At 73.2% G+C, this 110,178-nt stretch carries 111 protein-coding genes and 1 tRNA gene (1 of these 112 only partly in view); 71 read left to right on the top strand and 41 right to left on the bottom strand.

The features are described 5' to 3' along the window. A protein-coding gene (locus tag ACH4E7_RS09990; RefSeq protein ID WP_396248504.1) for an oxidoreductase crosses the window boundary here: on the top strand, nt 1-500 show its 3' portion. Its footprint begins 391 nt before the window's first position; only the last 500 of its 891 coding nucleotides appear in the window; its start codon lies beyond the left edge, outside the window; its stop codon occupies nt 498-500. Nucleotides 501-885: 385 nt separating this feature from the next. On the opposite strand, the gene ACH4E7_RS09985 is transcribed toward ACH4E7_RS09990, so the two are convergent. After that, on the bottom strand, nt 886-1,683 hold the full coding sequence (locus ACH4E7_RS09985; protein ID WP_396248522.1) for an HAD family hydrolase: 798 nt from the start codon (nt 1,681-1,683) through the stop codon (nt 886-888). Between the two features lie 829 nt (nt 1,684-2,512). Here ACH4E7_RS09985 and ssd point away from each other — a divergent pair. From ssd to ACH4E7_RS09950, 7 genes are all read left to right on the top strand, one after another. After that, entirely contained in the window at nt 2,513-3,637 is a 1,125-nt protein-coding gene (ssd, locus tag ACH4E7_RS09980; protein WP_396248503.1) for a septum site-determining protein Ssd, read from the top strand. Between the two features lie 83 nt (nt 3,638-3,720). Beyond that, the gene (locus tag ACH4E7_RS09975; RefSeq protein ID WP_396248502.1) at nt 3,721-4,986 is read left to right on the top strand and encodes a TadA family conjugal transfer-associated ATPase; all 1,266 of its coding nucleotides are present in this window, start codon (nt 3,721-3,723) and stop codon (nt 4,984-4,986) included. Nucleotides 4,987-5,145: 159 nt separating this feature from the next. Beyond that, complete coding sequence (locus ACH4E7_RS09970; RefSeq protein WP_396248501.1) at nt 5,146-6,186, top strand: type II secretion system F family protein; 1,041 nt, start codon at nt 5,146-5,148, stop codon at nt 6,184-6,186. Beyond that, nucleotides 6,186-6,977 (top strand): type II secretion system F family protein, encoded by a 792-nt coding sequence (locus ACH4E7_RS09965; protein WP_396248500.1) that lies wholly within the window; start codon nt 6,186-6,188, stop codon nt 6,975-6,977. Before ACH4E7_RS09970 ends, ACH4E7_RS09965 begins: the two co-directional genes overlap by 1 nt. Before the next feature lie 57 nt (nt 6,978-7,034). After that, nucleotides 7,035-7,307 carry a DUF4244 domain-containing protein gene (locus ACH4E7_RS09960; protein WP_396248499.1) on the top strand — a complete coding sequence of 91 codons (273 nt, stop codon included), beginning with the start codon at nt 7,035-7,037 and terminating at the stop codon, nt 7,305-7,307. Further along, nucleotides 7,297-7,734: a TadE family type IV pilus minor pilin gene (locus tag ACH4E7_RS09955; protein ID WP_396248498.1), complete on the top strand. Its 438-nt coding sequence runs from the start codon at nt 7,297-7,299 to the stop codon at nt 7,732-7,734. The genes ACH4E7_RS09960 and ACH4E7_RS09955 overlap by 11 nt, the downstream gene beginning before the upstream one ends. Further along, the gene (locus ACH4E7_RS09950; protein WP_396248497.1) at nt 7,722-8,222 is read left to right on the top strand and encodes an Rv3654c family TadE-like protein; all 501 of its coding nucleotides are present in this window, start codon (nt 7,722-7,724) and stop codon (nt 8,220-8,222) included. The genes ACH4E7_RS09955 and ACH4E7_RS09950 overlap by 13 nt, the downstream gene beginning before the upstream one ends. Here the strand turns inward: ACH4E7_RS09950 and ACH4E7_RS09945 are convergent. Further along, nucleotides 8,217-10,580 carry a DEAD/DEAH box helicase gene (locus ACH4E7_RS09945; protein ID WP_396248496.1) on the bottom strand — a complete coding sequence of 788 codons (2,364 nt, stop codon included), beginning with the start codon at nt 10,578-10,580 and terminating at the stop codon, nt 8,217-8,219. The two genes, ACH4E7_RS09950 and ACH4E7_RS09945, sit on opposite strands and share 6 nt — an antisense overlap. Nucleotides 10,581-10,802: 222 nt before the next feature. Here ACH4E7_RS09945 and bldG point away from each other — a divergent pair, with 222 nt between their 5' ends. From bldG to ACH4E7_RS09890, 11 genes are all read left to right on the top strand, one after another. Next, entirely contained in the window at nt 10,803-11,144 is a 342-nt protein-coding gene (bldG, locus tag ACH4E7_RS09940) for an anti-sigma factor antagonist BldG (RefSeq protein WP_188305076.1), read from the top strand. 159 nt (nt 11,145-11,303) lie between these two features. Then, nucleotides 11,304-11,723 (top strand): ATP-binding protein, encoded by a 420-nt coding sequence (locus tag ACH4E7_RS09935; protein ID WP_396248495.1) that lies wholly within the window; start codon nt 11,304-11,306, stop codon nt 11,721-11,723. Between the two features lie 186 nt (nt 11,724-11,909). Continuing rightward, nucleotides 11,910-12,320, top strand: a complete 411-nt coding sequence (locus ACH4E7_RS09930) for a cyclophilin-like fold protein (RefSeq protein WP_396248494.1) — start codon at nt 11,910-11,912, stop codon at nt 12,318-12,320. 42 nt (nt 12,321-12,362) lie between these two features. Further along, the gene (locus ACH4E7_RS09925) at nt 12,363-13,127 is read left to right on the top strand and encodes a hypothetical protein (RefSeq protein WP_396248493.1); all 765 of its coding nucleotides are present in this window, start codon (nt 12,363-12,365) and stop codon (nt 13,125-13,127) included. A gap of 352 nt (nt 13,128-13,479) precedes the next feature. Continuing rightward, on the top strand, nt 13,480-15,012 hold the full coding sequence (locus ACH4E7_RS09920; protein WP_396248492.1) for a methyltransferase: 1,533 nt from the start codon (nt 13,480-13,482) through the stop codon (nt 15,010-15,012). Between the two features lie 283 nt (nt 15,013-15,295). Then, entirely contained in the window at nt 15,296-15,754 is a 459-nt protein-coding gene (locus tag ACH4E7_RS09915; RefSeq protein ID WP_396248491.1) for a DUF3592 domain-containing protein, read from the top strand. Nucleotides 15,755-16,231: 477 nt separating this feature from the next. After that, complete coding sequence (gene topA / locus ACH4E7_RS09910; protein WP_396248490.1) at nt 16,232-19,096, top strand: type I DNA topoisomerase; 2,865 nt, start codon at nt 16,232-16,234, stop codon at nt 19,094-19,096. A 159-nt stretch (nt 19,097-19,255) separates the two neighbouring features. Further along, nucleotides 19,256-22,573, top strand: a complete 3,318-nt coding sequence (gene tmk / locus ACH4E7_RS09905) for a dTMP kinase (protein WP_396248489.1) — start codon at nt 19,256-19,258, stop codon at nt 22,571-22,573. Between the two features lie 189 nt (nt 22,574-22,762). Further along, nucleotides 22,763-23,974 carry a DNA polymerase III subunit delta' gene (locus ACH4E7_RS09900; protein WP_396248488.1) on the top strand — a complete coding sequence of 404 codons (1,212 nt, stop codon included), beginning with the start codon at nt 22,763-22,765 and terminating at the stop codon, nt 23,972-23,974. Between the two features lie 254 nt (nt 23,975-24,228). Then, the gene (locus ACH4E7_RS09895) at nt 24,229-25,479 is read left to right on the top strand and encodes a hypothetical protein (RefSeq protein ID WP_396248487.1); all 1,251 of its coding nucleotides are present in this window, start codon (nt 24,229-24,231) and stop codon (nt 25,477-25,479) included. Between the two features lie 161 nt (nt 25,480-25,640). Continuing rightward, a complete protein-coding gene (locus ACH4E7_RS09890; RefSeq protein ID WP_396248486.1) occupies nt 25,641-27,272 on the top strand; it encodes an alpha/beta hydrolase in 1,632 nt (543 codons plus the stop codon). Between the two features lie 10 nt (nt 27,273-27,282). On the opposite strand, the gene leuE is transcribed toward ACH4E7_RS09890, so the two are convergent. Next, entirely contained in the window at nt 27,283-27,933 is a 651-nt protein-coding gene (leuE, locus tag ACH4E7_RS09885; protein WP_396248485.1) for a leucine efflux protein LeuE, read from the bottom strand. Between the two features lie 202 nt (nt 27,934-28,135). Between leuE and ACH4E7_RS09880 the strand changes: the two genes are divergently transcribed. The 3 genes from ACH4E7_RS09880 (at nt 28,136) to ACH4E7_RS09870 (ending at nt 29,331) form a co-directional block, all read left to right on the top strand. Then, nucleotides 28,136-28,209, top strand: a tRNA-Thr gene (locus tag ACH4E7_RS09880). Nucleotides 28,210-28,591: 382 nt separating this feature from the next. Beyond that, nucleotides 28,592-29,008 carry a hypothetical protein gene (locus ACH4E7_RS09875; RefSeq protein ID WP_396248484.1) on the top strand — a complete coding sequence of 139 codons (417 nt, stop codon included), beginning with the start codon at nt 28,592-28,594 and terminating at the stop codon, nt 29,006-29,008. Nucleotides 29,009-29,067: 59 nt separating this feature from the next. Beyond that, a complete protein-coding gene (locus ACH4E7_RS09870; protein ID WP_396248483.1) occupies nt 29,068-29,331 on the top strand; it encodes a transcriptional regulator in 264 nt (87 codons plus the stop codon). 89 nt (nt 29,332-29,420) lie between these two features. On the opposite strand, the gene ACH4E7_RS09865 is transcribed toward ACH4E7_RS09870, so the two are convergent. The 5 genes from ACH4E7_RS09865 to lxmK all read right to left on the bottom strand — a co-directional run bounded on the left by ACH4E7_RS09865 (nt 29,421) and on the right by lxmK (nt 32,636). Then, on the bottom strand, nt 29,421-29,612 hold the full coding sequence (locus tag ACH4E7_RS09865) for an LxmA leader domain family RiPP (RefSeq protein ID WP_396248482.1): 192 nt from the start codon (nt 29,610-29,612) through the stop codon (nt 29,421-29,423). A gap of 33 nt (nt 29,613-29,645) precedes the next feature. After that, on the bottom strand, nt 29,646-29,855 hold the full coding sequence (locus tag ACH4E7_RS09860) for an LxmA leader domain family RiPP (RefSeq protein ID WP_396248481.1): 210 nt from the start codon (nt 29,853-29,855) through the stop codon (nt 29,646-29,648). A gap of 344 nt (nt 29,856-30,199) precedes the next feature. After that, complete coding sequence (locus tag ACH4E7_RS09855) at nt 30,200-30,520, bottom strand: helix-turn-helix domain-containing protein (protein WP_396248480.1); 321 nt, start codon at nt 30,518-30,520, stop codon at nt 30,200-30,202. A 5-nt stretch (nt 30,521-30,525) separates the two neighbouring features. After that, entirely contained in the window at nt 30,526-31,497 is a 972-nt protein-coding gene (locus ACH4E7_RS09850; RefSeq protein ID WP_396248479.1) for a T3SS effector HopA1 family protein, read from the bottom strand. After that, on the bottom strand, nt 31,494-32,636 hold the full coding sequence (gene lxmK, locus ACH4E7_RS09845; RefSeq protein WP_396248478.1) for a class V lanthionine synthetase subunit LxmK: 1,143 nt from the start codon (nt 32,634-32,636) through the stop codon (nt 31,494-31,496). The genes ACH4E7_RS09850 and lxmK overlap by 4 nt, the downstream gene beginning before the upstream one ends. A 202-nt stretch (nt 32,637-32,838) precedes the next feature. On the opposite strand from lxmK, the gene ACH4E7_RS09840 reads away from it, so the two are divergent. The 11 genes from ACH4E7_RS09840 to ACH4E7_RS09790 all read left to right on the top strand — a co-directional run bounded on the left by ACH4E7_RS09840 (nt 32,839) and on the right by ACH4E7_RS09790 (nt 43,380). After that, a complete protein-coding gene (locus ACH4E7_RS09840) occupies nt 32,839-34,125 on the top strand; it encodes a M16 family metallopeptidase (protein WP_396248477.1) in 1,287 nt (428 codons plus the stop codon). Between the two features lie 116 nt (nt 34,126-34,241). Next, nucleotides 34,242-35,444, top strand: a complete 1,203-nt coding sequence (locus tag ACH4E7_RS09835; protein ID WP_396248476.1) for a M16 family metallopeptidase — start codon at nt 34,242-34,244, stop codon at nt 35,442-35,444. Nucleotides 35,445-35,496: 52 nt separating this feature from the next. Further along, entirely contained in the window at nt 35,497-36,318 is an 822-nt protein-coding gene (locus ACH4E7_RS09830; RefSeq protein WP_396248475.1) for an ABC transporter ATP-binding protein, read from the top strand. Next, nucleotides 36,315-37,175, top strand: coding sequence for an ABC transporter permease (locus ACH4E7_RS09825; protein ID WP_396248474.1), 861 nt, complete (start codon nt 36,315-36,317; stop codon nt 37,173-37,175). Before ACH4E7_RS09830 ends, ACH4E7_RS09825 begins: the two co-directional genes overlap by 4 nt. Continuing rightward, complete coding sequence (locus ACH4E7_RS09820; RefSeq protein WP_396248473.1) at nt 37,172-38,170, top strand: LLM class flavin-dependent oxidoreductase; 999 nt, start codon at nt 37,172-37,174, stop codon at nt 38,168-38,170. The genes ACH4E7_RS09825 and ACH4E7_RS09820 overlap by 4 nt, the downstream gene beginning before the upstream one ends. Before the next feature lie 67 nt (nt 38,171-38,237). Beyond that, nucleotides 38,238-38,789, top strand: a complete 552-nt coding sequence (locus tag ACH4E7_RS09815) for a flavoprotein (protein ID WP_396248472.1) — start codon at nt 38,238-38,240, stop codon at nt 38,787-38,789. Beyond that, nucleotides 38,786-39,709 carry a hypothetical protein gene (locus ACH4E7_RS09810; protein ID WP_396248471.1) on the top strand — a complete coding sequence of 308 codons (924 nt, stop codon included), beginning with the start codon at nt 38,786-38,788 and terminating at the stop codon, nt 39,707-39,709. The genes ACH4E7_RS09815 and ACH4E7_RS09810 overlap by 4 nt, the downstream gene beginning before the upstream one ends. 39 nt (nt 39,710-39,748) lie before the next feature. Beyond that, entirely contained in the window at nt 39,749-40,060 is a 312-nt protein-coding gene (locus ACH4E7_RS09805) for a hypothetical protein (RefSeq protein WP_396248470.1), read from the top strand. Then, complete coding sequence (locus ACH4E7_RS09800) at nt 40,057-41,808, top strand: ABC transporter ATP-binding protein (RefSeq protein WP_396248469.1); 1,752 nt, start codon at nt 40,057-40,059, stop codon at nt 41,806-41,808. The genes ACH4E7_RS09805 and ACH4E7_RS09800 overlap by 4 nt, the downstream gene beginning before the upstream one ends. A 557-nt stretch (nt 41,809-42,365) precedes the next feature. Beyond that, nucleotides 42,366-42,767 carry a transposase gene (locus ACH4E7_RS09795; protein WP_396248468.1) on the top strand — a complete coding sequence of 134 codons (402 nt, stop codon included), beginning with the start codon at nt 42,366-42,368 and terminating at the stop codon, nt 42,765-42,767. Between the two features lie 382 nt (nt 42,768-43,149). Beyond that, the gene (locus ACH4E7_RS09790; RefSeq protein WP_396248467.1) at nt 43,150-43,380 is read left to right on the top strand and encodes a DUF6059 family protein; all 231 of its coding nucleotides are present in this window, start codon (nt 43,150-43,152) and stop codon (nt 43,378-43,380) included. A 94-nt stretch (nt 43,381-43,474) separates the two neighbouring features. Here the strand turns inward: ACH4E7_RS09790 and ACH4E7_RS09785 are convergent, their stop codons facing one another. The 3 genes from ACH4E7_RS09785 to ACH4E7_RS09775 all read right to left on the bottom strand — a co-directional run bounded on the left by ACH4E7_RS09785 (nt 43,475) and on the right by ACH4E7_RS09775 (nt 45,515). After that, nucleotides 43,475-44,020, bottom strand: a complete 546-nt coding sequence (locus ACH4E7_RS09785) for a hypothetical protein (RefSeq protein WP_396248466.1) — start codon at nt 44,018-44,020, stop codon at nt 43,475-43,477. A gap of 275 nt (nt 44,021-44,295) precedes the next feature. Next, nucleotides 44,296-44,874, bottom strand: coding sequence for a TrmH family RNA methyltransferase (locus ACH4E7_RS09780; RefSeq protein WP_396248465.1), 579 nt, complete (start codon nt 44,872-44,874; stop codon nt 44,296-44,298). Continuing rightward, entirely contained in the window at nt 44,871-45,515 is a 645-nt protein-coding gene (locus ACH4E7_RS09775) for a class I SAM-dependent methyltransferase (RefSeq protein WP_396248464.1), read from the bottom strand. The genes ACH4E7_RS09780 and ACH4E7_RS09775 overlap by 4 nt, the downstream gene beginning before the upstream one ends. A gap of 368 nt (nt 45,516-45,883) precedes the next feature. On the opposite strand from ACH4E7_RS09775, the gene ACH4E7_RS09770 reads away from it, so the two are divergent. Beyond that, nucleotides 45,884-46,081 (top strand): hypothetical protein, encoded by a 198-nt coding sequence (locus ACH4E7_RS09770; protein ID WP_355672201.1) that lies wholly within the window; start codon nt 45,884-45,886, stop codon nt 46,079-46,081. Between the two features lie 11 nt (nt 46,082-46,092). On the opposite strand, the gene ACH4E7_RS09765 is transcribed toward ACH4E7_RS09770, so the two are convergent. Next, on the bottom strand, nt 46,093-48,705 hold the full coding sequence (locus ACH4E7_RS09765; protein ID WP_396248463.1) for a lysylphosphatidylglycerol synthase domain-containing protein: 2,613 nt from the start codon (nt 48,703-48,705) through the stop codon (nt 46,093-46,095). A gap of 609 nt (nt 48,706-49,314) precedes the next feature. On the opposite strand from ACH4E7_RS09765, the gene ACH4E7_RS09760 reads away from it, so the two are divergent. The 3 genes from ACH4E7_RS09760 to ACH4E7_RS09750 all read left to right on the top strand — a co-directional run bounded on the left by ACH4E7_RS09760 (nt 49,315) and on the right by ACH4E7_RS09750 (nt 51,197). After that, the gene (locus tag ACH4E7_RS09760; protein WP_396248462.1) at nt 49,315-49,581 is read left to right on the top strand and encodes a UBP-type zinc finger domain-containing protein; all 267 of its coding nucleotides are present in this window, start codon (nt 49,315-49,317) and stop codon (nt 49,579-49,581) included. 126 nt (nt 49,582-49,707) lie between these two features. After that, complete coding sequence (locus ACH4E7_RS09755) at nt 49,708-49,980, top strand: hypothetical protein (protein ID WP_396248461.1); 273 nt, start codon at nt 49,708-49,710, stop codon at nt 49,978-49,980. A gap of 239 nt (nt 49,981-50,219) precedes the next feature. Further along, the gene (locus tag ACH4E7_RS09750) at nt 50,220-51,197 is read left to right on the top strand and encodes a sigma-70 family RNA polymerase sigma factor (RefSeq protein ID WP_396248521.1); all 978 of its coding nucleotides are present in this window, start codon (nt 50,220-50,222) and stop codon (nt 51,195-51,197) included. On the opposite strand, the gene ACH4E7_RS09745 is transcribed toward ACH4E7_RS09750, so the two are convergent. Beyond that, nucleotides 51,105-51,431: an STAS domain-containing protein gene (locus ACH4E7_RS09745; RefSeq protein WP_396248460.1), complete on the bottom strand. Its 327-nt coding sequence runs from the start codon at nt 51,429-51,431 to the stop codon at nt 51,105-51,107. The genes ACH4E7_RS09750 and ACH4E7_RS09745 overlap by 93 nt on opposite strands. A gap of 112 nt (nt 51,432-51,543) precedes the next feature. Between ACH4E7_RS09745 and ACH4E7_RS09740 the strand changes: the two genes are divergently transcribed. After that, nucleotides 51,544-52,035 (top strand): NUDIX domain-containing protein, encoded by a 492-nt coding sequence (locus tag ACH4E7_RS09740; protein WP_396248459.1) that lies wholly within the window; start codon nt 51,544-51,546, stop codon nt 52,033-52,035. A 54-nt stretch (nt 52,036-52,089) separates the two neighbouring features. Here the strand turns inward: ACH4E7_RS09740 and ACH4E7_RS09735 are convergent, their stop codons facing one another. The 3 genes from ACH4E7_RS09735 to ACH4E7_RS09725 all read right to left on the bottom strand — a co-directional run bounded on the left by ACH4E7_RS09735 (nt 52,090) and on the right by ACH4E7_RS09725 (nt 54,517). Further along, entirely contained in the window at nt 52,090-52,845 is a 756-nt protein-coding gene (locus ACH4E7_RS09735; RefSeq protein ID WP_396248458.1) for a Clp protease N-terminal domain-containing protein, read from the bottom strand. Nucleotides 52,846-52,933: 88 nt separating this feature from the next. Next, complete coding sequence (locus tag ACH4E7_RS09730; RefSeq protein ID WP_396248457.1) at nt 52,934-53,671, bottom strand: tyrosine-protein phosphatase; 738 nt, start codon at nt 53,669-53,671, stop codon at nt 52,934-52,936. Between the two features lie 132 nt (nt 53,672-53,803). After that, on the bottom strand, nt 53,804-54,517 hold the full coding sequence (locus ACH4E7_RS09725) for a VC0807 family protein (protein WP_396248456.1): 714 nt from the start codon (nt 54,515-54,517) through the stop codon (nt 53,804-53,806). 531 nt (nt 54,518-55,048) lie between these two features. Here ACH4E7_RS09725 and ACH4E7_RS09720 point away from each other — a divergent pair. The 6 genes from ACH4E7_RS09720 to ACH4E7_RS09695 all read left to right on the top strand — a co-directional run bounded on the left by ACH4E7_RS09720 (nt 55,049) and on the right by ACH4E7_RS09695 (nt 62,253). Further along, nucleotides 55,049-55,843 (top strand): RNA polymerase sigma factor, encoded by a 795-nt coding sequence (locus ACH4E7_RS09720; RefSeq protein WP_396248455.1) that lies wholly within the window; start codon nt 55,049-55,051, stop codon nt 55,841-55,843. Beyond that, nucleotides 55,840-56,832, top strand: coding sequence for a hypothetical protein (locus tag ACH4E7_RS09715; RefSeq protein ID WP_396248454.1), 993 nt, complete (start codon nt 55,840-55,842; stop codon nt 56,830-56,832). The genes ACH4E7_RS09720 and ACH4E7_RS09715 overlap by 4 nt, the downstream gene beginning before the upstream one ends. A 369-nt stretch (nt 56,833-57,201) precedes the next feature. After that, nucleotides 57,202-57,873 carry a hypothetical protein gene (locus tag ACH4E7_RS09710; protein WP_396248453.1) on the top strand — a complete coding sequence of 224 codons (672 nt, stop codon included), beginning with the start codon at nt 57,202-57,204 and terminating at the stop codon, nt 57,871-57,873. 136 nt (nt 57,874-58,009) lie between these two features. Then, nucleotides 58,010-60,292: a bifunctional polysaccharide deacetylase/glycosyltransferase family 2 protein gene (locus ACH4E7_RS09705; RefSeq protein WP_396248452.1), complete on the top strand. Its 2,283-nt coding sequence runs from the start codon at nt 58,010-58,012 to the stop codon at nt 60,290-60,292. A 12-nt stretch (nt 60,293-60,304) separates the two neighbouring features. Beyond that, nucleotides 60,305-61,849, top strand: a complete 1,545-nt coding sequence (locus ACH4E7_RS09700) for a protein kinase (protein WP_396248451.1) — start codon at nt 60,305-60,307, stop codon at nt 61,847-61,849. Nucleotides 61,850-61,878: 29 nt separating this feature from the next. After that, entirely contained in the window at nt 61,879-62,253 is a 375-nt protein-coding gene (locus tag ACH4E7_RS09695) for a VOC family protein (protein ID WP_396248450.1), read from the top strand. A 159-nt stretch (nt 62,254-62,412) separates the two neighbouring features. On the opposite strand, the gene ACH4E7_RS09690 is transcribed toward ACH4E7_RS09695, so the two are convergent. After that, nucleotides 62,413-63,258: an SDR family oxidoreductase gene (locus tag ACH4E7_RS09690; RefSeq protein ID WP_396248449.1), complete on the bottom strand. Its 846-nt coding sequence runs from the start codon at nt 63,256-63,258 to the stop codon at nt 62,413-62,415. A gap of 82 nt (nt 63,259-63,340) precedes the next feature. Here ACH4E7_RS09690 and ACH4E7_RS09685 point away from each other — a divergent pair, with 82 nt between their 5' ends. After that, on the top strand, nt 63,341-63,928 hold the full coding sequence (locus tag ACH4E7_RS09685; RefSeq protein ID WP_396248448.1) for a TetR/AcrR family transcriptional regulator: 588 nt from the start codon (nt 63,341-63,343) through the stop codon (nt 63,926-63,928). Between the two features lie 62 nt (nt 63,929-63,990). On the opposite strand, the gene ACH4E7_RS09680 is transcribed toward ACH4E7_RS09685, so the two are convergent. The 5 genes from ACH4E7_RS09680 to ACH4E7_RS09660 form a co-directional block, all read right to left on the bottom strand. Continuing rightward, the gene (locus ACH4E7_RS09680) at nt 63,991-64,560 is read right to left on the bottom strand and encodes a hypothetical protein (protein ID WP_396248447.1); all 570 of its coding nucleotides are present in this window, start codon (nt 64,558-64,560) and stop codon (nt 63,991-63,993) included. Beyond that, the gene (locus tag ACH4E7_RS09675; protein WP_396248446.1) at nt 64,561-65,163 is read right to left on the bottom strand and encodes a methyltransferase domain-containing protein; all 603 of its coding nucleotides are present in this window, start codon (nt 65,161-65,163) and stop codon (nt 64,561-64,563) included. Further along, a complete protein-coding gene (locus ACH4E7_RS09670; protein ID WP_396248445.1) occupies nt 65,160-65,477 on the bottom strand; it encodes a hypothetical protein in 318 nt (105 codons plus the stop codon). Before ACH4E7_RS09670 ends, ACH4E7_RS09675 begins: the two co-directional genes overlap by 4 nt. A gap of 260 nt (nt 65,478-65,737) precedes the next feature. Next, nucleotides 65,738-65,929: a DUF397 domain-containing protein gene (locus ACH4E7_RS09665; protein WP_396248444.1), complete on the bottom strand. Its 192-nt coding sequence runs from the start codon at nt 65,927-65,929 to the stop codon at nt 65,738-65,740. Beyond that, nucleotides 65,922-66,785 (bottom strand): helix-turn-helix domain-containing protein, encoded by an 864-nt coding sequence (locus tag ACH4E7_RS09660; RefSeq protein WP_396248443.1) that lies wholly within the window; start codon nt 66,783-66,785, stop codon nt 65,922-65,924. The genes ACH4E7_RS09665 and ACH4E7_RS09660 overlap by 8 nt, the downstream gene beginning before the upstream one ends. Before the next feature lie 266 nt (nt 66,786-67,051). Between ACH4E7_RS09660 and ACH4E7_RS09655 the strand changes: the two genes are divergently transcribed. After that, nucleotides 67,052-67,417 (top strand): ATP-binding protein, encoded by a 366-nt coding sequence (locus ACH4E7_RS09655; RefSeq protein WP_396248442.1) that lies wholly within the window; start codon nt 67,052-67,054, stop codon nt 67,415-67,417. Continuing rightward, entirely contained in the window at nt 67,417-67,677 is a 261-nt protein-coding gene (locus tag ACH4E7_RS09650) for a hypothetical protein (protein ID WP_396248441.1), read from the top strand. Before ACH4E7_RS09655 ends, ACH4E7_RS09650 begins: the two co-directional genes overlap by 1 nt. A gap of 150 nt (nt 67,678-67,827) precedes the next feature. Here ACH4E7_RS09650 and ACH4E7_RS09645 read toward each other — a convergent pair whose 3' ends face one another. The 6 genes from ACH4E7_RS09645 to ACH4E7_RS09620 all read right to left on the bottom strand — a co-directional run bounded on the left by ACH4E7_RS09645 (nt 67,828) and on the right by ACH4E7_RS09620 (nt 72,382). Further along, the gene (locus ACH4E7_RS09645; protein WP_396248440.1) at nt 67,828-68,352 is read right to left on the bottom strand and encodes a potassium channel family protein; all 525 of its coding nucleotides are present in this window, start codon (nt 68,350-68,352) and stop codon (nt 67,828-67,830) included. Nucleotides 68,353-68,403: 51 nt separating this feature from the next. Further along, the gene (locus ACH4E7_RS09640; protein WP_396248439.1) at nt 68,404-68,796 is read right to left on the bottom strand and encodes a hypothetical protein; all 393 of its coding nucleotides are present in this window, start codon (nt 68,794-68,796) and stop codon (nt 68,404-68,406) included. A 27-nt stretch (nt 68,797-68,823) separates the two neighbouring features. Continuing rightward, nucleotides 68,824-69,105 carry a Sec-independent protein translocase subunit TatA gene (tatA, locus tag ACH4E7_RS09635; RefSeq protein ID WP_380608557.1) on the bottom strand — a complete coding sequence of 94 codons (282 nt, stop codon included), beginning with the start codon at nt 69,103-69,105 and terminating at the stop codon, nt 68,824-68,826. Nucleotides 69,106-69,313: 208 nt separating this feature from the next. Beyond that, entirely contained in the window at nt 69,314-69,883 is a 570-nt protein-coding gene (locus ACH4E7_RS09630) for a methyltransferase family protein (RefSeq protein WP_396248438.1), read from the bottom strand. 115 nt (nt 69,884-69,998) lie between these two features. After that, complete coding sequence (locus ACH4E7_RS09625; RefSeq protein ID WP_396248437.1) at nt 69,999-70,634, bottom strand: class I SAM-dependent DNA methyltransferase; 636 nt, start codon at nt 70,632-70,634, stop codon at nt 69,999-70,001. A 191-nt stretch (nt 70,635-70,825) separates the two neighbouring features. Continuing rightward, nucleotides 70,826-72,382: an MFS transporter gene (locus ACH4E7_RS09620; protein WP_396248436.1), complete on the bottom strand. Its 1,557-nt coding sequence runs from the start codon at nt 72,380-72,382 to the stop codon at nt 70,826-70,828. A 110-nt stretch (nt 72,383-72,492) separates the two neighbouring features. On the opposite strand from ACH4E7_RS09620, the gene ACH4E7_RS09615 reads away from it, so the two are divergent. Next, nucleotides 72,493-73,083, top strand: coding sequence for a TetR/AcrR family transcriptional regulator (locus tag ACH4E7_RS09615; protein WP_396248435.1), 591 nt, complete (start codon nt 72,493-72,495; stop codon nt 73,081-73,083). Nucleotides 73,084-73,138: 55 nt separating this feature from the next. Here ACH4E7_RS09615 and ACH4E7_RS09610 read toward each other — a convergent pair whose 3' ends face one another. Further along, nucleotides 73,139-73,456 (bottom strand): cupin, encoded by a 318-nt coding sequence (locus tag ACH4E7_RS09610; protein WP_393028074.1) that lies wholly within the window; start codon nt 73,454-73,456, stop codon nt 73,139-73,141. A 121-nt stretch (nt 73,457-73,577) separates the two neighbouring features. Between ACH4E7_RS09610 and ACH4E7_RS09605 the strand changes: the two genes are divergently transcribed. Further along, nucleotides 73,578-73,844, top strand: coding sequence for a hypothetical protein (locus tag ACH4E7_RS09605; RefSeq protein WP_396248434.1), 267 nt, complete (start codon nt 73,578-73,580; stop codon nt 73,842-73,844). A gap of 111 nt (nt 73,845-73,955) precedes the next feature. On the opposite strand, the gene ACH4E7_RS09600 is transcribed toward ACH4E7_RS09605, so the two are convergent. Further along, a complete protein-coding gene (locus ACH4E7_RS09600) occupies nt 73,956-75,113 on the bottom strand; it encodes an acyl-CoA dehydrogenase family protein (RefSeq protein WP_396248432.1) in 1,158 nt (385 codons plus the stop codon). Between the two features lie 199 nt (nt 75,114-75,312). Here ACH4E7_RS09600 and ACH4E7_RS09595 point away from each other — a divergent pair, with 199 nt between their 5' ends. Next, nucleotides 75,313-76,461 carry a TetR/AcrR family transcriptional regulator gene (locus ACH4E7_RS09595; RefSeq protein WP_396248431.1) on the top strand — a complete coding sequence of 383 codons (1,149 nt, stop codon included), beginning with the start codon at nt 75,313-75,315 and terminating at the stop codon, nt 76,459-76,461. 105 nt (nt 76,462-76,566) lie between these two features. On the opposite strand, the gene ACH4E7_RS09590 is transcribed toward ACH4E7_RS09595, so the two are convergent. Continuing rightward, entirely contained in the window at nt 76,567-76,878 is a 312-nt protein-coding gene (locus tag ACH4E7_RS09590; RefSeq protein WP_396248430.1) for a hypothetical protein, read from the bottom strand. 261 nt (nt 76,879-77,139) lie between these two features. On the opposite strand from ACH4E7_RS09590, the gene ACH4E7_RS09585 reads away from it, so the two are divergent. Continuing rightward, complete coding sequence (locus tag ACH4E7_RS09585; protein WP_396248429.1) at nt 77,140-79,044, top strand: ATP-binding protein; 1,905 nt, start codon at nt 77,140-77,142, stop codon at nt 79,042-79,044. Between the two features lie 70 nt (nt 79,045-79,114). Then, nucleotides 79,115-81,478 carry a hypothetical protein gene (locus ACH4E7_RS09580; RefSeq protein ID WP_396248428.1) on the top strand — a complete coding sequence of 788 codons (2,364 nt, stop codon included), beginning with the start codon at nt 79,115-79,117 and terminating at the stop codon, nt 81,476-81,478. 34 nt (nt 81,479-81,512) lie between these two features. On the opposite strand, the gene ACH4E7_RS09575 is transcribed toward ACH4E7_RS09580, so the two are convergent. Further along, nucleotides 81,513-81,680, bottom strand: a complete 168-nt coding sequence (locus ACH4E7_RS09575) for a hypothetical protein (protein ID WP_396248427.1) — start codon at nt 81,678-81,680, stop codon at nt 81,513-81,515. Nucleotides 81,681-81,779: 99 nt separating this feature from the next. Between ACH4E7_RS09575 and ACH4E7_RS09570 the strand changes: the two genes are divergently transcribed. The 3 genes from ACH4E7_RS09570 to ACH4E7_RS09560 all read left to right on the top strand — a co-directional run bounded on the left by ACH4E7_RS09570 (nt 81,780) and on the right by ACH4E7_RS09560 (nt 86,288). Continuing rightward, nucleotides 81,780-83,627, top strand: a complete 1,848-nt coding sequence (locus ACH4E7_RS09570; RefSeq protein ID WP_396248426.1) for a threonine/serine exporter family protein — start codon at nt 81,780-81,782, stop codon at nt 83,625-83,627. Nucleotides 83,628-83,715: 88 nt separating this feature from the next. After that, a complete protein-coding gene (locus ACH4E7_RS09565) occupies nt 83,716-84,801 on the top strand; it encodes a hypothetical protein (protein ID WP_396248425.1) in 1,086 nt (361 codons plus the stop codon). Between the two features lie 251 nt (nt 84,802-85,052). Then, nucleotides 85,053-86,288 (top strand): C40 family peptidase, encoded by a 1,236-nt coding sequence (locus ACH4E7_RS09560; protein ID WP_396248424.1) that lies wholly within the window; start codon nt 85,053-85,055, stop codon nt 86,286-86,288. Nucleotides 86,289-86,338: 50 nt separating this feature from the next. On the opposite strand, the gene ACH4E7_RS09555 is transcribed toward ACH4E7_RS09560, so the two are convergent. Further along, entirely contained in the window at nt 86,339-86,650 is a 312-nt protein-coding gene (locus ACH4E7_RS09555; protein ID WP_396248423.1) for a hypothetical protein, read from the bottom strand. Nucleotides 86,651-86,774: 124 nt separating this feature from the next. On the opposite strand from ACH4E7_RS09555, the gene ACH4E7_RS09550 reads away from it, so the two are divergent. Together ACH4E7_RS09550 and ACH4E7_RS09545 are read left to right on the top strand one after the other, a co-directional pair. Beyond that, nucleotides 86,775-87,293, top strand: coding sequence for a GNAT family N-acetyltransferase (locus ACH4E7_RS09550; protein ID WP_396248422.1), 519 nt, complete (start codon nt 86,775-86,777; stop codon nt 87,291-87,293). Between the two features lie 40 nt (nt 87,294-87,333). Further along, nucleotides 87,334-88,614, top strand: coding sequence for a GNAT family N-acetyltransferase (locus ACH4E7_RS09545; RefSeq protein ID WP_396248421.1), 1,281 nt, complete (start codon nt 87,334-87,336; stop codon nt 88,612-88,614). Nucleotides 88,615-88,690: 76 nt separating this feature from the next. Here ACH4E7_RS09545 and ACH4E7_RS09540 read toward each other — a convergent pair whose 3' ends face one another. Together ACH4E7_RS09540 and ACH4E7_RS09535 are read right to left on the bottom strand one after the other, a co-directional pair. Then, the gene (locus tag ACH4E7_RS09540) at nt 88,691-89,491 is read right to left on the bottom strand and encodes a TetR family transcriptional regulator (RefSeq protein WP_396248420.1); all 801 of its coding nucleotides are present in this window, start codon (nt 89,489-89,491) and stop codon (nt 88,691-88,693) included. A 9-nt stretch (nt 89,492-89,500) separates the two neighbouring features. Further along, nucleotides 89,501-89,650 carry a hypothetical protein gene (locus tag ACH4E7_RS09535; RefSeq protein ID WP_396248419.1) on the bottom strand — a complete coding sequence of 50 codons (150 nt, stop codon included), beginning with the start codon at nt 89,648-89,650 and terminating at the stop codon, nt 89,501-89,503. Nucleotides 89,651-89,682: 32 nt separating this feature from the next. Here ACH4E7_RS09535 and ACH4E7_RS09530 point away from each other — a divergent pair, with 32 nt between their 5' ends. Beyond that, nucleotides 89,683-90,261, top strand: a complete 579-nt coding sequence (locus ACH4E7_RS09530) for a GNAT family N-acetyltransferase (protein ID WP_396248418.1) — start codon at nt 89,683-89,685, stop codon at nt 90,259-90,261. Here ACH4E7_RS09530 and ACH4E7_RS09525 read toward each other — a convergent pair. Further along, entirely contained in the window at nt 90,246-90,725 is a 480-nt protein-coding gene (locus ACH4E7_RS09525) for a macro domain-containing protein (protein WP_396248417.1), read from the bottom strand. The two genes, ACH4E7_RS09530 and ACH4E7_RS09525, sit on opposite strands and share 16 nt — an antisense overlap. A gap of 9 nt (nt 90,726-90,734) precedes the next feature. Next, the gene (locus ACH4E7_RS09520) at nt 90,735-92,036 is read right to left on the bottom strand and encodes an MFS transporter (RefSeq protein WP_396248416.1); all 1,302 of its coding nucleotides are present in this window, start codon (nt 92,034-92,036) and stop codon (nt 90,735-90,737) included. A gap of 114 nt (nt 92,037-92,150) precedes the next feature. Here ACH4E7_RS09520 and ACH4E7_RS09515 point away from each other — a divergent pair, with 114 nt between their 5' ends. Next, nucleotides 92,151-93,128, top strand: coding sequence for a LysR family transcriptional regulator (locus tag ACH4E7_RS09515; protein ID WP_396248415.1), 978 nt, complete (start codon nt 92,151-92,153; stop codon nt 93,126-93,128). An 84-nt stretch (nt 93,129-93,212) separates the two neighbouring features. Here ACH4E7_RS09515 and ACH4E7_RS09510 read toward each other — a convergent pair whose 3' ends face one another. Then, nucleotides 93,213-93,824 carry a YceI family protein gene (locus ACH4E7_RS09510; protein WP_396248414.1) on the bottom strand — a complete coding sequence of 204 codons (612 nt, stop codon included), beginning with the start codon at nt 93,822-93,824 and terminating at the stop codon, nt 93,213-93,215. Nucleotides 93,825-94,047: 223 nt separating this feature from the next. On the opposite strand from ACH4E7_RS09510, the gene ACH4E7_RS09505 reads away from it, so the two are divergent. The 8 genes from ACH4E7_RS09505 (at nt 94,048) to ACH4E7_RS09470 (ending at nt 102,139) form a co-directional block, all read left to right on the top strand. Next, entirely contained in the window at nt 94,048-97,188 is a 3,141-nt protein-coding gene (locus ACH4E7_RS09505; RefSeq protein ID WP_396248413.1) for an SNF2-related protein, read from the top strand. Next, on the top strand, nt 97,185-97,388 hold the full coding sequence (locus ACH4E7_RS09500) for a hypothetical protein (RefSeq protein ID WP_396248412.1): 204 nt from the start codon (nt 97,185-97,187) through the stop codon (nt 97,386-97,388). Before ACH4E7_RS09505 ends, ACH4E7_RS09500 begins: the two co-directional genes overlap by 4 nt. 86 nt (nt 97,389-97,474) lie before the next feature. After that, the gene (locus ACH4E7_RS09495) at nt 97,475-98,305 is read left to right on the top strand and encodes an RNA polymerase sigma-70 factor (protein WP_396248520.1); all 831 of its coding nucleotides are present in this window, start codon (nt 97,475-97,477) and stop codon (nt 98,303-98,305) included. A gap of 34 nt (nt 98,306-98,339) precedes the next feature. After that, the gene (locus tag ACH4E7_RS09490) at nt 98,340-99,434 is read left to right on the top strand and encodes a MerR family transcriptional regulator (RefSeq protein WP_396248411.1); all 1,095 of its coding nucleotides are present in this window, start codon (nt 98,340-98,342) and stop codon (nt 99,432-99,434) included. 164 nt (nt 99,435-99,598) lie between these two features. Then, nucleotides 99,599-100,381, top strand: coding sequence for an alpha/beta fold hydrolase (locus tag ACH4E7_RS09485; RefSeq protein ID WP_396248410.1), 783 nt, complete (start codon nt 99,599-99,601; stop codon nt 100,379-100,381). A gap of 356 nt (nt 100,382-100,737) precedes the next feature. Next, nucleotides 100,738-101,145, top strand: coding sequence for a helix-turn-helix domain-containing protein (locus ACH4E7_RS09480; RefSeq protein WP_396248409.1), 408 nt, complete (start codon nt 100,738-100,740; stop codon nt 101,143-101,145). Between the two features lie 2 nt (nt 101,146-101,147). After that, nucleotides 101,148-101,666: a hypothetical protein gene (locus ACH4E7_RS09475; RefSeq protein ID WP_396248408.1), complete on the top strand. Its 519-nt coding sequence runs from the start codon at nt 101,148-101,150 to the stop codon at nt 101,664-101,666. 122 nt (nt 101,667-101,788) lie between these two features. Then, nucleotides 101,789-102,139 carry a DUF2516 family protein gene (locus ACH4E7_RS09470; protein WP_396248407.1) on the top strand — a complete coding sequence of 117 codons (351 nt, stop codon included), beginning with the start codon at nt 101,789-101,791 and terminating at the stop codon, nt 102,137-102,139. A 130-nt stretch (nt 102,140-102,269) separates the two neighbouring features. Here the strand turns inward: ACH4E7_RS09470 and ACH4E7_RS09465 are convergent, their stop codons facing one another. After that, nucleotides 102,270-103,790 (bottom strand): SpoIIE family protein phosphatase, encoded by a 1,521-nt coding sequence (locus tag ACH4E7_RS09465; RefSeq protein ID WP_396248406.1) that lies wholly within the window; start codon nt 103,788-103,790, stop codon nt 102,270-102,272. 236 nt (nt 103,791-104,026) lie between these two features. Between ACH4E7_RS09465 and ACH4E7_RS09460 the strand changes: the two genes are divergently transcribed. Further along, entirely contained in the window at nt 104,027-104,590 is a 564-nt protein-coding gene (locus ACH4E7_RS09460; RefSeq protein ID WP_396248405.1) for an O-acetyl-ADP-ribose deacetylase, read from the top strand. A gap of 207 nt (nt 104,591-104,797) precedes the next feature. On the opposite strand, the gene ACH4E7_RS09455 is transcribed toward ACH4E7_RS09460, so the two are convergent. Then, nucleotides 104,798-105,631, bottom strand: a complete 834-nt coding sequence (locus ACH4E7_RS09455; RefSeq protein ID WP_396248404.1) for a class I SAM-dependent methyltransferase — start codon at nt 105,629-105,631, stop codon at nt 104,798-104,800. A gap of 279 nt (nt 105,632-105,910) precedes the next feature. Here ACH4E7_RS09455 and mshA point away from each other — a divergent pair, with 279 nt between their 5' ends. Both mshA and ACH4E7_RS09445 read left to right on the top strand, forming a co-directional pair. Next, on the top strand, nt 105,911-107,284 hold the full coding sequence (gene mshA, locus ACH4E7_RS09450; protein WP_396248403.1) for a D-inositol-3-phosphate glycosyltransferase: 1,374 nt from the start codon (nt 105,911-105,913) through the stop codon (nt 107,282-107,284). A 101-nt stretch (nt 107,285-107,385) separates the two neighbouring features. Next, nucleotides 107,386-107,898: a YbjN domain-containing protein gene (locus ACH4E7_RS09445; protein ID WP_396248402.1), complete on the top strand. Its 513-nt coding sequence runs from the start codon at nt 107,386-107,388 to the stop codon at nt 107,896-107,898. A gap of 66 nt (nt 107,899-107,964) precedes the next feature. Here ACH4E7_RS09445 and ACH4E7_RS09440 read toward each other — a convergent pair whose 3' ends face one another. Continuing rightward, on the bottom strand, nt 107,965-109,266 hold the full coding sequence (locus tag ACH4E7_RS09440) for an MDR family MFS transporter (RefSeq protein ID WP_396248401.1): 1,302 nt from the start codon (nt 109,264-109,266) through the stop codon (nt 107,965-107,967). Nucleotides 109,267-109,416: 150 nt separating this feature from the next. Here ACH4E7_RS09440 and ACH4E7_RS09435 point away from each other — a divergent pair, with 150 nt between their 5' ends. Continuing rightward, a complete protein-coding gene (locus tag ACH4E7_RS09435; RefSeq protein ID WP_355672136.1) occupies nt 109,417-110,175 on the top strand; it encodes a phosphoglyceromutase in 759 nt (252 codons plus the stop codon). Nucleotides 110,176-110,178: the final 3 nt, after the last annotated feature.

Below are 110,178 nucleotides of genomic sequence, written 5' to 3'. Positions count from 1 at the left end.
GGGAGGGCGCCGAGGAGCTCTTCCCGCTGGAGCTCAAGCCGGTGGAGAGCGTCGAGGTCGACGCCGCGGTCGGGCCGCTGCCCGTGTTGCCGCCGGCGCCGGACGCGGAGGAGGTCGCGGCCCGGCTGGACCAGCTCTCCCGGCTGCTGGTGGCCCGCGCGGAGGGCCACGGCGTGGGGACGCCGGCCCTGGTGGTCGCCTCGGTGGTGCACGGCGAACTCCTCGCCCTGCGGCCGTTCAGTGCCCACAACGGGGTGATCGCGCGGGCCGCCCAGCGGATCGTGCTGATCGCCGAGGGGCTCGACCCCAAGTCGATCTGCCCGGCCGAGGTCGGCCTGGCGGAGCTGGGCACCGACACCTATCGGCGGGCCCTCGCGGGGTACCTGGCGGGCACGCCCGAGGGGATGGCGGCCTGGATCGCCCACTGCGGGCGGGCGCTGCGGCTCGGCGTGCGGGAGAGCACCGCGGTCTGTGAGGCGATGCAGCGCGGCATGGCCTGAGCGGGCGTGCCGGACGCGGCCGAGTCGGCCGCGGACAGTACGGCCGCGGACACGAGGATGCGGCGGCACCTGATCCTGCTGGGTGCCGCCGCTGGTGCAGATACCGGGTGACCAAGCATGCACCGGAAGTGCCGATCAGACGGGGATCCTGCCCGTTCGTCTGGTCCGGCGGCCCGACAGCGGGTCGGCTGCATGTGGGTGCTCGGTTATCTGTACACGCGGTCCGTGGGGCCTGAACTGCGTTGTCGGTTTGACCTCTTCGGGTCCTGACCGGGTCTCGCGGGCCGTGCTTCATTTGTATCGCGTTTCGGCCGAAAGGGGAACCCGAAACGAGAAGTCTGTGCCGATTGCCCGTTTTGGTGGGCTTCTGTGCCTCTGTGCGGCCTCAGGCCGTAGGGCGGCGCCGGCGGGCCAGGTACCAGATCACCCCGGCGGTCACGAGGGCCGTTCCGACCGCCACGGCGGTCAGCACCGAACCGCTCGGCGCGGAGAACTCGGGCAGCCGCCGCCGCAGTTCCACCGGTCGGTCGAAGACCAGCACCGGCCACTCCCGGGCCAGCGCCTCCTTGCGCAGCGCGCGGTCGGGGTTGACGGCCGAGGGGTGGCCGACCGCCTCCAGCAGCGGCAGGTCGGTCGAGGAATCGCTGTAGGCGTACGACGCGGCCAGGTCGTAGCCCTCCGACGCGGCCAACTCCCGGATCGCGGCGGCCTTGTTCTCGGCGTAGGCGTAGTACTCGATATCGCCGGTGTAGCAGCCGTCCTCGACCTTGAGCCGGGTGGCGATCACGTGGTCCGCGCCGAGCAGCTCGCCGATCGGCTCGACCACCTCGGAACCGGAGCTGCTGACGATCACCACGTCCCGGCCGGCCGCGTGGTGCTGCTCGATCAGCGAGGCGGCCTCGTCGTAGATGATCGGGTCGATCAGGTTGTGCAGGGTCTCCGCGACGATCTCGCGGACCTGCTGGACGTTCCAGCCCCGGGTGAGCGCGGAGAGGTACTCGCGCATCTTCTCCATCTGGTCGTGGTCCGCTCCACCGACCAGGAAGACGAACTGTGCGTACGCGCTGCGCAGTACGGCCCGACGATTGATCAGGCCGCCCTGGTAGAACGGGCGGCTGAAGGCCAGCGCGCTCGACTTGGCGATGATGGTCTTGTCGAGGTCGAAGAATGCGGCCGTGCGCAGCCCGCTGGGCCGGGGGCCGGCGGGTGTGCTCCGCTCCCCGGGGCCGGTGGTGCCGCCCTGGGACTCGTCGGCGTGGTCGTCGGCGTTCTCGGTGGTGTCCACGGGAACCGAGGATAGAGGGAGCCACAAAACACCCCGCCATTCGGTGTACTCGTGGGCGTGCGGGTTTGTGTTTCTGGCCGCTCGGGTACACCATGGAAGTCACGGATCGTTCGCGACCGTGCTAACCCGGTCCGGCTCCTCCCCCCCGAGTCGGGCTGTGGATAGACGACCCCCGCTCTCCCCCCCGGCGGGGGTCGTCGCACGTCCGGGGCCATTTTCAGGGCTTGAAAGCTCTTCGCGGCGGCTTGGGCGACCGCCCCGTCGGGGGTGTACAGGGGGTGTCGACAGCTCGGTCCGTCCACCCCCTTTCGTCACTCTGTGTCGCCATTTGCTCATGGCTCGAGCGGCTCACGCGGCTGGTTCCGATCATCGTGACCGGGCCGTCGCGACGGGGCGTGCGGACGGCGGCGGGAGGGTGTCGGGAGAGTGCTCGGCCGGGGTGCGGTGAGTGGCCGGTTCATCTCCGTGGCCCCCTTTCGTCAATTCTTCGCCGATTAGCCCCCCGCCCGGGTGAACGTTTTCATCCACAACCCACGAGTTATCCACAGGCAATCGGAACGTGGATGACGTAATCCGGATCTCCCCCCACCGTGATGGTCGGCGGCGGTCGCCGGGCAGGGCCTCATCCCCTTCCTCTCCGGAGGTCTGCCGGGCGACCGTCCGCCGGAACCGTCCGATGTGCGTCCCGGCCGCCCCTGGTGGCCGGCGGCGCAGAGGGGAGAGCACCATGTCGACGCCGATCGCCGACCACCTCACCGCCGAGGGTCCCGCGGCCGCCGGGCCGCTCGTCGTCACCGAGGACGAGGGCCTGGCCGAGCACCTGCTGCGGCTCTGCGCGGCGGCGGGCACCGAGCCGCGACTGATCCGTGGCGCGCCGCCGACGCGCGAGCTGTGGGAGGGCGCCCCGCTGGTGCTGGTCGGGGACGACCAAGCGGAGCGCTGCGCCGGGCTGGGCAGGCGCGGCGGGGTGCTGCTGCTCGGGCTGGACCTGGACGACCCCGGCGTGTGGGTCAGAGCGGTCCAACTCGGCGCCGAGCACGTACTGTTCCTGCCCGACGCCGAGGCCTGGCTGCTCGACCGGATCGCCGACGCGGCCGAGGGCGTCGGCTCCCCGGCGGTCACCGTCGCCGTGCTCGGCGGCCGCGGCGGGGCCGGGGCCTCCACGCTGGCCTGCGCCCTCGCGGTCACGGCTGCGCGCACGGGCCGGCGGACCATACTCATCGACGGCGATCCGCTGGGCGGGGGACTGGACATCCTGCTCGGCGGCGAGACGGCCCGCGGGCTGCGCTGGCCCGACCTGGCCGGCTCACGCGGGCGGGTCAGCGGGGCCGAGCTGGCCCGTGCGCTGCCGGCCCTCAAACGGCTCTCCACGCTGTCCTGCCTGTCCTGGGACCGCGGCGACACCCTGACGGTGCCAGCGGAGGCCATGCGCAGCGTGCTGGCCGCCTCCAGACGGCGCGGCGGGCTGGTGGTGGTCGACGTGCCGCGCCATCTCGACGCGGCCGCCGGGCAGGCGCTGGAACAGTCCGACCTGGCGCTGCTGGTGGTCCCGGCCGAGCTGCGGTCGGTGGCGGCCGCCGACCGGGTCGCGGCGGCGGCCCGGATGCGGCTCGCGGACGTCCGGGCCGTGGTGCGGCCGGTGCGGGCCGGCGGGCTCCCGGCGCACCGGATCGCTCGCGGGCTCCGGCTGGAGCTGGCCGGGGAGTTGGAACCCGAACCGGGCCTGGCCGAGGACGTCGAGAAGGGCGTCCCGCCCGGCATCCGGGAGAGCGGCCCGCTCGCGCGCTTCTGCGCGGCCTTCCTGAACGAGGTGCTGCCGCCGGTGCCGGCGGTCGGAGGAGGTGTGTACTGATGGTCCGTCTGCGCAGAACAGGCCCTCGAGGCGGTGCCCCGAGCCAGGGCGACGGTGCGCGGGAGCACCGGCCACTCAGGAGCGTGCCGCCGCCCGGCGGGCCGCCGCAGGCCGAACACGGGCCCTGTCCGTATGGCCGGACGGCCCGCGAGGAGCGGACGGCGGAGCTGGTGGACGCGGTGCGGCTGCGGCTGGCCGAGTCGGGGGAGGCCCCGACGGCGGGCTCCGTCGCGGCCGTGCTGCGGGCCAACCGGCCCCCGCTCGGCGGGGACGAGGTGCTGGACACCGTGCGCTCGCTGCGCGCCGAACTGGTGGGTGCGGGCCCGCTGGACCGGCTGCTGGCGGCGCCGGAGGTCACCGATGTGCTGGTGAACGGTCCGGACGAGGTGTGGGTCGACCGTGGCGGCGGCCTGCACCGGGCCACCGGGGTCCGGTTCGCCGACGCCGAGGCGGTGCGGCGGCTGGCCCACCGGCTGGCCACCGCGGCCGGGCGGCGTCTGGACGACGCGCGGCCCTGGGTGGACGCCCGCCTGCCGGACGGCACCAGGCTGCACGCGGTGCTGCCGCCGATCGCGGCCGACTGCACGCACATCTCACTGCGGGTCTGCCGGCCTCGGCCGTTCACGCTTGACGAGTTGGTGGCGGGCGGGGCGCTGCCGCCGGATGGTGCCGACCTGTTGGCCGGCATCGTGCGGGCGCGGTTGTCGCTGCTGGTCTCCGGTGGGACGGGCTCGGGCAAGACCACGTTGCTCGCGGCCTTGCTCGGCCTGGTCGGGCCGGAGGAGCGGATCGTCGTCGCCGAGGACTCCGCCGAGCTGAGACCGGCCCACCCGCACGTGGTCCGGTTGCAGAGTCGGCCGCCCAATCAGGAGGGCCTGGGCGAGTTCACCCTGCGGGACCTCGTTCGGCAGGCGCTGCGGATGCGGCCCGACCGATTGGTGATCGGCGAGGTGCGCGGGGCCGAGGTGTCGGATCTGCTGGCTGCGCTCAACACCGGGCACGAGGGCGGCTGCGGGACGGTCCACGCCAACACGGCTGGGGACGTGCCGGTCCGGCTGGAGGCGCTGGGCTCGCTCGCCGGGCTCGACCGGCCGGCGCTGCACAGCCAACTGCGGGCCGCGCTGGACGTGGTGGTGCACCTGGTTCGGGACCCGGGCTCGGGGCGGCGCCGGGTGGCGGAGATCCACACGCTGGCCGGGGACCGCGACGGGCTGGCCGTGACCACTCCGGCGGTGGCCTTCCCGGCGACGGGCGGCCTGGTGCCCGGCGCGGGCTGGGAGCGGCTCGTCGGGCTGCTGGCGGCGCGCGGGGTGGCGCTCGGAGTGCCGTCCGGAGCGGGGCCGTTGTGAGCGCGGCGGCGATGGCGGCGAGGGCGGTAGCCGTGGCGTCGGCCGGCGGCGCGGCGCGGGAGCTGCGCTTGGTGGAGCTCGGGTTCGCGGTGCTGCTGAGCGGGTGTGCGGTGGCCGCGGTGGCGCTGCTCAGGACATGCGGAAGGAAAGGGCGATGACATGGAGGGTGATGATGTGATGCGGGGTCAACTGGCTCTCTGCTGGACGGCGGTGCTGTGCCTGCTGGCCGTCGCCGCGTGGTGGGCCCTGCAGGAGCAGCTGCCGGGTGGGCGGCGCTCCAGGCTGGTGCTGGCGGGCAATGGGCCTCCGGTGCGCGGGCCGGGACCGGAGGTGGCGGGGCGTGTGAGGGCTCGGCTCCCGGACTTGCTGGCGCCCGAACTGCTGCTCCTGCCGATGGGGTTGGTCGCTGGGAAGGCCACCTCCTCGCCGGTGCCGGTGCTCGCGGCCGTGCTGGCCGTCCTGCCGCTGCGAAGGTGGCGGCTGCGGCGGCGCCTGGCGGTGGAGGCCGGGAGGCGGGCCGGGGCCGTGGTGGAGCTCTGTGCCGCGCTGGCGGGGGAGTTGCGCAGCGGCTCGACACCGGAGCAGGCGTTGCACCTGGTCACGGCCCGGCTCGCCGCGGACCGGGAGGGGCTGTGCCGGCTCGGCGAGGAGCCGGCGGCCCGGCTGGCGGCGGGTCGCTACGGCGGGGACGTTCCGGCCGCCTTCCAGCTGCTGGCCGAACTGCCGGGCGGCAGCGGGGCGGCGGCCGTCGCGGCCTGCTGGCGGGTCGCCTCCGACGGCGGGACGGGGCTGGCCGCCGCACTGGACCGGGTCGCGGAGGCGCTGCGCGGTGAGCGGGCGCTGGCGGAGGAGATCGCCGGGGAGCTGGCCGGGCCGCGGACGACGATCGCGGTCCTGGCCGCTCTGCCGGGCGCGGGGCTGCTGCTGGGCGCCGCGCTCGGGGCCCGTCCGCTGGACGTCCTGCTGCACACGTCGGCCGGGCTGGGCTGCCTCGTGGCGGGGGCGGTCCTGGAGGGGCTGGGCGTGCTCTGGACGGCCCGCATCGTCCGGGCTGCGGCCCGGGGAGCGCTGGAGCCGCCTCAGAGGTCCGGCGGCGGGTTCGAGGGAGCCGCTCCCACGCGCCGGGTGGGCGGTGGTCCGCGTCGAGGACTCAGGTGGGTGCGGGCGCGGGCGCTCAGCGGGGGGGTGGGGGCGGGGTGATGCGGGGCGCCGAGTGGGCGGTGGCCGGGCTCCCGGTGGCGGTAACGGTGGCGGCCGCGATGGGGCTGGTGCGGAGAAGGGGCAGGCGGCGGGCGTACGCCTGGGAGCGGGAGCGGGAGGAGGTGCGGAAGCGAACCGGGCCGAGGGCTCCGGACGTGCCGAGGGCTCCGGGCGTCGGGCGCCGGCGGCGCGTGGCGACGGCGGCCGGCGCCGGGCTCGCGGTGGCGGTGTTGCTCGGTGGCCCCGCCGGGGCGGTCATCGGGGTGCTCGCCGCGGTGGGCGTCCACCGGTGGTCGGCCCGGGCGCGGTCGCCGACGGATCGTCGGCTGGCGGCGGAGGAGGAGCTACTCACCAGGCAACTCCCCCTGGGCGCGGAGCTGCTGGCGGCCTGCCTCGGGTCGGCCGCGCTGCCCTCGGCGGCGGTGTCGGCGGTGGGCCGGAGCGTGGGCGCGCCGCTGGGGCCGCGGTTGATGGCGATCGGGGCCGAACTGGCCCTGGGCGCCCCGCCGGAGCTGTGCTGGACCCGGCTGGGCGAACAGCACCCCTCGTTGGCCCCGCTGGCGCGCTGCCTGGTCCGGACGAGCCTCGGTGGGGCTCCCGCGGCCGGACCGCTGATCGGACTGGCCCAGGCGCAGCGGACGGCCGCCGCCCGCGCGGCCCACGCGCGGGTCCGTCGGGCCGCGGTGCTCGCCACCGCGCCGCTGGGGCTCTGCTTCCTCCCCGCCTTCGTCCTGATCGGGGTGGCGCCGGTGGTGATCGGCCTCACCAGCCGTTTCGCCCAGGCGATGTGAATGAACGTCGGCTCCGGATCCGCCGGGGTCGCGGAAGAGATCGGACAGGAGACATCGATGACCGCAGTGATCGCGATCAGGCCCGGCGCCGGGCGCCCGCTCCGGCAATTGCTGGGGGCGTGGCGACGGAAGAGCCGCTGGGCGGCCGGCCGGGCGCGTTGGCTGGCCCGGCGCCGGGGCCGGTCGGACGCCGGGATGACGACGGCCGAGTACGCCGTCGGCACGCTGGGCGCCTGTGCCCTCGCCGCCGGGCTGTACAAGGTGGTGACCAGCGCGACCATCACCGGGGCGCTGACCGAGATGCTGGAACGCGCGCTCCATGCCGCGTAGGGCGGCGTGCGGCGGGGCTCGGCCGTGGCCGCTGCGGCCGAGCCGACGTGGCGACGGCGGCTTCGCGACGGCCGAGACGGCGGTGGCCCTGCCCGCGCTCGTCCTGCTCGCGGCGATGCTGATCTGGGGAGTGCTCGCGGCGGCCGCGCAGATCCACTGCGTGGACGCGGCCCGGATCGGCGCCAGGGCGGCCGCGCGCGGCGAGGCGGACGCCGCCGAACTCGCCCGGGCGGCCGCCCCGCCGGGGGCGGAAGTCCGGCTGGCGGTCGCGGCGGACACGGTGCGGGTCGACGTGGACGCGCCGTGTGCGGCGCCCGGGAGGCTCGGCGGTCTGCTCGCGGTGCGGCTCGGTGCCCGGGCCGTGGCGGCGCGGGAGGACGTGTTGGGCGGTGCCACGGGAGGAGGTGGTGGTGCGTGGCCCTCCTGAGCGTCCCGCGGCGGGCGGTGGAGCGGCTGGCGCGAGCCCGTGCGGCTCGGGCCGCCTCGGCCGGCGGGTACGGGCCGGACGCGGGCTCGGCGACGGTGTGGCTGCTCGCTCTGGCGATGCTGGGCACGGCGGTGTTCGCCGCGACGATCGCGGTCGGCGCGGTGGTCGCCGCCCGGCACCGGGCCGAGTCGGCCGCCGACCTGGCGGCCCTCGCCGCGGCGGACCGGCTGCTGCTGGAGGCGGACGGCGGCTGCGGTCGGGCCGCCGGGATCGCCGCCGCGCAGGGCGCCGCGCTGGTGTCCTGCGCGGTGGACCGGTCAGCGGACGCCGTCGAGGTGGTCGCCGAGGTGCCGGTCGGCGGGCTCCCGGTGCGCCTGCCGGTCGGTCCGGCGCGAGCGAGGGCCCGGGCGGGACCGGTACGGGCTCCGGTCACCGCCGCCGAGGACGGCCTCGGCGAGGCCCCGGGCGGCGCGGCGGCGGCCTCATGAACCGCTCGGTGCCGCGTCTTCCGGGCCCGGCCCGGACTCCGCGTCAGGCGCCCCGTCCAGCAGGACGTCCAGCAGCAGGACGGCGGCCGCCTTGTCCAGCGGGTCGTTCCCGTTGCCGCACTTGGGCGACTGGACGCAGGACGGGCAGCCGCGCTCGCACTCGCAGGAGGCGATCGCCGCCCGGGTGGCGGTCAGCCACTCGACGGCCCGCTGGAAGCCGCGTTCGGCGAAACCGGCCCCGCCCGGGTGGCCGTCGTAGACGAACACGGTGGGCAGCCCGGTGTCCGGGTGCAGCGGGACGGAGACGCCGCCGATGTCCCACCGGTCGCACGTGGCGAACAGCGGCAGCAGGCCGATCGAGGCGTGCTCGGCGGCGTGGGCGGCGCCGGGCAGCTGGTCGAGCGGGAGGTCCGCGTCGAGCAGCTGGTCCTCGGTGACGGACCACCAGACCGCGCGGGTACGCAGGGTGCGGGGCGGGAGGTCGAGCTTGCTCTCGCCCATGATCTCCCCGGTGGAGATCCGCTTCCGGAGGTAGCCGACCACCTGGTTGACCACCTCCACCGAGCCGAAGCTGAGTCGGCCCTCGCCCCAGGGGATGGTGGTGTCGGTGTCGAGGACGGAGATGGAGGTGATGTCGCGGGCGGCCGTGGTGTACGGCGGATCGGCCGGTTCGACCAGGGCGACCGAGTTCTCCAGGTCGAGCTCCCGTACCAGGTAGGTGCGGCCCTGGTGGAGGTGGACGGCTCCGGTGTGGACGGTGGTGTGGGCCGCCGCGGCGTCCACCGTGCCGAGCAGGCGGCCGGTGTCGGCCTCGACGATCTGCACCGGGTTGCCGCCGCTGCCGCGCAGGTCGACGGCGTCGGCGGCGCGCTCCCGGCGGGTCCAGTACCAGGAGCCGTCGGCCCGCCGGCGCAGCAGGCCGCGTCGTTCCAGTACCGGCAGCAGCGGCGCGGTGGAGGGCCCGAACAGCTCCAGGTCCGCGTCGGTCAACGGGAGCTCGGCGGCGGCCGCGCACAGGTGCGGGGCGAGCACGTGGGGGTTGTCGGGGTCGAGCACGGTGGCCTCGACCGGCGCCGCGAACAGCGCCTCCGGGTGGTGCACCAGGTAGGTGTCCAGTGGGTCGTCCCGGGCGATCAGGACGGCCAGCGCGCCCTGGGCCTCGCGACCCGCCCGGCCCGCCTGCTGCCACAGCGAGGCCCGGGTGCCGGGGTAGCCGGCCATCAGGACGGCGTCGAGGCCGGAGATGTCGACGCCGAGTTCGAGAGCGGAGGTGGAGGCGAGTCCGAGCAGCCGCCCGGAGTGCAGGGCGCGCTCCAGGGTCCGGCGTTCGTCGGCGAGGTAGCCGCCGCGGTAGGCGGCCACCCGGTCGGCGAGCGGCTGGCCGAGCTGGTCCTGGGCCTGGAGGGCGACGAGTTCGGCGGCGCGGCGGGAGCGGACGAACACGACGGTCCGGGTCTGCTGTTCGACCAGGTCGGTCAGCAGGTGGGCGGCCTCGGCGGTGGCGGTGCGGCGCACCGGCGCGCCGTGCTCGCCGACGTTCTCGGTCAGCGGCGGCTCCCAGAGGCCGAAGACCATCGGCCCGCGCGGCGAGGCGTCCTCGGTCACGGCCACGGTGGGCAGGCCGGTCAGCCGCCGGGCGGTCGCGGCCGGGTCGGCGGTGGTGGCGGAGGCGAGCAGGAAGGTGGGTGACGAACCGTAGCGGGCGCAGATCCGGCGCAGCCGCCGCAGCACCTGGGCGACGTGCGAGCCGAACACGCCCCGGTAGCTGTGGCACTCGTCGACGACCACGTAGCGCAGCACCTTGAGGAAGGAGGACCAACGGGCGTGCGCGGGCAGGATGCCCCGGTGCAGCATGTCCGGGTTGGTGAGCACGTAGGAGGCGTACTGGCGGACCCACTCGCGCTCCTCGGGCGGGATGTCGCCGTCGTACAGGGCGGCCCGGACCCTCGGCGGGGCGAGTTCGGCGGCGCGCCGACGCTGGTCGGCGGCGAGCGCCTTGGTCGGGGCCAGGTAGAGCGCGGTGGCGCCGCGGCCGTTGCGGGCCTCGGTGCCCTCCAGCAGATCACTGAGCACCGGCGCCAGATAGCCCAGCGACTTGCCCGAGGCGGTGCCTGTGGCGATCACCACAGTCTGGCCGCTTTTGGCCAGGTTCATCGCTTCTGCCTGGTGCGCCCAGGGCCGCTCCACCCCGACGGCACGCGCGGAGGCCACGATCTCCTCCCGGATCGACTCGGGCCACGGCGAATAACGCGCAGGTCGGGCGGGAAGGTGCTCCGTATGGGTGAGCCGGTCGGACCGCCCCCGGCCGGTGGAAAGGGTCGTGAGCAGTGCCTCGGGCAGGCTGTGTCGGGGCGGCATGAGGACCCAGTGTGTCACCGGCGTGACGCAGAATCGTCGTAAGCCATCGTGCGGGCATGGCCGCAGGTGGTTGAATGTGGCCGTGACGGCCGTACGGCCGTGGGTCGCAGCGCTGAGGCTTGCCACGCGTTGGCTTGGCGCGCCCGGGCTCGCGACCATGCGGTGGAGGCCGTCCGGCCGAGGATCGCACATGACGTAGCAAGGCAAGGTGCTGGAGGTTCCGTGGACCTGTCCCTGTCGACCCGTGCAGTCGGCGATCGTACGGTCGTCGAGGTTGGCGGCGAGATCGATGTGTACACCGCCCCGAAGCTGCGGGAGCAGCTGGTCGAGCTCGTCAACGACGGCAAGTACCACCTCGTCGTCGACATGGAAGGCGTTGACTTCCTCGACTCGACCGGTCTGGGTGTGCTGGTCGGCGGTCTGAAGCGGGTGCGCGCCCACGAGGGCTCGCTGCGCCTCGTCTGCAACCAGGAGCGCATCCTCAAGATTTTCCGGATCACCGGCCTGACCAAGGTCTTCCCGATCCACACCTCGGTGGACGACGCGGTCGCCGCGACCGATTGACGCGTTCGGGCCGGTCCCCGCGGCCGGCCCGCCCGTTCCATGCGTCCGGGACGCCGGGGCCCGTGAGGCCCCGGTGCTCCCCGGTCGCTCAGGGGCCGGTTCGGCCGGCCCGTTGGGGCCGCACCTCCGGCCCCCGTCGGAGTACCCCGAGGGGGAGAGATGGCAACCGTCGAACTTCGATTCAGCGCGCTTCCCGAGCATGTGCGGACGGCCCGACTGGTCGCCGCGGCCGTCGCCAGACGGGCCGGGGTCGACGAGTCGGTGCTCGACGAGGTACGACTCGCGGTCGGTGAGGCGTGTTCCCGTGCGGTCGGTCTGCACCAGCGTGGTGGCCTCGGCGGTACGGTCCGGGTCGCGCTGACCGATCAGGAGAAGCGTTTCCTCATCGAGGTCGAGGACGAAGCTGGCCCCGCCGCCGTCCCGGCCGCCGGTGCCGACGAGGGCGGTGACCCGAACGAGGACACCCTGGGCCTCGCCGTGATCACCGGCCTGGTCGAGGACCTGGAGGTCACCGACGGCACCGGTGGCGCCGTGATCCGGATGAGCTGGCCGGTCTCGGTCTCCTCCGTCGCGGTCTGAGGACCCGCGCCGTCCGTACCGGCCCAGGTGCGGGGATCCCGACTTCCGGGATCTGATTTCCGGGATTCCGGCTTCCGGGGGCCAACTCCTGGGATCCCGTTGACAAGTTGTTGATCCTGGCGGTTCGCTGCTTCCGGCACGACCGGGTCCGATCGCCGATCGGACCTGTCGCGGATGAGGAACCACATGCGGATTCGCATCCTGTGGCCAGCCGGTCAGGCCACCGCCATGCTGCGGGCCACGCCCACCGCCGAGGCGCTCCGGGCCGAGCTGCCGATCGTGTCGACGGCCGGCACCTGGGGCGAGGAGGTCTATTTCGGCACGCCCGTCAGCGTGTCGCGTGAGGATGATGCCCGGCAGGTGGTCGAGCCGGGCCCGGTCGCGTTCTGGACGGACGGCGACAGCCTCGCGCTGTCCTGCGGGCCGACGCCGATCTCGTGTGCCGGCGAATGCCGACTGGCCAGCCCCTGCAACGTCCGGGCGATCCGATCCGGGTCGAGCGGGCCTGAGCGGCGGCCCGGGTCGGCCGGGGGCGGCCGGGGCGGCCGACCGGGAGTTGAGCAGCCGGGAGCCAGGGCTCGGGTGACGGCCGTGTAGGTTCGACGACCGAAGACGACCGAAACCGAAAGGCTTCTCCCGGTGAACAAGCGACTGCTGGCCGTACCCGCCCTCGGTGTGCTGCTCGCGTTCGGCGCCGTCGGCTGCGGCGGCGACGACAACAGCAAGCAGCTGGAGTCCTGGGCGTCGAACGTCTGCGGCGCGGCCAAGGACCCGATCGCCCAGGCGCAGGCCGCGCTCGCCGACACCGGCCAGGTGAAGACCGGCGAGTCCCCGGCCGACCTGCAGAAGCGGCTCTCGACGGACATCGGGCGGCTGGCCAAGACCAACCAGGACATCGCGGCCTCCATCGACGCGGCCGGCGCGCCCAAGGTCGCCGACGGCGCGACCCTGCAGAAGGACACCGTCGACGAGCTGAAGAAGGCGTCCGACGGCTACCTGGACGTCCAGAAGAAGCTGGACGCGCTGCCCAACAACGACCAAGCGAAGTTCGCGGACGGGCTGCGCAGCGTCGCCGACCAGGTGCAGCAGCTGGCCTCGCTGTCGACCCAGGCGCAGAGCAAGCTGCAGCGTGGCGAGCTCGGCGCGGCGATGGCCAAGCAGGAGGGCTGCAAGCCCAGCCAGACCACCCCGAACCCGGGTGCGAGCGGCAGTGCCGGCGGCTCCCCGGCCGCCGGGGGTGCGAGCGGGACCCCGAGCGCCGGAGCGTCTGCCACGACCGGCGCCCCCAGCGGTACTCCCACGCCCGGTGCGACGGGCAGCGCGAGCCCGGCGGCCACCCCCTCCGCAGGCACCGCCACCACTCCGGCGTCCACCCCGTCGACCCCGGCCCCCAGCGCGAGCTGATCGAGGGCGGCGACCAGAGGACGGAAGCCGGAGGACGGCGACCAGAGGACGGAAGCCGGAGAACGGGGGCAGAGGACGGGAACCAAGGGGAGCAGTAGCAGCCGGGGTCGCTCGCAGGAGCGGCCCCGGCTGCTGCCTGCGCGGGCCGGTTGCTGCCGGGCGAGGCGGTCTGGTCCGTCTCGGTGGTGCCGGGGTCGACGCGCCGGTCCGAGCGGCGAGGCGCTCCGCCGGAGGCAGGGGCGCGGGCTCGGGCGGTTGAGCCCCGGGCGGGTTCCGGTGGGCGGGCGTCGGCCGCCCTCGGGCGGGCGGGCTGGTGGGGCGGGGGCAGGGTGGAGCGGGGGACAATGGCAGAGTGATCAGTAGCCCCGTTCTCGACCCGACCCGTCTGGCCAAGCTGCGTGAGGCGCTGCTGGCCGCGTCCTTCACCGCCGATGGCTGTCTGGACCTCTTGGGGCCCACCGGCTACGCGGCGTTGGCCCGTAGCGAGGCGGTCCCGGCGCTGCGTGCGACGCGGGGTGGCAGCCCGCTGGAGACTCTGGTGCGGCTGTTCCTGTTGCAACAGCCGGTGCCGTACAAGGCGGCGGCCGCCGCGCTGCCGGTGGAGGACTGCCTGGCGGACGGCTGGCTGCGGTCCGACGGGGATCTGGTGCGTGCCACGGTGGACGTCCGGCCGTACGCCAACGAGGTTGCCGGGCTGCCCAGTTCGGATGCCTGGGTGGTCTCCGACCTGGGCTGCGCGGTGGGCGGCGCGGGCGGCATCGGCTCCGGGGAGACCGCGCACGGGGTGGCCCGCAAGGACCTGGTGCTGGGGGTCGGCGGGGCGTCCACGACGCTGGCCAACATCACCGTGCGCCGCCCCGTCCGGGCCGCGCTGGACCTCGGCTCGGGCTCGGGTGTGCAGGCGCTGCACGCGGCCCGGCACGCCCAGCGGGTGGTCGCCACCGACCTCAACCCGCGCGCGCTGCGGTTCACCGAGCTGACCCTGGCGCTGTCCGGTTTCGACAACACCGAGGCGGCCGCCGGGAGCCTCTTCGAGCCGGTCGGGGAGCGGAAGTTCGACCTGATCGTCTCCAACCCGCCGTTCGTCATCTCGCCGGCCGGCCGGTTCACCTACCGCGACGGCGGCATGGCCGGGGACGACCTGTGCCGCAGCCTGGTGCGCTCGGCCGCCGAGCACCTGGAGCCGGGCGGCTACTGCCAGTTGCTCGCCAACTGGCAGCACGTCAAGGGCGAGGACTGGCACGAGCGGCTGGCCGGCTGGGTGGCGGGCACCGGGCTGGACGCCTGGATCGTCCAGCGGGAGGTCCAGGACGTCGCCCAGTACGCCGAGTTGTGGCTGCGTGACGGCGGCGACCACCGCGGCCCCGGCGGCGACTACCAGGCCCGGTACGGAGAGTGGCTGGACGCCTTCGAGACGGGTCGGGTCGAGGGCATCGGCATGGGCTGGATCACCCTGCGGGCGAGCGGCGCCGAGAGTCCGACCGTCCGGGTGGAGGAGTGGCCGCACCCGGTGGAGCAGCCGCTCGGTCCGCACATCGAGGAGTGGTTCGACCGGCAGGACTTCCTGCGTTCGCGGGACGACGCGGGCCTGCTCGCGGCCCGCTACGTGCTGGCCGACGAGGTGGTCCAGGAGCAGGTCGGCGCGCCGGGGGCGGAGGACCCGGAGCACGTGATCCTGCGTCACAACCGGGGCATGCGGCGGGCCACCAAGGTGGACACCGTGGGCGCCGGCTTCGTCGGGGTCTGCGACGGGTCGCTGTCGGCGGGCGAGATCGTGGACGCCATCGCGCAGCTGCTGGGCGAGGACCGGGTGGTCCTGCGGGACCGGGTGCCGGAGTCGCTGCGGCTGCTGACCGAGCAGGGGTTCATCAACCCCGTTCGGTGATCCCCGTTCGGTGATCCCCGTTCGGTGACCCTCATCCGGTGATCCCCGTTCGGTGACCCCTGTCCGGGGCTCCACCCGATGACCCTCGTCGGGTGGCCCCGGTTCGCTGACCGCCGGTCCGGTGTCCCCGTTCGGTGGAACGCGTCATGGACAGCCCCCGGTTCACCCGCCCGTACCCTCCGGTTCGTCCGGTGGTCCCCGGGTGGACGCGCCCCGTTGGTCCGGCGCTGTGAGGCTCTCCGTCCACAGGCTGTGGACAGAGCTGGGGAGCCGGGGGCCAGGGGTGGACACGACGACGGCGACGGTGGGTGGGCTGGTGCTCGCCCTCTTCGGTGGCGTGCTGCTGCTCTGGTGCGCCGCCGAAGTGCGCCTGCGCCACCGGGTGCGCCGGCTGGGGGTGCCGACGGTCGCCACGGTGGTCGCCGAGGACGACGCGCACGGGCAGCTCGACAGCGCGCCGCTGCTCTCCTTCTCCGTGCTTCCCCCGGTCGACGGGTCCGGCGGTGGCCGGATCTCGGAGCTGGTGCTCACCCGGCCGCGCGGACACACCCCGCTGCGCCGTCCGGAGCGGTTCGGGCCCGGGGCCTCGGTGCGGGTCTGCTACGACCCCGACCGGCCCTGCCTGGCCGTGCTGGCGGCGGGGGAGGTCGGCCGGGCGGTGGCCGCCGACCTGCTGTGGAGCGCCCTGGGCGTGTGCTGTCTGGCGGCGGGCGCCGCTCTGCTGGCAGCGGTCGGCCGCTGAGGTCTCGGCGGTACCGGACGGCCCAGCCGTACTGAGGACCGCAGCCGTGCCGGGAACCTCAGTCACACCACCCGTACCGAACACATCAGACGTATCAACCACATCAGCCGTAACAACCATGCCGGTAATCCCTGGCGCGATCCGGAGAGCACGATCCGGAGAGCGCGGTACCGGAAGCGCGGCGATTTTTCCGTTGACAGATCTTGAAATCCGTCATTCCATCCTCCGGAACCTGCCGAAGCCCCCCTCCACGGGGCGCGAACCTCCGTCATCGGGTTACCGTTCGAGTGGCGTCGGTGAGCCCGGCAAGTGAAAACGCGGGATCCGTCCGTTTGACAAGGGTGGCCGGGGTACGGTCACACTCCGCTGGTGGGGTGTCGTGCAGCGGCAGCCCGGGACGGTGGAGGGGTCGGGCGGAGCGCAGCCCGTGCTGCCAGCGCCGACCAGCCACATAAGGACCGGGAGAGAAGAGCGAAGGTGTCCCCGAGCAGCGAGACCGCGCACGGACAGCGACTCGTCATTGTCGAGTCGCCGGCCAAGGCGAAGACGATCAAGGGCTACCTGGGCCCCGGCTACATCGTCGAGGCGAGCGTTGGGCACATCCGCGACCTCCCCAGCACGGCGGCCGAGGTGCCGGACAAGTACACCGGTGAGGTGCGCCGCCTCGGGGTGGACGTCGACCACGACTTCGCGCCCATCTACGTGGTCAACGCGGACAAGAAGTCCCAGGTCAGCAAGTTGAAGTCGCTGCTCGCGGAGTCCGACGAGCTCTTCCTGGCCACCGATGAGGACCGCGAGGGCGAGGCCATCGCCTGGCACCTCCAGCAGGTGTTGAAGCCCAAGGTGCCGGTGCACCGGATGGTGTTCCACGAGATCACCAAGTCGGCGATCCAGGAGGCCGTGGCCAACCCGCGCGAGCTCAACCAGCGCCTGGTCGACGCCCAGGAGACCCGCCGTATCCTCGACCGGCTGTACGGCTTCGAGGTCTCGCCGGTGCTGTGGAAGAAGGTCATGCCGAAGCTGTCGGCGGGCCGGGTGCAGTCCGTCGCGACCCGTCTGGTGGTCGAGCGCGAGCGTGAGCGGGTGGCCTTCCGCACCGCCTCGTACTGGGACCTGGTCGGCAGCTTCGGCACCGGCCGCACCCCGGTGGACTCCGCCAACCCGGAGACCTTCGGCGCCCGGCTCGCCGCGGTGGACGGCAAGCGGATCGCCAGCGGCCGCGACTTCGGCCCGGACGGCCGGCTGAAGGCCGGCAGCACCAACACCCTGCACCTGGACGAGCAGGCGGCCCGCCAGCTGGCCGCCGCCCTGGCGCAGACCGCGTTCAGCGTCCGCAGCGTCGAGTCCAAGCCCTACCGCCGCTCGCCGTACGCGCCGTTCCGCACCACCACGCTCCAGCAGGAGGCCAGCCGCAAGCTGGGCTTCGGCGCCAAGCGGACCATGCAGGTGGCCCAGAAGCTGTACGAGAACGGCTTCATCACCTATATGCGTACCGACTCCACCACGCTGTCGGACACCGCGGTCGCCGCCGCCCGCGCGCAGGTCACCCAGCTCTACGGCGCCGACTACCTGCCGGACGCCCCGCGCACCTACGCCAGCAAGGTCAAGAACGCCCAGGAGGCGCACGAGGCCGTCCGCCCCTCCGGCGACCGCTTCCGCACCCCGGCCGAGACCGGCCTGACCGGCGACGACTTCAGACTGTACGAGCTGATCTGGATGCGCACCGTCGCCTCCCAGATGAAGGACGCGGTCGGCCAGTCCGTCACCGTCCGGGTCGGCGGCGCCTCCGCCGACGGCCGGGACGTCGAGTTCTCCGCCTCCGGCAAGATCATCACCTTCCACGGCTTCCTCAAGGCCTACGTCGAGGGTGCCGACGACCCGAACGCCGAGCTCGACGACCGCGAGCGCCGTCTGCCGCAGGTCGCCCAGGGCGACCCACTGGCCGCCGAGCGGATCACCCCGGAGGGCCACGCCACCAAGCCGCCGGCCCGCTACACCGAGGCCTCGCTGGTCAAGGAGCTGGAGGACCGGGAGATCGGCCGGCCCTCCACCTACGCGTCGATCATCGACACGATCATCCAGCGCCGGTACGTGTTCAAGAAGGGCACGGCGCTCGTCCCGTCCTTCCTCTCCTTCGCCGTGGTCAACCTGCTGGAGAAGCACTTCGGCCGGCTGGTCGACTACGACTTCACCGCCAAGATGGAGGACGACCTCGACCGGATCGCCGCCGGTGAGGCGCAGTCCGTGCCGTGGCTGAAGCGCTTCTACTTCGGCGAGGGCGAGGGCCACGCCGCGGGCGGCGCCGCCGAGGCCGGCAACGGCGACGGCGATCACCTGGGCGGCTTGAAGGAGCTGGTCACCGACCTCGGCGCGATCGACGCCCGGGAGATCAGCTCGTTCAGGGTCAGCGACGACATCACCCTGCGGGTCGGCCGCTACGGCCCGTACGTCGAGCGCGCCTCCGCCGTCGAGGGCGAGCCCGGCCAGCGCGCCGACATCCCGGACGACCTGCCGCCGGACGAGCTGACCGTCGAGCTGGCCGAGGAGCTGCTGGCCAAGCCCAGCGGCGACTTCGAGCTCGGCCCGGACCCGGTCAGCGGCAACATGCTGGTCGCCAAGGACGGCCGCTACGGCCCGTACGTGACCGAGATCCTGCCCGAGGGCACGCCCAAGACCGGCAAGAACGCGGTCAAGCCGCGCACCGCCTCGCTGTTCAAGTCGATGGCGCTGGACAGCGTCACCCTGGAGGACGCGCTCCGGCTGCTCTCGCTGCCGCGCGTGGTCGGCACCGACGCCGAGGGCGCGGAGATCACCGCGCAGAACGGCCGCTACGGCCCGTACCTCAAGCGCGGCACCGACTCGCGTTCGCTCACCAGCGAGGACCAGATCTTCACGATCACCCTCGACGAGGCGCTGGCGATCTACGCCCAGCCCAAGCAGCGCGGCCGGGCCGCCGCCGCCCCGCCGCTCAAGGAGCTGGGCACCGACCCGGTCAGCGAGCGTCCGGTGGTGGTCAAGGACGGCCGCTTCGGCCCGTACGTGACCGACGGCGAGACCAACGCCACGCTGCGCAAGGACGACGAGGTCGAGACCATCACGCCGGAGCGCGGCTACGAGCTGCTCGCCGAGAAGCGGGCCCGCGGGCCGGTGAAGAAGGCGGCGAAGAAGGCCCCGGCGAAGAAGGCGGCCGCCAAGAAGACCACCGCCACCAAGACGACGGCGACCAAGACCGCCGCCAAGAAGACGGCCGCCAAGAAGACCGCCACCAAGACGGCGACGGCCAAGAAGACGGCCGCCAAGAAGACCGCGGCCGGCAAGACCGCCGCCACCGACGAGGGCTGATCCGACGACAGCCCGCCGAGAGCGGAACCGGGCCCGCGCCTCCACCCCGGGGGGCGCGGGCCCGAGGTCTGTGCAGGGATCGTCACAGGCCGGTGATGACCGGGAACCGGAACCCCGCTCGTCTCAATCGGGCAAAGCCCGGCCCGCTACGCTGGCCGTATGACGAGCGAGGAGCAGCCCACCCCCAGCGCCGCCCCGGCCGCCAGAGCCACCGTGGCCGACCTGTCCGAGGTCGCGCCCGCCGGAACCCCCGTGGACCGGGCCCGGGCGCTGCTGCGGACCCGCCCCTACCGGCGGCTGTGGATCACCCAGCTGCTCGGCGGCACCGCCGACCGGCTCGGGTTGCTGGTGCTGCTGGCGCTCACCGTGATCGCGGCCGCCCAGGGCGGCCAGCTCGGCGACCTGCCGCGCAGCCTCGCGTTCGCCACCGCCGCCGTCCTCGCCCTCCGGGTCGCGGCCACCGGGCTGGTCGGTGTGGCGCTGCTGGAGCCGGTGCACCAGCTGGTCGCCGGGAAGCTCGACCGGCGCTGGACGCTGTTCGGCGCCGACGCGCTGCGTGCCCTGCTGATCGCCCTGGCGCCGTGGTGGACGGTCTGGCTGAGCTCCGGCCCGCGGCCCTCGGGCGCGGCCACCTACGTCCTGCTCGCCACCGTGTTCGTCACCGGCGCGGCCGAACGGGTCCGGGGGATCGCCAAGGCCGCCGCCGTCCCCGGGCTGCTGCCGCCGGCCGACCCCTACGCGCCCGCCGCCGAGCAGCGGCCGGCCGCGGCCAACCTGGACACCGTCCGCGGCATCGACCGCTTCACCGGCTGGGTCACCGTGCCGCTCGCGGCCGTCGGACTGGTCACCTTCACCCTGGTCAACAACATCGGCGCGGCGCTCGGCTCGGACTGGCTGCGCGCCCACCAGCTGACCTTCGCGGCGCTCGGCGCGGCCGGCCTGTTCGCCGCCTCGGCCGTCCGCGGCTACCTCCAGCAGCTGCCCGGCGGCCCGGTGGCCGTCGCCCCGCACTCGCCGCTGACCGGCCTGCGCGCCCCGACCGACGCCACTCCCGGGCCCGCGCTGAGCAAGGGCCGAACCGGCAGCGCCCCGTACTTCACCTTCGCCGTCGCGGCCGGCTTCGCCTCGATGGCGGGCGTCGCCGCGCTGGCGCTGCTCACCGCCGCCGAGCACCGGGCCGGTCCGATCGGCTACGGCCTGATCGTGCTCGCCGCGGCCCTCGCCCCGGCGCTGGGCGCCCGGCTGACCCGGGCCACCCTGCCCTCGCTCTCCCGCCGCCGGCTGCTCGCGCTGGCGCTGCTCACCGAGGGCGTCGCGCTGATCCTGGCCGGGCTGGTGCTGGACTTCGTGCTGGTCCTGCTGCTCACCGCGCTGGCCGGCCTGGCCGCCGGGATCGTGGTCTCGGCCGGGCGCACCCTGCTCGCCCAAGAGGTCGAGGAGGCCCGGCTGCCCAAGGTCACCGAGCACCTGTACGCGGTGCTCCGGGCCGTGGTCGCGGCCGCGCTGGTGGCCGTCCCGCTGATCGCCGCCGCTTACGGGGACGTCGAGTACGGCACCGTCGGGCCCGGCTCCCTCACCTTCATCCACGGTGGCGCGGCCCTCGCCGTCGCCACCTCGGGCCTGCTCACGCTGGTGCTCGCGGCCGTGGTGCTGTTGCGCACCGACGACCGGCGCGGCACCGCCCCGTTCGCCAAGGACCTGGTGGACGCGATGCGCGGCGGCAGCGGCCCGGTGCCGCACCGGGGCGCCGGTACCGGCTTCTTCATCGCCCTGGAGGGCGGCGACGGCGCCGGCAAGTCCACCCAGGCCCAGGCACTCGCCGAGTGGATCCGCGGCAAGGGGCACGAGGTCGTGCTCACCCGCGAGCCCGGTGGCAGCCCGGTCGGGCAGCGGCTGCGCGGCCTGGTCCTGGACGTCGGCAACACCGGCCTGTCGCACCGCGCCGAGGCGCTGATCTACGCCGCCGACCGGGCCGAGCACGTCGAGAACGTCATCCGGCCGGCCCTCGCCCGCGGCGCCGTGGTGATCACCGACCGGTACATGGACTCCTCGATCGCCTACCAGGGCGCCGGGCGCGACCTGGCCGCCACCGAGGTCGCCCGGATCTCCCGCTGGGCCACCGGCGGGCTGCTGCCCGACCTGACCGTGGTGCTGGACGTCGACCCCACCAGGGCCCGGGAGCGCTTCACCGAGGCGCTGGACCGGCTGGAGTCCGAGCCCACCGAGTTCCACCAGCGGGTCCGAGCCGGCTTCCTCGCCCTCGCGGCCGCCGACCCGGCGCGCTACCTGGTCGTGGACGGCAGCCAGGCCCCCGGCTTCGTCACCACCGCCATCCGGCACCGGCTGGACCGCGAGCTGCCGCTCTCCGAGCAGGAGAAGGCCGCCCGCGCCGAGCAGGAGCGGCTGGCGAAGGAGGAGGCCGAGCGGCGCGCCGCCGAGGAGGCCCGCAAGAAGGCCGAGGCGGAGGCCGCCGAGCGCAAGCGCCAGGAGGTGCTGGCGCAGCTGCGGGCCGAGCAGGCCGAGCAGGAGCGGCTGGCCAAGGAGGAGGCCGAGCGGGCCGCAGCCGAGGCGCGGCGCAAGGCCGAGGAGGAGGCCCGCCGCCGGGCGGAGGAGGAAGCGAAGCGCCGGGCGGAGGAGGAGGCCGAGCGGCGCGCCGCCGAGGAGGCCCGGCTGGCCGCGGAGGCCGCCGAGCGCAAGCGGATCGCCGACGAGGCGGCCGCCCAGGCGGAGCTCCAGCGGCAGCGGGAGCTGGCCCGCGAGGAGCAGCGCCGCCGGGCGGAGGAGGCGCTGCAGCGGGCCGAGGAGGCCCGGCTGGCGCAGGCCGCGGCACTCGCGGCGGCCGCTGCCGCCGCCGAGACGGCGGCGGACCGGGCCGAGGGGCGGCCCGAGGGGGGCGCGGCGACCACGCAGCTGCGGGCGGTTCGGGAGACGCCGCAGGGCGGCTCGCGGGACGCCTCGGCGGGGCTCGGCGACGAGGCGACGCGGGAGCTGTCGCTGCGGGACCGGCCGGCGGCCGTCCGGGCTGCCGGTCCGGCCGACGCGGCCGCTGCGGCCGATGCCACCGCCAAGCTGCCGGTGGTGCCGGCCTCGACCGTGGACGAGACCGCGGTGCTGCCGAAGGTTCCGGCGGTGGACGAGACCGCGGTGCTGCCCCGGGTCGAGCCGGGCCGCCGTCCCGGTGAGCCGGTGGACAGCACGCGTGAGCTGCCGGTGGTCGACGGTCGGCAGCCGGGTGCCGAGCCTCAGCCCGGGGTCGACCAGCCCACGGCGGAGCGGCCCCGGCCTGAGTGGGCCGAGCAGACCCCGATGGACGACCTGCCGAGCCTGACCGACACCCTGCTCGGCTCGCGCGACGAGTGGGAGCGCTGGGAGCAGGGCGGTGACGAGGGGCGGCACCCGCGCGACGGCCAGGACCGGAGCGACGGGGGCGAGGACGGCGGCAAGGGCAAGGGTCGGCGCTGGGGCCGTCGGGGCTGAGCCCCTTTCGTACCGTTGACAGGCGGCGCCGTCGGGGCAGTGGTCCCCGGCGGCGCCGCCCGCCGTCGTACCGGCGCGGTCCGTACCCGGGGTGGCCCGGACGGAGCAGTGGCTGTCGGGGCGGAGACGTATGCTCGACGGCGGGGAATCGGCGCCGGGAGCGCCGTCGTACTGAGCTTGGGAGCAGCGGTGGCCGTCTGGGACGACCTGGTGGGCCAGGAGCGGGTGGTCGAGCAGCTGACCGCCGCCGCCCGGGCGGCCGGGGCGGCGGTCGAGGCCGGCCGTGGCGCCGCCCCGGAGCAGGGCGGGAACGCCTCCCTGATGACGCACGCCTGGCTGTTCACCGGCCCGCCCGGGGCCGGGCAGGTCACCGCCGCACGTGCCTTCGCCGCCGCCCTGCAGTGCACCAGCCCCGACCTCGCGCTCGGCGGCACGCCCGGCTGCGGGTTCTGCGACGGCTGCCACACCGTGCTGGCCGGCAGCCACGCCGACGTCAAGTACGTGCGGACCGACGGTCTGTCCATCGGCGTCGGCGACATGCGTGACCTGGTGCTGCGCGCCTCCAGCTACCCGACCGGCGGCCGCTGGTCGGTGATCCTGGTGGACGCCGCGCACCGGCTCACCGAGGCCGCCGCGAACGCGCTGCTCAAGGGCGTGGAGGAGCCCTCCCCGCGCACCGTCTGGCTGCTCTGCGCCCCCTCCGTCCAGGACGTACTGCCGACCATCCGCTCGCGCTGCCGACTGCTCGTGCTGCGCACGCCCTCCGCCGGGGCCGTCGCCGACATGCTGGTCCGCCGGGACGGGGTCGAGCCGGAGGCCGCCCGGCTGGCCGCGCTCGCAGGGCAGGGCGACATCGAGCGCGCGCGCCGCCTCGCCGTGGACGAGCAGGCCCGCACCCGCCGCACCGAGGTGCTGCGGATCCCGCTGGAGGTCTCCGACATCGGCGGCTGCCTGAGCGCCGCCCAGCGCCTGGTCGACACCGCCAAGGCCGACGCCGAGGCGCTCGCCGAGACCCAGGACGCCAAGGAGACCGACGACCTGAAGGCCGCCTACGGCGCCGCCGAGGGCAGCAAGGCGCCGCGTGGCATGGCCGGGGCGGTGAAGGAACTGGAGAAGCGGCAGAAGAGCCGCGCCACCCGCACCCGCCGGGAGACCCTCGGGGTCGCGCTGCTCGATCTGCTCGGCTTCTACCGGGACGTGCTGGCGATCCAGCTCGGCTCCAGCGGCGCGCTCGCCAACGAGGACCAGCGGCAGGCGCTGAACCGGGTCGCCCAGGCCGGGCCGGCCGAGGGCACGCTGCGCCGGATCGAGGCGGTGCTCGCCTGCCGCGAGGCGCTGGACCGCAACGTGGACCCGCTGCTCGCGGTCGAGGCGATGACGGTGGCGCTGCGGGCGGGCTGAGCCCGTTCCGGTCCGGTCCCCCCGGTAGGCCTCCCGGAGTCGGCCCGGCGTCCCACCTTCGAGTGAACGGGCGATACTCGCCGGGCACACCCGCGTGTGACGGTGCGCCCGTTGTGCACGCTGGGGGGCCGACTGCGCCCCGGCCGCACCCGGGCCCCCTCTCCTGTGTCGGGAGGGCCCGCCGCCGGAGTGGTCGCCCCCGTACGGCGCCGGGTCCGGTCCGGCGCCGGCCTTTCTCCGAGGTGGTGCGTTCCGTGGTCCGTCCGCTCCTCGTCATCCCCCTGCTGGCCGCCGTCGTCGGCGGCATCTGGCTGGCGCGCGGCGCGCTCCAGCGCTGGCGTGACCTGCGCGCCGCCAAGGCCTACGAGCTGGAGGGGGACCGGTGGCCGATGCTGCTGCGGGCGGCGGGGGCGATGGTCTGCGGGGTGTGCGTCAGCGCGCTGACGCTGCTCACCGCACTCGGGGCCTTCGGCGGCCTCGGCCGGGGCAGGCCGGAGGCGGACCGGTCGGCGCCCGCCGTGGACGCGGCCGCGGCGGGCGCCTGGGCGGGTTCCGGCGCGGGTGCGGCGGTCCGGCAGCCGGCGGCGCCGCCGACGCTGACCGAGTCGGCCTCGGCCGCTCCGGCTGCGCCCGGCGTCGTCGCTGCCACTGCCACCGCCACCGCCGCTGCCACCGCCACCGCCGCTGCTTCCGCCACCGCCGCTGCTTCCGCTTCCGCTTCCGCTTCCGCGGCGCCCGCCGTGGTCAGTCGCTTCGACAACGTCGGGCACCCGGGCGGCGGCGAGCTGCTGCAGTCCGCGGTGGTCGGCCCTGACGGGAAGCCGCGCAACGTCCGGGTCTGGCTGCCGCCGCAGTACGCCAAGGAGCCGAACGCGCGCTTCCCGGTCGTCGTGATGCACGCCGCCACGCCGCGCAAGACCGCCGACGCCGAGGTTCCGGACGTCTTCGAGGGCATCGGCGAGGCCCTGCAGGGCGGCCGGGCCCATCCGTTCATCCTGGTCGCCCCCGAGGCGCCGAACGGCACCGCACACCCCTGCGAGCTGGTCGCCGCCGCCCCGGCCGCGGTCTCCGACGACGTGGCGCTGCGCACCACCATCGCGACGTCCTTCCGCACCCTGCCGCCCGGCCCGGCCTCCTGGGGCACCCTCGGCGTCGAGGGCGGCGCGCCGTGCGCGGCCGCGGCCGGGCTGGCCCGTCCGGACCTGTACGGCGTGGCCGCGGCGGTCTCCGGCCGGTACGACGCCGCCGCGCTCACCCAGACCGGCGCCGAGGCCCCGGCGGGCAGCGCGGCCAAGCTGCTGCTCGCCGCGGCCAAGGCCGACGCCGCCGGGCTGGACGCGGCCCGCAAGCTTCAGGCCGCGCTCAAGGCCGGCCCCGGCCCGGCGGCCAAGGCCGAGGTGCGGATCTCGGACAACGTGCAGGACTTCAGCCCCGACCGGGAGCGGCTGCGGCTGGTCCGGCAGGCGGCGCAGTTCCTGGCCGAGGCGCTGGTGAAGGCGTCCTGAATGGCGGTTGAGCGGGCGTTACGCTGCCCGGTACCCGGGGCGGGTACCGGGCAGCTGCGTTTCCTCGCTCTCGTACTTTCGTGTGGTTCGTGGAGCTCGTGGTTCATGGAGCTCGTGGAACTCGTGGTTCGTGGGTTCGTGGGTTCGTGGAAGGGAAGCGGATGAGGGCCTTCGGGCGGCGGGTTCGGGCGGCGGCCGCGGTGCTGGTGGTCGGGCTGCTGGCGGTCTCGGCGGGTGGGTGCAGCGCGGGGAGGTCCGGTCCGGACGGGTCCGCGGGTTCGAGCGGGGTGTCCGGGCAGGCCTCGTCCGACTCGACGGGCTCCGGCGCGGCCGCCGTCACCCCGTTGGAGCCGCTGCCCGCCGCCGTCCCGGCCGCGCTCGCGTCGTACTACGCGCAGCGGCCGGTCTGGCAGCCCTGCGACGGCGGGTTCGAGTGCACCACCTTCCGGGTGCCGATGGACTACGACCGCCCGGGGGACGGCGACCTCACCCTCTCGGCGGCCCGGGCGGCGGCCGTACCCGCTGAAGCCGCCTCGGATGCCGACGCCCGGCTGGGCTCCCTGCTGCTCAATCCGGGCGGGCCCGGCGGCTCGGCGATCGAGTACCTGGAGGCCGTCGCCCGGACCTACGACCGCTCGGTGCGCACCCGGTACGACCTGGTCGGTCTCGACCCGCGCGGGGTCGGCCGCAGCAACCCCGTCAGCTGCCTGAACGGCGAGCGGATGGACGCCTTCACCGCCGTCGACCTCGACCCCGGCGACCAGCGGGCGATCGACGCGCTGGTCGCCGCCGACAAGGAGTTCGCCGAGGGCTGCCACCGGCAGGCCGGGGCCGCGCTCGGCCACCTCAGCACCGTCGAGGCGGCCCGCGACATGGACGTGCTGCGCGCCCTGCTCGGCGACGACCGGCTGAACTACGTCGGCAAGTCCTACGGCACCTTCCTCGGCGCCACCTACGCCGGGCTCTTCCCGAGCCGGGTCGGACGGGTGGTGCTGGACGGCGCGATGGATCCGGCACTCGACTCGGTCGCCGACAACCGCACCCAGGCCAGCGGCTTCGAGACCGCCTGGGCCGCCTTCGCCGGAGACTGCGCCGAGCGCGAGGACTGCCCGCTGGGCCGAACCGAGCAGCAGGTCGGCGAGCAGCTCACCACCCTGCTCACGGCCGTCCACGACCAGCCGCTGCCGAGCACCGACAACGGGCGTCGGCTCACCGGCTCCCAGGCGACCACCGGGGTCATCCAGTCGATGTACGCCGACTTCCTCTGGCCCAAGCTGCGCAGCGCGCTCTCCGACGCCAAGGCGGGCGACGGCACCGGGCTGCTCAAGCTCTCCGACGCCTACTACGGGCGCGAGGCGGACGGCTCGTACCCCAACCTGATGTTCGCCAACACGGCGGTGAACTGCCTCGACCTGCCCGCCCCGTTCCGCTCGCCGGAGGACGTCCAGCGGGCGGTGCCCGACTTCGAGCGGGCCTCGCCGCACTTCGGGCGCGACATGGCCTGGATGGCGCTGACCTGCGCCTACTGGCCGGTCCAGGCCACTGGCGCGGCGCACACCATCCGGGCCGCCGGCGCCGCCCCGATCGTCGTCGTCGGCACCACCCGCGACCCGGCCACCCCGTACGACTGGGCCCGCTCCCTGGCCGGGCAGCTGGAGTCCGGCCGCCTGCTCACCTACGACGGGGACGGCCACACCGCGTACGGGCGGCACAGCACCTGCGTGGACGGCGCGGTCAACCACTTCCTACTGACCGGGGAGGCGCCGGAACAGGGCAAGCGCTGCGACCGGTAGCCGGCTCACCTCACGCGGAGGAGACCGCCAGCTTCGCGGCGAAGCCCGCGAACAGCACGGCGACGCCGCTGGTCAGCGTCGCGGAGAGGCGCTTGCGGCGGCGGAAGGCGGTGGCCAGCGTGGTGCCGGTGAAGATCAGCAGCGAGAGGTAGAGCAGGCTGAAGGTCTGCAGGATCCCGCCGAGCAGGCCGAAGGAGAGCACGGGCTGCCCGTACGACGGGTCGACGAACTGGGTGAAGAACGAGAGCAGGAAGAGGATCGCCTTCGGGTTCAGCAGGCTGATCACCAGCGCCCGGCGGAACGGCCGCTCGACCGCCTCCGGCGCCGCCTCGGCCGCCGGGTCGGCCTCGGCCCGGCGCTCGCGCCACAGCTGCCGGGCGGCGCGGAGCATCCCGAAGCCGAGCCACAGCAGGTACGCGGCTCCGCCGAACTTGACCACGGCGAACACCGCCGGGTTGGCCTTCAGCAGCGAGGCGGCACCCAGCGAGGTCAGGCTGATCAGCGTGAGGTCGCCGACGAACACGCCCGCCGCGGCCCGGTAGCCGGTCCGGATGCCCTTCCGGGCGGCGACCGACAGCACGTACAGCGAGTTGGGGCCGGGCAGCAGGACGATGACGAGGGCGCCGAGGATGTAAGTCGCCAGGTTGTTGACGCCGAGCACGATGCGCTCCGGGGTGGGGAAGGGCGGCAGGGGGCGCTCATCGTAACGTCGTACCGGTGATCGATTGAAACGAAAACTATCCCCTCTTGCCCCCTATGTCCCGCCCCCGTCCAGGCCCCGCCCCGGCCTCGACCACCTCGGCTGCGGATCACCTGCGAACCTGTGTAGACTGGCCCGCGTTGCCGCCACACACGGCAACGGTGCCGCCTTAGCTCAGTTGGCCAGAGCAACGCACTCGTAATGCGTAGGTCGCGGGTTCGAATCCCGCAGGCGGCTCAGTGAAGGCCCAGGTCGCATAACCCGCGATCTGGGCCTTTTGTCGTTCCTCGACCTGTGGGCAGGCGTCGGTGACGCGCCACGGGCGCGCTTGCGTGAGCGCGGGTGTTGATCTCGGTTCGGCCCTCCCGCCGCTGGGCGACCCGCTCGGGCGTCCAGGCGAGACCATCCGTGCGGTCGCCGGGGCGGGCGTTGAGGGCAGGGGCGGCTTCTCCGGGGTGGCGCCTCACCTGCTCCGCGCTCGAGGAGGACCGGCTGGCAACCCGGCAGTCGCCCCTACCTGCATGGCTGAAACTATTTGCGCCTCAGGAAAGTAAATGCCACACTAGCAACGGGAAGCGGGGGCCGAGGAGGCCCCTTCGCACGGAACAGGGGGTAAGCCATGGATGCGCAGGAGGCACTCCGTATCGCTGGCGTCGCACGGCAGTCCGCGTCGGGCAGTCAGATGCCGGCGTGGGGGCCGAAAGTGATCGCGGGCTTGTTCGCCGCCGGATTCATGGGAGTTGGAGCCGCGCTTCTCCCGCAGGTGCCGCGGGCGTTGGGCTGGGCGCTGCTCATGGTCGCGCTTGTGTCGTGGCTCGTGATGGCACCCATGGCGTTTCGCCGCTGGGGCGGGGTTCTTCCGCAGCTCACCGATCGCAGCAAGGTCCAGCGCTGGACGGACGTGGCGCCGACCTTGGTGGCTGGACTGGTTGCCGTTGTGGTCTGGGCGACCGCCGGGCTTGCCTGGATGCTCATCGTCAGCGGGGTCACCATGGGCGCGGCGGAGTGGTACCGACTGACTAGGCGAAGCCAGTGAACCTCGCATCGGGCGGAGGCCTGGACGCGTCGTTCCAGCACCCCACGAGACTGGCTGTCGTGGCCTTTCTCTCCGGCTGCGCGGAGGCCGACTTCCGAACGGTCCGCGAGCAGTGCCAGCTATCGGACTCGGCCCTGAGCAGGCTGGCAACCGCGCTGGAAGCCGAGAACCACGTCAAGATCCGGAAGGGCTACTTCGGGCGCCGGCCACGTACCTGGCTGTCCCTGACCCCCTCCGGGCGGGAGAGTCTGGCGGCTCACCTGGCCGCTCTGCAGGAGATCGCTGAGCGCAATGCCCGCAACGCGGCGGCCCTCGACCAGTAGCGCCGCCAACACAAAAGCACCGGTGGGTGCCCATCTTCACCATGGGCACCCACCGGCTTGTGGCCGTTCGTACGGTCACGTAGTGGCTGTCAGCAGCCCCAGTCGGCGGTGAAGCCGATGCTGGCGGCGCTGACGGCGCTCGCCACGCCGCCGCAGGGGCCGCTGGAGGTGGTGACGGTGAGCGGCGAGGTGGCCGGGGCGTCGGAGGTGGCCGCGGCGCCGAACTCCTCGGCGGTGGTGTAAGCGGTGTAGCCCTGGATGAGCTGGTCAGCGGTGTTCATCTGCGCTCCTTCTGGTTCAGTGGGCGGAGTTGGTCAGCAGCCCAGGACGTGCGTGGCGGTGACCGCGCCGAGGGAGGCGGCAGCGCCCTGCACCGCGCTCCAGGCCAGACCGGCGCACTCCGGCGAGGAGGCGGTGGCGATCGACGGGGTGGTGGCCGGGGCGCCCGAGGTGGCCGCGGCGCCGAACTCCTCGGCGGTGGTGTAAGCGGTGTAGCCCTGGATGAGCTGGTCAGCGGTGTTCATCTGTAGCCTCTGATCTGAGTCATGGAGCCGGGTGTTTTCCCGCTCTCGGAAGTAGTTGATCACTTTCGCCGACCGCGCGGGAGCTGAAAGTAACCCCGACTCTTGCTCGGAAGACGGCTCTGACCTGGGGATTTACAGGGAAGACCGCAACCAATACGGACAGGCGGGCGGCGATCAGGGGGCAGTGCCCCTCCTGCGGCGGCGCGGGCATGACGTCGCCGGGAGCGGGTGCGGCGCACGCAGAACGGCACGGTATGGGGGAGCGGCAGGCAACATTGCCTGCCGCTCCCCCATACCGTGCCGTTCTGAGGCCGGCGGCCCGTGCACCGGGCCCCGAGCGTCATTCAGTTGTCGTGCGTTCCTTGAAGCCCGTGAAGGGCCTCCCAGATCGCGAGCTCGGCATCGGCCTCGGCCAGCGCCTCGCGCAGTTCGCTGATCTCCACTGTGAGCTGGCGTTCGATCAGTCCGTCGAACGGTGTGCTCTCGCCGCCCGTACGCAGCCCGTGTAACCCCGCGTGGACGAAGCTGTGGCACCAGTCGATGACCTGTTCCTCTTGGGCCCGGAGTCGGCTTGCCGTCCGCTCGACCGTCTCGTGTCCCGCAAGGATGCGGAGCACGGCTTTCGCTTTGTCGGCCGACGGATGGCCCGAGTTGGTCTCTGCCATCGTCGTTAGACGAATCCCAGCACCGGGACCGCAGGTGATCCGAGGTTGCGGGCGGGGCTCAGGGGATCGATGGAGGCGTTGAGGAACCCCTCGGCCACCACGTCCTCGCTGGACCGACCGTCGTTGCGCAGAGCGTGGTGGACCAGGCACTCCGCGAGGACGCCGGTACGGTGCTCCCCGAAGCTCAGGCCGCGTCGGCCCGGGCGTGGGTCATCCGGTTCCCACGCGACGCCGACGCCCGGAGCCACCGGGTGCAGAAGGGGCGATGTCGTCGGTCCGAGGCCGGGCATGCCCTGGACGGCTTGTGCGACGCCCAGTGCGGCGTGCCACGCCTGTGGCCCGAGGTACACCACGAGCGCGTCCTGCCGTGGATAGAGGTCCCGGTTCGAGGAGATCTTGGCCCGATAGGGCAACCGCTGGTCCTCCAGGTGCCCGAGCACGGCAGCCCAGAGTGCGGGCGCCGGGTCCGGGGCGGTGAGGTGGATGTAGACGCGTAGGAGCAGTTGGTCCGAACGGCCGGTGCCGTGGCTGCCGTCGGTGAGGAAGAAGCCCGGCGACAGCGCCGGGCGTGCCGCCGGCAGGGTGAGGGTCGCGAGCGCGGGTCGTTCCTGGGGCAGCGGCGTGTCCTGGTCGGCTTCGCTGAGCAGCACGCGCAGGCCATTGAGCTCCGCCACGAAGCTCCCGTCGGCGGCACTCGGGTGAACGAGTGCCCTGGTACGCGTGGAGCGGTGTGGCATCGCATCCGCGAGTCGCTGGTCGAGGGCGCGGTCCCGTAGCGTCCGCGGACGCGAGGACATGACCGGCTCACGTCCGGTGTGGATGACCTGATAGAGCGTGGCGCTCAGTTTCTGCGTGAGTACCCCGGCGTTCGGCGCCTCGATCGTGGTCTCGCCCACGGTCGCCTTCAGTCCGTCCGGCGCCACTGTCACAACTTCGAGCGCCTGCGCCAGCGCGGGGGCTATGACGGGGGAAATCATGGGCAGTTGGCTCCATCCAGGCCGAGGACGCCGGTGAACCCGGCAGGGGAAAGAAGGATGTTCCGGCCGATGCCCGCGCCGGCGCGGTCAGCGGCCGACAGCCGAGCAGCGCCCGCCGCGGCCGCCAGCATGCGGTCGAGCATGTGCCAGCCGGCGTAGCCGACCGCGCGAGTCGCGAACCGGTCGTCCAGCGAGTCGGATTCGGCTCGGTACGCGGACCAGAACTCGGCCATCTTCGGGCGCAGTCGTTCGAGTTCGGCCACACCGTGGGCGACGATCTCCTCGTGCGCGGCCTTGCGGCCGAAGTCCTCGGAGTCGAGCGCGACGGACTTCGGGATGCCTTGAACGGCCCGGTAGAGCCACTCCCCGATGAATCCGCCGACGTCCCGCGCCGGGTCTCCGAGCCGGAACTCCTCCCAGTCCGTGAGGTACATGTCCTCGTCCAGCAGGAGGAACTGGTCGAGCCGCAGGTCGCCGTGAATCGGGCTGCGGGGGGCCGCGTGTTCCATGTTCCGCAGCTGTCCCAGTGCGTTCAGAAGCGGCTCGTCCGACTGCAGGAGACGCCAGAACTCCAGTTCCGCGAAGCCGCTGTTGGCGAAGACGCCGTACGGTAGTGCGCGCAGACTGCCCAGCGGCGGAAGCGGGTGGGCCGTGTCGTCGAGCTCGATGTCGTCGGTGGGCAACCGGTGCAGCGCCGCGACGGCCCGGCCGGCGCGGCGGCACAGCTCGTCGGTGAAGAGGTCATCCGCTGCCAGCTCTGCACCGGACCGCGCGTCCGCCAGCCAGGTGAAGGCAATGAGATGGTTCTCGGAGTCCGTTCCGAGGATCTCCGGCGCCCTGAGTTCAGCGCTCGTGTGCCGCCCGGCGAGCTGATCGAATTGCGTCAGGCGGGAAAACCGGGCTGCCACGTCATCCGGCTTGCCGCCCAGTCGCTTGACGAAAACTGCCGCCTGTCCTGTAGTTATTCCAGCCCAGTTCTCGTTCCTGCCCGAGTAAGCCGTGACGGTCTCCGGGTCGAAATGTCCCAGGTCGATCGATGAGATCAGTCGGTTGACCTCTGGCGCATTCTCAAGGGCAGCTGGCGTCAATCGCAGGCGGGTCGGCTCGGTCTCCTCGCCGCCCTGTTCCTTGATGGTCATGCGCCGAGATCGTAGTCGTCAGACGGTCCGAAGCCATCGGAAAAGTATCGGGATACTTTGGGTCGGATCAGCGTCCGCCGCTGCTCGCAGCCAGGCGTGTCAGGCCGCGGGCCCGAATCGATCCCGCATCGGGGCCGCAGCCCCAAAGAAACCTGAGGGCCGTTCTTTCTTTGTCGTATCGGTAGAGCCCTAGGGTGGGCGCATGTCGAATTCGCCGCCGCATATCTTCGTTCTGACCAATGGCTTGCGCGTGGCAGTCCAGCCTGTCTCCGGAAGGTCTGCCGTCGGAGTGGCCGTGCACTATGGCGTCGGATTCCGTTCGGAGCCGGTAGGCCGCTCGGGGTTCGCTCATCTCTTTGAACACATGATGTTTCAAGGTAGCGGACAGATCGCGCGCGGCGGGCATTACAAGATCTGCCAGCAGTCCGGGGGAACAGCCAATGGCTCTACCCATCAGGATTACACCGACTACTACCAGGTCGCCCCGTCGGCGGCTCTGGAGCGCATGCTCTTCCTGGAAGCCGACCGTATGCGCTCACTTCGTATCACCCATGAAAGCTTGCGGACCCAGGTCGCGGTGGTCCAGGAGGAAATCCGCCTCAACGTCCTCAACAAGCCCTATGGCGGGTTCCCCTGGACCGTCCTGCCGAGTGTGCTGTACGGCTCCTTCGCCAACGGGCACAACGGGTACGGCGACCTGGCCGACATCGCCCGCGCCACCGTGACCGAGTGCGAGGAGTTCTTCGCAGCTCACTACGTTCCCGCCAACGCGGTCCTGACGGTCTGCGGAGACGTCGACCCCCAAAGGGTGTTCGAAGCCGCCGAGCGCTACTTCGCCGGTATTCCCGCCGGGGCGCGGGCCCCGGGCCCGGACCTGCGCGAACCGTACCCGGCCGGTCGGCCGAAGGCGGTCCACAGGGACGCCCACGCGCCGTTGCCCGCCACGGCCTTCGGCTACCGCATGCCCGATCCGGCCGGACACTTGACGCAGTACGTCGCTCACATGGCGCTGTGCCAGATTCTGACCGGTAGCCGGACCGCCCGTCTCAAGAAGAGGTTGATCCACCGGGCCGCCCCACTCGCCACCGACGTCAGCTCCGGCTGCGGTCTGTTCGGCCCGCTTCAGGCCCGCGATCCCGACACCTTCCTGGTGGTGGCCACACATCCCGCAGACCCGGGTACGGACCGGATCACGGAGGAGCTCGACGGTGAGCTCGCCGCCCTCGCCGCTGACGGCCCCACGACGGGCGAACTGGCCCGGGCGGTGGCGGTGAGCGTTTCGGCGACCCATCGCAACCGCGACTCCCTCCTCGCTCTCACCCGCCAGACGGGTGCCTGCGCCCTGCTGTTCGACCGGCCCGAGTTGCCGGGGGAACTGCCGGGTCTGCTGGCTTCCCTCACCGTGGGCGACATCGCTGCCGCAGCGGCCTCGCTGACCTCCGACGCGCGCGCGATCGTCGCCCTGACCCCCTCCGGAAGGCACGCATGACCGCCATCGGGTTGCCTCCGCTCGGCCCTGCGCCGAGGCCGGCACTGCCCCCACTGACCGATGTCACGCTGCCGTCGGGCCTGCGCGTCCTCACGGCCCGCTGCCCATCCGTTCCGATGGTGGAGCTGCGCGTCGCGGTACCGCTACCGGTCGGCTCGGCGCACGAAGCCGCCGTTGCCGAAGTCCTGGTGGCCAGCCTGATGCACGGGTATCCGGGCCTCGACCACAGCGGCATCGCGGACCGGCTGGAGCGTTCGGGCAGCACTCTGGACGTAGGGCGCACCCGCTGGCTCATGCTGGCCGGGTCCTGCCCCGCGGGTGCCCTCGGTGACCTGGCCGATCTGATCGGCTCCCTGCTGGCCGGCGCCGGTCACTCCGAGGACGCCGTCCAGTACGAGCGTCGGCGTGCGCAGCAGAAGGTCGGGCTGGCCGGAGCGCAACCCCAGACGGTGGCTGCGGCGGCCTTGGTGCAGCACGCTTTCGGTGACGTTCCCGCCCTGGCCCCGCTCCCATCGGTCTCCGACATCGGCCGGGTGACGGCCGGGGACGTCCGTGCCCTGCACAGCCGTGTGATCCGCCCTGCGGGGGCCTACGTCGTCGTCGTCGGGGACATCGACCCGGACGCGGCCGCCGTGACGGTGGCCCGGGCCACGGCCGGCTGGGAATCCGGCCCGGCTGTCGCCCCGCCGGCCCCGCCCCGGCCGCTGCCCGCCGGGTCGCTGCGGCTGGTGGACCGGCCTGGTGCAGTGCAGTCCCAGATCCGGCTCCTGGCGCCTGGCATTCACCGCGACGACCCCCGCTTCCCCGCGCTGTCCATGACCAACGTGGTCTTCGGCGGGTACTTCTCGTCCCGTCTGGTGATGTCCTTGCGCGAGGAACTCGGCCTCGCCTATCGCGTGGACTCCTCATTCCGCGACTACCTGGACCAGGTGGTGATCGCCGTGGAGGCCGACACCGCCACTGAGGCGACCGCTGCGGCCCTGGCGCAGATCCGGGACCAGATGCGGCAACTGGTGCAGCGCCCTGTGACCGGACGGGAACTCGACGCGGCTCGTCACTACATGGCGGGGATGTCAGTGCTGGTTACGGCCTCGCAGGGCGGACTGGCCGGAAGCCTGTTGTCATCACTGGTCCTCAGCCGGGACCCGATGCGAATGGTCACCTTTCCGTCTCTGTTGGAGGGCCTGAGCGTGGACGAACTCCAGCAGGCGGCAGCCGAGTTCTATCGCCCCGAGGCGTTCTGCGGAGTCGTGGTCGGCGACCGGTCCGCACTCACTGACGACCTGAAGGGAATCGTTGATGACGTCGTCGTTGCCTGAACAGCCCCCAACCGCCACACCTGAGCCAGCCGTTGTGCTCAGTGGCCTGCGCATGCGCTACGGACAGCGCGACGTCGTGCACGGCCTCGACCTCACCATCGAGCGCGGCGAGATCTTCGCCCTGCTGGGACCGAACGGAGCCGGGAAGACCACGACGATCGAGATCCTCGAAGGGCTGCGCCTGCGGTCGGCCGGCCGGGTATCGGTGCTCGGCACCGATCCCGCCGGCGCGGACGACGCCTGGCGGTCCCGGATCGGCATCGTGGTGCAGTCCTGGCGGGACCACCCGAAGTGGCGGGTCGGAGAACTGGTCAGGCACCTCGCGCGCTACTACCCGGACCCGATCGATCCGCAGGAGCTGCTGGACCTGGTGGGCCTGGCTGACCAGGCCCACCAGGAAGTACAGAAACTCTCCGGCGGCCAGCGCCGTCGACTGGACGTGGCGCTGGGCATCCTCGGCCGTCCCGAGCTGCTCTTCCTGGACGAACCGACCACCGGCTTCGACCCTGAAGCGCGGCTCGCCTTCCACGAGTTGGCGCAACGGCTGAACCGGGACCACGGCATGACGATCCTGCTGACCACGCACGACCTGGCCGAGGCGGAGAAGCTCGCCACGCGTACCGGGATCCTGCTCGGCGGCCGGTTGGTGGCCTGCGGCACGACCGAGGAACTGGCCAAGGCGGTGAGCACGACGACCGAGGTCCGCTGGACCGGGCCCGACGGTACCGCGCACCGGGTCCACGTACCGGATCCCTCGAAGTTCGTCTACGACCTCCATCGGACGGCCGACGGCCCCATTCCCGATCTGGAGGTCCGCCGCCCGTCGCTGGAAGAGACCTACCTGCGCCTGATCCACTTGGAGGACCCGCTGTGAGCATCCGCCCGGCAGTGGCCAACGGCCTGCACCGCGGGCTGATCGAGCTGCACCAGACCGTGCGCAGCGCCCGCGAGTACCTGCCGCACGTCCTGAACGTCGCACTGTTCGCTGCGGTTGCCGCCTGGCGTGGCGGCACCGTCGAAGGAACCGAAACGCCTGCCTCGACCATGGTTCTCGTCGGTGAGGTCGCCACTGTGATCGTCTCCAGCGCATGGACGACGCTGCCGCAGATCATGGCGACCGAGCGGCAGGACGGCACCCTGCTCAGACTGCGGAGCGTGCCGTTCGCGACGACTGCGTACGTGGTCAGCAAGACCCTGTACACCGCTGTCATCGCGATCGCCAGCGCGCTGGTGCTCCTGCTGGTGGGTGCAGGCGTCAACGGCGCGGGCCTGCCGCACTCGGCCGACGGCTGGATCACCCTTGCGTGGGTGCTGCTCCTGGGGCTCGTCGCAGTGGTGCCGATCGGCACTGCCATCGGTGCTTCGTTGCCCAACGCCCGTGCCGCGATGGCGCTGCTCGTGCTGCCGGTCTACGCGCTGATGGCGGTGTCCGGTGTCTTCTTCCCGGTCACCGGTATGCCGCGATGGCTTCAGTTGACCGCCGAGGTCTTTCCGCTGAAGTGGCTCGCCCAGGGGCTCCGTTCGGCGACCATGCCGGACACCGCACTGGTCGCTGAAACCGGTCACAGCTGGCAGCACTGGCAGACCGCGACGGTGCTCACCGCCTGGGCGGTCGCAGGCTTCGTCATCGCTCCGGCCGTGCTTCGCCGCACCAGCCGCCGGGTGTCCGGTACCCGCATTACGGCCACCCGTCAGCCGTCCGACTCATCTGTGCAGGAGATCTCCCGGTGACCCTTGTCAGCCCGCTCGTCCGGCCTGCGGAGACGAGCCTCATCTATCCGCTCCAGCCCGCCAACATCGGCGAAATCGTGCCGGTTGCGCGGCTTCTGCAAGCGCGCGGCCGTGGCCGGCTGTGGCTCGGTCAGAGCATGGGCATCGATACCCATCAGCTGTTCGCGGGCCTGACCGGTATGGGGCTGCGGATCCCGTTCGGAACCAGCGTGGTCCTCTCCCCGCTGCGTCATCCCTTGGACGCGGCGCTCCAGGCCCGCTCCGTGGCGGCACTGTCAGGCGCACCCTATGTCGCCGGGATCGGCCCGGGTGGCGCTGAATTCCAGCGCTTGCTCAGGCGCGAGGCGTACCCGAAGCCGGTAAGCGCTGTCGCCGAGTACCTCGCGGTCATGCGCGGCCTGCTGGCCGGCGAGCGGGTCGATCAGGACGGCGACCACTTCAGCACGCACACGGCCCTCACCCCGTTGCCCAGCCCACCGGTCGAGCTCGGACTCGGAGTGTTGCGACCGCCGATGGCCCGGGCGGCCGGCCGGGCGGCTGACGTGGCGATCACTTGGCTCACCCCTGCCCCCTACCTGAGGGATGTCCTGGTGCCCAGCCTCGCTGCGGCGGCCGAGTCGGCCACCCGCCCGACCCCGCGGGTCGCCACCGTGGTGCATGTCGCGGTGGCCCGGCCTGGTCGTGACATCGGGCGCACCGCCTACCATGCCGCATCCGCGCACCTGCGCCTGCCGCACTACACGGACATGCTGCGGCAGGCGGGAGTCGCCGCCGATCCCGGCCACCCGGAGGACGGCGCGAAGGCTCTGATCGACAACGGGGTCTTCGTCGCCGGCACGCCAGAGGAGATCGCCGACGGTCTGGACCAGTACCGACGCGCAGGTGTCGACGAGGTGGTCCTCAATGTCTGTGGTGTGACCCGTTCCGAGGGCCTGGGCGCGGGACTGCGCGACCTGACCGAGATCCTGGAGGCCGTTGATGACCGCCGCCCGTAACGGGGCTGACCCCGCCGCTGGGACGGGCGACCGCCCACCGTTCTTTGGAGCACGCAGGCTCGTATACATGGGGACCGGCGCACTGGGCGTGATGTTCATGCCCATGTGGGCGCACTGGTTCAAGGCGTCCTACCCGGAGCTGGAGCTGAAGACCGTGCTCACCCGCTCGGCACAGCAGTTCGTAGGCCCTGCGGCGGTGCAGGCCCTGGGTCGGGAACCCCTGCTGTTCGACGCCTGGCCGAGTGACGGCGTGGCCAACGCCACGCATGTCGAGATCGCCGAGTGGGCCGACACCGTACTGGTGCACCCGGCGACCTTTCACTTCACCTCGCGTCTCGCCTTGGGCCTGGCCGACACCCCGCTGCTGCTTGCCCTGCAGTGCACCCGGGCGCCGATCGCCGTCGCCCCGGCACTGCCACCCGGGGGGATCGGTTCACCTGTCCACCAGCGCAACATGGAGGCACTCGCCGCCCGGCCGAACGTGGTGGTGGTGCCGCCCGTGTCGGGCATGTCCGCCACCACCGGCCGAAACGACGCCTCGCCAGCGGCTCCGGTACCCCAGGCCGTTGCAGCCCTGGAGCGGCTTCGCGCGTCGCTGTGTCCGGGGGACCGGGGATGACCGAGCGCATCGTGCGGCAGTTCGAGACCGGCTATCAGCGGACGATCGTCACCACCGACGCTGAGGGAAACCACCGCTGGCGGCGCTGGCCCGGTCAAGACCGCACCTCGCCAGCGACTCGGCCGTCGCCCTCGGTCAGACGGTCGCTGGTCGGGCTTGACATCAGCGGCGTTCGTACGGCCCTCCCGATCGAGGGCCCGGCCAGCGGTGTCTTCTACCAGGTGCCGGGCACCCAGACGGCAGCCGGCCTCGCGCTGACCGCACCGGAGGGAGACGACCTGGACCGCCTGGCCACCGTGCTGACCTCCACCGCCAGGCTCATCCGGCGCATCCAGCTGGCCGCTCCAGCCGACGTCGTAGCGACGCCGCCCGCCGGACCGGCCCGCGCACTGGCCTGGATTCGCACCGGTCGTGGCCCTCGCGCAGCAGCGGATCTGCACCGGTTGCTGCAGCGCTCCATGGGCGACCGGCGTTGGAGGGAGGTCATGCGTTGGTGCGAAGACCTCACCACACCGGCACCGGAGGACCGACTGCTGCACGGCGCGGCCGGCCTGGGGCAGGTGGTCCTGGCCACCGGGTCGGCCACTGCAGCTCTCATGATCGGCGAGGACCTCGCCCGCGGTCCCGCCGACTTCGACGCCGGCTGGCTGCTGGGCGAGATCCTGGAGCTCAGGATGATCGCCAACGCCCAAGGCCGGCACCAGGTGTTCCCCAACGTGGCACGAGCGGCGTTCCTCGAGGGCCTCGGCCGCCTGGACGACCCGGACCGAGCCGGCCGAGCCGCCATCGTGCGGATGCTTGTCCACGCCCACGACTTCGCCGCCTATGTCGGCTGGCACCGTGAACTGCTGGTCCACGTCGATGTGTTGCCCTCCCTGATCGACGCCGGTGGAAGCGATGTCCTGACCTCCGCCTGGTGAAACGCCCACCTGACCGAACCTCAGAGAAATGAGCGTGACATGTTCCGACAGCGCGGTGGGACCCGCCTGATCGTGCTCCGAGACAGCACCGCGGCCGCAGCCGCCATCCGGACTGCTCTGGACTCCGCCGACCCTGTCGACATCCCTGGCCTGCGTCGTGCGCTGGAACTGATGGTGCTGGCCCAGGGAACCGACTCCGAGCTGCTCAAGGAGTGGACGCTCCACAGGCTGCGCGAGGCAGAAGTCGACCCGCAGGACGGCCTGGCAGCGGTCCGGGCGCTGCGGAAGGCCGAACCGGGACTGGACCTCAAGACTGCCGTGGACCTGGTGAAGGACGTCGCGAGCCGATGACTGACTTCGAACAGCAGAGCCGTCTGAGGATCCGGGTGGAGCTGCTGCGCGGTAACCGACTGCAGCTCGTCGCGGCCATGGCGCTGGCTCTGGGCTCAGCGGCCGCCTCGCTCGCGGTGCCGATCCTCGTGCAGCGGGCGGTTGCTGACTTCGGCGCCCACAGGTCCTGGATCTGGCCGATCACGTGGATGGTCGGTCTGGCCATGGCGGGTGCGCTGGCCTCGGCAGCAGCCGGCTACCTGCTGGGCCGGATGGGCGAGGCACTCATCCTTCGGCTGCGGGACCAGGCGACCCGCCACACACTCAGGTTGCCCCTCTCGGTGGTCCGGGCCGAGGGGCACGGGAACCTGGTAGCGCGCATCACCTCCGATGCGGTCGTGCTGCGATCGATAGTCGATGTGGGTGTGGTGCAACTGCCGCTCGCCGCCCTGACCACCATCGCCACCCTGGCGGTGATGGCCTGGTTGGACTGGGTCCTGACCCTGGTGACCATCGCCTCGTTCGCCGCCGCCGGTGCTGCCATTGCAGCCGTCGTGCTGCGCGTACGGCGCAACGTCATCGAGCAGCAATCGGCTTTGGGGGAACTCGCGCAGTACCTGACCGTCCTGTTGTCGTCACTGATGACGATCAAGGCGTACCAGGCCGAGGAGACCGCCGCTGAGCGTCATCTGGACCGCGCCAAAGACCTGATGGCCACGTCGCTGACCGGGGTCAGGCTGCAGTCGCTGATCTCGCCGGTCCTGGGCCTGGGGCAGCAGGTCGCCCTGGTGAGCGTGATCATCGGCGGCGGCGCGCGGATCGCCGACGGCGCGCTGTCCGTTCCGGCCTTCGCCGCCTTCCTCCTCTTCCTCCTGCAGTTGGTCAGCCCAGTGACCATGCTGGCGACCGGAATCAGCCGGCTGCAGGCCGGACTCGCCGCCAAGAGCCGTTTCGAGACGTTGCTGGCCATGGAGACGGAGACCGACGGACCGGCTCCGGCCCGGACGGCGCCGACTCCCGCCGCTGCGGCGCCGAGCGTGGAGTTCGTCGGCGTGTCATTCGCCCACGACGGTGTCCCTGTGCTCGAAAACCTGTCGTTCACTGCCGCCCGCCGAGGGCTCACCGCACTCGTGGGACCGTCAGGCGCAGGTAAGTCCACGACGTTGTCGCTCATCGAGCGCTTCCTGCAACCGGATGCCGGGGCCATCAGGGTACTCGGTCATGACGCGAGCACCTGGCCCGTCTCCGCACTGCGCAGTCGCATCGCCTTTGTCGATCAAGCATTCACGCTGCTGGAGGGGACGGTTCGGGAAAATCTACTGATCGGTCATTCCGACCTGGTGCCGGACGACCGGATTTTCGCCGCTTTGGAATCCGTCGGATTGGAGGAGGACATCCGACGACTCCCGTCCGGGCTGGACACGGTGATCGGCCGCGTCAACGACCTGTCAGGCGGGCAGAGGCAACGGCTCGCCCTCGCCCGCGCGCTGCTCTCGGATGCCGAACTCGTCATCCTGGATGAGCCGACGTCCCAGCTGGACAGCATCAACGAGAAGAGGCTGCGAGAAATAGTTGAAGATCTCGCCCGCAGCCGCGCGGTAATCGTGGTGGCTCACCGCTTGTCGACCATTCGGAACTCTGGCCAGGTCATCCTGATCGACAGGGGCAGAAGCGTTGACTCCGGGACGCATGATGAACTCATGGAGCGGTGCCCGGCCTACCGCGATCTGGTGGAGAGTCAGCAGGTCCGGGAGCACTATCCGGCGTAGCGGAAAGTTCCCGATTTGAGCAATATTTGAGGTTGCCCACGTCCGCAAAGCGGGTGACAAGGGTGCGCGTGAATATATCGTGAAGCAATCTTGCCCAGGGCGGAATGGTGCGGTGCCCCCTCTTTCAAGCATGGCGCTGAGTATCGGCGCGGGGTCTGGTTTGGGCGCAAATGGTCAAGATGTCTCGCAACTGAGGGTAGCCGCAGGCTTGATTGCGCCGAATGGTTGCAATTGGTACCCGGAGATGCCTTGGTGTTATTCTGCAAGTGTACGCGGGGGTTTGGACGGAATAATCCCAAATCTGGCGATACCATGCAATCAAAATAAGGTGCAATCCTGTGGTTCATCCGGGGGGATGAAATGCGATATACCTTACTTTTTTCATGCTTCGGCATTGCTTCGACGGCGGGGGAGTTGCGTTCGAAAAGGCGCTCCATTTTGTATTCCTTGGCAACCCCGACACTTGGGGGGTCGGGAATTGAAATCGACTGGGAAGATGGACCGGGAAGCATCCCCGTGTGTCGCTCGGCGATTTCTAAACAATCGAAGGAGCATCAATGCCGCGACCTCCAGTGATGCCCCCGGCCGAGAAGCTGGAAATCGTCCTGCGAATCATTTCTGGCGAAGTCTCCATCTCGCAGGCGGCGCGCCAGGCCAATGTCTCCGAGCAGTCCGTGGGGAACTGGAAGCGCCAGTTCATCGCGGCCGGCCGGCAGGGTCTCGATGGCGCGGAACGAAGAAACGCCGAGCGGGAGCGCCAGCTCCTCGCTGAAATAGCGGAACTAAAGGCCGCCCTTGGCGAGATTTATGTTCAGCTCAGGAGCAGGCGGCAGAGTGTGGACTATCGTACGGTCCCTTCTCAAGCCTTGAGGCGATACGGATCAGCGCCGGGCTCAGCGTCTCAAGGTTCTGCCGAATCCTCCAGGTACCCCGGCGGAAATACTCGTGGTGGCAGATGAGGCCCTGCGGTCTCACGGAGTCCGGCGGTGCGCTCGCGGATGAGCAGTCATCCTGAGCCACGAGCGTGGGGGGGGGGGGGGGGGGGGGCCGCCCCCCCCCCCCCTGGGGGGGGGGGGGGGGGGGGGGGGGGGGGGGGGGGGGGGGGGGGGGGGGGGGGGGGGCCCCCGCCCCGCCGGGGGGGGGGGGGGGGGCCGCCCCCCCCCCCCCCCCCCCCCCCCCCACGCCCATGCGCGGCTGGACAGGTCGCGGGTTCGAATCCCGCAGGCGGCTCAGTGAGTGGAAGGCCCGGTCAGATGTTCTGACCGGGCCTTTCGCGTCGGCTGGGGTGGGGTTGGGGAGCGGGTCGAGGGGGGCTCGAGGGGGTGTGGGCAGGCTGGGGGGATGGCGAGTGGGGTGTGGTGGGGGCGGGTCGGGCGGTTGTGGGGGCGGTTCGGGGCCGGGCTGGTGGCGCTCGGGCAGGCGCATGTGGCGGGGGCGGTGGCGGCGGCCGAGGGGTTGACGGAGCCGGGGCCGGGGCATCCGGAGCGGGTGGTGGGGGACGTCGGGATGTCGGCGGTGGAGCGGGGGCTCTGGAGTCAGCTGGCCGATCTGTCGGGTTACTGGTCGAGGTAGGCGAGGGCCGCGAGGACGCGGCGGATCGTGGCGAGGAACAGGGAGCCGTCGGTGACACGGTCCTTGGGCATGTCGTCGGCGTCGTTCCCGCGGGTCAGTGCCGGCGCAGGACGGTCCCGCCGTCGATGACCCAGAGGCCGGCCGGGACCGCGCCGCACTTGACGACCTCGGTGTGCATCTCGGGGTTCGTCCGCTCCCAGCCGACCCGGCGCTCGCCCTGCGCGTCGGCCGGGTAGAAGGTGACGCCGGCCTCGGGGTGCCGGCCGGGGTCGAAGGGCCGCGGCTCGCCGCCGAGCGGGGTGACCACGATCTGCGTGATGGGCCCGGTCACGGTGACGGCGCCGGCACCGTCGACGGTCAGGCAGTCGACGTCGAACTCGGCCCGGACGGTGCCGTCCTTCTCGAACACGTGCTGCACCACGACGTGCCCCCGGGCGCGGCCGTCGACCGTACGGGCGCTGACCTGCGCGGTGAGCCGCTCGCCGGGGTTGGGGCCGGGGCCCTTGTCGTTGAGCAGCGTCCAGCCGTGCAGGGCGAGGTGCTCGGCGGGCGCCGGGGCCGCCGAGGCGGTACCGGCCGTTCCGGCGGCGAGGGCCGTGATGGCGGTGGCGAGCGCGACGGCGGCGGTGGGCTTGCGCATGGTCGATCCTCTACGGGGAGAAGGGAGTCGGGCTGCTGCCCGGTTGTCTCCACGCTCCCAGCCGCCCCCCGGCGGGGCCTCCGCCGTACGAACGGACCGGCTCCCCCCGGCGGGGGAACCGGCCCTCCGCCGGGGGTCTCAGTCGGGGGTCTCAGTGGACGGCGTGCCGCACCGTGTCCAGGGTGGGGGCGGCCGCCCGGCGGCGATCCGCGGGTGTACGAGAAGCGGGGCGGTCCGCCCGGACCGCCCCGCCACCTCTGTCACGCTCCTGCGGACTACTCCTCGTCGCCGCCGAGGTCGCCGCCGAGGTCGCCGCCGTCCGGGGTTCCGCTGATCGCGTACCCCTGGCGGCGCGCCTCGTAGCAGGCCACCGTCGCGGCCGCCGAGACGTTCAGCGAGCCGACCCGGCCCAGCTGCGGCACGAACACCACCTGGTCGCAGAGCGCCAGCGCCTCCGGCGTGATCCCGCGGTCCTCGTGCCCGAGCACGAAGGCCACCGCCGGGGTCAGTTCGGCGGCGAACATCGGCACCGCCTCGTCCGCCAGTTCCAGTCCGACCACCTTGAAGCCGTCGGCCTTCGCCGCCGCCACCGCCTCGGCGACGGTCGGGAAGTGCTCGACCTTCAGGTACTTGTCGGTGCCCATCGCGGCCTTCTGCGCGCCGGACGAGCGCACCGACGGGGTGTCCCCGGTCAGGTACAGCTTCTCGGCGCCCATCGCCGCCCCGGTCCGGACCACCGAGCCGACGTTGAACGGCGACTGCAGGTTCTCCAGGATCATCGCGAGCCGGAACTCGTTGCTGCGCCGCCAGGAACGGTGCAGACGCTTCAGTTCGGTCCCGCGCAACTGCTTCACGACGTGGTACCCCGTCCACTCTCGGAGCCCTCGCCCGCATCCGGGCGGGGCCGTGCTTCCAGAATCCGGAACCCGTTGACCGACGTGACCCGGGTGGTCGGGTAGCCCTGCTCGTTGAGCCACTTCTGCAGCGAGTCCGAGCCCAGGTGCTTCTGCACCACGAGGAAAGCCGAGCCGTCCGGGGTCAGCCGGCCGAGCCAGTGCGTCAGCAGCCCGCGCAGCGCGGCCTTGCCGATCCGGATCGGCGGGTTGGAGTAGATGGTGGCGAAGCGGACGTCCTGCGGGACGTCGTCCGGCAGCGCGGCCTGGACGTTGCCCAGCCCCAGTGCCTCGGCGTTCAGCCGTACCAGTTCGAGCGCCCGCTCGTTGACGTCCACCGCCCACACCGGCAGCCGCTTGCGCCGGGTCGCCCAGGTCAGCGCGATCGGGCCGTAGCCGCAGCCGATGTCCAGGATCGGGCCGCGCGCCCGCGGCTGCGGGGCGTGCTCCAGCAGGATCCGGGTGCCGGGGTCGAGCCTGCCGCGGGAGAACACCCCGGTGTCGGTGGTCAGTTCCAGGGTGATGTCCGGGAGGGAGACCGTGATCGGCCGGCGTTCGCTGGCGACCTCGGGTGCACCGGTGAAGTAGTGCGAGCCGGACATGAACTTCCCGTCGTTCGTAAGGGCCGTCGTTCGCCAGGGCCGTCTGGAAAGGGCCTCGGGGCCGCCGGGTGGGCACGGGCGGGCGCGGGTGGGCCCTGGGTACGGCATCGATCGTACCTCCGGTGGCCTGCGGCGCGTTCCGCGCTGCCCTGCGGGGTCCTGCAGCCGCTACGGCGTGCCCGGGGTCTTGCGGGTGGCCACGTTGATCCGGCCCCATCTCTTGGGTCATTCCGCTATACGTTTCGCGGGTCAATTCCCCTCCGGTCAACACGCCGGAGCGGTCCCGGGACATCGCGTCCGGGCGCCGGGCGGCGGATACTGCCAGTACCGCCACCCGTGGGAGCCTCCGAACAGCGAGGACGGACGCCATGCCGCAGAATCACGAGGACTACCTGATCGACGAGGCCGTCGAGACCGTCGAGCCCGACGACGAAGCACCCACCGGCGACGAGTACGACGAGGTCGCCGAACGCCGGGCCCTCGGCGCCGACCCGGCCACCGACGTCGCGGACGCCGCCGAGCAGAGCCGGGTGGTCCAGCTCGACGAGGACGACTACCGCGAGTAGGAGCCGTCGGCCTACAGGGCCTTGCGGCGCTGCAGCCAGGTCATCGCCGCCCAGCCCGGTAGCACCGGCAGGATCAGCGTCAGCAGCCGGAACAGCACCACCGCCGCCGTCGCACCGCCCTTCTCCATCGACGCGGTCTGCTGCAGCAGCGTGGCCAGCGCCATGTCCACCGCGCCGGCCCCGCCCGGGGTCGGCGCGACGTTGCCCGCAGCGTTGCCCACCAGGAACACCACCGCCACCGAGGCGAAGGACGGCTCCCGGCCGATCGCCCGCACGCAGCAGTAGAGGCAGGCGATCAGGCAGAGCGACACCAGCAGCTGCCCGGTCACCCCCACCGCCAGCCGCCCCGGATTGCGCAGCAGGTCCAGCAGGCGCGGCAGCACCTCGGCGGTCAGCGGCCGCAGTCGCGCCGCCAGCCACCGCCGGGCCGACGGGATCGCCCCCACCACCGCCAGCAGCACCGCCGCCACCGCCAGCCCGCCCACCACGGCGGGCAGCGCGTCCAGCTCCGAACCGTCGGGCTGCAGGTCCAGCAGGTAGACGAAGGCCCCCAGCTGCAAGAGGTGCAGCACCAGCCCGAGCAACTGCCCCACCCCGACGCTGGACAGCGCCTGCGCGGTGGGAATGTTCGCCTGCTGCAGCAGCCGGGTGTTCAGCGCGATCCCGCCGACGCCCCCGGGCGACACCAGCTTCACGAACGCCCCGGCCAGCTGCGCCAGCACGGCGTTGCGGAAGTCCAGTTTCTCCGGCACGAACCCGACGAACCCCATCGCCGCCGCCACGTGGCTGAGCCCCGCCGCCACCAGCGCCAGCGCCAGCCACCACGGATCGGCGTCCGCCAGTACCGCGACCGGGTTGTCCTCCGCCGCGAAGAACTGCGGAATCAGCAGCCAGCCGGCCACCACCCCGCCCGCGACGCCCAGCAGGGTCCGCGGCCGCAACCGCTCCAACCGCACCGGCCGCCCCACCCCCTCGGGCCGCCCGCGCACCACCTCCGCCCGGATCTCCTCCAGCAGCCCGCCGGGTGCGGCTCCGTCGCTGTGTGGGCCCTGGGCGTGCTCGTCGGCGGCACGGGCGGCCGGGGTGGTGTCAGCGGTCCGCGCGGCGCCTGCCGCGCGGACTTCCACGGCCGTCCGGATCGCGGGCTGCGGATCGGCGTGCCCCTCGGCCTCGGCGTGCCCCTCGGCCTCGGCCGCCGCAGTGGCCGGGGTCGTCGCCGCCTCCCCGCCTTGCTCCGCAGCCTCGGGCGCGGCAGCCCCCTTCGCCTTCGCGTGCTGCTTGAGGGCCTGGCGGGTGGTGCGGGCGAGGGCGATGGGTTGGAGGAGGGGGAGGGCGGCGGCGATGGTGTCGGGGCCGAGGACGGTGGTGGCGGTGTGGACGGTGCGGGCGGCTCCGGTGCGGAGGGCGAGGGTGGTGAGGAGTTGGGCGATGTCGCAGCGCAGGACGAGTTCGCTGGCCGCGATGTCGCCGTCGGCGAAGTCGACCAGGTGGACGGCGCCGGTGTCGTCGACCAGCAGGGAGGTGGGGACCAGGGCGCGGTGGGCGATCTCGCGGCGCTGGAGGAGGACGAGTTGGCGCCAGGCGTCGGCGAGGAGGTCGTCGGTGATCTCCTCGTCGGGGAGCTGGTCCAGGGTCCGGCCGGCCAAGTGCTCGTATGCGATGAGGGCGGTGTCGTGGCCGAGGCCGGCGGTGGCGGCGATGCGGCGGGTGCGGACGCCGGCGGCCAGGGCCGCGTACGTGACCAGGGACTCGTGTTCCAGCCCGGTGCGCGGGGAGCGCAGGGCCCGCGGGTGCGGGGCGGTGCGCAGCCGCAGGCGGCGCCAGGCGCGCTGGAGGGCGGCGGCGGTGACGGCCTGGCGGTCGAGGAGCTGGATGTCGAGCTCAGGCCACCCCTCGGCCTGCCGGACCCGGTAGCGGTCCGGCCCCGCGGGGAGCGCCTCGACCGGCCGCTGCCCGCTGTCCCGCAGGGCCCGCAGCACCTCGCCGGGCCGGGGCCGCGGGTCCGGGGTGCCGACGGCGTACAGGGTGCCGTGGGCGCCGGTCCAGCCGATGAGCAGGCCGAGCAGCAACGCGGTGGGGGTGGCGTAGCCGGCGGCCAGTCCGGCGAGGCCGGAGAGCGCGAGGACGGCCCAGGGCAGGCGCCGTTCGCGGCTGCCGGAGGCGGTCATGAAGGCGAGGACGGGCGCGAGGTAGCCGTAGACCGGCTCGGTGTGCGCGAGTACGTCGGCGGGCAGCCGCTGGGTGAGCGCGGCGATCAGGGAGGCCGGGGCGAGGTCGTCGGCCCACAGGTCGAGGGCGAGGGTGGCGCCGTACGCGAGGACGGCGGCGAGCAGCCCGTCGGAGACCTGTTGGAGGGCGCGCCGCCGGTCCGGGCCGAGCAGTCGGCGGACGGCGAGTCCGACCGGCACCAGCAGGACGGCGGCGGTGGTGAGTCCGCCCGCGAGGTCGGCCAGCGGCCGCGGCACCAGTGCGGCGGCCTCGGCGACGTCGGCGGCGATGCCCCCGGTGGTGGCGCGGGCGTAGTCGGCGAGCAGCAGGGTGAGGGCGATCCCGAGCAATCCGACGAGGAGTCGGAACAGGGCGACGGGCTGCCGGATCCGGCCGGTGTCGGTGAGCGGCCGCATCCTGGGCCTTCGGTCTCCGGGCCGCCGGTCGTCGGGCTGTCGACTTCCGGGCTCGCGGGCTCCGGGTTGCCTGGGTATGCCCCCGCCCGTATGCGACTGCCCGGTGGGTGGGACACCGCCGCCCCCGCCGGTGCCGCCGTTCGTCCTCCCCGTCACGATCGCCACGAGTGGCATGCTCCCATGCCGCCCGTGGCCCTGGAGCCGGGATCCCGCACGGCTCGGGGTCGGGCCCCTGCGCCTGCCGGGTCGGCAGTGCCACCTGGTGGCGCAGGTCGACGTGCCGGGGGCGGCTGACGGTGTCGTGCCGGCCTGGAACGCGCGGGGCGACGCGGTGAGCGGTTTCGCCGCCCGCCCGGACGTCAAGCCGCGTTCGGAGGTCGACCCGGACGCCGCGCCCGACCGGGCCCGGTACGTCCTCCTCGAGCCGGCCGCCCGCGACTGCCACCGGCGGTGGGAGGCCTTCGCCGCGGAGACCGTCGCCCGTGTGCGGCCTCGGTGCGGCCTCCGACACGACGCCCGGCGGCGGGGCCGGGAACGGCCCTCGTCCCCGCCGCCGAGGCCAGGGCGTGTCTTGACGCGGCCCGGCCCGGGCCGTCATAGCCTTCGACCATGAGTGCCTGCGAAGACCTCGCTATGGCCCCCCAGGACATCGAGCCCCTCCCGCCCACCGACGGCTGTGCCGACTGCCTGGCCCAGGGCCGCCGGGACTGGGTGCACCTGCGGATCTGTCTGGACTGCGGCCACATCGGTTGCTGCGACTTCTCGCCACAGCGGCACGCCATCGCGCACTTCCACAACACCTCCCACCCGGTGATCCGCTCCTACGAGCCGGGGGAGGACTGGCGCTGGTGCTTCGTCCACGAGGTCATGGGCTGATCGCGGCGAGGCCCTTCGCAGTGGCACCGGCCCGCAACCCGGATAAAATCCGGACATAACACCCGCGCGGCCCCTCCGGCCGGCATCCGTCCGGCCGCGGCCGCCGAAGGGAGGCCGACGATGACGATGACCAAGCGAACCCCGGGCAGCACCGCCAAGCTCCGCCAGGGTACCCAGGACCTGCTGGCACGCCGGGGCATGGCGAGCACGCCCAGCAGCCTCGGACCGAAGCCGCGCGCCGCGGACATGTCCGCCTACGGTGCCGGACGCCTCTCCGGCGACGCCTTCCGCCACGGCGGGCGCGACGCGGCGACGTCGGTGATGCACGCGGCTCCACCGATGCACGCGGAGCTCAAGGGGCACCGGCACCGCGGTGCGGAGAAGCACTCCGCCCACTGACCGGCGGCGGAGCCCGTCGACCTGGCGGAGTCCACCACCTGACAGCGCCGGCAGCGCCCGGCAGTCCCGCGGGGGCGGATGCCGCAAGCGCGGCGTCCGCCCCTGACGCGCGATCAGGGGCGCGGTCCACGGCAGGCGGTGACCCGACTGTCAGTGTCGTGCGCTAGGTTCCTGTCCGCGCGTCAGGTGCGTCGGGTTCGCAAGGCGCGTCGGAAGACAACAGGACGACGGGGGTGACCATGACCGAGGTGATCGCGGAGGAGTCGGTCGAGCTCCAGCTGGAGCGGTACCGGACCGAACTCACCGGCTACTGCTACCGCATGCTCGGCTCGGTCTTCGAGGCCGAGGACGCGGTGCAGGAGACCATGGTCCGGGCCTGGCGCGGGCACAAGGGCTTCGAGGGGCGGGCCGCGTTGCGCTCCTGGCTGTACCGAATAGCCACCAACGTCTGCCTGGACGCGCTGAACGGCCGAGGCGCCCGGGCCCGTCCGATGGACCTCGCCGGGCCGGTGACGGTGGCCACCGCGAATGGCACCCAGCTGCCCGAGGTGACGTGGATCGGCCCCGCGCCGGACGGCCGGGTGCTCCCGGAGACGGGGGACCCGGCCGAGGTGGCCGCCCAGCGCGAGTCGGTGAAGCTGGCCTTCGTCGCCGCGCTGCAGCGCCTCGCGCCCCGGCAGCGGGCCGTGTTGATCCTGCGCGAGGTGCTCGGCTGGAAGGCCGCCGAGGTGGCCGAACTGCTCGGTGTCACGGTCGCCTCGGTCAACAGCGCGCTGCAGCGGGCCCGCGCGGTGCTCGCCTCGGACGCGTCGGCCGCCCGCCCGGCCCCCGCGCTGAACGAGGACCACCGCGCGCTACTGGACCGCTACGTCCGCGCCTTCGAGGCGTACGACATGGACGGCCTGGCCGCGCTGCTGCACGAGGACGCCACGCTCAACATGCCGCCGTTCGCGATGTGGCTGCGGGGGCGGGACGAGCTGCGGGCCTGGATGCTGGGTCCGGGGCACGGCTGCCGGGGCTCCCGGCTGCTCCCGGTGACGGCCAACGGCGGCCCGGCCTTCGCCCAGTACCGGCCGAGCCCGGCGGGCGGGCACGAGCCGTGGGCGCTGATCGTCCCGGAGGTGTCAGAGGGCCGGATCGCGGGCTTCACCAACTTCCTGGACACCGACGTGCTCTTCCCGCTCTTCGGCCTCCCGCCCCGGCTCGACGCCGAGTAGGTCCGCCAGTCCGGCGGCGTCCAGCGGATCGGCCGCTCCCGGCAGCAGCGCCGAGAGCCCGCTGAACGCGAGCAGTTCCCGCAGCGGGCCGCTCGCGTTCAGCAGCACCACGCCCACCCCGTGCCGGGCGGCGGCCAGTCGCAGCCGGGCGAGTGCGTCGACCACGGACAGGTCGGGGGCGGTCAGCGCGCCCAGGTCGCAGGTCAGTACGGCTTCGCGAGGTGTGATCTTCATGCTGGTTGGACTGTCGCGAGGGCGCCGACTCATCGGTCCGGAACGAATCGGCGCCGGATGCCCGGTGGCAGAGTGGGGGCGACCGAACCCGCCCTGCCCCAGGAGGAGCACCGTGACGGCTGAGCCCTTGAAGTCCCGCGAGGAATGGCTGGCCTCGCTGCCCCGGATCTACGCGGCCGCGGGCTGCCTGCTGCGCGACGGGTCCGGCCGGATCCTGATCGTGAAGGCCGGGTACCGCGAGCACTGGCAGTTCCCGGGCGGGACGATCGACCTCGGCGAGGGCCCGGTCGAGTGCGCCAAGCGGGAGTTGGAGGAGGAGACCGGCATCGTCCGGGAGGCCGGTGAGCTGCTGGCCATCTCCTGGACCCACCCCTCGGGCGAACTGGACCACCCCGCCGAGCACTTCATGTTCGACTTCGGCACCGTCCCGGACGACACCCCCGTGACCGTTCCGGCCGGCGAACTGGACACCTACCGCTGGGCCGCCGTCGAGGAGGCGCTGGACCTGCTCGGCCCGGCCCGCTCGGCTCGACTGCGGGCGGCCCTGGACGCGGCCGCCGACGGCCGGGTGCGGATCGTCACCACCCACATCTCCGGGTTCTAGGACGAAGCGCCCCTCCCCGGGCGGGGGTTCCGTCCGGGGAGGGGCGCCGGATCCTCACTGCTGCTCGGACTCCGCGTTCCGGGCGGCGATGATGGCGGCGATGGCCTCCGAGATGAAGGTCTCCGCCTCGGGCTTGTCCACCTTCAGCCCGGCGAGCACGCCCGCGCCGTTCTCCAGCTCCAGCAGCGCGAGCAGGATGTGCTCGGTGCCGACGTAGTTGTGTCCGAGCTTGAGTGCCTCGCGGAAGGTCAGCTCCACCACCTTCTTGCTCTGGGCGTCGAACGGGATCAGCGCGGGCACGTGGTCGACGGTGGTCGGCAGGACGGCGGTGACCGCCGTGCGGACGGCCTCCGGGGTGACGCCCTGGGCGGCGAGCGCCTTGAACCCGATGCCCTCGGGCTCGGCGATCAGGCCGAGCAGGATGTGCTCGGCGGTGATCTCGGGGTTGCTCGCCCGTCGGGCCTCCTCCTGCGAGGCCACGATGACCTTGCGGGCCCGGGGCGTGAACCGGGCGAAGCCCTGGCTGGGGTCGAGGTCGGTCGGGGTGCCCGGGTCCTTGGGGACGAAACGCTTCTGGGCGGCCTGCTTGCTGACGCCCATGCTGCGGCCGATGTCGGTCCAGGATGCGCCGGAGCGGCGGGCCTGGTCGACGAAGTGACCGATCAGGTGGTCGGCGAGCTCGCCGAGGTGGTCGGCGGCGATGACCGCGTCGGAGAGCTGGTCGAGCGCGTCGGTGTGGACCTTCTTGATCGCGGCGATCAGGTCGTCGAGGCGCAACGGAGCGGTGTTGGGAACAACGGGATTCTCCATGCGTCAACCGTAGGTTGTCGATCCTCGGATCGTCAACCATCGGTTGACGCTATGTGTGGATGGTGCGCCCGGGCGGCCCCGGGTCGACTCACACGGCGGGCAGCAGTCGCTCCCGGACGGCGGCGATCTGGGCGGGTGTGACCCCCGCCGCGAGCAGGTAACCCGCCGGGTCGAGCCCGTCGAGCGTGGACTCCAGGACGGCCTCGGCGCTGGTCCCGGCTTCGGTCAGCACCGCGTCGATCCGCTGGTACGGGTCCGGCAGGCCGAGCATCCCGTAGAGCGGGCGGACGTTGGGGCCGCTCAGCAGGTAGTCCTCGACGATCGCGGTCCGGTCGACCCCGGCCAGGGCGAGCAGCAGCAGGGTGGCCAGCCCGGTGCGGTCACGGCCGGCGCCGCAGTGCACCACCAGCCCGCCGGGGCGGGCGCCGGCGATCGCGGTGACCAGCGCGGCGGCGGCGTGCGGGCAGTGGTCCAGGTACGGCCGGAGGGCCAGCGGGGTGCCGTCCAGGCGGCCGTAGGTGTCCCACCAGGCGGAGCCGGCCAGTTCGTCCAGCGGGACGCGGATCAGCTCGACGCCCTCGGGGAGCGGGAGGAGCGGCTTGTACTCCTCGGTGTTGCGCAGGTCGATCACGGTGTGGACGCCGTGGTCGAGGAGGGCGTCCCAGCCCTCACGGGTGAGGCGGTCCAGGTTGTCCGCCCGGGCCATCGCCCCGCGGGCGGTCAGCCGGCCGGAGGCGGTGGGCAGTCCGCCCAGGTCGCGGACGTTCAGGCAGCCGTCCCAGGCGAGGGTGCGGTCCTCGGTGGTGGTCAGCGCGTTCGTCCGCATGGTGGGGCTCCCCGGTTCGTCGTTTCGGGGGGTCCCGTTACCCCCTCGTTATAAGGACTCCCGGGAGATCCTGATGGTTCCTGGCTGTTCGCATCCTCGGAACCGGCAGTTCAGGCAGTGCTCAGGTGGTGCTCAGGCGGCGGTCGGGGCCTCGGCCTCGGCGCTGACCAGCTTCTCGATCGGCTCGACCGCGATCTGGCCGAGCATCGAGCCGCCCACGATCGCGCCGATCAGGAACACGGTGGACAGCCAGGCCATGGTCGAGACCGGCAGGGTGAAGGCGCCGACCACCCGGGCCGCGCACTCGGTCAGCAGTGCGGTGCCCCAGATCCCGGCGAACACCCGCTCGTGGCGGCGGAAGGCCTGCGAGGCGGCCGCCCGGCCCTCGACCAGCCGCTGCCAGGCGGCGGCCCGGTCCCGCTTGCCCTTGGTCACGAAGGGCATCAGCATCGGGGTCATCACCGGGCGGCCGACCAGCGCCGAGACCAGGATCGCCAGCGCCACGGTGCCGCTCAGCCCGCCGTCCTTGGCGATCATCATCCGGGCGTCGCCGGTGACGAAGGTGAGCGCCAGGCCCGCCAGGTTGACCACCAGCATCAGCGAGGCCCACAGGTTGAGCTTGCGCTCGCTCAGCAGGCCGAGGACGGTCCGGGCCGCCGGGAAGGCGCTGCTCCAGGCCAGCGCGGCGAACTCGCTCAGACCGCAGGCCGAGTGCAGCACGTAGTAGCCGACCAGCGGAGCGGCCACGTCCAGGGCGAGCGGGCGGAGCCCGGAAACCAGCGGGTTCTTCTCCTTGGCGGGACCGGTGGCGGTGGCGGTGGCGGCGCTGGCGGTCTGGCTGCTCATGGTGGGTTCCTCCCCGGCTGGCGGCCGCGGGCCCCTGCCCGCGTCGTGCCTCCAGTCTTTCCGGCCGACCCTCCGCCGGAGCAGTGCCGTCCGTTGCCGGATCCGCATGACAGTTGTCATGGTGTGCCCCATGACACCCCATCTGACCTGCATATTTACGGAAAAGCCCGCAGCTCGCGGCCCGGGCGCGAGGTGCTCGCGCAGCGCCCTCGCGTACAGCCCGTGGGCAGTCGTCATCGCGGTTCGTCCCTGGGGGCGGTCCCTCCGGCCTCGCTCCGGCGGGGTCGGCGATCCGCACGTGGACGCACGTACGGGTACGGGAGTGGTCACGGTGGGTCGCGGCCGAGGGCCGGGCGCATCGGCGGGCCCGGCGTTCGGACACAGTTGCGGCCCGGATCGATTCGCCTACCGACGACGTAGGCGGGAGCGGCGTCCCGGGGCTCCGGGTGGGCGACAGCCGTCGGCGGGACCTCGGCCCCGGCCGGACCGGTCCTTCGACCGGCGCCGACCCGTTCGCCGGGATGGCGCATCATGTGGCGGGTGCAGAGTGCAGAACACCCCGGAGCGGGCACCGGCGGACCGACCGGTGGGCCCGGACCAGTACCCCCCGACGGCCCGCCACCGGGCCGCGCCCCCACCCCCACCGACCTGACCGAGGCGGTGCGCGCCGCCCAGGGCGGGGACGAGGAGGCGTTCCGACTGCTGTTCCGGACCGTCCAGCCGGGCCTGCTGCGCTACCTGCGGGTACTGGTCGGCGGACGGCCGGAGGACATCCAGGACGCCGAGGACATCGCCTCCGAGGCCTGGCTGCAGATCGCCCGCGACCTCCGCGGCTTCTCCGGCGACGGGGACGGCTTCCGCGGCTGGGCCGCCACCATCGCCCGCAACCGCGCGATGGACCACCTGCGGGCCAGACGCCGCCGTCCGGTCGCCGACCTGCCCTTCGAATACCTGGCCGAGCTGGCGGCCGGGGACGACACCGCGCGTGCCGCGCTGGCCACGGTCGGCACCGGCGACGCGCTGGCGCTGATCTCCCGGCTGCCGCGCGACCAGGCCGAGGCGGTGCTGCTGAGAGTGGTCATGGAGCTGGACGCCGAGAGCGCCGCCCAGGTGCTCGGCAAGCGGGCAGGCAGCGTCCGGATGGCCGCCCACCGCGGGCTGAAGAAGCTGGCCAAGCTGCTGGAACAGCACGGCGCGGCCGGGATCCCCGCCGCCCGGAAGCCCGTCGAACAGCCCTCCGAGCAGCCCTCCGGGAAACCCGCGAAGAAAACTTCTCCGCAAGGTGTGACAGAACGCCGGGCCGCGACGCTGAAGGACATGAGATGAGCACCAACCGATCCCGTCGGATCGACCGTGATACTGCCGAGCAACTGCTCGGCGGTGCCGTGGGCGGCCCGTCGGCCGGGCAGGACGCCTCGCTCACCGGACCGGACGGTCCCGGGCACGTCGCCCGGGTGCTGGCCGCAGCCGTCGCCCCGGCGACGGCAGCGGAACTGGCCGGGGAGGAGGCCGCACTGGCCGCGTTCCGGGAGGCGAGTCTCACGCCCGACCCCGTAGTGACCCCCGTCCGGAGACGATCGATGGCAACCGCAGCGCTGGCCAGGGCCTTCAGCACGAAGGCCGCTGCCGCCGTGCTCAGCGCCACCGCGCTGTGCGGGGTCGCGGTCGCCGCCGGAACCGGGAACCTGCCGTCCCTGGGCGGTGGTGAGCCCGAACCGGAGCGCACCCCGCCCGCCGCGAGCGGAGTCTTCGGCAGCCCGTCGGGCACCGGCAAGGCCACCGGTTCCCAGCCGGGCGCCACGCCGTCCGGCAGCTCCACCCGGCCGTCCACCACCAACCCCCAGTCGTCCGGATCCTCCACCGCCCCGACGCCTTCGGCGAACGGGCACGGTGGCCAGGCGGCCACTCCGACGCAGGTCGCCCTGTGCCATGTCTTCGCCGACCGGACGGCCAAGGGCGACCGCCCCGGCCAACTGGTCGCCGATCCCCAGTTCGCTCAGCTGGTCGCCGCGGCCGGCAGCGCGGACGTGGTGGTGGAGTACTGCGGGGAGGCACTCGGCAAACCGGGAGGCGACTCCCACCCGGGCGCCGGCGCGCAGTCGCACGACCCCGGCCGGGCCACCGGCAACCCCGGCACCGACCCGAACACCGGCGTCGGCAAGGGGAACGGGGACGGAAACGCCAACGGAAACGCCAACGGCGGCCCCGGGAACAAGCCCGGGAAGCCCGGTGTGACGGTTCCGCCCGAACCGGCCGTGCCCACCCCGTCCGCCGCCCGGCCGAGCAAAACCGACAGCTCCACCACCGAGAGGTAACCCCAGAACTCCGGGTGGGCGGCGAGCGACTCCCCCCGGGCTCGCCGCCCCCCGGACCGAACCATCCGCACCACCTGCACCACCGCAACACCCCCGAAAGCTCCGGGTGGGCGGCGAGCGACTCCCCCCGGGCTCGCCGCCCCCCGGACCGAACCATCGGCACCACCTGCACCACCGCAACACCACCCGAAAGCTCCGGGTGGCCGGTCGGCTCCCCCGTGCCCGCCGTCCACCCGGCCGGCCCCGGCCGGACCGGCAGGCGCTCTCCCCGGACGCGCCGCCGGACCGACCGGCCCGGAACGTGCGGCCCGCCCGCCCGCAGTCAGGGCGGGCCGCACACCCCCGTGCCCGGACCGAACTGGACCGACCGTGACCGTCACTCTGCACGACCACGAGCCGGCGGTCGGGGAACCGCTGCCCGGTTCCCCGGCCGCCTCCCCTTCCCCCGAGGCCGCCGAGACCACCGCCTTCCCGGTCTTCGTGGACACCGACACCGCCGAACTCCCCTCCGTTGCGGCCAACCCGTCCACCGAGGACATCGGGGCCACCCCGGCCCCGGTGTTCGTGGACTCCTCCGGCCGCCGCCAGCGCCGGGTCCGTCGACTGGGCCTGCTACTGGCCGTCCCCGCGGCCGGCTACCTGGCGCTGCTGGTCAGCACCGTGCTGGGCGGCCCCACCGTCAGCGCGCCGTTCCTGCCGCTGCCACAGGCCCCCGTCGCCGTCGCCCCCGCGCCCACCCCCGTCCCGTCGGCGACCGACCCGGTCCCGACCGACATCGGGACGGAACGGCCCGACTCCGTGCAGCCGGGGTCGGCCCACCCGACCACGGCCGCCCACCGCCCCACCTCCTCGGCGGCCCCCAGCCACCCCGCGGCGCCCCCCGCCCCCGGGGGCCTCCCGGCGACCCCCACGGCGCACCCCACCGCCGCCCCGCCGCCCACCACCGGCAACGGAGGCGCCACCGCATCCCCCGGCGCCACCCCGACCCCCGGCCACGGTCGCCCGACCGACTCACCCGGCAACCGCCCGACCAAGCTCTGACGCCCTGCGGGCGCGCAGGGCGAACCCCGCGCGCCCGCAAGCAAGAACCACCCACCCCCCAGCACCCACCCACCCTCCCGAGAGCCCACCCCCGAACAAACACCCCCCGCCCCTGACCCCGGAAAGCACCCACCCCGTGAGCAACGCCCGCCGCCGCAGAGCAGCCCCGCCCGCCCGGCCTCAACGCCGCCGAGGCCACCGCGGCGTCGTCCGTCAGCCGAAGGGCCCGCTCCGCACCCACTGGCTGTTGCTGACCGCCCTGCTGCTCACCCTGACCGCCACCCTCCTCTTTCAGGGCTACACCCAGCACCTCTACGACGACCGTCCCGACGGTGACGCCGCCCCGGCCGCTGCCGGTACCGTCCCGGAGGAAATCCGTACCGGCGGACCGGTCATCGACACCCCCGCCGGGACAGCGCCCCGCACCGCCGCCCCCAAGCCCGGCACCATCGCCCTCACCTTCGACGACGGCCCCGACCCGCGCTGGACCCCGCAGGTCCTCGACACCCTGAAGCGGGCCGGCGTCCACGCCACCTTCTTCGTGGTCGGCACCCAGGCCGCCGCCCACCCCGAGCTGGTCCGGCGGATGGTCGCCGAGGGCCACCAGGTGGGCGTCCACACCTTCACCCACACCGACTTGGGCGCCGCACCCTCCTGGCGCCGCTCGCTGGAACTGCGCGAGGCCCAGCTGACCCTGGCCGGGGCCGCCGACGTCACCAGCTCGCTGCTGCGTCCGCCCTACTCCTCGACCACCGAGGCCCTGGACGACCCCGGCTGGTCCGCCGTCCAGCAGGCCGGCCGAGAGGGCTACCTGACCGTCCTCACCACCCAGGACAGCGAGGACTGGCGCCGCCCGGGCGTGCCCGCGATCGTCAAGGCGGCGACCGCCGGGCCCGGCGACCAGGGCCAGGTCCTCCTGATGCACGACGCCGGCGGCGACCGTCAGCAGACCGTCGACGCGCTGGGCCCGGTACTGGCTCAGTTGAAGGCCCGCGGCTTCCGTTTCACCACCGTGAGCGAGGCCGTCGGCCTGCCCGACCCGGTCCACCCGGCCGGGGCCGGCGACCACTGGCAGGGCCTGGCCCTGATCTGGCTGCTGAACGGCGGGAACTGGGTGCTCACCGCCCTGGGGTGGCTGCTCTGGGCGGCGGGTGCGGTCAGTGTGCTGCGCGCGGTCGTCGTCCTTTACAGCGCCCGCCGGCACAAGCGGCTGCGTCGCCGCGGCTGGGGCCCGCCGGTCACCGAGCCGGTCAGTGTGATCGTCCCGGCGTACAACGAGATCGCCGGGATCGAGCCGGCCGTCCGCTCGCTGCTGGCCTCCGACCACCCGGTCGAGGTGATCGTGGTCGACGACGGCTCCACCGACGGCACCGCCGACCTGGTGGAGTCGCTGAACCTGCCGTACGTCCGGGTGATCCGGCAGGAGAACGCCGGCAAGCCGGCCGCGCTCAACACCGGAATCGCCGCCGCCCGCGCCGAGCTGCTGGTGATGGTCGACGGGGACACCGTCTTCGAGCCGGACGCCGTCCGGATGCTGGTGCAGCCCTTCGCCGATCCCGCCGTCGGCGCCGTCTCCGGCAACGCCAAGGTGGTCAACCGCGGTGGTCTCCTGGGTCGTTGGCAGCACATCGAGTACGTGGTCGGTTTCAACCTGGACCGCCGGCTGTTCGACCTCGCCGAGTGCATGCCCACCGTGCCCGGCGCGGTCGGCGCCTTCCGCCGCTCCGCGCTGCTGGCCGTCGGGGGCGTGGGTGAGGAGACCCTGGCCGAGGACACCGACCTCACCATGGCCCTGTGCCGGGACGGCTGGCGGGTCGTGTACGAGGAGCGGGCCAAGGCCTGGACGGAGGCGCCCGCCTCGCTGAGCGCCCTGTGGCGGCAGCGCTACCGCTGGTGCTACGGCACCCTGCAGGCGATGTGGAAGCACCGCGGCGCGCTCACCCAGCGCGGGCAGGCGGGCAAGCTGGGCCGCCGCGGCCTGCTCTACCTGCTGATGTTCCAGGTGCTGCTGCCGCTGCTCGCCCCGGTCGTGGACGTCTTCGCGCTCTACGGGCTGGCCTTCCTCGACCCGGTGCGGATCATCGGCCTGTGGGCGGCGTTCCTGCTGGTCCAGATGCTGATGGGGGCGTACGCGTTCCGGCTGGACAAGGAGAAGCTCGGGCCGCTCTGGAGTCTGCCGCTCCAGCAGTTCGTCTACCGGCAGCTGATGTACCTGGTGGTGATCCAGTCCGTGTTCACCGCGCTGGCGGGCTCCCGGCTGCGCTGGCAGCGGATGCAGCGCTACGGCAGCCTCCAGACCCCGCCCACCGTTGTGCCGACCGCTTCGCCCGCTCAGGGAACTGCTCCGGACCCCGTTGGCGTCGGCGGCTATCGTGCACAGGTGCACGAGGCGGCCCGGAACCCCGGGCACGGCACGTGAGGGGAGTTCCAGGTGATCGGACGGGCGCTTAACGGGCGTTACGAACTCGTCGAGATACTCGGCGTCGGCGGCATGGCCACCGTCTGGCGCGGGGTGGACCGCGTGCTGGGCCGCCAGGTGGCCGTGAAGATCCTCAACGGGGGCCTCGCCGACGACCCGCGCTTCGCCGAACGGTTCAGCCGTGAGGCGCAGCACGCGGCCATGCTGGTGCACCCGAGGATCGTCATGGTCTTCGACTCGGGTGTGGACCAGGGCACCCCGTTCATCGTCATGGAGCTGGTCCAGGGCCGCTCGCTGTCCGCGATCCTGGCCCAGCAGCCGCAGCTGCCGGTGGAGCGCGCGGTCGGCATCGCGGCGGCGGTCTGCGAGGCGCTGGCGGTCGCGCACGCGGCCGAGCTGGTGCACCGGGACATCAAGCCCGGGAACATCATGATCACCGACGACGGCGGCGTGAAGGTCGTCGACTTCGGCATCGCCCGGGCCGGCTCCTCCAACAACCTGACCCAGACCGCGAGCGTGCTCGGCACCGCCGCCTACCTCTCGCCCGAGCAGGCCACCGCCTCCGCCCTGGACGGCCGCACCGACCTGTACGCGGTCGGCTGCGTGCTGACCGAGATGCTCACGGGCGAGACCCCGTTCACCGCCGAGACGCCGGTGGCGATCGCCTTCAAGCACGTCAGTGAGCAGCCCCTGCCGCCGTCCGCACGGCGCCCGGGCCTGTCGCCCGCGCTGGACGCGGCCGTGCTGCGGCTGCTCGCCAAGAATCCGGCCGACCGCCCGGCCGATGCCACCGCAGCGCGTGTCGAACTGCTGGCCACCGTCCCGGGCCTGGCGGTCGGCGATCCGACGGCGGAGCTGCTCGCGACCGCCGCTCCCACCCAGATGCTGCCGCCGGTCGCCCCGGTGAACCCGGACCAGCAGCACACCACCCTGCTCCCGCCCCAGCCGCACCGGCCCCCGGCCGCCGCCACCTCGGTGATGGCGCCGATCCCGGCCGCGCCGCCCGCCGCCCCTCCCGCGCCCGCCCGGAACCGCCGCAACAAGCCCCTGGTCCTCGGGGCCCTCGGCATAGCCGGCCTGGCCGGGATCGCCGCCCTGGCCCTCACCGCCTTCGACGAGCCGGCCGGCAACGCGGCCGCCAAGCCCGCCGCCAAGCCCGCGGCCACCGCCCCCGCCACCACCCCGGCGGGGGCGCCCACGTCCACCCCGACCGCCGCCTCCGCCGCCCCCACCACTCCGGCCCCCACCCAGTCCGTCCCGCGTAACCAGCCCGCGGCTCTCCAGCTTCAGTCCTTCCGCCAGGCCGTCGCCCAGGCCCCGATCACCAAGGAGCGCGACAAGCAGGCGGAGCTGCTGCGGATCCTCGACGACGCCGCCGCCCGCCTCAACGAGGGCAACCCGGACGACGCCGCCCAGGAGCTCAAGGCCGCCCAGAAGACGATCAAGGACCTGGGCAAGAAGCGCGCCATCGACGCCCCCACCTACGCCAACTGGAACGCCCGCCTCGGCGCCCTGTTCGCCACCCTCCACGCGACGGCCGACAACCAGGACGACTGACGCCGCTGACGCTGCGCCAGAATGTGCCCATGCTGACGATCGGTACCCTCGCCCTCGGCGTCTCCGACATGTCCCGCGCGGTCACCTTCTGGATGGCGGCGCTCAGCTACGTGCCGCGCGGCGGCCTGATCGAGGACGACTGGACGGTCCTCGTCCCCGCCGACGGCGGCACCGGCGCTCACCTCGCCCTCGGCTACAGCGAGTCCCCCGTCCAGGAGCACCCCCGCGTCCACCTCGACCTCTACGCCGGCGACGCCGCCGACCAGGCCGCCGAGGTCCAGCGCCTGGTGGCCCTCGGCGCCGAACTGGTCGACTGGGACAGCTATCCCGAGGACCCGGACTTCGTCGTCCTCGCCGACACCGAGGGCAACCGCTTCTGCGTCATCGACACCACCCACGGCTGAGGGTGGAGTTGTCCACAGCCTGTGGACAACTCCCCTCGGGGAGTGGACAGTCGGCCCGCCGGACTTCCTGATTCTGTGGCGGCCCCTCGCGTGGTGTGCGCGTGGGGCTGCCTGTTCACCTGTTCGCGTGGGCGACGCGGCCAGCGCCCGGGGCGGGGGCTACCGGAAGGCCGGGAGGTTGCGTGCGACCCACTCGCCGAACGGCCGGGCCGGACGGCGGAGGACGTTCTCCACGTCGGGGCTGATCGTCTGCTCGGCGGGCAGCGGGACACCGAGGATGTCCAGGGTGCCGCCGATGACCTCCCGCGGCATGAACTGCGCCATGTGGGTGTGGGCCTCCTCGCGGGAGAGTTCCACGAAGGCCACCTCCTCGCCCAGGGCCTCGGAGATCGCCGCGGCCTGCCGGCGGGGGCTGATCGCTTCGGGGCCGGTCAGCTCGTAGGTGCGGCCCGCGTGACCGTCCTCGCGCAGCGCGGCGGAGGCGACCGCGGCGATGTCCGCCGGATCGACGACGGGCAGTGCCACGTCGGCGAACGGGGCGAAGACCGTGCGCTTGGTGCGGACCGATTCGGCCCAGGCGAAGGCGTTGGAGGCGAAGCCGGCCGGGCGAAGGATGGTGAAGTCCGGCCCGGACGCGCGCACGGCGGCCTCGAACTCGCGCAGGCGGGTGTGCGAGGGGGCTTCCGGGCGGGTGGCGTTGATCTGGGAGGAGACCAGGACGACCCGGCCCACCCCCGCGGCCTCGGCCGCCTCCAGCAGGGCCTTCGGGCTCTCGCCGTGGGCGTTGAGTTCGCCGCCCAGCAGGATGAAGAGGGCGTCGGCGCCGTCGAGGACGGGCCGCATGCTCGCGGCGTTGCCGACGTCGGCCCGGGCGTGCCGGACGCCGGCCGGGAGTCCGGCGGGCTGGGGCTGCCGGGAGACGGCCGTGACCTCCTCGCCCGCCTCGGCCAGCAGTGGCACCAGCGTGCGTCCGATGTTGCCGGTGGCGCCGGTGACGACGATCATTGTGTTCCCCCTGAAGTGAGTTAGTTGACTGACTCGGAAGACCATAGCACCGGCCTCCGGGGTGCTGTCTATAGTTGGTTGGGTGACTGACTCAGTGAAGCCCAGGGCGGCACGGGCGGCCGACAAGCGCCGCCGGCTGACGGCCGCGGCGGCCCAGGTCCTGCACGAGCAGGGCGTCGAACGCACCACCCTCGCCGACATCGCGCGCGTGGCCGACGTCCCGGTCGGGAACGTCTACTACTACTTCAAGACCAAGGACGAACTGGTCCAGGCCGCGCTGTCCGAGCACAGCACACACCTCGATGAACTCACCGGCCGGCTGGACCAGTTGCCCGACCCGCTCGACCGCATCAAGGGCCTGATCGAGGCCTGGGTCGGCCAGCGCGACCTCGCCGCCCGTTACGGCTGCCCCACCGGCACCCTGGCCGTCGAACTCGACAAGCGCACGGACGGCACCCTCGACGCGGAGGCCGGCGCGGTGATCCGGCGGCTGCTCGACTGGGCCGGACACCAGTTCCGCGCCCTGGGCCTGCCCGACCCGGACGACCTCGCCGTCACCCTGGTTGCCGGCTACCAGGGCATGTCGCTCCTGGCCAACGCCCTGCGCGACCCGGAGATCATGACGAGCCAGGGCGCCCGTCTCACCCAGTGGCTCGACTCCCTGCAGTGACCTGGCCGAGAGCAGGCAGTCGGCCCGGCCGACTTCCTGCTTCGCGCCGGCCAGGTCGGCCGTCAACGCCGCGCGGGTACCGGGTTGTCCGGGCCGTCCAGCCACACCGTCTGGCCTCCGGGGGTGACGGTGAGCCCGAAACGGTCAAAGCCGGGGCGGCCCTGGTCGTCCCACCAGCGCCAGGCCGCCTCCACCTCGTTCCAGAGGTTCCGAGGGCCGGACTGCACCACCTCGTAGGCGGCGTGGTCCGGTTCCCAGTCGACGGTGGCCCAGGACGTGACGGCGGCGTCGTGCAGCCACAACGTGTACGTGCCATCGACGTACCGCTCGATCAATGGGAAGGCCTCCGGTACCTGCACGCCGACGGCGTACATGGCGAGCCAGCCGCCAACCTCATCCGGGGACAGGCGGGTTGAAGACTTCGCCCCATCGGCGGGCCACGGGCCGGACAGGTACTCCAGGCTGCCAGGCCGGGGTGTGCGCTGCCGGCGGAGCCGCATGAAGGCGGACGACCCGACGAACCGGCCGCTCGCCGTCCCGCCGTCGCCGACCGTGAGCCGAACCACCGCTTCCCCGCCGTACTCGGGCCCCCAGGGCGCCACGATCACCCCGCCGGGTCGGGTCTGCTCCACTCAGGCGTACGGCACCCGGCGGACGGAGCAGGTGGCGATCACCCGGTCGAAGGGCGCGCCGTCGGCGGAACCCTCCGACCCGTCGCCGACCACCAGCGTCGGCGAGTACCCCGCGCGCGCCAGCCGCAGCCCTGCTTCGGCCGCGCTGTCCTTGTCCACCTCGACCGTGACAACGTTCCCGCATCCGAGGCGGTGAGACAGGAGCGCGGCATTCCAGCCCGTGCCGTTACCGACCTCCAGCACCCGGATGCCGTCCGTGGCGTCCGAGGCGGCGAGCATGGAGAACACCATGGTGGGCATGGAGTTGGACGACGTGGGCGTGGCGCCCCGGGCTTCCCCGGTGTGGTCGCCGTCGTCCCATTGGGTCGTGAGGGGGGCGTCGGAGTAGACGGCGTTCCACCAGGCGGCCGGGTCGGCGTGCCGGTTCACCGCTTCGCCCTGACGCACGCCGTCAGCCTGGCCCGGCCAGACGACGTCAGGCACGAACCAGTGACGGGGCACGGAGTTGAAGGACGCCAGCCAGTCCGAGGTGAGGGACCCGTTCGCGATGAGCGCGGAGGCCAGCCGGGTCCGGCCGGCCTCCGCTTCGTGCTTCTCGCTCACGCGTCAGCGACCCGTCGCCGGGCCGCTGCCGTCCGAGGTGTTCCCACCCTCGTTGCTGCCGCCGCCACCGTGCTCTCGTAGCTGATCAGCACGGGTTCACGGTCCACGTCGCGCGGTGCGAAGTCGGCGAGCAGCGCGCGCGGTACGGTCACGAACCCTTCGCCGGGCTTGATGTTGCGGAACTGGGCCATTTCGTCGGGATCGGTCACGACGTCGCCCTGCACCACCACCTCTCCGGTGTCCACGTCCTCGTAGAGCGTCGGGCATCCGTCGTCCCCTGAGGTGTTTCCGATGTACCGCAGTCGTCGGCTCACAGCCGCTCCCCTCGCTGTCGGTCAGGCTGAATCAGAATGCCCGGGGATCGATGTGGAGGGGGTGCTGATTCTCGAATATTCTCCGGGGCAGCCGAAGGCCGGTAAGCGGGCGGCTTCCGCCGGGGTACGAGAGCTTCATGACGGCCCGGCGACACGAGTTGCCGCGAATGCGGGTGCCGAGCGGAGTATGAGCTGATCAGCTGCTGACGTGCAGAGGTTGAGGAGATGCCCGGTGCCGCGCGGCACCGGGCATCTCCCTGTCAGGCGTGGTGGTCGAACTCGCCGGCTTTGAGGCCGTGGAGGAGGGTGGCGAAGGTGGTGCGGGTGGTGCGGAGGATGGTTTCGCCTTCGTCGGACTCGCGGAGTTCGATCAGGCCGTCGATCGCGCGGACCTCCACGCATTCGTTGTTCGCGGCGCTGAAGCTGGACTTCTGCCACTGTGACCTACTCATACGTCTTCTTCACATCCTCCATGACGGATCGAATGAACTCACGTGATCCTTCTTCGGAGAGTGCCTTGGAGTCCAGACGAGAGAAGATCGCTCGGTGCTTGGCCAAGTCTGCCGGGGAGTCGAAGAAGAGTGCGCCTTGGGTTACGTCCATCTGGATGGTGTCCAGCTCAGCGACGGGCCCTTCGGCGAAGGTGAGGTTCTCGCCGGACCCCGGAAAGGTGTCGACGGCGAAGGGTACGACGCGGACTGAGATGCCAGGCTGCTCGGAGTCATCGAGGAGCGAGCTGAGCTGACCGGCGAGGACCTTGGGGCCGCCGAACTGCATCCGCAAGGCAGCCTCGTGGACAAACACTTGGAGGGGGATCGCGCCGGAGCGGACGACCTCTTGCCGCTTGATTCGGAAGGCTGTTCTGGTAGCGATGTCCTGTGGCGGCAGCGGAGGAAAGATTCGGTCGAACACGGCCGAGGCGTAGTCACTGGTCTGAAGCAGGCCGGGCGCGAAGGTGGTCGTGCAGATGGTCAGCCGCGTGGCACGGCTTTCAAGCTCTGCGACCTCAAGGAAGTCGATAGTCAGAGTACCGCGATACTTCTCCCACCAGCCTTTCTCGCGCTCCGAAGCCATGTTGACAAGGGCGTTGATCAGCGGCTGGTTGGCGCAGTTGCATGCAGAAGCGACGGTCCGCAGGCGCTCGGGGCTGACTCCGATCTTCGCCTTCTCCATCTGCGTCATCTGTCCAGGACTGATTCCGAGAGTGCGGGCGAGTTCGCTGCCGCCGAGGCCGGCTTGCTCCCGCATTCTCCGCAGCTCAGTGCCGAGTCGACGCTGACGGAGAGTCGGGTTGGAGCGAAGGGGCATGGCGTCCTCTCTGCCGGTGCTGGGGCCAGTGTGCCGCGCTGGCGGTGCGCAGGTCCATCTGGGCCGTTTCCACGATAGAGCGAATTTTTAGGCGCACTCCTCAAAACTCAGGCGCTGTCCGCTATGGTCAATGTCACGTCGATCCGACGGATCGTCAGTAACGCCTATCCGTCGCACCGCAGAGCAGTCATGCCCATCTGCCTGGCCTAGTTCACGGCGACGGATCCGCCGGTTCTCCACCTCACACCACGCCCGGGAGCTCTCCCATGCGTCACCTCAACACGCCCTCGTTCGCCCTCACCCGCCAGTCCCTCCGCGGCGCGATGATCCGCGCCGGCTGGCACCCCTCCGCCACCTTCGACGCCGAACTCGCCCTCTGCGAGCTGCTCGTGAACGCCTGGCGGCACGGCAACACCCCCGCGCCGATCATCGAGATCCTCTTCCTCGGCAAGGTCCTCCGGGTCTCCGTCTCCGACGAGAGCCCGGTGCTGCCCGACCAGCGAATCCCCGACCTCCTCTCGGAGTCCGGCCGGGGCCTCCAGCTCGTCGCGGGTCTCACCAGCCGCTGGGGCGTGGACCCCCAGGAGCGCGGCAAGCGCGTCTGGTTCGAGTGCGAGCTGGACGCGGCCTGATGTCCATCCGCCGCCACCCCATGAAGCCGACCGACCCCCGGATCCGGCACTACACCGACGACCACATCCGCACCCTCCTCGCCGAAGTCCAGGAGCGCGGAAAGAAGTTCGGCCTCATCTGGCCCTCCGCCGACACCGACAAGACCATCGACGGCCGCGTCCTGGTCCGCTTCAACACGGCGCCCGCCTCGACCCTCCTCAACCTCCTCTCCCTCCTCCTCGACGCCGAACGCGACTGGGACGCCCCGTGCGGTTCCTGATCGCCACGGCCTTCGCCGTCCTCCTCGCGCTCGCGATCGCGACCGTCGCCCTGGGCGTCATCACGGCCCTCCGCGCGACCCCGCCCGACGAGGACAGCTGACCGAGCCGGATGTGCGGCGGGTCGCGTGCACAGGCCCGCCGTGCCGGATTCAGTCCTGCCGCCGAACCCGCCGCTCCACGTTTCCGCGGATCGCCCGGGACGCCGTCCCGGCCGCCGCCGCGAGGAACACGAAGTTGTACCCGATCTGCAGCACCACGATGAGCCGTGCCGTCTGCCCCACCGGCGTGATGTCCCCGTACCCCACCGTCGCCAGCGTCACGATCGTGAAGTACAGCGCGTCCAACCGCGTCTCCAGCCCCGCGAACTCGGGCTTGTGGGAGCTCATCGCGTAGTACGTCGTCGAGAAGATGATCACCGCCAGGAAGATCAGGAAGGCCAGCCAGGGCACCGGCCGCTTCGCGGTCCCCCGCATCACCCCGATCATCTTGGCCAGCATCAGCCAGCTCAACCCACCCAACGCTCCCACGAAGGCCGACCAGCTCAGCACCGGTCGGCGGTCGCCGAACCACCTCAGCGGCAGCGTGAAGTACCCGACCATCAGCAGCGTGCACGCGACCAGCAACCAGGCCCAGGCCCGTAGGTCGGCAGGCGGGGGAGGGGGGTTCTCGGACATCCCGCCAAGCCTTCCCCACCAGCACCCGCCCCGCCCGTCCGACTACTCCGATCAGGCCAGCCCCTGCTGGATCGCCAACACCGCCAGCCGCACCCGGTTGGGGCTGTCCGGCGACCATGTCGTGCAGTTCGCGGGCGATCGCGGTGCGCTCGCCCATCCGGGCTCCCCATTCGGCGAGGGCCGGGTGCGTTCGGTCTCCCGGGCGCGCTCCTGGGCCGCCCGCCTCACCCGTTCGGCGGAGCGGATGTACCCGGCCAGCAGCACCGGCACGCCGCCGAACAGCGCCGCCCGCCGCCCGCCGAGCGCCGCGAGCAGCAGCGCGCCCGCGCCGACCGCCCGGTCAGGCGCCGTCAGCTCCCCCCGGCGGCCCGCCAGCAGCAGGTAGCCCAGCCCGGGGGTCGGACAAGGACCCCGGAACGGCGTTGAGCCCCCGGTGGGGTCCACCGGGGGCTCAACGGGAGCTCGTGCGACTCAGGCGGTCGTCTCGGGGCGCTTCGCCTCGGTGGCCTTGGTCACGTTGGTCGGCGTGACGGCCGGACGGTCGGCGGGCTGCTGCGGGGCAGCCGTGCTCTGGGCGGTGCCGGCCTCCGCCGAGGGGTCCTCCTCGCGCATCGCCTTGGTCTCCGCCTTCAGAATGCGCATCGACTTGCCGAGGCCGCGGGCCATCTCCGGCAGCTTCTTCGACCCGAACAGCAGGATGACGACCGCCAGCACCACGAAGATGTGCCAGGGCTCAAGACCGTTCCGCAGCATCCCTGGCCACCGGTCCCTTCTTGTCTAGAGTCACGGGGGGCGCTAGCGCCCATGCTCGCCAGTATGCCTGGACCTGACGGCGAACGGATACACCGGCCGGGAAACGCTGGCCAAAAACCAGGTGCTGCCCAATCGGACCGTGCGTGCGGGTGGGGGCTTTCCCAGGCGGCCGGTGTCCTGACCCACACCCGTACGGGCGCCGGTGCGATCAGTAGACGAACGGCACCAGGCGCTTCGACACCCCACGGTACTCCGCGTACGCCGGTCCGAAGGCCGAGAGCAGCAGCCGCTCCTCGGCGGCGATCCGCCAGCCGTACGCGCCGAGCAGCAGCGCGGTGACCACCGGTGCCGCCACCCAGCCCGCCGTACCGAGCGCGTAGCCGCTCCAGACCAGCAGGCTGCCCGCGTAACCGGGATGGCGGATCAGCCGGTACGGGCCGTCGCGGACGACGTGCTGGGTGTCCACGGTCCGCAGGGTGCGGGTGTAGTACCGGCCCAGGGTCCGCATGCCCCAGGCCCGCAGCGTCAGCCCGGTGGCGGCCAGGGCGACCCCGAACCAGCGGGCCCAGGTGGGCGGTTCGCCGATCGAGGCGCGACTGAACAGCGCCACGACCAGGGCGGACGCGAGGTAGCAGCCGATCAGCAGCCGGGTTGAGCCGCGGTCGCGGTCGTCCGCGTGCCAGCTGCCGGTGGCGGCGTCCTCGCGGTGGCGCAGCAGCAGCTCGTAGCCGACCCAGCAGACGAGGCCGAGCAGGGAGAGGAGGGACGGCAGGGACATGGCGGCTCCTGACGGTCGTGGTCACCCCTCCACGGTCCCTGGGCCGGCCCGCCGCGACACGCACCCGGGGGTGGACGCCGGGGCGTCCACCCCCGGGTGGACGGTCACCGGCCGGTCACTCCGGGCGCCGGGCCAGCAGGTAGCCGCGCCGGGTGGGCGCCTCCTCGGGCAGGCCCTCCCGCTCCAGCCGCGCCTCGACGGCGAACCCGGCCTCGGCGAGGCGGGCGGCGACCGCGTCGGTCCGCAGGAAGTGGAAGTCCACGTCGACCTGACGGCCCCACCACTGCGTCATCCGCCGCACCTCGTCACCCAGGTGGAAGGAGACCAGCAGCACCCCGCCGGGCCGCAGCACCCGCCGCATCTCGACGAAGGCGGGCAGCAGCTCCTCCGGCTCCAGGTGGATCACCGAGTACAGCGCCACGGCGGCCGCGAACTCCCCGTCGGCGGCCGGCAGCGCCAGCAGGTCGCCGGTGCGGAACTCGGCCTTCGGCTGCTCCCGCCGGGCCAGCTCGACCATCTTCGGCGAGAGGTCGACCCCCACCACCGCGGCCCCCTGGCCGACCAACCACCCCGTCACGTGCCCCGGCCCGCACCCCAGGTCGGCGACCGTCCCGCCGGCCGCCTCCTCCACGATCACCCCGAGCAGCGCCCGGTCCACCACCTTGGACGCCAACTCACCCCCGATCCGCCCCAGGTACTCCTCCGCCACCACGTCGTAACTACCGCGCACCCGCCCGTGACCCGTCACCATGCCCCCACCCTGGCACGCCCACCCTCCCCCGTACCGGGCCTTTCCGCACCCCGCCCGCCCGCTCCCGCCCCCGCGTCCAGCCCACCCGGCGCCGCTCCGCCCCCACCCGTCTCCCGCGGACGGCGGAGAGCCCCCGCCCGGGGTGGGCGGGGGCTCTCGATGACTCGCGTGGATCGCGGCCGACGGGTGGGTCAGGCGGCAGCGGCAGCGGCCTCGGGTTCGGGGGCCGGGGTGGCCGCCGGGAGGTGGCGCAGGAGGCGGTAGGCCAGGAGGGCCGCGCCGAGGGCGAACAGGAGGCCGACGACGGCGGCGACGTGGAGGCCGTCGGTGAAGGCGGTGCGGGCGGTCTCCAGCAGGTCCGCGCTGAGCTGTCCGGGCAGGTGGGCCGCGACGGAGACCGCGCCGCCGAGGGTGTCCTGGGCCGCGTCGGCGGCCTGGCCGCCGACGCCCGCCGGGAGGGCGCCGTCCAGCTGGTGGCGGTAGACCGCGGCGCCGGCCGCGCCGAGCAGGGCGATGCCGAGCGAGCTGCCGAGTTCGACGGCGGTCTCGGAGGTGGCGGAGGCGGCGCCGGCCTGCTCGACCGGGGCGGCGGAGACGACCATCTCGGCGGTCATCGTCATGGTCCCGACCGTCCCGGCGGCCAGCACGCCCGCTGCCGTGAGGATGAGCGCCAGCGGGGAGTGGGCGCCGACCTGGGTCATCATCGCGAAGCCGGCCGCGCCGACCAGGAAGCCGCCGCCCATCAGCGTCGCCGGGCGGACCTTGCCGGCCAGTGCGGAGGTGACCCCGATCGCCGCGCCGACGCCGACGCTCGGCACCAGCGACCAGAGCGAGGCGGTGAACGGGCTCATGCCCTTGACCAGCTGCAGGTACTGCGAGGTGAAGAGGGCGAAGCCCATCATCGCGAACATCGCGACGGTGTTGACGCTGATCGCCCCGCTGAAGGTGCGGATCCGGAACAGGCTCAGGTCGATCAATGGGTTGGCGGCGGTGCGCTGGCGCTGGACGAACGCACCGGCCAGCAGCAGCCCGGCGACGACGGCGAGTGCGGGCAGCGTGCTCCAGCCGTCCACGGCGAGGGTCTTGATCCCGTAGACCAGCGGCAGGATCGCGGCGAGCGAGAGCGCGGCGCCGGGCAGGTCGAAGCGGCCGCTGCGGGTGGCGGTGCGGTACTCGGGCAGCAGGACGGGCGCGGTCAGCAGCACCAGGGCCATCACCGGGACGGCGAGTAGGAAGGCAGAGCCCCACCAGAAGTGGTCGAGCAGCAGGCCGCCCGCGACCGGGCCGAGGGTGGCCCCGGCGGTGAGCATGCCGCCCCAGGCGCCGAGGGCGATCTGCCGCTGCTTGGGGTCGTGGAACATGTTGCGGATCAGCGCGAGGGTCGAGGGCATCACGGTGGCCCCGGCGGCGCCGAGCACGGCGCGGGCGGCGATCAGCTGCTCGGCGCTGCCGGACCAGGCGGCCAGCAGCGAGGCGCCGGTGAAGCCGGCGGCGCCGATCATCAGCAGCCGGCGGCGGCCGATCCGGTCGCCCAGCGCGCCCATGGTGATGAGCAACCCGGCCAGCAGGAACGAGTACATGTCCATGATCCACAGCTGCTGGGTGCCGCTCGGCGCCAGCGTGGTGGAGATGTACGGGACGGCGAAGAACAGCACGCCCATGTCCATGGACAGGACGAGCGTCGGGAGCAGGAGGACGGCCAGGCCGATCCATTCGCGACGGCCTGCGCGGCCGGTGGTTGCGGTCATGGAAAAGACAGTACGGACGTGTCAGACGCTTGTCTAGTACGAATGTGCAAGTCGATCGTGCAAGACATTCGTGCAAGACATCTGTGCAGCCCTTCCGTAGGATCAAGGGCATGGGAAACCGCGAAGACCTGATGGCCGGCGCCAAGCGCTGCCTGTACGAGAAGGGCTACGGGCGCACCACGGCCCGCGACATCGCGACCGCCTCGGGCGTCAGCCTGGCCGCGATCGGCTACCACTTCGGCTCGAAGGATGCCCTGCTCAACGCCGCGATGATCGAGGCGATCGGCGAGCTGGGGCAGGGCATGGGCGAGGTGGTCGTCGCCGCCAACGGCACCTCCGACGATCCGGAGGAGCGCTTCGCCGCCGCCTGGGAGGGGCTCAAGGGCGTCTTCGTCGAACATCGGGGCCTCTGGGCGGCCCAGTTCGAGGCGCTCGCCCTGGCCGGGCACGAGCCCGAGCTGGCGGCCGCGCTCGCGGAGGCGCAGAAGGAGGGCCGGCTCGGCCTCGCGGCGTTGTTCCAGGGGCTGCCCGAGGTGCCGGACACCGAGGAGGAGCTCGCCCGCGGCGCCTTCTACCAGGTCCTGCTGGCCGGGTACCTCGCCCAGTGGCTGGCCGCGCCCGAACTGGTGCCCAGCGGTCAGGAGTTCCTGCGCGGCCTGCGGCTGGTCAGCGGCAGTGTGCTGGGCGCCGCCAAGCCCTGACGGCCGTTACGCCCTGGCGGCCGTTACGCCCTGACCGCTGTCGCGCTGACGGCCGTCACGCGGTGACGGCCGTCAGCAGTACCACCGAGTCGACGTGGGCGAGCAGCCCGTGCCGCTCCTGCGGGACGGGCTCCAGCTCGCCGACGGACAGTTCCGTCCGCCGCCCGGCGATGGTCAGCGACACCCGGCCGCGTAGCACCTGGACGCTGCCGGCGGTGGGCGGGGTGTGCTCGTCCAGCGCGGTTCCGGCGGTCAGCGCGATCACGGTCTGCCGCAGCACGCCGTCGTGCAGCACCAGGTGGGCGCTGCGCCCGTGCGGGCTCTCGGCCGCCAGCGCCGCGTGCTCCACGGCGAGCTGTTCGAGATCGGGCATCGCGCCGCCTCCTCCTCACCCCGTAGCCAGGGTCGCGGACGCGCTGGCGAACCGCACCCGGAGGGGCCCGGAGCGGGGCACCCGAGGTGCAGCCCCCGCCGATTGCCCCCATCGTGGAGGTATGGCGACCAACCAGAGAATCTCCAACGGGTTCCAGGTCAACCGGTCGATGCTGACCGGCGGCGTGGTGCTCACCGGTATCGGCTCGGCGCTCGGCGCGGCCGGGACGGCGATGGTGTGCGTGGCACTGCTCACCGCCGGCCGCAACTGGCTGCGTAGCCTGGACACCACGCCGACCGCACTCGCCCATCGGGCCCTGCACGAGGCCAAGGTGGCCTCCTCGGCAGGCTGGGAGGCCTGGCGCGCGGAGCACAGCTCACCCAACTGAGCGCACCCGCCCGGTCGAGCGCATCGGCCCGTACGGAGACGGGCGCGGCGGGCCGTCATGGGGGCACGGCCCGCCGCAGCTTGGAACTTTCCCCGGGTTCCTACAACGCGCCTACAACCCCATCGACTTGGCGACGATGCTGCGCATGACCTCGCTGGTACCGCCGTAGATCCGGAACACCCGGTTGTCGGTGTAGAGCCGGGCGATCGGGTACTCCAGGATGTAGCCGTAACCACCGTGCAGCTGAAGGCACTTGTCGATGACGACGGAGGCCGACTCGGTGCAGAAGAGCTTCGCGGCGGCCGCGTCCGCGACGCTCAACTCGCCGTTCTGGTACAGCTCCAGTGCGCGGTCCACCATCGACTGCTGCGCCATCACCTGGGACTCGCAGTCGGCCAGGGTGAACTTGGTGTTCTGGAACTCGGCCACCGCCTTGCCGAACACCTTGCGGTCCTTGACGTACCGCACCGCGAAGCGCACCGCCGCCGCGGCCGCCGCGTAGGCGCCCACGGCGATCGCGAGACGCTCCTGCACCAGGTTGTGGGTCAGGTAGGAGAAGGCCCTGCCCTCCTCGCCGAGCAGGTTCTCCACCGGCACCTTGACGTCGCTGAACGCCAACTCGGCGGTGTCCGAGGTGCGAAGGCCGATCTTCTGCAGCTTGCGGCCGACGGTGTAGCCCGCCGACGTGGTGTCCACGCAGAGGATGGACAGGCCGGCGCGGCGGTTCTCCGGGTCGTACGGCGCGGTGCGGCAGACCACCAGGACCAGGTCGGCCAGCACACCGCCGGTGATGAAGGTCTTCGCGCCGTTCAGGACGTAGTGGGTGCCGTCCTCGGAGAGCCGCGCGGTGGTGGTGATGCCCGCAAGGTCGGAGCCGGCGCCCGGCTCGGTCATCGCGATCGCGGTCATGATGTCGCCGGAGACGAAGCCGGGCAGCCAGCGCTGCTTCTGCTCCTCGTTCGCGTACTCCAGCAGGTACGGCAGCACCAGTCCGGTGTGCACGCCGGAGGAGCCGAAGCTCACGCCCGCCCGGGCGGTCTCCTCGGCGATCACCGCCTGGTACTTGAAGCCGCTCTCGCCCGCGCCGCCGTACTCCTCCGGCACCTCGATGCCGTAGACGCCGAGTTCGCCGAGCTTGCGGTAGAAGTCGCGCGGCGGGTGGCCGTCGGTCTCCCAGCTCTCGTAGACCGGGACGACCTCGTTGGCGATGAAGTCCCGGATGGTCTCCCGGAAGGCCTCGTGGTCCTCGTTGAACACGGTGCGGCGCACAGCGGCGCTCCCTTCGACGGTGCCGGCCGGCGGACCGGCCAAGGCGGAACGGCCCAGGTGGTGGCCCCACAAGTTAATCTTCGGTAGCTTCGGCTGTCCAGAGTCGACCGGCCTGTGAATCCCGGCCGCCGGGGCTGCCAAGTGAATCCTTGCTAGCCTTCGGACGGCGTTCAGAGGAGTCCGCGAGGGAGGTGCCGCCATGGTGGTCCGACGGTCGCCCGGCCGGCGCGCCCAGATCCTCGCCGTGGCCGCCGACCGCTTCCACCGCAGCGGCTACCACCAGGTCTCGATGACCGAGCTCGCCGCCGGGGTCGGCATCACCGCGCCCGCGCTCTACCGGCACTTCCGCGGCAAGCCCGAACTGCTCGACCGCGCCGTCCGGCTGGGCCTGGACGCGCTCGCCGACGGCCTGCGCGCGGCCGGCACCACCGCCGGACTCGGCGCCGCGCTGGCCGCGGTGGCGGTCGGCCACCGCCCGCTCGGCACCCTGGTGCAGCGCGACGCCCGGCTGCTGCCGCCGGCCCGCCGGGCGGCGCTGCGGCGCGAACTCCGTACCGACGTCGCCCTGATGACCGCCGTGCTGCGCGCGGAGCGCCCCGAACTGGTCGGCGCCGACGCCGAGTTGCTCTGCTGGGCGGCGCTCTCGGCCTGCTCCGGGCTGTCCTACCAGTCGGCCGCGCCGCAGCCCCGCCGGGCCGAGGCGCTGCTGCGCGAGACGGTCGCGGCCGTCCTCGCGGTGTCCCTGGACGGTACGGCCGCCGGCCCCGAGGCCGTCCCCGGGCCGGAGCCGAGGCCCGGGGCCCGCCGGGAGGAGCTGCTCGCGGCGGCCGTCCGGTTGTTCCACCAGCGTGGCTTCGACAACGTCAGCACCGACCAACTCGGGGCCGCGGTCGGCATATCCGGCCCCAGCGTGTACCGGCACTTCGACAGCAAGGCGCACCTGCTCGCCGCCTCCCTGGTACGCAGCCGCGAGCGGCTCCGGCACGAGGTGGAGGGCGCCATCGCGGCCGCCACCGGGCCGGAGGAGGCGCTGGCGGCCGGGCTCGGCGCGTACGTCGACTTCGCGCTGCGCAACGGCGACTACCTGGGCGCGATGCTCAGCGAGACCGAGCGGCTGGCCCCGCCGGACCGGCGGGCCGCGGTGGACTTCCGCCGGGACTTCCTGCGCACCTGGGTCGAGCTGCTGCGGCAGGTGCGCCCCGCCTTCGACGCGGTGGACGCCCGGATCCGGGTGCACGCGCTGTTCGCGCTGGTCAACGACGGGGTGCGGAACCGTCCGCACAGCGCCCGGCCGGACCTCGGCGACTGCCTGCTGCGCCTCGGCCGGGCGGTGCTGGGACTGTCCTGACGCACGGGTCGGGCCGGGTGCCCGCCCCGTCCGCGCGGGGCGGGCACCCGGCCCGTTCGGTCCGTCCGTGTCGGCCTATCCGTCCGTGTCGGCCCAGTGGAGGGCCTACGGGTGGAAGACCCGGGCGTCGACGTTCCCGTTGCCCTGCAGGGCGCCGACGTTCCCGCCGTTGCCGGCCACGGCGAGGCCGTTGTTCTGGTTGCTCGCACCCGAGCCGGTGGCCGTCTGCTGGGTGTTGACCACGTTGCCGTGGACGGTGCCGATGATGTTGTTGGAGCCGACGTTGCTCACGACGCTGCTGTTGGAGTGGTCGATCGCGCCGGCGTTGTCGTCGGCGTGCGCGGTGGCGGCACCGACACCGACGAGGAGGAACGCCCCGAGGGCGGTGACGGCGGCGGCTGCGCGAATACGGGACACGCTGGTCTCCCTGAGCTGGAAGTGCGAGATGTGGCGCGATACCGGAGTGGCCGCTCCGTGGCGCCGTTGCCTGACGTCGCACGATCAGCATTCACCAGCGACGTGGACGAACTCCATCAAACGGGTGGCATTTCCCCCGATAGTGGGGGATCGGTCAATTCGTAGTTGACCGCAATGCGTCATCAGCTCGTCGTCTGTCCGTCATTTCGTCAGGAAGAAAGAAATGGTCGCCGGATTGTCGCACTGGCACACTGGGGACTCATGTCTGAAGGTGCCCCGACCGAGCCCACCCCCGCCGAGGACCTGCGCACCACCGAGGTCGATCTCGGCGGCCTGGTGAACGTCCTCGCCACCCACCTCTACTCCACCCCGCTGGTCGCCCTGCGCGAACTCGTCCAGAACGCCCACGACTCGCACACCCGCCGGCTCCTGGAGGACCCGGAGGGCGACCACCGCCGGCTGATCCGGGTGCGCGCCGACACCGAGCGGCGGACCGTCGCCATCGAGGACACCGGGGCCGGCCTCACCGAGCCCGAGATCCACTCCTACCTCGCCACCGTCGGCACCGGCTACACCCGGATGCTGCGCGAACTGACCGGCAACCAGGAGCTGATCGGCGCCTTCGGCCTGGGCTTCCTGTCCGCCTTCTCGGTCGCCGACGAGGTCACCGTCACCACCACCTCGCACCGCGAACCGGGACTCGGCCACCGCTACCGCAGCCGCGGCGGCGAGCAGTACCAGGTCGAGCCGGTCCCGGCCCGGCCGCAGCCGGGCACCGTGGTCGAGCTGGCGCTCAAGACCGAGCACGCCCACCTCGCCGACGAGCACGCCCTGCGCGAAGTCCTCGGCCGCTACTGCGTGTTGCTGCCGATCCCGGTCTACGTCGGCGAGGACACCGAGCCCGTCAACTCCGTCCAGGTGCCCTGGCGGCAGACGATCGACGGTGACCAGCACGCCGCCCGGATGCGCTTCGCCACCGCCTTCGGGCGTCGCTTCGAGCCGCTCACCGCCTTCCCCTTCGACCCTGTCGAGGACGCCACCGACGCCGTCGGCCTGCTCTGGGTCCAGGACGGCGGCACCTACGGCAGCAGCGACAACCGCGACCTCGCGGTCTACCTGCGCGGCATGCTGCTCGCCGAGGACGCCCGCGACCTGCTGCCCAGCTGGGCCGGGTTCATCGGCGGCGTGGTCGAGTCCAACCGGCTCACCCCCACCGCCAGCCGCGAGGACCTCCAGCGCGACGAGCACTACCGCGCGCTGCAGAAGGCCCTCACCGACGCCATCGTGGACGGCCTGTACGAGACGGCCCGGCTGCGGCCCGCCGCCTGGCGCCGCATCCTCACCCGGCACGGCCAGGACCTGCTCGGCGCCGCGCTCTGCGACGAGCGGCTGTTCACCCTGCTCGCCGACGACGTCCCGGTGCCCACCTCACAGGGCGACCTCACCGCAGGCGGGCTGCGCGCGGCCGGCGGGGGAGCGGTGCACGTCGCGCTCGGCAGCGGCGGCGGCTTCGAGGAGATGCTCTACCGGGCGATGCAGGTGCCGATCGCCCGCGGCGACCGCTACGCCGTCCTGCCGTTCCTGCGCCGCTACGCCCAGCTGCGCGGCTGCCGGCTGGTCGAGCTGGGCAGCGAGCAGGGCAACCGCGAACTCTTCCGCGACCCGGAGCGCCCGCTGCCGCCGGAGGAGTCGGCCTGGCTGGCCGGCGCCCTCGCCGACCCGGGCGAGCAGCTCGTCCCGGCCCGCTTCGACCCGCCCGGCCTGCCGCTCGTCCTGGTGCCGGACCGCGAGGCCGAGCGGAAGGCGCTGATCGAGGGCGACCAGGCCGACGCCCGGATCCCGTCCGCCGCGCTGCGGCTGGCCCGGGCGTTCACCGCCCGCACCGACGGCGGGGTCAAGGCCCGGCTCTACCTCAACCTGGCCTGCCCGGCCGTCCAGGAGCTGCTCACCGCCTACCGCACCGGGCACACCGGCAGTGCCACCGCGGCCGGGCTGCTCCGCTCGGTCAAGGTGATCATGGCCTCCGCCTCGGCCGGCCCCTCCGAGGGGGACCTCGGCGCCGCGCTGGCCGGCATCGGCACGGCGGTCTCCGCCCTGACCGCCGCCGTCCCGACCGGCCTGCCGTCCGTCCCGGACAGCCTCGGGGCGCTCTCGGAGGAGGCGTGACGGCCGCGACCGGCGGATTGTCAGTGGCTCGCGATAGACAACCGATCAGCACGACGCAGGGGGCGCGATCATGACCACCGACATCTGGGCCTGGGTCCACGACACCCACCGCCAGTTGGCCGAGGCCGGCCACCGGCGACTGGCCGACGCCGTCTACGAGCTCCCCGGCCACGCCAACGAGGGCCGCAACGAGCAACTGGACGCGGTCTACCCGGAGGCGCTGGCGGCCGCCCGGGCGCTCGGCCTGCCCTGGGTCGAGGTCTACCTGCGGCACTGGCGGATGCAGAACCTGCTGAACAAGCGCCACCAGGGCGAGCAGGCCCTGCCCGAGGCGGTCGACCTGCTGGAGTTCGCCCACCGCGAGGAGACGGCCGGCTGCCCGCAGTCGGTCTGCGTGGTGCAGGACTTCGCGATCTGCCACGCCCGGGTCGACGGCCCCGGCTACGTGCCGCAGCGGCTGGAGGTGCTCGGCGAGACGCTGGAGCGGATCGAACCCGCTCGCGCCTGCTTCGACTGCCTCTCCCGCGAGTACGCCGACGCGCTGGAGGACGACGGCCGCCCGGCCGAGGCGCTCAGCCACCTGGACACCGCGGCCACCCGAATACAGGCCGCCGGCCAGCGGCTCTCGCTGCACTTCCACCATGCCCGGGCCGGCGCCCTGCACCGGCTGGGCCGGCACGAGGAGGTGCTCGCGCTGGTCGACACCGCCGAGCAGGCCGAGCGCGCCCGGGGCCGCGAGCTCGACGAGAGCGACCGGCTCTGGGGCGGCCTGCTGAGGGCCCGCGCGCTGGCCTCGCTCGGCCGGATCGACGAGGCGCTCGCCCTGCTGCCCGCCCGCGAGGCCGCCGAGCGCCACGCCGACCTGCGCCGGGCCTGGACGGAGACGGTCGAGCTGCTGGTCGCGGCCGGTGCCTGGGAGAACGACGTCGAGCTGGGCGCCGTGCTGGCCGGCTGGGTCGGCTACCTGGACGGCACCGGCTCTCACCGCCCGTGCGTGGACCTGCTGCTGGCGGCGGGTCGGCTGGCGCTCGCCCGCGGCGCCCGTACGGTGGCGATCACGCTCGCCGCGACCGGGGAACGTAAGCTCACCCGGTTGCTGCGCACCGACGGCGTGGCCGAGGAGGTCGCCGCCCTGCGCGAGGCCGCCGAGGCGCTGCCGGTGCCCGAGCTGCCGGTGCCGCCCGGCGAACTGACGGCGCACCTGGCCGAGGCCCAGATGCCCTACGAGACCGGCGCCGACCTGCTCTCCGTCGCCCTGGACCGGTACCAGGGTGAGCAGGCGGGCGCCACCGAACTGGCCCTGCTGCTGGCCGCGGTGCTCGGCGGCCTCGGCCATGCCCGGCCCGCCGCCGACCTGCTGTGGCGGCGACTGGACGCAGACCCCGGCAACGAGGAGCTGATCGGCACCCTCGGCCAGGCCCTGATCGAGGCCGCGGACGCCGAGGGCGTGCGCCGCCTCGCCGACCGGCTGGCCGCGACCCGCCCGGCCGACGGGCACTGGATCCGCGCCCGCTGGGCCGCCGCCGAGAGCCGCTGGACCGACGTGCTGGAGCACTGCGAGGCGATCCTCGCGCTGGAGGCGAGCCGGATCAACACCCGCCGGCTGGCCGCCGCCGCCGCGACCCGGCTGGGCGAGCACGCCACCGCGCAGCGGCTCTACCAGGACCTGCTGGAGCACGCCCTGCCGGCGGAGGAGGCCTCGGAGGAGGAGGTGCACCGGACGGTCCAGGAGCCCGACCTCTGGCACCTGATCACCGCGGCCACCGCCAACCGGGACTGGGCCGTGGTCCGTTCCACCGGTGCGCGGCTCGGCATCGAGTTCGACGAGCCCGAGGGCCCGGTGGACGAGGAGTGGCAGCTCGTCACCGTCCGCGCCACCCGCACCAACGGTGCGACGGCCGACCTCCCCGCGATCCGGACCGGCCCGGCCACCGCCCGGATCCTGCCGGTGCTGGGCGACGACCTGACGCTCAACCACGGCGACGTGGTGGTGTTCGCGCCCGTCCTGTTGGAGGGCCCGCCGGCGGAGGACGCCCCGGCACAGGAGCGGGAGCGCTGGCGCCCGGTGTTCGAGCTGCTGACCCCGCTCGATCCGGCCGGCTACACCACCTACTGGATCGACGGCGCCTGGCCCGGCGACGAGGCCTGGGCCGCGCTGCGCGACGACTTGCAGGAGACCGGTTACGCGGTCTGGGCGTACAGCGGGGAGCAGTACCGCGTCCACGACCCGGCGGACGAGGGCGAGGAGGAGACGCTGCCCGGCATCTACGCCGCGCTCGGGGTGCCGCCGACCGCCGCGGCCGAGGAGGCCGACGCGCTGATGCACCGGCTCACCGCCGGCTGGGAGCACCCGCTCGCCTGGCTCGACCTGGCCGAGGCGGCGGAGGCGGACCTCGGCCGGCACGCGGAGATCATCGAGCGCTACGGGCTCTGAGCCCCCGCTCTCCCAGGCGCCCTGGCCCCGGCGGTCACCGACTGCCGGGGCCGGGGCGTTCCCGGCGTCCGTGCCCCGCACCCTCCGGCTGGTCCGCGCGCTGACCGTGCTGGCCGTGGTCGCCGGGGACCAGGTCCCGCCGTTCCGGCACGGCGACCACCACCCGCCACCGCGCCGGGTAGGCGATCAAGGCGCAGGCCACGGGACGTCGCGTACATGTGCGTCACACTGTTCGATCAGGCAAGGTGTAACCCGAGATCGAACGGTGGCCGGAGGCCACCAGGGGCGGCAAGGAGCGGAAGTGCCTAAGCGGGGCCGACCGGGTGCGGGCAAGCGGGCGAGGGGAGGCCGGGCGGTCCGTCAGGCGAGGCAGGCGCCGCCGAAGCCGGTGCACCCCGCCGACGCACCGCCCACCGAGGGCCTGCTCGGCCACCCCGCCCCGACCGTCGAGCCCACCACCGTCGTCCCGCTCGTCCCGCCCATCCCGGAGACCAAGGGCCTGCTGACCCCGGAGCCGACCCCGGAGCCGCGCGTCGAGCCGACCCCGGAGCCGCACCCCGACCTCACCGTCGAGGTGCGCCCCCGGGAGCCCCGCCCCGAGGAGGGGCGCCCGGCCCGCCGCCGCTCGGTCGCCGAGGACACCCTCACCCCCGAGGAGTGGCGCGCGGCCGGCTACACCCCGCCCACCGGCATCCCGATCCCCGAGCTCACCCCCGGCGCCCCCGGCGAGGCGCCGTGGCCGGACCGGATGCGCACCCTGCTGCGCACCCCGATGTCCGAGCGCCCCGCCTTCGAGCGGACCGCCCGCGAACTGCACCCCTCCGCGGGCACCGCCCGCAACGTGCCCCGCATCCTCGACCTGACGCTGCGCATCGGCGAGCTGCTGCTGGCCAGTGGCGAGGCCGCCGAGGACGTCGAGGCGGCGATGCTGGGCATCGCGCACGCCTACCGGCTGGACCGCTGCGAGCCGCAGGTGACCTTCACCTTGATCGGCATCTCGCACCAGCCCTCGCTGGTCGAGCCGCCGGTCACCGCCGACCGCGTGGTGCGTCGCCGGACCTCCGACTACACCCGGCTGAACGCGGTGTACGAGCTGGTCGCGGACATCACCGCGGAGAAGGTGACGGTCAACGACGCCTACCGCCGGCTGGCCCTGATCCGCCGCAACCGGCACCCGTACCCGGCCTGGCTGCTCTCCCTGACCACCGGTCTGCTGGCCGGAGCGGCGACCTTTCTGGTCGGCGGGCGGATCGACGACAAGGCCTGGCTGGTCTTCGCCAGCGCCTTCGTCGCGGCCGTCCTCGGCGACCGGCTGGCCTCCGCGCTGGCCCGCCGCCGGCTGCCGGAGTTCTACCAGTTCGTGGCGGCCGCGATGCCGGCCGCCGCCTCGGGCATCATCCTGTCCTTCAACGACTGGGGCCTGCGCGGCTCGGTCGTGATCACCGGCGGCCTGTTCGCCCTGCTGCCCGGGCGCGCCCTGGTGGCCGCCGTCCAGGACGGCCTGACCGGTTTCTACATCACCGCCGCGGCCCGTCTGCTGGAAGTGATCTACCTGGTCGCGGGCATCGTGATCGGCGTGATGGTGATCCTCTACCTGGGCGTCGGCTTCGAGGCGAAGCTGAAGCCGGACGAGAGCCTGGCGGGCATCAGCTACCCGCCGGTCCAGATGGTCGCCGCGATGCTGCTGACCCTGGCCTTCGCGATGCTGCTGCAGACCGACCGCCGCACCCTCGCCCTGGTCACGGTCAACAGCGGCATCGGCTGGGCCAGCTACGGCGCGCTGGTCTACAACGCGGGCGTCAACCCGATCGCCGCGACCGGGGTGGCGGCCGGCCTGGTCGGCCTCTTCGGCCAGCTGATGGCGCGTTCCCGCAACGGCTCGGCGCTGCCGTACGTGACCGCCGCGATCGGCCCGCTGATGCCGGGTTCGGCGCTCTACCTCGGGATGCTCGCCTTCGCCCAGGGGCACTCCAGCACCGGTCTGGTGTCGGTCTTCCGGGCGGCGGCGATCGCGATGGCGCTGGCGGTCGGGGTGAACCTCGGTGGGGAGATAGCCCGGCTGTTCCTGAAGCTGCCGGTCGGCGCCGAGCTCCCCTCGCTCTACCCGGCGATGCCGCGCCGGGCGGCCAAGCGCACCCGAGGGTTCTGACCGCGCGTTGACCCGTGGTGGACGCCTCTTGGGCCCCGGGCCATGTCACGGCAGGCAGGACGAAGGACCAGGAACGAAGGTAAGACCCATGACCACACTGCTGGACGGCTACCGCGAGCACATCCTCAACGCGCACAAGCAACCGCTGTTCCTGCTGCTGGTCGGTTTCATCACCTCCTTCGTCTTCATCCGGTTCAGCGTGCGGATGATCCGCGCCCAGGTGCGCTGGTGGCCGGGCAACGTCACCCCGGGCGGCCTGCACATCCACCACATGGTGTTCGGCCTGGGCTTCCTGCTGGTCGGCGGCATCGGGGTGTTCGCCACCTACGGCGGGAGCCCGTGGATCGAAGTGTTCGGGCTGGTCTTCGGCATCGGCTGCGGCCTGGTGCTGGACGAGTTCGCGTTGATCCTGCACCTGGACGACGTGTACTGGAGCGAGCAGGGCCGCAAGTCGGTGGACGCGGTGATCTTCGGCATCCTGTTCACCGCCCTGCTGCTGATCGGGTACGTGCCGTTCGGCGCCCTGCCCGGCGAGGAGACCAGGTGGGGTCTGATCACGGTGATCTCGGTGAACGCGCTGGCCTCGGTGATCACCCTGCTCAAGGGCAAGGTGTGGACCGGCCTGCTCGGGATCATGGTCCCCGGCCTGTCCTGGATCGGTGCGATCCGGCTGGCCCGTCCGAGCAGCCCGTGGGCCCGCTGGCGGTACAAGCCGCGCTCCCGGCGCCGGGCACGTGCGCTCCGGCGTGAGCGCCTGCTGCACCGGCGCGCCGACCGGGCCCGCACCTGGCTCTTCGACCTGATCGCCGGTGCTCCGGACAAGGTGTCCGCCAACCACCCGGCCGCCCACCGGGTCGCCGAGCGGATGGCCGCCCGGGCCAGCGCCCACCTCGACGCGCACGCCGCCCGGGCGCTGGCCCGCCGTCAGGCCCGGCTGGTCGACCGGCGCTCGGCGGCCGCCACCAGGGCGGTGACGCACCCGCTCACGGCGCAGGCGCAGCCCGGCGAGGGCGCCTCCGGGAGCGGCCCGGGCCGCTCCCGCGGGGCACAGCAGCGTCGTCGTGCGGTCCGGGCCGGGCGCAACCGGACGTACGGGCTCGGTGCGACCGGGCAGCAGCGCCGGCCTCAGCGCCACCCCCACCTGCGGACGCGCACCTATGGGATCCACCGGTAGTCCGTACGCCCGGCACGCCCTGCGTGCACCCGACCAGAGTTGACGCATGGTCGGATCATCGGATGGTCACCCGGCCGGCGGGGCGCGTCTGAGATGTGAAAAGCGGCTGAATTGAGAACATGATGGGCGAATGACCGTTCTGTCGCATGATGGGATGATTCGTCGGACCTCCCGCCGCCCGGCCGCCGTCCGCCCGCGAGCCGCTCGGCGTCCGCCGCCATCCCCTCCGGACCCGTGAGAAGGGATGTTCCGTGGCGCGCAGGCTCCTGCCGACCCTCCTGTTGTCCCTCACCGCCCTGCTCGGGTTGCTCCCCGCCGCCCAGGCCGCCCCGGCGGACCCCGAACCGGCGGCCGGCCGGGCCCGGGGCGATGACGGGGGAGAGGACCCGTACCCGACCACCGAGGAGATCGACCGGGCCCGCGCCGAGGCCGACGGCAAGGCCGCCTCGGCCGCCGCCCTGGAGGCCGAGCTCACCGCCGCCCGGGCCGAACTCGACCAGGCCGAACGCGGAGCCGAAGAGGCCGTCGAGGCCTACAACGGCGCCCAGCTCGCCCTCACCCGGGCCCGCGACGAGGAGACCGCCGCCGCCGGGCGCGCGGCCGCCGCCGAGGCCGAGCGCACCGCGGCCGCCGAGGACGCGGCCCGACTGGCCGCCGAAACGTACCGACAGGGCGCGGGCGCCGAACTGTCCGCGCTCAACGCCCTGCTCGGCGCCCACGGCCCGCGCGAGGCCGGCGAGCGAGCGGCCGCGGTCGGCGTGGCCAGTGGGCGCACCCGGCAGATCCTGGACGCCGCCACCTCCACGGCCGCCGCCGCCAGGACCGCCTCCGCCGCCGCCCGGACCGCCACCGAGACCGCCGAGAAGGCCGCGGCCGAGGTCGGCGCCGCCAAGGCCCGGGCCGAGCAGCGACTCGCCGCCCAGCAGGGCGAGGTCGCCGCCGCCACCAGCCGCCACGAGAACCTGCTCGCCGAACTGGCCGCCGCCCGGCACACCACCGTCGAGCTGGAGCGCGAACGCCGCGACGCCCTGGAAGCGGCCGCCGCGGCCGCCGCAGCCGCCACAGCCGCCGCAGCCGCAGCCGCGACCCCGGTGCCGCCGCCCCCCGCCGGCCCCTGGTCCGCCGAGGGCGCGGCCGCCGCCGTGGCCTTCGCCCGATCCAAGATCGGCCTGCCCTACATCTGGGGCGGCGAGGGGCCGAACGGCTACGACTGCTCGGGGCTGACCATGATGGCCTGGCGCACCGGCGGCAAACGGCTCAACCACTTCGCCGCCGACCAGTACGCCCAGTCCACCCCGATCAGCTACCGCCAACTGCGCCCCGGCGACCTGGTCTTCTGGACCAAAACCGGCCGCGCCGCCGACATCCACCACGTCGGCCTCTACATCGGCGACGACCAGATGATCGAAGCCCCCCGCGTCGGCATGCCGATCAAGCAGGCCAGCCTCTGGATCATGGGCACCCCGAACTTCTACGCCCGCCCGTAGCCACGAGGGCGGCCAGGGCGGAGCCGATCGACCCCGCCCGCCCGGCCCGGTCAGCCCCGCTCGGCGAGCTCGTCCTCCAGCCGACTGATCCGGCGGGCGGACGCCTGCCAAAGCCGGACGAAGGTGACGAGCACCGTCACCACACCGACGCGGACGGTGCCGCTGAGCTGGTCGTCGCAGTGGCTCCACCCGTAGTGGGCGTCGCAGGAGGTGAAGAAGGCCAGGTAGAGCGTCCATATCCAGCCCGCCAGCGCGAGCAGCGTCAGCAGCACCTGAGCGCCCTTGCCGAACAGGCTCTCCCACAGGTCCGCATGCCGTTTCGCCGCGGCTTCCTTCTGCGCGAGCAGCTCCGAGACATCCATGGTTCCCCCCCATCGTCCGTCGATCATGTGCCCCGCAGGCTACCGGCCGGTCGGGGCGCTCCCGCCCGAGCATGTCGGCGGCCGACGCTAGCGTGGCTGCTCCGACCATTCCTGAGGAGGAACCGTGCGGCTGCGGAACGTGGAAGCGGGCGACGTCGAGGCGTACGTCCGGATGCGATGTGACACCGGGATGATGGCCGAGCTGGGCGGGCCGCTCCCGCGGGAGGCGGTGGAGGCGCGGCTGCGCAAGGACGTCGAGCTGGCGGCGGCGGACCGCTCCTGGATCAAGGCGATCGTCCCGGACGGCGCCGACGACGAGGCGGCCGGCACGATCGTGCTCTGGCAGGACGAGGAGGACGGCACCGTCGTCACCGAGATCGGCTGGATGGTGCTGCCGGAGTACCAGGGCCGCGGCCTGGCCAAGGCGGCGGTGCGTGAACTGCTGGACGACGCCGCGCGGGACGGCCGCTGGGGCGAGGTGCACGCCAACCCGGGGGTGACCAACGGCCCGTCCAACGGGATCTGCCGGGCGCTCGGCTTCCGGCTGCTCGGCGAGCGTGACCTCGACTTCGCGGACCGGATTCTGCGCACCAACCACTGGGTCGTGACGCCGGGCGAGCACACCGGATCGGGGACGGTATAAATCGGATGCCACCCCCGGGTCACCGCCGTACGGTGGCCCGATGGGCAACATCATCGATGACACCTCCGCTGACACCGTGAACGGGCTCCAGGTCCGAGCCGTCTCCGTGGAGGAGGTGGAGGCCTGGAACCGGGCGCTCAACTTCGGCTTCCTGCGTCCGCACGCTGGTGTCGCGCCGGAGCTGCGCCGCATGCAGTGGGAGCCGGGCCGGATGCTGGCCGGGTTCGACGGGGACCGCCAGATCGCCACCTACCGCAGCTTCGACGTGGAGCTGACCGTCCCCGGCGGGGCCGTCGTCCAGGCCGACGCGATCACCAACGTCACGGTCAGCTCGACGCACCGCCGCCGGGGCCTGCTCAGCGCGATGGTGCGGCGCGACCTCGCCTCCGCCGCCGAGCGCGGCTGCGCGGTCGCCATCCTGATGGCCGCCGAGTACAACATCTACGGCCGGTTCGGCTTCGGCCCGGCCACCCGGGGCTGCGGCTGGAACATCGACCTGCGGCGCACCCGCGGTCTGCGCGAGGGCCTGCCCGGTGTGCCCGGCGGCCGGATCGACTTCGTGACCCTGGCGGAGCAGCGCGAGCTCGGCGCCGAGCTGTACGACCGCTGGCGGCTCACCCAGCCGGGCGCGATCGCCCGCAACGAGATCTGGTGGCAGCGCAACACCAACGAGATCCGGGTGCCGGGCGACGACTTCAAGGAGCCGTTCACCGCCGTCCACCGGGACGCCGACGGTGAGGTCACCGGTCTGGTGGTCTACCGGGTCGAGAACAAGTGGGACGGCGCCTACCCCGACTCGGTGCTCACCGTGGACGAGTTCATCGCCCTCGACCTGCCCACCGCGGTCGAACTGTGGCGACTGGTGCTGTCCGTCGACTGGGTGCGCAAGGTCGCGGTGGAGAGCGTCTCCCCGGACGACCCGCTGCCGCTGCTGCTCCAGGACCCGCGCGCGGCGACGCCGCACGAGGCGAACTCCGACTTCATGTGGCTGCGGCTGCTGGACGTCGAGGCCGCGTTCAACGCCCGGACGTACGGCGCCCCCGGCCGGTTGGTGCTGGAGGTCGAGGACCGGCTCGGCTACGCCTCGGGGCGCTTCGCGATCGAGGTCGCCGAGGACGGCACCGGCCGCTGTGCCCGGACCGCCGACGACGCCGATCTCGCCCTCGGGGCCTCCGAGTTGGGCTCGCTCTACCTGGGCTCCGAGACGGCCCCGAGGCTGGCCGCGGCGGCGCTGCTCACCGAGCTGCGCCCGGGTGCGGCGGCCGCCGCCGACCTGCTGCTGCGTGCCCCGCTGCGGTCCTGGACGCCGACCGAGTTCTGAGTCGCCGGTACGCGTCGGAGGTCGGACCGCGCAGCGCGGTCCGACCTCCGACGTCACAACGTCCCCTGGAACGGCGCTACTTGACGGCCGTCTTGCCGATCGTGGGGAGGATGAAGTCCTGGATCAGCCCCTTGGCGTCGCGCACGATCGGCCGGAACACCCGGTAGCGCGACAGGTTGATGACCCGGGCCGCCAGCGGCGTCGAGCGTCGGACGAACTCCCTGGTCCGCTCGGTGTCCTCGGTCCGGTCGAAGACCCAGTAGAGCACCACGACCATCAGGTGCAGCCAGAGCACGTCGGGCAGCAGCTCGACCAGCTCGGCGTCCAGCTTCGGCGCCAGCTCCGAGCCCTGGAGGACCTCGCGGAACAGCTCGACCGCCGTCGCCCGGGCCGGGTGGGACTCGTTGGAGAACGGACTCAGCGAGCTGGTCGGGTCGGCCGCGGTGCGGAAGAACTGCGCGGCGAACTCGTGGTACGGGGCCGCCGTGTCCAGCCAGGAGGTCAGCGCGATCCGCAGCCGCTCGCCGAAGTCCCGGGTGTGGGCCATGCGGCGCCTGGCGTCGGCCGCGTGGTCGTAGGTCATCCGGTCGTAGAACCCCTGGATCAGGAATTCCTTCGCCGAGAAGTAGTAGTAGGCGTTGCCGACCGAGACGCCCGCCTCGGTGGCGATCGCGCGCATCGTGGTCTTCTCGTACCCACGCTCCTGGAACAGCCGCATGGCCGTCTCCAGGATCAGCGCCCGGGTCGCCTCGCTCTTGTCGGTCTTCGGCTGGGCCCGGCCGCCGGGCATGGGCCCGGTGTCCGTGCCGGGTGCGGCCGCAGGCTCGGCCGCACCCTTCTCGTCGTCCGTTCGGTTCGTCGCTGCCAGGTCGTCCACGGCACGAGCCTAGCCGGAGAGGACGTTCCACCCGGTGTCGGTGTTGTCGGTGCTCGCGGCACCGGATGCCCCCTCCGCATCCGGTGCCGCGACCACCGCCCCCGTGATTTCGAACGCGTTCAAAAGCTGATGGGAACTGTAGTGGGTTCGATTGAACATGTTCAACTCCATCTCTGTGGGAGGCTCGTCACATGATCGGTTCAGGGCAGACCACCATCCGGCACGGCGGAGTGCAGGACGCCGCGGGCGTCGCCGAGCTGCACGCCGACAGCTGGCGCACCACGTACCGGGGGATCGTCCCCGACGAGGCGCTCGGGGACGGGCTGGCCACCCAGCGGCGCGAGCTGTGGGAGCTGCGCCTGGAGGCGGACTACGGTGAGCCGGAGAACACTCCGGTCCTGCTGATCGCCGAACAGGCCGGTGAGACGGCCGGGTTCGTCTATCTGGTGCCGCAGCCCGACGGTCGGGTGCTGGTGGACAACCTGCACGTCCGCCCCGGCCGCACCGGCGGCGGCATCGGCCGCGAACTACTGGTCGCCGCCCGTGCCGAGGTCGCCGAGCGGCACCCCGGGGCCGAGCTGTACCTGGAGGTGCTGAGCGGCAACACCCGCGCGATCGCCTTCTACGAGCGCGAGGGCGGGGTGTGGATCAGGGCGCAGGAGGGCGTCTTCCCGGGCGGCCACCTGCTGCCCGAGTGCGTATACGCCTGGCCGGCCGTACCCGGGCCGGCCACCGACCGGGAATCGGCCGGTGGTCAGTCGACGTCGTAGACCGTCACCGGTATGCCGCGCGCCGTCAGGCGGGCCGCCACCAGCGGTTCGACCTTCGCCCAGCGCCCGCCCGCCAGTCCGCAGCCGATCCGCGGCATGTGGACGGAGGCGCCGAGTTCGAGCGCGCGCTCGCCCAGGGCGGCCAGCGCGGTGTCGACCGCCTCGTACCGCACCGGCACTCCGGTGGAGCGCCCGGTCCGGATGCCGCGCTGGCCGACCATGTTGGCCACCCAGACGTACGGCTCGACCTGCACCAGTTGCAGGCCGCCGAGGCCGAAGTCGTTCTTCGCCCGCTCCCGGTGCCAGCGTCGGAACGCGGCCTCGGGCTCGGGCCAGCGTCTGGAGAGCGCGAGCACGAAGCCCTTGCCCCAGCCGCCGAGATCGTTGCAGACGTGCGCGATCACCTTCACGCCCTTGCCCTGGGGCGTGGTGGCATCGCCTCGGACGTAGGTGATTTCCGCCATGCCTCGAAGTTAGACGGAGGCACTGACAACCCGCTCGGGATTTTCCGGCGCCTGCTCCTTTCGCGCCGCCGCCGGCTGCTTTCGCGTCATCAGGTGCCGTCGCCCGGTCAGTGCGATCAGCAGGGCGAGCGCGGCGGCCGAGGCCGGCAGGGCGTAGCCGGTGCCGGGGGCGGCGTGTTCGGCGAGCGTCCCGGCGAGCGCCGCGCCGGCCGAGATGCCGACCACGATGCCGGACACCGCCACCGCCATTCCCTCGTTGAACTGCCGCTGCGGCAAAAGCTCCTGGACCAGCGTCATCCCGGTCACCATGGTCGGTGCGGTGGCGGTGCCGGCCGCGAACAGTGCCACCCCGAGCACCCCGAGCCCCGCCCCGCCCAGTCCGGCGGCGAGCGGCAGCAGCAGCACGCCGGCCATCGCGCCCGCCCCGATCAGGAAGCGCGCACCGGGCGCCCGACGCGGGGTCAGCAGCCCGAACAGCAGCCCGGCCACGCAGGAGCCGGCCGCGACCAGGGCCAGCAGTCCGCCGGCCGCCGCCTTGTGGCCGAGCGCGTCGGCGTAGGCCACGGTGGTGATCTCGGTCGCGCCGAAGACCATCCCGGTGGCCAGGAAGGTCAGCACCAGCACCCGCAGCCCGGGCACCCGCAGCGGGGAACCGTGCGCCCGCTCCTTCATCGAGGCCGAGGCCGGAGCCGGGGCCGGCGGCAGCGGCGGTTCGGTGCGCCGTTGGGCGGCGAACAGCAGGGCGCCGGCGGCGCCGAAGGTGCCGGCGGTGAGCAGTCCGGCCTCCGGGGCGAGCGTCGTGCAGAGCAGCATCGCGAGCACCGGTCCGGCCATGAAGCAGAGCTCGTCCAGGGCCTGTTCGAAGGAGTTGGCCAGGTGCCGGGCGGCAGGGTCGTCCCGGTACAGGTGCGCCCAGCGGGCCCGGGCCATGCCGCCGAGGTTGGGTGCGGCCGCGCAGGCCGCCCAGCAGAGGTACAGCGTCCAGTCGGGCGCGCCGAGCCGGACGCAGAGCAGCAGGGCGAGCAGCGGGACGACGTTGTACAGCGCGGCCGGCACGGCCACCCGCGACTGCCCGTACCGGTCCACCAGCCGTCCGAGCAGCGGCATCCCGATCGCTCCGGTGACCAGCCCGGCCGCCGAGACCGTCCCGGCCAGCGCGTACGAGCCGCGCCGTTCGGCGAGCAGCACCACCAGCGAGACGCCGTTCATCGACAGGGCGATCCGGCCGAGCATTCCGGCCAGGGTGAAGGCGGCGGCGCCGGGGGCCGAGAACAGCCGGCGGTAGGAGGCGAGGAGGGCAGGCGAGGGCAATCGGGCTCCTGAGCGGGGAGAAGGGGGGATGCCCCAAGCCTGACGGTGCCGGTGGACGGACGTCCAACACCTGTTTCGTCGCACTCACAACACGGTGTTGTTAATCTGCCGTCCATGCCCCGTGACCTGCACCCCCGTCTGCTCCGCGGTTTCCTCGCGACCGCCGAGACATTGCACTTCGGCCGGGCCGCCGAGCGGCTGCACGTCGCCCAGCAGGCGCTCAGTCGGGACGTCCGCTCCCTGGAGGGGCTGCTCGGCGAGGCGTTGTTCACCCGCACCACCCGCAGCGTCGAGCTCACCCCGGCCGGGCGGCTGCTGCTGCCCCGGGTGCGCCGACTCCTCGCCCTGCACGACGAGATCCTCGCCGAGGCCGGCGCCGGGGCCGCCGCCCGGCCGCTGCTGCTGGACCTCAACAGCGATGTCACCGGCCCCGACCTGACCGCCGGCCGGGTGCTGGAACGGGCCCGGGACGCCTGGCCGGAGGGTGATCTGCTGGCCCGCTTCCACGGCGGCCTGGCCGCGGCCGCCACCGAACTGCTGGCGCACCGGCTGGACGCCTCGTTCGGCCGCTTCGCCGGGCTGCCCGCCCCGGTGTGCGGCCAACTCGCGCAGCTGCCGGTGCGGTTGGAGCGGGTCTCGGTGATGATGGCGCAGACCCATCCGCTGGCCGGCCGCCCGGTGCTGCGGCTGGCCGAGCTGACCGGGCACCCCGTTGACATCTGCGCGGGCAATCCGGCCACCACCGAGTGGACCGACCTCGGCGAGCGGCTGCTGCGCGAGCACGGCCTGGCCGCGGCCGCGCCGTACGTCCCGCCGGTGGGTCTGGACGAGACCGCCCGCTACCTCGCCCGGCACGGCGACCCGATGCTGACCACGGTGGGCGGGCCGAGGATCCCGGGGGCGGTGAACGTGCCGCTGGTGGAGCCGGTGCCGCTGAGCCTGGTCAGCCTGGTGCACCGGCCCGGCGAGCGCCATCCGGGGCTGCGCGCGCTGGCCGCCGCGGCGGCCGAACTCGGTGCGGCCGAGGGATGGTTGCGCCGCCCGGCGGGCAGCTGGCTGCCGTCGGCGGACGCGGCGCTCGTGGGGGCATAGGACGCCGCCCCTGCCCCGGGGGGATGGGCGGGGGCGGCGGTCGGTGGGCGGCGACAGGGGCCGCCGGGGCCGTGGACGGCCGGGTCAGGCCGCCTTGACGGCGGAGATGTCGAAGCTGAGCTTGACCTTCTCGCCGATCAGCACGCCGCCGGTCTCCAGGGCCGCGTTGTAGGTCAGGCCGAAGTGGGTGCGGTCCACGACCGTCTTGCCCTCGAAGCCGACCCGCTCGGCGCCGTAGGCGTCGGTGGCGCTGCCGGTGAACTCCAGGTCGAGGATCACCGGGCGGGTGGTGTCCTTGATCGTGAGCTCGCCGGCCATCCGGTAGGAGTCGTCGCCGAGCAGCTCGGTGGAGGTGCTGCGGAAGCGGATCTCCGGGTAGGCGTCGGCGGCGAAGAAGTCGCCGGTGCGCAGGTGCTCGTCGCGCTGGGCCTGGTTGGTGTCGATGCTGGCGACCTTGATCACCAGGTCGGCCGAGGAGTTGCCCGGCGTGGCACCGTCGAGGTGCAGCTTGCCGTCGTACTCGGTGAAGCGGCCCTTGACGTTGGTGACCATCGCGTGGCGGACCGAGAAGCCGATCTCGCTGTGCATGGTGTCGATCGCCCAGTCGCCGGTCAGGTGCGACAGGTCCGGGCCGGCCGCGGTCGGGACGGCGACGGGGGCGGTGGTGGCGGTCTTGGTGCGGTTGAACAGGCCCATGGCTCCTCCTCGGGTTCGAAGCCATTTGTTTAGGCTTCAACTTCTTGGCTCCAGCGTATGCCGCTTTCGTTCAAATTTCAACCACAGGTCCGCGGTTTTCTTCCGGACCACCCGAACGGCCCATCGCGGCGGCCCGGCGGCCGTCGCCCGAGCGCCCGACGGCCGCTGTCGGACCGCCCCGTTAGGCTGCGAAGAACGGTTCCCCCGCCCCGAGAGGCCCCACATGTTCGTCCTGCACGCGCTCTGGCGGGCGGACGGACGGCTGGCCCTCTGGGCCGAGGACGCCCGCGCCCACCCCGGCACCGCCGAACCGCGGCCCGACCGGCCCGCCCCCCGCGCCCACCCCTACGCCTGCCCGGCCGGAGAACTGGCCGCCGTACTCGGCGGCATCGGGCCCGGCCTCGGCTGGGTCGCCGGGCAGGCCCCCGAACGCTGGGCCACCCTGCTGCTGCCCACCGTCGGCACCCTGCCCGCCCCCTCGCCGGACCTGCCGGTCACCCCACCGCGCGGCGGCGCCGTCCTCGCTCCCTGGCGGGTGCCGGCACTGCTCTTCGACGCCGCGGCCGCCGCCCAACTGCTCGGCGAGGTGCACGATCCGCACTGGGCCGTCACCGGCACCGACCTGCCCGGCACCGGCCGGGTCGAGGTGGTGTACGGGCCCTCGCTGCGCTGGCTCACCGGGGTGCACGACCTCGCCTGGCGGTCGGTCGGCCGCGGCCGGCTGCTGCCCCGGCCGGTGTCGACCGACGGCCGGCCGCAGGCCCGCTGGCGGCCCGACCCCACCCCGGCCGGGCGCCGGGAAGCCGCCGCGCTGGCGGCGGGTTGCCCGCCCGTTCTGCTGGGGGAGTGGCCCGACGGCGCCGGAACGGGCGAGGCACTGCTGGACGCCGCCCTCGGCGCCCTGGTGGACGCCGAGGCCCGCGCCGCACTGGCCGACCGGCCCTTCCCCTCCGCCGGCACCTCCGCCGCCGACCGGTGGCTGCACGCCCTCAGCACCCCCTCCGGCGAACTCGCCGACGTCCCTGCCGAGGAGTTCGCCGAACTGCGCCGCCGGATCGACGCCTGGTACGCCGCCGCCGAACCCGCCGAACCCGCGCTGCGGCTCTGCTTCCGCCTGCTCGAACCGCTCGGCCCCGACCCGGAAGACCCCGAGGGCCGTCCCTCCGACGACGCCTGGCAGCTGGAGTTCCTGCTCCAGGCCGTCGACGAGCCCTCCCTGCTGGTCCGCGCCGCCGACCTGCACGAGGGCGGCGCCGCGTACGCCACCCTCGCCCGCAAGGCCGCCGACCCGGCCGACGTCCTGGCCGCCGAACTCGCCCGCGCCGCCCACCGCTGGCCCGCCCTGGACGGGCTGCGCCACCGCTCCCGCCCGTCCGCCCTCCCGCTCGACCGGGCCGGCGCGCTGGACTTCCTGCGCACCGCCGCGCCCGCCCTCGCCGAGAGCGGCTTCGGCGTGCTGCTGCCCGCCTGGTGGCGCCGCCGCCCCCGACTCGGGCTCGTCCTGCGGGTCACCACCCCGCCCGCGCCCGGCACCCTCGCCGTCACCAGCCAGGTCGACCGGGACGCTGTGGTCGCCTTCCGCTGGCAGGCCGCCCTCGGCCCGGACGGCACCCCGCTCACCGAACGGGAACTCGCCGAACTCGCCGCCGCCAAGCAGGGCCTGGTGCGGGTCCGCGGCACCTGGTTGGAAGCCGACCCGACGCAGATCGCCGCCGCACTCGCCTTCCTCAGCGAACAGCGTGACGGCGTGCTGGCCGCCGCCGACCTGCTGCGGCTCGCCCTCGACCCCGAGGCGACGGTCGCCGGACTGCCGGTCACCGCCGTCCGCGCGGACGGCCCGCTCGGCGAGCTGCTCGCCGGACGCACCACCGCCGACCCGGCCGGCTCCGAAACCCCGGCTCTGCCACCGGACTTCCGCGCCGAACTGCGCCCGTACCAGCGGCGCGGCCTGGCCTGGCTGCGGACGATGTCCGGGCTCGGCCTCGGCGCCGTCCTGGCCGACGACATGGGCCTCGGCAAGACCGTCCAGACCCTCGCCCTGCTGGCCGCCGAACAGGCCGAGGGGGCAACCGGCCCGACCCTGCTGGTCTGCCCGATGTCCCTGGTCGGCAACTGGCAGCGTGAGGCCGAACGCTTCGCCCCCGGCCTGCGGCGCCACGTCCACCACGGCACCGGCCGCCTCGGCGCCGATCGACTCGCCGAAGCCGTACGGGGGGTGGACCTGGTCATCACCACCTACGGGCTGGTCCAGCGCGACCTCGCCGCGCTGCGCGCGATCCGCTGGCGCCGGGTGGTCGCCGACGAGGCGCAGCACATCAAGAACTCCGGCACCGCGCAGTCCCGGGCGATCCGCGCCCTGCCCGTCACCCGCCACCGGATCGCCCTGACCGGCACCCCGGTGGAGAACCGGCTCGCCGAACTGCACGCCGTGCTGGACTTCGCCAACCCCGGCCTGCTCGGCCCGGCCGAGCGCTTCAAGGAGCGCTACGCGATCCCGGTCGAACTGCACCGCAGCCCCGAGCGCACCGCCGAACTCCGGCGCCGCACCGCCCCGTTCGTACTCCGCCGACTCAAGTCCGACCCGGCGGTGGCGGCCGACCTGCCCGCCAAGCAGGAGATGACCGTCTGGTGCAACCTCACCGCCGAGCAGGCCGGGCTCTACCAGGCCGTCGTCGCCGACCTCCTGCAGCGGGTCGAGGGCATCCGGGGCGTGGAGCGGCGCGGCACCGTGCTGGCCGCGATCGGCAAGCTCAAGCAGGTCTGCAACCACCCGGCCCAACTGCTGCACGACGGCTCGCCGTTGGGTGAACGCTCGGGCAAGGTCGCCCGGCTCGCCGAACTGCTGGAGGAGGCGTTGGCCGAGGGCGACCGGACACTGGTCTTCACCCAGTACGCCGAGTTCGGCACCATGCTGCGCCCGTACCTGGAGCGCCGACTCGGCGAGGAGGTGCTCCACCTGCACGGCGGCGTCCCCCGCGCCCGCCGCGAGGAGCTGGTCCACCGCTTCCAGTCCCCGGACGGGCCGAGGGTGTTCCTGCTCTCGCTGCGAGCCGGCGGCACCGGACTCAACCTGACCGCCGCCAACCAGGTGATCCACCTGGACCGTTGGTGGAACCCGGCGGTCGAGGAGCAGGCCACCGACCGAGCCTTCCGGATCGGCCAGCGCCGGGACGTCCAGGTCCGCCGCCTGGTCTGCGTCGGCACCGTCGAGGAGCGGATCGACGAACTCCTCACCGCCAAACGCGCCTTGGCCGACACCGTGGTGGGCGAGGGGGAACACTGGCTGACCGACCTGCCGGTCGAGGCGCTGCGCGAACTGGTCGCCCTCACCCGCGAGGACGCCGTCGCCGAGGAGGAACCGTGACCGACCGACCGCAACAGCCCAAGGCTCCCGTGGTCAACGTCTCCGCCTACTGGCGCGGCGACTTCACCCTGCGTTCCGACCGGCCGGACGAGGATCCCGACGAACCCTCGCTGCGCCGCCTCGGCCGCTCCGGCATCACCGTGCACGGCCGCGACCTCGCCGCCCTGCTCGCCCCCGCGTACGAGACCTTCCGCAGCTGAACCGTCCACCCCTACCCTGCGGTAACGTCCCGAGGGTGACGGACACTTCAGACACCCGCCTCGCCGACTTCGAGCAGCACCGGCGGATGGTCTTCGGCATCGCCTACCGGATGCTCGGCAGCGTCGCCGACGCCGAGGACCTGGTCCAGGACACCTGGCTGCGCTGGAGCCAGGTCACCGGCCCGGTCGCCAGCCCCGGCGGCTACCTGGCCCGTACGGTCACCAACCTCTCCCTCAACCGGCTGGACTCGGCCGTCGTCCGCCGCGAGTCCTACGTCGGCCCCTGGCTGCCCGAGCCGCTGGTCACCGAGCCGGACGCGACCGACGGCGTCGAACGCGCCGAGACCGTGTCGCTCGCCCTGTTGGTGGTGCTGGAGAGCCTGTCCCCGCTGGAACGGGCGGTGTTCGTCCTCAAGGAGGCCTTCGGCTTCTCCTACCTGGAGATCGCCGAGGCCCTGGACCGCACCGAGGCCGCCTGCCGCCAGGTCGGCAGCCGGGCCCGGGCGCACGTCCGCGCCCGCCGCCCCCGCTACGACGCCCCGCCCGAGCTGCGCCGCCGGGCCACCGACGAGTTCCTGGCCGCCTGCGTCGGAGGCGACCTCAACCGGATGCTGGAACTGCTGGCCCCCGACGTCACCTCCTGGAACGACGGCGGCGGCGTGATCACCGCCGCGCTGCGGCCGATCACCGGCGCGGAGAAGGTCGCCCGCTTCATCCTCGGTGTGCTCCACAAGCTGGGCGAGGACGCGGGCGCCCGCCCGGTCCTGGTCAACGGCGAACCCGGCGTGCTGATCACCGTGAACGGCGCGGTCGACTCCGTCTCGGTCCTCGACTTCACCGAGGGGCCGGACGGCGAACCGCTGATCTCCGCGATCCGCGCCGTCCGCAACCCCGAGAAGCTCGCCCACCTCGCTTGACCCTCGACCAGGTCGAGCCCGGAGAGTCATCGGCATGGAGAGCGAGCTGCACAGCATCGGCGAGCTGGCCCGCGCCAGCGGCCTGGGTGTCGGCACCCTGCGCTACTACGACGGCGCCGAGGTGCTCACCCCCGCCTGGGTCGACCCGCACACCGGCTACCGCTGGTACCGGCCCGGCCAACTCGCCGACGCCCGGCTGCTGGCCCGGCTGCGCCGGGTCGGCCTGCCGCTGGCCGGCATCCGCGCCGTGCTCGGCACCGGCCCCGGCAGCGGCGCGGCCCGACAGGTCCTCGACGCGCACCTGCGCCGGCTGGAGGACGGCCTGGCCGACGCCCGCCGAGAGCTCTCCCTGATCCGCACGATGATCGAGCAGAGGGAGCAGCCGATGACCACCACCCCCACCGGGACCCGCCTCACCGTCCCCGCCGACGGCCTGGCCGCCGCCCTGGACGCGGTCCGCTTCGCGGTCAGCGGAGACCCCGAACTGCCCTCCCTCGCCGGGGTGCTGTTCGAACCGGACGGCCCGGTGCTGCGCCTGGTCGCCACCGACCGCTACCGAATGGCCCTCGCCGAAGTACCCGCCACCGGCACACCCGACCAGCCGACCGCCGGCACCATCGTCCCGACCGCACTGGTGGACGCCCTGCGCGCCCTGCTCGCCGCCGACCCCACCCAGGCGGCCCTCACCCTGGCCGACGGCCACTTCCGCGCCGAGGTCGGCGGCCACCGGATCGAGGGTGCCGCGCTGGACTTCGACTACCCCGACCACCACGCCCTCACCCGGCTCGACCCGCAGCACCGGATCGCCCTGCCCGCCGCCGAACTGCGCGCCTCCGTCGAGACCGGCGCCACCCGCACCCTCCCCTCCGGCCCCCAGGGCACCGACTGCGCGGTCACCGTCCTGACCCTCACCGAGGACGGCCGCCTCGCCGTCGCCGCCGACCTCGGGGCCCAGCAGGTCCAGGTCGCCGTCAACCGCGACTTCCTCCTCGACGCCCTCCGCGCCGGCCACCCCGAGCAGCTCCTGCTCGAACTCGGCGGCCCGATCGCCCCGCTCGCCATCCGCACCCCCGGCCAGACGGGCACCTTCTCCGTCCTGATGCCCGTCCGCCTCCCCGACACCGTGTAACCCCCGGCCCGCCCACGGGCGAACCACTGATCGCCTGCGCCGAGGCCGTCGGCGCCCGGCTACTCCGGCCGCCCGGTTACCACCCGGGCGGCCGACACCCCGCCGCCGTCAACGCCGCCCTGTGCGGACTCCGGTCCTGAAGCGGCTCTGCAAGGATCCTCCGCATGAGCACCGACTCCGAAGTCCCGACCCCCGACGGCGGCCACCTGTGGGCCGAACGCCGCGGCGCCGGCCGCCCGGTGGTGCTGCTGCACGGCTCCGGCATGGACTCCCGCCTGTGGGACGCCGTCGCCCCCGAGCTGTCCCGCCACCACGACGTGATCCGCTACGACGCCCGCGGCCTCGGCCGGTCCGCGCCCCCGGAACGGACCTTCGACGACGTCGAGGACCTGCGCGCCGTCCTGGACCACTTCGACCTCGACCACGCCGCCCTGGTCGGCCTGAGCATGGGCGGCGAGACCGCACTGGACTTCACCCTCGCCCACCCGGAACGGGTCACCGCCCTGGCCCTCGTAGGCGCCTCCGTCAGCGGCCACGACTGGCCGCCGTCCCCGGAGACCTCCGCCTACACCGAAGCCCGCCGCCAAGGCGACGCGACAGCGCTCGCGGACCTGGAACTGTCCGTCTGGGCCGCCCTCGGCCACACCGCACCCGGCGGAACGCTGATCGAAACGATGGTGCGGGAGAACGCGACCCGCCGCATCACCAGCGAACACCACCTCGCCGGCGCCCCGGCCCGGAACGCCGAATCCCAGCTCGCCCGGATCACCGCCCCCACCCTGGTCGTCCACGGCACCCACGACCACCCCGAGATCGCCGCCATCGCCGCCCGCCTCGCCACCGACATCCCCGACGCCCGCCACCACGTGCTCCCGAACGCCGACCATTACCTCCCCCTCCGCACCCCCAACCACCTCACCGCCCTCCTCCTCACCCACCTGGCCTAACCCCCACAACCGCCCTGACCCCCACCCACACCACCCCACCCACTCGCCCACCCCCACCCACTCGCCCACCCCCACCCCCTCCACCCCGTCCCCCTCTAGCGAGAGGGACGCGCTGCGGGAGGGGCGGTGGAGGGGGTGGCCCGGAGAGGGGCGTTACGGGTGATTTTCAGACTGCCAACGACGCTCGGCCCCCACCCACAGCATCGGCAGTCTGAAAATCACCCAGCCCCCGGAGCGGCCCCCCCCGGAACCGCCCCGCTCCCACCCTCCCGAGAGCCCCCCACAAACACCCCCCCCCGCTTGCCCCCGCTAGCGCCCTGCTTGCAATTGCAAGCACCCTGCTGCACCCTGTCCCCATGGCCTCACTGAACGTCGGCTCGCTAGGCGAGTACATCCGCGAGCAACGCCGCAACGCGCAGTACTCGCTGCGCCAGCTGGCTGAGGCCGCCGGCGTGTCCAACCCGTACCTCAGCCAGATCGAGCGAGGGTTGCGCAAGCCGAGCGCGGAGATCCTGCAGCAGATCGCGAAGGCGCTGCGGATCTCGGCGGAGACGCTCTACGTCCAGGCCGGGATTCTGGAGGAGCGGCGGGGTGAGGGCCTGGAGCTCAGGGCCTCGATCCTGGCCGATCCGCTGATCAACGAGCAGCAGAAGCAGGCACTGCTCGCGGTCTACGACGCCTTCCTCAAGGAGAACGCCGCTTCGGCCTCCGGTCCGACGACCGACGCCGCAACCATCCAGAACACCCCCCGGGAGGACCGGTAACCATGCCGATCACCGACGACATCAAGAAGACCCTCACCGACCCGACCCCGCTGTACGCCCTGGCCGGCGCCGGGGACCTCGCCTACGAGAAGCTGCGCGAGGTGCCCGGCAGGGTCGAGGCGCTGGCGGCGGACCGCAAGGGCGCGCAGGACAAGGCCACCGCCAAGCTGCACGAGGCGCAGGAGCTGCTGGTCGGGGCGCCCGCCAAGGTCACCGAGGCTGTCACCGCCCTCCCCGCCGATCTGAAGGCCCTGCAGGAGCGGGCCCAGGACTTCGCCCTCCAGCAGGTGGCCCGCGCGGTCGAGTTGGCCGTGAAGGCCAAGGAGACCTACGACGAGCTGGCCGAGCGCGGCAAGGTCGTGGTCGACAAGACCCGCCCGCAGGACGGCGTCACCCAGCCGGCGGCCGAACTCGGTGAGCAGCCCGCCGAGGTCGAACCGGTCGGGGACGCCGCCGCCGAGCCCGCCTCGAAGAAGTCCGCCCGGGCCAAGAAGAGCAGCATCCCCGACCAAACGGACTGACCCGCGCCCGCACAGCGGGGCACATCCGCTGGCGGCGGGACGTTGACAGCACTGCGGACGGTCGCCGTGCCAGGATGGGCGACGGCCGGGGTGCGGCAAGCCGAGAGACGTAGGAGATCGCGATGACCGGAGTGTTCCAGATTCTGGCCTTTTCCTACCTGAACCCGTTCTGGTGGATGGCCGTGGCCATCCTGGGCTACAAGCTCTTCGCGCTGCTCGACGCGGCCACCCGCCGCGAGGACGCCTACCGGGCGGCGGACAAGAAGACCAAGGGGTTCTGGCTGGCCGTCCTCGGGCTCAGCTTCGGGTGGGACCTGCTGTTCGGGGCGAACTTCCTCGGCAGCATCGGGACCCTGGTCGGCCTGGTCGCCTCGATCGTCTACGTGGTGGACGTCCGCCCGGCGATCCGGGCGCTGACCGGTGGCACCGGCCGGGGCGGCCGCAGCAACACCGGCCCGTACGGCCCCTGGTAGGCCGCGACAGTCGAAGCGGAGGACAACGCCGCAGCCCGGGACGGGAGTTCACCCGCCCGGGTTGCGGCGTTTCCGCAAGGGCCGCTCAGCCGGGAACAGTCGGGAACCGGCCGGGGAGTCAGCCGGGGAGTCAGCCGAGGATCAGCTGCACGGGATTGCGTTCCAGCAGCAGCACCGCGACGTCGTCGGTCAGCGCGCCGCCGTTCAGTTCCTCGACCTCGGCGATCGCGCTGTCGACCAGTCGGCCCCGGGTCAGTCCGGCGGACTGGTGGTCGGCGATCAGGTCGGCCAGCCCGTCCTGCCCGAGGCGGCGGGACCCGGCCCCGACGCGGCCCTCGATCAGTCCGTCGGTGTAGAGCAACAGCCGCCAGCCGGGCCGGAGGTCGAGCTCGTGCGCGGGCCAGGCGGCCTGCCCGTCGTGGCAGGGCAGCAGGCCGAGCGCGGGACCGGCGAGGTCGGCGGGCAGGGAGACCGGGGCGTGGTCGTGGCCGAGCAATAGCGGGGCCGGGTGCCCGGCGAGGTAGAGCCGGGCCCGTTCGCGGGTGCCGAGCGCGTCGAGCCCGGTGTCGGTACCGCCGGGCTCGATGACCAGCATGCAGAGCGTCGCGAAGATCTCGTCGCTGCGCCGTTCGTGCTCCAGTACGTGCTGGAGGGTGGTGAGCAGGGCTTCGCCGGTGAGGCCCGCGAAGACCAGGGTGCGCCACGCTATCCGGAGCGCGACGCCGAGCGCTGCCTCGTCCGGGCCGTGGCCGCAGACGTCGCCGATCACGACGTGGACGGTGCCGTCGTCGGTGCGCACGGCGTCGTAGAAGTCGCCGCCGAGCAGGGCGCGGCGGCGGCCGGGGCGGTAGCGCCGGGTGAAGGAGAGCCCGGCGCCGTCCAGCAGCGGGGTGGGCAGCAGGTGGCGTTGGAGGCGGGCGTTCTCCTGGCCGCGCAGCTCGGCCTCGACCAGGCGGCGCTGGGACTCGTCGGCGCGTTTGCGTTCGACGGCGTAGCGCAGTGCGCGGGCCAGCAGCGGGCCGTCGGTCTCGTGTTTGAGCAGGAAGTCCTGGGCGCCGGCGGCGACGGCGGCGGCGCCGAGTTCGGCCCCGGCGGCGTCGGTGAGCACCACGACGGGGATGTGCGGGGCGCGGCGGAGCAGCTCGTGCAGGCCTTCCAGGCCGTCCGAGGCGTCGGAGGGGTGCGGTAGGTCGGCGGGGGAGGCCAGGTCGAGCAGCACGCAGCCGAACCCGGGGCCGCGGGCGCGTCCGCGTCGGGCGGCGGAGGAGGCCTGGGCCAGCAGCCGGGTGGCCTGGTCGAGGCCGCGGGCCCAGTGGATCTCGATCGAGGTACCGCTGTCGGCGACCGCGGCCTTGATCAGCTGGGCGTCCGAGGCGTCGTCCTCGATGACCAGCAGCCGCAGCGGTGCGGCGCCGCCGTCGGCGGGCCCGTCACCCGGTGCCGGAGCGTTTCCCACGCCGGCCGTGGGCGACGGGTGCCGCACGCCGTGCGCGGCCCGGACCGCCTGCGACCGGGGGTGAGGTATCGGGGGAACCGCCGTTGCCGGACCCGTCGTCGCCGGGTGCTTACGGGCATGGCCGACGGGGGCGCCGTCATGGGCGCCCGGCAGGTCCGCGGCACCAGGTGCCCGCCCGTCTCCCGTTGCGGGCATCGGTGGTTCCTCCCTTTCCCCGACTGCGTAACGGCCGGCGTCCGTCCGCAGTGCCCTCCTGGCACCTCGCGTCGGGGAACTTCTCGCGACCATAACGTGATCTCCGGGGATTTCTCTGGCCGACCGGCGCCGTTGTGGCTATTGCCACGCCGGTGGCGGTGTGGTGATCGGACTCGGACGACGGCTCGGATCCCCGCCCGGCGGCTGCCGGGAGGGCCCGGGGAAGGGGGTAGGTGATGGTGACGCGGATCACCCTGGTCGAGGGTGACATCACGGAACAGCAGGTGGACGCGGTGGTGAACGCCGCCAACTCGTCCTTGCTGGGCGGTGGTGGGGTGGACGGCGCGATCCACCGCAGGGGCGGGCCGCAGATTCTGGAGGAGTGCTGCCGGCTGCGGGCCTCGCACTGGGGCAAGGGGCTGCCCACCGGGCGCGCGGTGGCGACCACGGCCGGGCGGTTGCCGGCCCGGTGGGTGGTGCACACCGTCGGGCCGGTGTACCTGGCGGAGGAGTACGAGGAACGGGCTGAGCTGCTGGCCTCCTGCTATCGGGAGTCGCTGCGCGTGGCGGCGGAGTTGGGGGCGGCCACGGTGGCCTTCCCGGCGGTGTCGGCCGGGATCTTCGGCTGGCCGCCGGTGGATGCGGCCCGGATCGGGCTCGGCACCGTCGCCCGGGTGCTCGACGGCGGCGACGCGCACGCGGGCGCGGAGCTGGCGGAGGTGCGGTTCGTGCTGTTCGGGTCGGAGATGTACGAGGTGTTCGAACGGGCCCTGGGGGAGCTGCTCGGCCAGGGCGACTGACGGCGGTGCGCGACTGGGCGTGACGGGCGCCGAGCGGCGTGTGGCGGCGCCGCTCGCCAGCCTCCATCGTGGCGTGACGAGGCGTCAACACGCCAGAGATATTCGATAACTCGTTCGAGTGAATGCAGTGCATCGCTCACCAGAGCTGCCGGGCGTCGCCCACCGGAGCCAGGGCGCGCCGCCCACCGGAGCCGGGGGCGTGCGCGACTACGGCGCGAGTGCCGTCCAGGGCACCGTGACCTCGCCCTGCCGCCACCGCCCGCGCGGGTCCACCAGCGGCCAGCTGCCCGCCAGCGCCGTGCACGCCGCCACCCAGCGCTGCCGCGCCCCGAACGCCCCGTACGGCGCGGCGGCCGCCCAGGCCCGGTCGAACTCGGTCAGGAAGGAGTGCACCGGCTGGCCCGGCACGTTGTGGTGGATCAGCGCCTTCGGCAGCCGTTCGGCCAGGTCGGAGGGCTGCTCCAGACCGCCGAGCCGGGCCGCGAAGGTCACCGTCCGGGGCCCCTCCGGGCCGAGCGCGACCCAGACGTGCCGCCGCCCGATCTCGTCGCAGGTGCCCTCGACCAGCAGCCCGTCCGGGGTCAGCCGGGCGCACAGCCGCTCCCACACCCCGGCCACCGCCGACTCCTCGTACTGCCGCAGCACATTGGCCGCCCGGATCAGCTGGGCCGGCGCGCCGCCGTCCAGCGGCACCTCGAAACCGCCGCGCCGGAAGGTGAGCAGCGGCGGCTCGGCGTACGGCAGCGCGGCCGTGACCCGCTCCGGCTCGATCTCGATCCCGACCACCCGGACGTCCGGCCGCACCGCGCGCAGCCGCCCGGCCAGCTCCACGGCCGTCCAGGGCGCCGCGCCGTAGCCGAGGTCGACCGCCACCGGCGGCCGCTCGGCGGCGCGCAGCGTACGACCCAGGGTGTGCGCGATCCAGCGGTCCATCCGGCGCAGCCGGTTGGTGTTGGTGGTGCCCCGGGTGACGGTCCCCACCGGACGGCCGGTCCGTCCGCGGGCGGGCGCGGTGGTCGCGGGGTCGAAGGAGGCAGCCATGCCCAGAAGGGTAGTCGGGACGGCGACGGCACCTCCTGGGCGGCGGCACCCCCCGGGACGGCGACGGCACCGCCCCTGACCAGCGGGGCTGCCGCGCCGGCCGGGGGAGCCAGCCGGTCCCTGTCATCTCACCGCCCGGACCGGGAATGCCGGACGGCCGCCGCGTGGTTGGCACACTGGTGGTGTTGTGTGCCCGGACGGGGCAGCGCACACCGGACATGCGGCGGCCCGTTCACGCGGACCGCCGAGACGGGCCGCACACGAGGAGGCTTCAGCCAGGTGATCCAGCACCCCGTCCGTTCGGTACGCCGTGCCCAGTCGGCCGCGCCCGCGCTCGGGCGGCTCCAGTCGTTCGTCCCGGGCCGCCGCCGCCCGCGCCGGATAGCCATGCTGAGCGTGCACACCTCGCCGCTGCACCAGCCCGGCACCGGGGACGCCGGCGGGATGAACGTCTACATCGTCGAGCTGGCCAAGCGCCTGGCCGAGCTCAACATCGAGGTCGAGGTCTTCACCCGGTCGATCTGCTCGGACGACGCGCCGACCGTCGAGCTGGCCCCGGGCGTGCTGGTCCGGCACGTCACCGCCGGGCCGTACGAGGGCCTGGTCAAGGAGGATCTGCCGGCCCAGCTGTGCGCCTTCACCCATGGGGTGCTGCGCACCGAGGCCGGCCACCGCCCCGGCCACTACGACCTGGTGCACTCGCACTACTGGCTCTCCGGACAGGTCGGCTGGCTGGCCGCGCAGCGCTGGGGGGTGCCGCTGGTGCACACCATGCACACCATGGCGAAGGTGAAGAACGCCGCGCTGGCCGAGGGCGACACGCCCGAGCCCGCGGCCCGGGTGATCGGCGAGACCCAGGTGGTCGAGGCGGCCGACCGGCTGATCGCCAACACCACCGAGGAGGCCGCCGAGCTGGCGTTGCACTACGGCGCCCGGCCGGACCAGCTGGCCGTCGTCCACCCCGGGGTGAACCTGGACGTCTTCCGCCCGGGCGGCCCGCCGGCCGCCGCCGCCGCCCGGGCCCGGCTGGGCCTGCCGCAGGACGCCGCCGTGCTGCTGTTCGCCGGCCGGATCCAGCCGCTGAAGGCGCCGGACGTGCTGCTGCGGGCGGTCGCCGCGCTGCTGGAGCGCAGTCCGGAGCTGCGCGAGCGCCTGGTGGTGCCGGTGGTCGGCGGTCCGTCCGGCACCGGGCTGGCCCGGCCGGAGAGCCTGCACAAGCTGGCCGCCCAGCTGGGCATCGGCGACGTGGTGCGGTTCCACCCGCCGGTCGGCCAGGCCCGGCTCGCGGACTGGTACCGCGCGGCGACGGCCCTGGTGATGCCGTCCTACAGCGAGTCCTTCGGGCTGGTCGCGCTGGAGGCGCAGGCCTGCGGCACCCCGGTGGTGGCGGCCTCGGTCGGCGGTCTGCCGGTCGCGGTGCGGGACGGCGAGACCGGCACCCTGGTGAACGGCCACGACCCGCTGGCGTGGGCCCGCGCGCTGGAGCCGTACGTCACCGACCGGGCGCTGGCGGCCCGGCGCGGCGCTGCGGCGGGCCGGCACGCGGCCGCCTTCGGCTGGGACACCGCCGCGGCGACCACCGCGGAGGTGTACGCCGGCAGTATGGCCCGCCCCGCCGGCCGGCTGGCCGGGGCCCTCCGCCGCTCGGTCTGAGCCCGCGCCGAGCCCGGCCCGCCGCGCGGTGCCGGGCCACGCCCCGCGGGCTGTGCTTCACCGGCTGCGCTTTACCGGTACTGGCGAGTAACGTCACCCCCATGGCAATCCGCACCAAGGACGAGGCCCTGACCCTCCTGCGCACCGCCCTGGACGAAGCCGGGGTGGCCTGGGAGCCGGCCGCCACCGACCCGTACACGCTGGTGGCGACCCTCCCGGGCACCCGCAAGCTGAGCACCACCTGCGCCCTGCGGGTCGGCGACCACACCCTGTCGGTGAACGCCTTCGTGATCCGCCGCCCCGACGAGAACCACGAGGCCGTCTACCGCTGGCTGCTGGAGCGCAACACCCGGCTGTACGGCGTCGCGTACGCGATCGACCGGCTCGGCGACGTCTACCTGGCCGGCCGCCTGCCGCTGGAGTCGCTCACCCCGCCGGCCGTGGACCGGCTGCTCGGGACGGTGCTGGAGAACGCCGACGAGCCCTTCAACACCCTGTTGGAGCTGGGCTTCGCCTCGGCGATCCGGCGCGAGTGGGAGTGGCGGACCAAGCGCGGGGAGTCCACCCGCAACCTGGCCGCCTTCGCCCACCTGGCCGCCCCGACGACCGACTGATCCAGGGCCACCGGGGCCTGTCCCTCGGGTCCTCGCCGGCTCCGACAAGGACCCGAAGGACAGGCTCTAGGCGCCCGCCGGAGCCTTCTCGGCCTCCGTCGCGGGCGCCGCCACCTCGGTCACCGCGTCGGTGCGGCGCCCGGCCGCGCCGGTCCGGCGGGCCAGCGCCACGTATCCGAGCGCCGCGACCGTGCCGACCGCCCCGCAGGCCAGCCAGAGCACCGCCGGCCCGGCGTGCTGGAGCAGCAGCCCGCCGCCCGCCGGGCCGAGCAGCGAGGCGAGCGACCAGGACAGCGAGTAGACGCCCTGGTACCGGCCGCGCGCATGGGTGGGCGCCAGCTCGGCGATCAGGCCCATCATCACCGGTGTGTGGAGGATCTCCCCGACCGTCCAGACCCCCACCGAGAGCGCGAACAGCCACGCCGAGGACCCGGCCAGCGCGGCCAGCCCGAAGCCCCAGCCGGTGAGCAGGCAGCTGGCGATCAGCAGCCCGGTCCGCGAGCGGCCCTCCATCCACCGGGTGAGCGGGATCTGCAGCACCACGATCAGCAGTCCGTTCAGTCCGATGACCAGCCCGTACTCGGTGGACGTGATGCCCGAGGCACCCATGTCCACGGCCAGCGTGGTGCTGCCCTGCTGGAAGAGCAGGGCGACCGTCAGGGTCAGTCCCACCAGTGCCATGAACGGGGCGTCCCGGAGCACGGTGACCAGGCTGGTCTTCGGCTCCTCGGCGCCGGCCGCCTGGCCGGGCGGGGTCTGCGGCTTGGTCTCCGGGATCCGGATGAAGATCACCACCGCGCAGATCAGCGTGGTCAGCGCGTCCAGCAGGAAGAGCGTGAGGTAGCCGTGGGTGGCGATCAGGCCGGCCGCGGCGGCCGAGAGGCCGAAGCCGATGTTGATCGCCCAGTAGTTCAGCGAGTACGCCCGGACCCGGTCCTCGGCCGGGACGAGGTCCGCGATGATCGCCGAGGTGGGCGGCCGGGTCGCGTTGTTGCACAGGCCCACCAGGAAGGCCACCACGGCGATCGCCACCTGGCCGTCCATGAAGCCGAGCACGGCGGTGGACAGCGCGGTGCCGAGTTGGGCGGCGACCAGCGTCGGCCGGCGCCCGATCCGGTCGGTCAGCACGCCCGCGCCGACCGCCGAGATCGCCGAGCCGAGGCCGAACAGCGAGGCCACCAGACCCGCGTAGGAGGGCGAGTACCCCCGCTCGGCGGTCAGGTAGAGCGCGAGGAAGGTGACGACGAACGATCCGAGGCGGTTCACCAGCGTGCTCACCCAGAGCCACCAGAACTGCCGTGGCAGCCCGCCCACCGTCTCCCGCACCACCTTTCGGATCCGGGGGTTGCTGACCAGGCTGACGAGCATGTGGGGGCTCCCGATGGCAGGCGTCCGCTGAGCGGCAGGGGCGGGCCCGCTCAGCCGACTCGTGTAAGTGGCGGATGCGCAGAGCGCACATTACCGTCGGGGCCAAGGTCCCCACCAGGGGTTTTCCGGCCCTCCACTAAGCTGGGGCCCATGGCTGACACGACGTACCGACTCATCCTGCTCCGCCACGGCGAGAGCCAGTGGAACCAGAAGAACCTGTTCACCGGTTGGGTCGACGTCGACCTCAACGAGAAGGGCGAGAAGGAGGCCGCCCGCGGTGGCGAGCTCCTGTCCGCCGAGGGCCTGCTCCCCGACGTGGTGCACACCTCGCTGCTGCGCCGCGCCATCCGCACCTCGCAGATCGCCCTGGACAAGGCCGACCGCCACTGGATCCCGGTCAGCCGCAGCTGGCGCCTGAACGAGCGCCACTACGGTGCGCTGCAGGGCAAGGACAAGGCCCAGACCCTGGCCGAGTTCGGCGAGGAGCAGTTCCAGCTGTGGCGCCGCTCCTACGACACCCCGCCGCCGGCCCTGGCCGACGACAACGAGTACTCGCAGGCCGGTGACGCCCGCTACGCCGAGATCCCGAGCGAGCTGCGTCCGCGCACCGAGTGCCTGAAGGACGTCGTCGAGCGGATGCTCCCGTACTGGTACGACGCCATCGTCCCGGACCTCGCCGCCGGCAAGACCGTCCTGGTCACCGCCCACGGCAACAGCCTGCGCGCGCTGGTCAAGCACCTCGACGGCATCTCCGACGCCGACATCGCCGGCCTGAACATCCCCACCGGCATCCCGCTGGTCTACGAGCTCGACGCCGACTTCAAGCCGGTCGTCGCCGGTGGCCGCTACCTCGACGCCGAGGCCGCCGCCGCCGCCATCGAGGCGGTCAAGAACCAGGGCAAGAAGTAGGCC

Origin of the sequence: Kitasatospora sp. NPDC018058, assembly GCF_044327205.1 — a bacterium.
In the GTDB taxonomy this organism is placed as follows: domain Bacteria; phylum Actinomycetota; class Actinomycetes; order Streptomycetales; family Streptomycetaceae; genus Kitasatospora.
Note: the sequence above shows the minus strand (reverse complement) of the source record. Positions and strands in the feature narration are given on the sequence as shown.

What these genes read in the sequence shown, in the direction of transcription:
- ACH4E7_RS09815 (WP_396248472.1), top strand. Translation starts at nt 38,238, where the DNA reads ATGGGGACCGGCGCACTGGGCGTGATGTTCATGCCCATGTGGGCGCAC.
- ACH4E7_RS09605 (WP_396248434.1), top strand. Translation starts at nt 73,578, where the DNA reads ATGGCGACCAACCAGAGAATCTCCAACGGGTTCCAGGTCAACCGGTCG.
- ACH4E7_RS09720 (WP_396248455.1), top strand. Translation starts at nt 55,049, where the DNA reads ATGTGGCGGGTGCAGAGTGCAGAACACCCCGGAGCGGGCACCGGCGGA.
- ACH4E7_RS09610 (WP_393028074.1), bottom strand. Translation starts at nt 73,456, where the DNA reads ATGCCCGATCTCGAACAGCTCGCCGTGGAGCACGCGGCGCTGGCGGCC.
- ACH4E7_RS09490 (WP_396248411.1), top strand. Translation starts at nt 98,340, where the DNA reads ATGGAGAGCGAGCTGCACAGCATCGGCGAGCTGGCCCGCGCCAGCGGC.
- ACH4E7_RS09465 (WP_396248406.1), bottom strand. Translation starts at nt 103,790, where the DNA reads ATGCCCGCAACGGGAGACGGGCGGGCACCTGGTGCCGCGGACCTGCCG.
- ACH4E7_RS09865 (WP_396248482.1), bottom strand. Translation starts at nt 29,612, where the DNA reads ATGAACACCGCTGACCAGCTCATCCAGGGCTACACCGCTTACACCACC.
- ACH4E7_RS09955 (WP_396248498.1), top strand. Translation starts at nt 7,297, where the DNA reads ATGCCGCGTAGGGCGGCGTGCGGCGGGGCTCGGCCGTGGCCGCTGCGG.
- ACH4E7_RS09655 (WP_396248442.1), top strand. Translation starts at nt 67,052, where the DNA reads ATGCGTCACCTCAACACGCCCTCGTTCGCCCTCACCCGCCAGTCCCTC.
- lxmK (WP_396248478.1), bottom strand. Translation starts at nt 32,636, where the DNA reads ATGACCATCAAGGAACAGGGCGGCGAGGAGACCGAGCCGACCCGCCTG.
- tmk (WP_396248489.1), top strand. Translation starts at nt 19,256, where the DNA reads ATGACGAGCGAGGAGCAGCCCACCCCCAGCGCCGCCCCGGCCGCCAGA.
- ACH4E7_RS09835 (WP_396248476.1), top strand. Translation starts at nt 34,242, where the DNA reads ATGGTGGAGCTGCGCGTCGCGGTACCGCTACCGGTCGGCTCGGCGCAC.
- ACH4E7_RS09435 (WP_355672136.1), top strand. Translation starts at nt 109,417, where the DNA reads ATGGCTGACACGACGTACCGACTCATCCTGCTCCGCCACGGCGAGAGC.
- ACH4E7_RS09460 (WP_396248405.1), top strand. Translation starts at nt 104,027, where the DNA reads ATGGTGACGCGGATCACCCTGGTCGAGGGTGACATCACGGAACAGCAG.
- ACH4E7_RS09505 (WP_396248413.1), top strand. Translation starts at nt 94,048, where the DNA reads ATGTTCGTCCTGCACGCGCTCTGGCGGGCGGACGGACGGCTGGCCCTC.
- ACH4E7_RS09665 (WP_396248444.1), bottom strand. Translation starts at nt 65,929, where the DNA reads ATGAGTAGGTCACAGTGGCAGAAGTCCAGCTTCAGCGCCGCGAACAAC.
- ACH4E7_RS09595 (WP_396248431.1), top strand. Translation starts at nt 75,313, where the DNA reads ATGGTGGTCCGACGGTCGCCCGGCCGGCGCGCCCAGATCCTCGCCGTG.
- ACH4E7_RS09565 (WP_396248425.1), top strand. Translation starts at nt 83,716, where the DNA reads ATGACCACACTGCTGGACGGCTACCGCGAGCACATCCTCAACGCGCAC.
- ACH4E7_RS09960 (WP_396248499.1), top strand. Translation starts at nt 7,035, where the DNA reads ATGACCGCAGTGATCGCGATCAGGCCCGGCGCCGGGCGCCCGCTCCGG.
- ACH4E7_RS09840 (WP_396248477.1), top strand. Translation starts at nt 32,839, where the DNA reads ATGTCGAATTCGCCGCCGCATATCTTCGTTCTGACCAATGGCTTGCGC.
- ACH4E7_RS09770 (WP_355672201.1), top strand. Translation starts at nt 45,884, where the DNA reads ATGCCGCAGAATCACGAGGACTACCTGATCGACGAGGCCGTCGAGACC.
- ACH4E7_RS09860 (WP_396248481.1), bottom strand. Translation starts at nt 29,855, where the DNA reads ATGAACACCGCTGACCAGCTCATCCAGGGCTACACCGCTTACACCACC.
- ACH4E7_RS09480 (WP_396248409.1), top strand. Translation starts at nt 100,738, where the DNA reads ATGGCCTCACTGAACGTCGGCTCGCTAGGCGAGTACATCCGCGAGCAA.
- ACH4E7_RS09830 (WP_396248475.1), top strand. Translation starts at nt 35,497, where the DNA reads ATGCGCTACGGACAGCGCGACGTCGTGCACGGCCTCGACCTCACCATC.
- ACH4E7_RS09730 (WP_396248457.1), bottom strand. Translation starts at nt 53,671, where the DNA reads ATGCGGACGAACGCGCTGACCACCACCGAGGACCGCACCCTCGCCTGG.
- ACH4E7_RS09970 (WP_396248501.1), top strand. Translation starts at nt 5,146, where the DNA reads ATGGAGGGTGATGATGTGATGCGGGGTCAACTGGCTCTCTGCTGGACG.
- ACH4E7_RS09545 (WP_396248421.1), top strand. Translation starts at nt 87,334, where the DNA reads ATGGGCAACATCATCGATGACACCTCCGCTGACACCGTGAACGGGCTC.
- ACH4E7_RS09750 (WP_396248521.1), top strand. Translation starts at nt 50,220, where the DNA reads ATGACCGAGGTGATCGCGGAGGAGTCGGTCGAGCTCCAGCTGGAGCGG.
- ACH4E7_RS09965 (WP_396248500.1), top strand. Translation starts at nt 6,186, where the DNA reads ATGCGGGGCGCCGAGTGGGCGGTGGCCGGGCTCCCGGTGGCGGTAACG.
- ACH4E7_RS09715 (WP_396248454.1), top strand. Translation starts at nt 55,840, where the DNA reads ATGAGCACCAACCGATCCCGTCGGATCGACCGTGATACTGCCGAGCAA.
- ACH4E7_RS09765 (WP_396248463.1), bottom strand. Translation starts at nt 48,705, where the DNA reads ATGCGGCCGCTCACCGACACCGGCCGGATCCGGCAGCCCGTCGCCCTG.
- ACH4E7_RS09690 (WP_396248449.1), bottom strand. Translation starts at nt 63,258, where the DNA reads ATGATCGTCGTCACCGGCGCCACCGGCAACATCGGACGCACGCTGGTG.
- ACH4E7_RS09745 (WP_396248460.1), bottom strand. Translation starts at nt 51,431, where the DNA reads ATGAAGATCACACCTCGCGAAGCCGTACTGACCTGCGACCTGGGCGCG.
- ACH4E7_RS09775 (WP_396248464.1), bottom strand. Translation starts at nt 45,515, where the DNA reads ATGTCCGGCTCGCACTACTTCACCGGTGCACCCGAGGTCGCCAGCGAA.
- ACH4E7_RS09620 (WP_396248436.1), bottom strand. Translation starts at nt 72,382, where the DNA reads ATGACCGCAACCACCGGCCGCGCAGGCCGTCGCGAATGGATCGGCCTG.
- ACH4E7_RS09515 (WP_396248415.1), top strand. Translation starts at nt 92,151, where the DNA reads ATGCCCCGTGACCTGCACCCCCGTCTGCTCCGCGGTTTCCTCGCGACC.
- ACH4E7_RS09530 (WP_396248418.1), top strand. Translation starts at nt 89,683, where the DNA reads ATGATCGGTTCAGGGCAGACCACCATCCGGCACGGCGGAGTGCAGGAC.
- ACH4E7_RS09805 (WP_396248470.1), top strand. Translation starts at nt 39,749, where the DNA reads ATGTTCCGACAGCGCGGTGGGACCCGCCTGATCGTGCTCCGAGACAGC.
- ACH4E7_RS09735 (WP_396248458.1), bottom strand. Translation starts at nt 52,845, where the DNA reads ATGGAGAATCCCGTTGTTCCCAACACCGCTCCGTTGCGCCTCGACGAC.
- ACH4E7_RS09890 (WP_396248486.1), top strand. Translation starts at nt 25,641, where the DNA reads ATGAGGGCCTTCGGGCGGCGGGTTCGGGCGGCGGCCGCGGTGCTGGTG.
- ACH4E7_RS09650 (WP_396248441.1), top strand. Translation starts at nt 67,417, where the DNA reads ATGTCCATCCGCCGCCACCCCATGAAGCCGACCGACCCCCGGATCCGG.
- ACH4E7_RS09445 (WP_396248402.1), top strand. Translation starts at nt 107,386, where the DNA reads ATGGCAATCCGCACCAAGGACGAGGCCCTGACCCTCCTGCGCACCGCC.
- ACH4E7_RS09945 (WP_396248496.1), bottom strand. Translation starts at nt 10,580, where the DNA reads ATGCCGCCCCGACACAGCCTGCCCGAGGCACTGCTCACGACCCTTTCC.
- ACH4E7_RS09510 (WP_396248414.1), bottom strand. Translation starts at nt 93,824, where the DNA reads ATGGGCCTGTTCAACCGCACCAAGACCGCCACCACCGCCCCCGTCGCC.
- ACH4E7_RS09855 (WP_396248480.1), bottom strand. Translation starts at nt 30,520, where the DNA reads ATGGCAGAGACCAACTCGGGCCATCCGTCGGCCGACAAAGCGAAAGCC.
- ssd (WP_396248503.1), top strand. Translation starts at nt 2,513, where the DNA reads ATGTCGACGCCGATCGCCGACCACCTCACCGCCGAGGGTCCCGCGGCC.
- ACH4E7_RS09585 (WP_396248429.1), top strand. Translation starts at nt 77,140, where the DNA reads ATGTCTGAAGGTGCCCCGACCGAGCCCACCCCCGCCGAGGACCTGCGC.
- ACH4E7_RS09785 (WP_396248466.1), bottom strand. Translation starts at nt 44,020, where the DNA reads ATGCGCAAGCCCACCGCCGCCGTCGCGCTCGCCACCGCCATCACGGCC.
- ACH4E7_RS09850 (WP_396248479.1), bottom strand. Translation starts at nt 31,497, where the DNA reads ATGATTTCCCCCGTCATAGCCCCCGCGCTGGCGCAGGCGCTCGAAGTT.
- ACH4E7_RS09455 (WP_396248404.1), bottom strand. Translation starts at nt 105,631, where the DNA reads ATGGCTGCCTCCTTCGACCCCGCGACCACCGCGCCCGCCCGCGGACGG.
- tatA (WP_380608557.1), bottom strand. Translation starts at nt 69,105, where the DNA reads ATGCTGCGGAACGGTCTTGAGCCCTGGCACATCTTCGTGGTGCTGGCG.
- ACH4E7_RS09760 (WP_396248462.1), top strand. Translation starts at nt 49,315, where the DNA reads ATGAGTGCCTGCGAAGACCTCGCTATGGCCCCCCAGGACATCGAGCCC.
- ACH4E7_RS09495 (WP_396248520.1), top strand. Translation starts at nt 97,475, where the DNA reads ATGGTCTTCGGCATCGCCTACCGGATGCTCGGCAGCGTCGCCGACGCC.
- ACH4E7_RS09645 (WP_396248440.1), bottom strand. Translation starts at nt 68,352, where the DNA reads ATGTCCGAGAACCCCCCTCCCCCGCCTGCCGACCTACGGGCCTGGGCC.
- ACH4E7_RS09580 (WP_396248428.1), top strand. Translation starts at nt 79,115, where the DNA reads ATGACCACCGACATCTGGGCCTGGGTCCACGACACCCACCGCCAGTTG.
- ACH4E7_RS09695 (WP_396248450.1), top strand. Translation starts at nt 61,879, where the DNA reads ATGCTGACGATCGGTACCCTCGCCCTCGGCGTCTCCGACATGTCCCGC.
- ACH4E7_RS09630 (WP_396248438.1), bottom strand. Translation starts at nt 69,883, where the DNA reads ATGTCCCTGCCGTCCCTCCTCTCCCTGCTCGGCCTCGTCTGCTGGGTC.
- ACH4E7_RS09525 (WP_396248417.1), bottom strand. Translation starts at nt 90,725, where the DNA reads ATGGCGGAAATCACCTACGTCCGAGGCGATGCCACCACGCCCCAGGGC.
- ACH4E7_RS09725 (WP_396248456.1), bottom strand. Translation starts at nt 54,517, where the DNA reads ATGAGCAGCCAGACCGCCAGCGCCGCCACCGCCACCGCCACCGGTCCC.
- ACH4E7_RS09800 (WP_396248469.1), top strand. Translation starts at nt 40,057, where the DNA reads ATGACTGACTTCGAACAGCAGAGCCGTCTGAGGATCCGGGTGGAGCTG.
- ACH4E7_RS09755 (WP_396248461.1), top strand. Translation starts at nt 49,708, where the DNA reads ATGACCAAGCGAACCCCGGGCAGCACCGCCAAGCTCCGCCAGGGTACC.
- ACH4E7_RS09485 (WP_396248410.1), top strand. Translation starts at nt 99,599, where the DNA reads ATGAGCACCGACTCCGAAGTCCCGACCCCCGACGGCGGCCACCTGTGG.
- ACH4E7_RS09625 (WP_396248437.1), bottom strand. Translation starts at nt 70,634, where the DNA reads ATGGTGACGGGTCACGGGCGGGTGCGCGGTAGTTACGACGTGGTGGCG.
- ACH4E7_RS09470 (WP_396248407.1), top strand. Translation starts at nt 101,789, where the DNA reads ATGACCGGAGTGTTCCAGATTCTGGCCTTTTCCTACCTGAACCCGTTC.
- ACH4E7_RS09930 (WP_396248494.1), top strand. Translation starts at nt 11,910, where the DNA reads ATGCGGATTCGCATCCTGTGGCCAGCCGGTCAGGCCACCGCCATGCTG.
- ACH4E7_RS09535 (WP_396248419.1), bottom strand. Translation starts at nt 89,650, where the DNA reads ATGTTCAATCGAACCCACTACAGTTCCCATCAGCTTTTGAACGCGTTC.
- ACH4E7_RS09555 (WP_396248423.1), bottom strand. Translation starts at nt 86,650, where the DNA reads ATGGATGTCTCGGAGCTGCTCGCGCAGAAGGAAGCCGCGGCGAAACGG.
- ACH4E7_RS09475 (WP_396248408.1), top strand. Translation starts at nt 101,148, where the DNA reads ATGCCGATCACCGACGACATCAAGAAGACCCTCACCGACCCGACCCCG.
- ACH4E7_RS09810 (WP_396248471.1), top strand. Translation starts at nt 38,786, where the DNA reads ATGACCGAGCGCATCGTGCGGCAGTTCGAGACCGGCTATCAGCGGACG.
- ACH4E7_RS09615 (WP_396248435.1), top strand. Translation starts at nt 72,493, where the DNA reads ATGGGAAACCGCGAAGACCTGATGGCCGGCGCCAAGCGCTGCCTGTAC.
- ACH4E7_RS09790 (WP_396248467.1), top strand. Translation starts at nt 43,150, where the DNA reads ATGGCGAGTGGGGTGTGGTGGGGGCGGGTCGGGCGGTTGTGGGGGCGG.
- ACH4E7_RS09660 (WP_396248443.1), bottom strand. Translation starts at nt 66,785, where the DNA reads ATGCCCCTTCGCTCCAACCCGACTCTCCGTCAGCGTCGACTCGGCACT.
- ACH4E7_RS09935 (WP_396248495.1), top strand. Translation starts at nt 11,304, where the DNA reads ATGGCAACCGTCGAACTTCGATTCAGCGCGCTTCCCGAGCATGTGCGG.
- ACH4E7_RS09440 (WP_396248401.1), bottom strand. Translation starts at nt 109,266, where the DNA reads ATGCTCGTCAGCCTGGTCAGCAACCCCCGGATCCGAAAGGTGGTGCGG.
- ACH4E7_RS09875 (WP_396248484.1), top strand. Translation starts at nt 28,592, where the DNA reads ATGGATGCGCAGGAGGCACTCCGTATCGCTGGCGTCGCACGGCAGTCC.
- ACH4E7_RS09795 (WP_396248468.1), top strand. Translation starts at nt 42,366, where the DNA reads ATGCCGCGACCTCCAGTGATGCCCCCGGCCGAGAAGCTGGAAATCGTC.